This window comes from Nostoc sp. FACHB-110 (assembly GCF_014697425.1).
GTDB lineage: Bacteria > Cyanobacteriota > Cyanobacteriia > Cyanobacteriales > Nostocaceae > Nostoc_B.
The window spans coordinates 1-115,343 of the sequence record NZ_JACJRU010000022.1 but is presented as its reverse complement, the minus strand read 5'-3'; the positions used below and the strand labels follow the sequence as shown (position 1 = coordinate 115,343).

Annotated in this window: 56 protein-coding genes, 1 tRNA gene, 1 rRNA gene and 1 pseudogene (1 of these 59 running past the window's edge); 40 read left to right on the top strand and 19 right to left on the bottom strand. The window is 41.3% G+C overall.

Going from position 1 to position 115,343, the window contains the following annotated elements; genetic code table 11:
- The 3 genes from H6G69_RS19710 to H6G69_RS19700 form a co-directional block, all read right to left on the bottom strand.
- Positions 1–417 carry the start of an SDR family oxidoreductase gene (locus H6G69_RS19710; protein ID WP_190690834.1) on the bottom strand. Its footprint begins 537 nt before the window's first position, so only the first 417 of its 954 coding nucleotides appear in the window; the start codon lies at positions 415–417; the stop codon falls past the left edge of the window.
- A gap of 164 nt (positions 418–581) precedes the next feature.
- The gene (locus tag H6G69_RS19705; protein ID WP_190690833.1) at positions 582–6,323 is read right to left on the bottom strand and encodes a non-ribosomal peptide synthetase; all 5,742 of its coding nucleotides are present in this window, start codon (positions 6,321–6,323) and stop codon (positions 582–584) included.
- A 944-nt stretch (positions 6,324–7,267) separates the two neighbouring features.
- Entirely contained in the window at positions 7,268–8,233 is a 966-nt protein-coding gene (locus H6G69_RS19700; RefSeq protein WP_190690832.1) for a hypothetical protein, read from the bottom strand.
- A gap of 865 nt (positions 8,234–9,098) precedes the next feature.
- Here H6G69_RS19700 and H6G69_RS19695 point away from each other — a divergent pair.
- The 6 genes from H6G69_RS19695 (at position 9,099) to H6G69_RS19670 (ending at position 22,958) form a co-directional block, all read left to right on the top strand.
- On the top strand, positions 9,099–9,533 hold the full coding sequence (locus H6G69_RS19695) for a hypothetical protein (protein ID WP_190690831.1): 435 nt from the start codon (positions 9,099–9,101) through the stop codon (positions 9,531–9,533).
- 111 nt (positions 9,534–9,644) lie between these two features.
- A complete protein-coding gene (locus H6G69_RS19690) occupies positions 9,645–11,447 on the top strand; it encodes a fatty acyl-AMP ligase (protein ID WP_190690830.1) in 1,803 nt (600 codons plus the stop codon).
- A gap of 39 nt (positions 11,448–11,486) precedes the next feature.
- On the top strand, positions 11,487–13,262 hold the full coding sequence (locus tag H6G69_RS19685) for an acyl-CoA dehydrogenase (RefSeq protein WP_199336146.1): 1,776 nt from the start codon (positions 11,487–11,489) through the stop codon (positions 13,260–13,262).
- 6 nt (positions 13,263–13,268) lie between these two features.
- Positions 13,269–15,056: an acyl-CoA dehydrogenase family protein gene (locus tag H6G69_RS19680; RefSeq protein WP_190690829.1), complete on the top strand. Its 1,788-nt coding sequence runs from the start codon at positions 13,269–13,271 to the stop codon at positions 15,054–15,056.
- A gap of 67 nt (positions 15,057–15,123) precedes the next feature.
- Complete coding sequence (locus H6G69_RS19675; protein WP_190690828.1) at positions 15,124–15,390, top strand: acyl carrier protein; 267 nt, start codon at positions 15,124–15,126, stop codon at positions 15,388–15,390.
- A 353-nt stretch (positions 15,391–15,743) separates the two neighbouring features.
- Positions 15,744–22,958 carry a type I polyketide synthase gene (locus tag H6G69_RS19670; protein ID WP_190690827.1) on the top strand — a complete coding sequence of 2,405 codons (7,215 nt, stop codon included), beginning with the start codon at positions 15,744–15,746 and terminating at the stop codon, positions 22,956–22,958.
- Between the two features lie 125 nt (positions 22,959–23,083).
- On the opposite strand, the gene H6G69_RS19665 is transcribed toward H6G69_RS19670, so the two are convergent.
- On the bottom strand, positions 23,084–23,311 hold the full coding sequence (locus H6G69_RS19665) for a hypothetical protein (protein WP_190690839.1): 228 nt from the start codon (positions 23,309–23,311) through the stop codon (positions 23,084–23,086).
- Between H6G69_RS19665 and H6G69_RS19660 the strand changes: the two genes are divergently transcribed.
- The 5 genes from H6G69_RS19660 to H6G69_RS19640 all read left to right on the top strand — a co-directional run bounded on the left by H6G69_RS19660 (position 23,232) and on the right by H6G69_RS19640 (position 28,210).
- Positions 23,232–24,368 carry an MFS transporter gene (locus H6G69_RS19660; RefSeq protein WP_242072119.1) on the top strand — a complete coding sequence of 379 codons (1,137 nt, stop codon included), beginning with the start codon at positions 23,232–23,234 and terminating at the stop codon, positions 24,366–24,368. The two genes, H6G69_RS19665 and H6G69_RS19660, sit on opposite strands and share 80 nt — an antisense overlap.
- A gap of 164 nt (positions 24,369–24,532) precedes the next feature.
- Positions 24,533–25,819 (top strand): ABC exporter membrane fusion protein, encoded by a 1,287-nt coding sequence (locus tag H6G69_RS19655; protein ID WP_190690825.1) that lies wholly within the window; start codon positions 24,533–24,535, stop codon positions 25,817–25,819.
- Positions 25,820–25,865: 46 nt separating this feature from the next.
- On the top strand, positions 25,866–27,026 hold the full coding sequence (gene devC, locus H6G69_RS19650; RefSeq protein WP_190690824.1) for an ABC transporter permease DevC: 1,161 nt from the start codon (positions 25,866–25,868) through the stop codon (positions 27,024–27,026).
- A 28-nt stretch (positions 27,027–27,054) separates the two neighbouring features.
- The gene (locus tag H6G69_RS19645; RefSeq protein WP_190690823.1) at positions 27,055–27,795 is read left to right on the top strand and encodes a DevA family ABC transporter ATP-binding protein; all 741 of its coding nucleotides are present in this window, start codon (positions 27,055–27,057) and stop codon (positions 27,793–27,795) included.
- Positions 27,796–27,985: 190 nt separating this feature from the next.
- Positions 27,986–28,210: a hypothetical protein gene (locus H6G69_RS19640; protein ID WP_190690822.1), complete on the top strand. Its 225-nt coding sequence runs from the start codon at positions 27,986–27,988 to the stop codon at positions 28,208–28,210.
- Positions 28,211–28,361: 151 nt separating this feature from the next.
- On the opposite strand, the gene H6G69_RS19635 is transcribed toward H6G69_RS19640, so the two are convergent.
- Complete coding sequence (locus H6G69_RS19635) at positions 28,362–29,882, bottom strand: UbiD family decarboxylase (RefSeq protein ID WP_190690821.1); 1,521 nt, start codon at positions 29,880–29,882, stop codon at positions 28,362–28,364.
- Between the two features lie 1,300 nt (positions 29,883–31,182).
- Between H6G69_RS19635 and H6G69_RS19630 the strand changes: the two genes are divergently transcribed.
- Positions 31,183–32,334, top strand: a complete 1,152-nt coding sequence (locus tag H6G69_RS19630) for a histidine decarboxylase (RefSeq protein ID WP_190690820.1) — start codon at positions 31,183–31,185, stop codon at positions 32,332–32,334.
- A gap of 68 nt (positions 32,335–32,402) precedes the next feature.
- Here H6G69_RS19630 and H6G69_RS19625 read toward each other — a convergent pair whose 3' ends face one another.
- Positions 32,403–35,735 (bottom strand): EAL domain-containing protein, encoded by a 3,333-nt coding sequence (locus H6G69_RS19625; protein WP_190690819.1) that lies wholly within the window; start codon positions 35,733–35,735, stop codon positions 32,403–32,405.
- A gap of 328 nt (positions 35,736–36,063) precedes the next feature.
- Positions 36,064–36,303 carry a hypothetical protein gene (locus tag H6G69_RS19620; protein ID WP_190690818.1) on the bottom strand — a complete coding sequence of 80 codons (240 nt, stop codon included), beginning with the start codon at positions 36,301–36,303 and terminating at the stop codon, positions 36,064–36,066.
- 201 nt (positions 36,304–36,504) lie between these two features.
- On the opposite strand from H6G69_RS19620, the gene clpS reads away from it, so the two are divergent.
- The 5 genes from clpS (at position 36,505) to H6G69_RS19595 (ending at position 44,603) form a co-directional block, all read left to right on the top strand.
- Positions 36,505–36,831: an ATP-dependent Clp protease adapter ClpS gene (gene clpS, locus H6G69_RS19615; protein WP_190690817.1), complete on the top strand. Its 327-nt coding sequence runs from the start codon at positions 36,505–36,507 to the stop codon at positions 36,829–36,831.
- A gap of 5 nt (positions 36,832–36,836) precedes the next feature.
- Entirely contained in the window at positions 36,837–37,160 is a 324-nt protein-coding gene (locus H6G69_RS19610; protein ID WP_190690816.1) for a DUF2103 domain-containing protein, read from the top strand.
- Between the two features lie 473 nt (positions 37,161–37,633).
- Entirely contained in the window at positions 37,634–38,950 is a 1,317-nt protein-coding gene (locus H6G69_RS19605) for an ATP-binding protein (RefSeq protein WP_190690815.1), read from the top strand.
- 34 nt (positions 38,951–38,984) lie between these two features.
- Entirely contained in the window at positions 38,985–41,969 is a 2,985-nt protein-coding gene (locus tag H6G69_RS19600) for an ABC transporter substrate-binding protein (RefSeq protein ID WP_190690814.1), read from the top strand.
- A gap of 21 nt (positions 41,970–41,990) precedes the next feature.
- Positions 41,991–44,603 (top strand): ABC transporter substrate-binding protein, encoded by a 2,613-nt coding sequence (locus H6G69_RS19595; RefSeq protein ID WP_190690813.1) that lies wholly within the window; start codon positions 41,991–41,993, stop codon positions 44,601–44,603.
- A gap of 148 nt (positions 44,604–44,751) precedes the next feature.
- Here H6G69_RS19595 and H6G69_RS19590 read toward each other — a convergent pair whose 3' ends face one another.
- Positions 44,752–45,063, bottom strand: a complete 312-nt coding sequence (locus H6G69_RS19590) for a hypothetical protein (protein ID WP_397326954.1) — start codon at positions 45,061–45,063, stop codon at positions 44,752–44,754.
- Positions 45,064–45,593: 530 nt separating this feature from the next.
- On the opposite strand from H6G69_RS19590, the gene H6G69_RS19585 reads away from it, so the two are divergent.
- Positions 45,594–45,731: a hypothetical protein gene (locus H6G69_RS19585; protein WP_190690811.1), complete on the top strand. Its 138-nt coding sequence runs from the start codon at positions 45,594–45,596 to the stop codon at positions 45,729–45,731.
- Positions 45,732–45,750: 19 nt separating this feature from the next.
- Here the strand turns inward: H6G69_RS19585 and H6G69_RS19580 are convergent, their stop codons facing one another.
- Complete coding sequence (locus H6G69_RS19580; protein ID WP_190690810.1) at positions 45,751–48,081, bottom strand: IMS domain-containing protein; 2,331 nt, start codon at positions 48,079–48,081, stop codon at positions 45,751–45,753.
- 781 nt (positions 48,082–48,862) lie between these two features.
- Between H6G69_RS19580 and pdhA the strand changes: the two genes are divergently transcribed.
- The 8 genes from pdhA (at position 48,863) to H6G69_RS19535 (ending at position 87,163) form a co-directional block, all read left to right on the top strand.
- Positions 48,863–49,897 (top strand): pyruvate dehydrogenase (acetyl-transferring) E1 component subunit alpha, encoded by a 1,035-nt coding sequence (gene pdhA / locus H6G69_RS19575; protein WP_190690809.1) that lies wholly within the window; start codon positions 48,863–48,865, stop codon positions 49,895–49,897.
- A gap of 122 nt (positions 49,898–50,019) precedes the next feature.
- Positions 50,020–50,889: an aldose epimerase gene (locus H6G69_RS19570; RefSeq protein WP_190690808.1), complete on the top strand. Its 870-nt coding sequence runs from the start codon at positions 50,020–50,022 to the stop codon at positions 50,887–50,889.
- 62 nt (positions 50,890–50,951) lie between these two features.
- Positions 50,952–51,023: transfer RNA gene (locus H6G69_RS19565), tRNA-Lys, on the top strand.
- Positions 51,024–51,775: 752 nt separating this feature from the next.
- Positions 51,776–52,312 (top strand): AraC family transcriptional regulator, encoded by a 537-nt coding sequence (locus tag H6G69_RS19560; protein ID WP_190690807.1) that lies wholly within the window; start codon positions 51,776–51,778, stop codon positions 52,310–52,312.
- Between the two features lie 1,100 nt (positions 52,313–53,412).
- Positions 53,413–62,532, top strand: coding sequence for a type I polyketide synthase (locus H6G69_RS19555; RefSeq protein WP_242072117.1), 9,120 nt, complete (start codon positions 53,413–53,415; stop codon positions 62,530–62,532).
- Positions 62,533–62,643: 111 nt separating this feature from the next.
- Positions 62,644–83,352: a non-ribosomal peptide synthase/polyketide synthase gene (locus H6G69_RS19545; protein WP_190690806.1), complete on the top strand. Its 20,709-nt coding sequence runs from the start codon at positions 62,644–62,646 to the stop codon at positions 83,350–83,352.
- A gap of 97 nt (positions 83,353–83,449) precedes the next feature.
- Positions 83,450–84,406 (top strand): aldo/keto reductase, encoded by a 957-nt coding sequence (locus H6G69_RS19540; RefSeq protein WP_190690805.1) that lies wholly within the window; start codon positions 83,450–83,452, stop codon positions 84,404–84,406.
- Positions 84,407–84,607: 201 nt separating this feature from the next.
- Positions 84,608–87,163: a TonB-dependent siderophore receptor gene (locus tag H6G69_RS19535; protein WP_190690804.1), complete on the top strand. Its 2,556-nt coding sequence runs from the start codon at positions 84,608–84,610 to the stop codon at positions 87,161–87,163.
- Positions 87,164–87,293: 130 nt separating this feature from the next.
- Here H6G69_RS19535 and H6G69_RS19530 read toward each other — a convergent pair whose 3' ends face one another.
- Positions 87,294–87,458, bottom strand: coding sequence for a hypothetical protein (locus H6G69_RS19530; protein ID WP_190690803.1), 165 nt, complete (start codon positions 87,456–87,458; stop codon positions 87,294–87,296).
- 74 nt (positions 87,459–87,532) lie between these two features.
- Between H6G69_RS19530 and H6G69_RS19525 the strand changes: the two genes are divergently transcribed.
- The 5 genes from H6G69_RS19525 to H6G69_RS34835 all read left to right on the top strand — a co-directional run bounded on the left by H6G69_RS19525 (position 87,533) and on the right by H6G69_RS34835 (position 91,534).
- Complete coding sequence (locus H6G69_RS19525; protein ID WP_190690802.1) at positions 87,533–87,826, top strand: hypothetical protein; 294 nt, start codon at positions 87,533–87,535, stop codon at positions 87,824–87,826.
- Between the two features lie 30 nt (positions 87,827–87,856).
- Positions 87,857–89,182, top strand: coding sequence for a Tudor-knot domain-containing protein (locus H6G69_RS19520; protein WP_190690801.1), 1,326 nt, complete (start codon positions 87,857–87,859; stop codon positions 89,180–89,182).
- Positions 89,183–89,447: 265 nt separating this feature from the next.
- Positions 89,448–90,053 carry a VWA domain-containing protein gene (locus H6G69_RS19515; protein ID WP_190690800.1) on the top strand — a complete coding sequence of 202 codons (606 nt, stop codon included), beginning with the start codon at positions 89,448–89,450 and terminating at the stop codon, positions 90,051–90,053.
- A gap of 76 nt (positions 90,054–90,129) precedes the next feature.
- Complete coding sequence (locus tag H6G69_RS19510; RefSeq protein ID WP_190690799.1) at positions 90,130–90,735, top strand: VWA domain-containing protein; 606 nt, start codon at positions 90,130–90,132, stop codon at positions 90,733–90,735.
- Between the two features lie 235 nt (positions 90,736–90,970).
- The gene (locus H6G69_RS34835) at positions 90,971–91,534 is read left to right on the top strand and encodes a salt stress protein, Slr1339 family (RefSeq protein WP_397326953.1); all 564 of its coding nucleotides are present in this window, start codon (positions 90,971–90,973) and stop codon (positions 91,532–91,534) included.
- 29 nt (positions 91,535–91,563) lie between these two features.
- On the opposite strand, the gene H6G69_RS19500 is transcribed toward H6G69_RS34835, so the two are convergent.
- Complete coding sequence (locus tag H6G69_RS19500; RefSeq protein WP_190690798.1) at positions 91,564–91,914, bottom strand: helix-turn-helix domain-containing protein; 351 nt, start codon at positions 91,912–91,914, stop codon at positions 91,564–91,566.
- A gap of 128 nt (positions 91,915–92,042) precedes the next feature.
- Between H6G69_RS19500 and H6G69_RS19495 the strand changes: the two genes are divergently transcribed.
- Positions 92,043–92,666: an FMN-dependent NADH-azoreductase gene (locus H6G69_RS19495; protein ID WP_190690797.1), complete on the top strand. Its 624-nt coding sequence runs from the start codon at positions 92,043–92,045 to the stop codon at positions 92,664–92,666.
- Positions 92,667–92,769: 103 nt separating this feature from the next.
- On the opposite strand, the gene psaK is transcribed toward H6G69_RS19495, so the two are convergent.
- Entirely contained in the window at positions 92,770–93,030 is a 261-nt protein-coding gene (gene psaK / locus H6G69_RS19490) for a photosystem I reaction center subunit PsaK (protein WP_190690796.1), read from the bottom strand.
- 248 nt (positions 93,031–93,278) lie between these two features.
- Positions 93,279–93,896: a serine O-acetyltransferase gene (locus tag H6G69_RS34430; RefSeq protein WP_190690795.1), complete on the bottom strand. Its 618-nt coding sequence runs from the start codon at positions 93,894–93,896 to the stop codon at positions 93,279–93,281.
- A gap of 387 nt (positions 93,897–94,283) precedes the next feature.
- Here H6G69_RS34430 and H6G69_RS19480 point away from each other — a divergent pair, with 387 nt between their 5' ends.
- Together H6G69_RS19480 and H6G69_RS19475 are read left to right on the top strand one after the other, a co-directional pair.
- Positions 94,284–94,718 (top strand): SufE family protein, encoded by a 435-nt coding sequence (locus tag H6G69_RS19480; protein WP_190690794.1) that lies wholly within the window; start codon positions 94,284–94,286, stop codon positions 94,716–94,718.
- 16 nt (positions 94,719–94,734) lie between these two features.
- The gene (locus H6G69_RS19475) at positions 94,735–95,652 is read left to right on the top strand and encodes an alpha/beta fold hydrolase (protein ID WP_190690793.1); all 918 of its coding nucleotides are present in this window, start codon (positions 94,735–94,737) and stop codon (positions 95,650–95,652) included.
- 55 nt (positions 95,653–95,707) lie between these two features.
- Here the strand turns inward: H6G69_RS19475 and H6G69_RS19470 are convergent, their stop codons facing one another.
- Positions 95,708–96,220 carry a hypothetical protein gene (locus H6G69_RS19470; protein ID WP_190690792.1) on the bottom strand — a complete coding sequence of 171 codons (513 nt, stop codon included), beginning with the start codon at positions 96,218–96,220 and terminating at the stop codon, positions 95,708–95,710.
- Between the two features lie 716 nt (positions 96,221–96,936).
- Between H6G69_RS19470 and aroA the strand changes: the two genes are divergently transcribed.
- Positions 96,937–98,292, top strand: a complete 1,356-nt coding sequence (gene aroA, locus H6G69_RS19465) for a 3-phosphoshikimate 1-carboxyvinyltransferase (protein WP_190690791.1) — start codon at positions 96,937–96,939, stop codon at positions 98,290–98,292.
- An 82-nt stretch (positions 98,293–98,374) separates the two neighbouring features.
- Here the strand turns inward: aroA and H6G69_RS19460 are convergent, their stop codons facing one another.
- Complete coding sequence (locus H6G69_RS19460) at positions 98,375–99,358, bottom strand: PRC-barrel domain-containing protein (protein ID WP_190690790.1); 984 nt, start codon at positions 99,356–99,358, stop codon at positions 98,375–98,377.
- A gap of 58 nt (positions 99,359–99,416) precedes the next feature.
- Complete coding sequence (gene smc, locus H6G69_RS19455; RefSeq protein ID WP_190690789.1) at positions 99,417–103,088, bottom strand: chromosome segregation protein SMC; 3,672 nt, start codon at positions 103,086–103,088, stop codon at positions 99,417–99,419.
- A gap of 192 nt (positions 103,089–103,280) precedes the next feature.
- Here smc and H6G69_RS19450 point away from each other — a divergent pair.
- The 3 genes and pseudogenes from H6G69_RS19450 to H6G69_RS19440 all read left to right on the top strand — a co-directional run.
- A pseudogene (locus H6G69_RS19450) lies at positions 103,281–103,361 on the top strand (IS5/IS1182 family transposase); the annotation flags it as partial.
- A gap of 460 nt (positions 103,362–103,821) precedes the next feature.
- A complete protein-coding gene (locus H6G69_RS19445; RefSeq protein WP_190690788.1) occupies positions 103,822–104,448 on the top strand; it encodes a LuxR C-terminal-related transcriptional regulator in 627 nt (208 codons plus the stop codon).
- Positions 104,449–104,793: 345 nt separating this feature from the next.
- Entirely contained in the window at positions 104,794–110,592 is a 5,799-nt protein-coding gene (locus H6G69_RS19440; protein ID WP_190690787.1) for an ATP-binding sensor histidine kinase, read from the top strand.
- Positions 110,593–110,854: 262 nt separating this feature from the next.
- Here the strand turns inward: H6G69_RS19440 and H6G69_RS19435 are convergent, their stop codons facing one another.
- The 3 genes from H6G69_RS19435 to H6G69_RS19425 form a co-directional block, all read right to left on the bottom strand.
- The gene (locus H6G69_RS19435) at positions 110,855–111,331 is read right to left on the bottom strand and encodes a DUF4168 domain-containing protein (protein WP_190690786.1); all 477 of its coding nucleotides are present in this window, start codon (positions 111,329–111,331) and stop codon (positions 110,855–110,857) included.
- A gap of 111 nt (positions 111,332–111,442) precedes the next feature.
- Complete coding sequence (gene holA, locus H6G69_RS19430) at positions 111,443–112,432, bottom strand: DNA polymerase III subunit delta (RefSeq protein WP_190690785.1); 990 nt, start codon at positions 112,430–112,432, stop codon at positions 111,443–111,445.
- 92 nt (positions 112,433–112,524) lie between these two features.
- Positions 112,525–113,040, bottom strand: coding sequence for a DUF937 domain-containing protein (locus H6G69_RS19425; RefSeq protein WP_190690784.1), 516 nt, complete (start codon positions 113,038–113,040; stop codon positions 112,525–112,527).
- Between the two features lie 264 nt (positions 113,041–113,304).
- Between H6G69_RS19425 and H6G69_RS19420 the strand changes: the two genes are divergently transcribed.
- Both H6G69_RS19420 and H6G69_RS19415 read left to right on the top strand, forming a co-directional pair.
- Positions 113,305–114,858, top strand: coding sequence for a YcjF family protein (locus H6G69_RS19420; RefSeq protein ID WP_190690783.1), 1,554 nt, complete (start codon positions 113,305–113,307; stop codon positions 114,856–114,858).
- A 378-nt stretch (positions 114,859–115,236) separates the two neighbouring features.
- Positions 115,237–115,343: ribosomal RNA gene (locus H6G69_RS19415) — 16S ribosomal RNA — on the top strand; the annotation flags it as partial.

Sequence of the window (115,343 nt, the reverse complement as noted above, 5' to 3'; positions counted from 1 at the left end):
CTGGGCTATTTGAGCGCGAACCCGACCTTTGCGTGTGTTGGCAGCATTGGGTAAATCTTCCCGCAGCGCACTATCACTAGGGCCATACATATAGAGATTATCTCCGACAACTAGCTTTGCTCCATTGGCAGCTACCCCTTCAACAATACTGGCTTGCAAGGATGGAAACAACTTTGGCCATTGGGTGTATGCAGGTTGCGCGCATTGGTAAACGACTGTTGCTCCAGCAGTAACTCTACGTGTATTTTCTACATCATAGGCATCGCTAGCAATAATTTCCACATTAGGGGGAACCTCTGCTTTGCCACTGCGGTTGACCATTCTTACCCGTTTGTTGCGCGCCAATAGTTCGCGCATCACGGCTTTACCGAGGGGGCCAGTACCAAAAATCACATGGAGTTCGTCTGTTGTATTCATGATTTGAGTCAGTCAAAGGTTGAGAATTTCGCTGCGATTGTTGTTTTTCAAAAGAAAGTTATATCGTGTCCGGCAAAAGACTTATCATCAAGACCGTAGGGAAGAAAGAGTTTTGTCTTTTTGCACAGATAGGCGTGAGTCATAACTAATTGCCGGACATGATATTAGATAATGGTTTTAACACTACCATTTTCTAGCCCAGAGATAGCGTATACTCCTGCTTGTGAGCTAGGAGGCTGGTGAGTTTCTGGTTGAGTAAACACTTTTAAGCATTCGCCGGTGATGCCATCTGATTGTGCTGCAACTAGGAATGAAACTACATCAACCACCTGTTTTACTGGCATAAATTTGCCTAATTCTGAAGGATTACTATTGTTCATCACTGAATGTACAGCATTTACTTGAATGTTTTGGTGTTTTAATTCCTCAGCCAATGATTTAGTTAAACCAGATATCGCCTGTCCACAAGCCGCATAACCACTCAACAAAGGAGAGCCAGTTAAAGCAGGGTCAAACCCAATGTTGACAATCTTACCTTTGCCACGTTGATTTAAATAGGGAATAACGCTGTGGCAGCAATTATAGGTAGTAAAGAGATTCTGTTCAAACACCCGCTGCCATTGTAGAGGCTCAGAGCTATTGAGAGTCAAGGAATCGACAACTGTAGCATTATTGACCAAAATATCAATTCCACCAAACTTGCTAATCGTATCTTTCAGCATGATATGGACATGATATAAATCGCTCACATTGGCAGGAATGGCGATCGCATCTGCACCGATTTGCTGAATTTGAGTTACGGTTTGTGTAAGTAATGTGGCATTTTGTCCAACAACTACCACACTAGCACCTTGTTCAGCTAGTTTAAGGGCGATCGCTTGACCAACGCTACTGTCACCACCAATCACAAGCGCGACTTTGCCTAATAAAGGTACATAGCGGAGGATATGAGGATCTTTGCGTAAGCGTGGAGAATGACCATTAGATATGCTAGGTTTTTCTGGTTCAGACATTGCTTCTAGCAGGTCTTGTATCAGTTCCAGATACCGCTCACCTAGTTTAGAGATAGTTGCACTCCGGTGGAAATTACTGGAGTATTCAATTTCTAACTCTAAGCAGCCATCAACAACAGAGAAGAAGAACTCCAATAAGGTTGTGCGTTTTTGGTCAGGAGGAGACAGGCGACGGTCTCTATCTGCTTCCTGAAATTCAAATAACTTCCAAGTCGGAGCATTACGATTACCTAAATAATTGGCTCTGATGGGTGTAAGATTGGCATCAGGATACATATAATTGGGCATCTGTCCCGATAACCAATCGTAAGTAACACCATTCATCGGTAGCTGCTCAAATTCTGCCTCGATTTGCTTGATAGTTTGCTGCCACTGTGAACCTTTATTTACTTTGATACCCAGAGGGAAATTGACAGCAAAATTGCCGACAGTTTCCATAAATCGCTGATTGTTACCTAAATCTCTGCCATGACTGCGGTGGCTCAGTACAACCCAAGACTGTTCACTCCATTCAGCCATCAGTTCGTACAAAGGTGCAAGCAAAATTGTGTATAAGTTGCAATCGTAATGCTTTTTGGCTTGGCGTAACAGCGTCTTGCTATCGGTTTTAGAGAGGGTGAATTTTTCGCTTTGGCTAGACGCTTCGACGTTAGCTCCTTTCTCATCATCCAAAGGAATCTGGAAACTATATTCTTGAGAAGGAAACTTGGACTGCCAATAGTCTAGATGGCTGGCTAAATTTCCTTGTTGTTCTGCTTGTACCAGCAGCCGCACAAAGTCTGCATAGGAATGAGAAGGCTGATTTTCGGTAGTTTCATTCCCGAGAACTTGACCATAGAACAACCAGAAATCATGGAAAATGATATTGCTGCTGAGTAAATCACCGATGATATGGTGCGCTACAAAGGTGATGTCATAAGATGATTCATCAACTTTGACAATCAAGACTTTGAGTAGCGGCCATTGAGCAATTTGCAGTTGTTGAGTTTGTTGTTGAATCAATTGCTGAATCTCATGATCTCTTTCTGCCATTGACAAGTGACTACCATCGTAAACTTCTGCACTGAGTTGTTTATCTGGTTTAATCAACTGTTGCCAGTATTGACCATCCCGTTCAACAAACACAGTCCGCAGCGCATCATGGCGTTCTACTATGAGATTGAGAGCTTGATTAAAAGCATCTAGATCCAATGCTTGACGGTAGAGAAAGCGACTGTAACCAGCCCATTGATGAGTAGGGGCAAAGTAGTCAATTAACCAGCGTTGAGCAGGTGCTAAAGGTAGCAATTCCTCTGCTACATTAGTTGTTTTGGTTTCCGAAACGGATTTTTCTTCATTAACTACAGCCAACAGTGCTTTGCGATCTAATTTACCGTTATGATTTTTGGGCAGATTGGGCAACCATTTCAAGCGGTGCGGAATCATGTAATGCGGTAAACGCTGTTGCAGATGTTCCTTAATTTGTTTGTTGTCTACAGGAGAGCCAGATAAACCAGCCACTAGGCGTTTGTCTCCATCACCGTAATCGACAACCACAACCCCAGCTTCGTTAACTGCTGGATGGCTCATCAGCACACTTTCAATTTCTCCTAGTTCGACACGGAAGCCTCTAATTTTGACTTGATGATCAATGCGCCCGTGGTATTCAATATTACCGTCTGGTAATTCCTTAGCCAAGTCGCCTGTACGGTAGATATACTCGCCGGGGATATGTGCAAAAGGATTAGCACGAAATACATCTGCTGTGCGTTCAGCGTCTTTCAGATAACCCTTAGCTAGTTGTACACCACCAATCCACAACTGACCTAGTTCTCCGGGAGTGACTGGCTGCATTTGTTCGTTCAGCAGCATGATGTAAACATTGTCAATAGCTTTGCCGATGGGAATCGAGCTTTCCTGCTCACCAGGACGCTGCTCAATTATATAGGCAGTCACATCAATAGAGGCTTCAGTTGGCCCGTAGAGGTTGGCTAGTCCAACACTCATACCATAATTGTCAATCCAACGCTGAATAAATGGTACAGGTAAAGCCTCACCGCTAAAGATTAACCAACGCAACTCGGGAAAACTTGCAGCTTCACTTTCTAAGGCGGCAATAAATTCACCAAATAAGGAAGGTACAAAATGGGCAATGTTAATTCGCGTTTCTTGTAGCCACTGTGCAAAGCGCCAAGGGTTCTTGACTATTTCTGTTTCTACCGGACAAACAGTAGCACCTTCCATCAATGGCCAGAACAGTTCCCAAACGGAGATGTCAAAACAGCAAGAAGTTTTTTGAGCTACCCTGTCTCCTGGTTTTAACTGGAAGGCTTTTTGCATCCACTGTAAACGGTTCATGTACCCCTGATGGTTCAGCATCACTCCTTTTGGTCTGCCTGTAGAACCAGAAGTGAACAAGACTGTCATCAAATCGTCGGGTTTGTTGATACAACTTGGCTGTAATTGTGAACAATTAGACCAAACTTCTTGACAAATTTGCTGCCAAGCTTTACCGTCTTGCCAAATTCCACCTTCATCTAGGAACACAATTGTCTGCAAGGGCAACTGTTCTGTCAGACATTCTGCTAATTTGGCTGTCAAACGATGCTCAGTTAGCACTATGTTGATTTCGGCATGAGCCAACATATATTGAACTCGTTCCCCTGGATAAGAAGGATCTAAGGGAACATAAGCTCCCCCAGCTTTGAGGATACCGAGAATTGCTACCAGCATCAGAGGGCTGCGTCGCATCATTACGCCGACTAGGGAATTTGCCCCGATACCTTGAGAACGTAAGTAGTTAGCAATCTGATTAGACAGCAGATTTAACTGTTTATATGTGAGTTGGCTTTCACCATCAAACACAGCGATGGCTTCTGGTGTGTGTCGAGCTTGTTCGATAATTTGCAGATAAGGAATCTCTAGGGGTTGTTTGTCGGAAACTGGTGAAAGTGTGATAGCCATTTCTCGTAGAGTTCTACAAGCTAGTAATGCTTGCCGATTTACTTTGCCTAAACGTTGTTCTAAGCGGGTAATGATGCGAACGAATTCCAAAGAATCCATACCCAAATCTGCTTCTATGTCTTGTTCCATTTGGGCAGTAGTAATCGGACAATGACAAATTTCCTCAGCTATTTGTTGGAGTATAGATTCCATACCATTGTCTGTTTGTAGAGGTAAGATGGATGGCTTTGGCTGTTTGACTGTATTGGTGGCGGTGATCAGTTCTTGGATTTGAGTAGTATATTCCTGGAGTAAACTATCAATGATAGACTCATGGAAGAAGTTACTATCATAGCTAGCAAATAAGTGTAAGCGATCGCTAAAAATTTCTTGTAACAAATCTATAGTTCCAATAGCGTTATTCCCACCGGCTCGATAATCAGTTATTTTAATTGCACCATAGTGGGTTTGAATGTGTGTTTGCCCTGTGTAAGGTACATAGAGGTTTGATTTTGCACCAGAGCGAAACATGGAGATGCTGTGTTCAGGAAGTTTACCATTTTCTAAGGCGATCGCATTTTGAAAAACCCTTGCCATTTGCTGGCTTTGAACTCTGTCGTAACCGTTCGCTAATGCTGTTTGGATCTCTTGATGAATGCGATTAACTAAAGCTTGCCAATCTTCTTGAGGTTGGGGACGAGAAAAAGTCAAAGCTAAATTTTGAGCAAAACTGCTGACGACATTTGATGCATCAACACCTGGATATAGTCGCCCACTTGTAGGAACTTGCAAAATAAATGATTCAGATGACTGATCTAATTTTGCTAATGCTTTGAGGAAGGCGGCTACTAATAAAGAATTGACCGAAACTCGCCAATCACTAGTTTTAGCGATTAGTTTAGCGGTTGTATCTTGGTCTAAACAGTAACGCAGGTTTTGATATTTAGGACGCTGTTCTGCATTGATTTTTGTTTGTTGGGGATTCCAAAAGTAAGAACTTTTTCCTTGATGGCTGATGTATTGCACCAGTAACTTTTCTTCCTCTTTTGAACTCCAAGAGTTCAACTTGGCAACTATATCCTGATAATGATTGACTGTAGTAACTGGAGGTAACTTAGGTTGTTCTCCAGCAGCTTTAGCACGATATATCTCCATAAATTCGCGCAAGATTAACTGACTACCCAACCCATCAGAGATCAGATGTTCATTAGCAAGAAACAATTGATAAACTGAATCTGCCAAACGGAACACAAAAAACTTGTGTAGAGGCCAGTTAGTTAACTGCCATTCAATATTGAGGCATTTTGCAAACTCATCGTTTAACAGTTTTTCCTGAGCATCTGGAGACAAATGGCTGATGTCGGTAACAGGAATGATTGGCGTATGCGGATTATCTAAAACTACTAACTGGTAATCTTTAAAACTATTCGCGTCTGTGGGAATAGAAAAATGTGATCTCAATATAGGATGGCGGGTAATTAACTCTTGCCAACTCTGTCTAGCTAGATTGACATTAAAATCACCCTCCCAGCGCAGAGTGTAACCCAAGCTGTTAGAACCGACAAGCCAGTGACTCATTAAATGCAAATATTGACTGTCAAGAATATCTACAGTTTGACTTTTTTGTTCTTCTTCAGAATTCCAAGTGTCTGATTCTCCAGCAGGCACAAGATTCTGCAATTGCTCTAAACTATCAATTTTATCTATAGATTGCCAATCTTGAAGAATTACTACTGCTTCTCTTAAAGTCTGAATTTGCATCAAAATTTTTACGGGAAACTTTTGACTAAATGTCACCCTTTGTTCTTTGGGAATAATTTGCATGATTCCATTAAAGAACTCCAGCATTTTAATCGAGTCCAAACCTAGCTCACTTTCTAGGTACATATCTAGTTCAAGTTGGTTGATATTATGACCAGTAATACTTGCTACTAAAGAAAATATTTTGTTTTCTAGGTTTGAACTAATCATTATTGTACTTCTCCAATATAAAATTCATAACTATCAAAAGTTAGCTGCTTAAATTCAGCAAAATTAGCTAATATCTTAATTAACAGTTAACTTTATAAATCGCCTTTATTTGTACCAGAATATTTGTAGAGAAACTAAAAAGCTTACAGCGTGGCTAGATACAGCATATTTCATCTAGATGAGGTACATTTTTCTAGTCTCTAGCCCCTCGAAAGGTGTAATACACACAACTGAAAAATACTGTAAATGCCTTTGCTTATGTCACTAATTTTAGTTCCTTGATATCAGCCTATATTTATTTATCAACTCCAATAGGCGACATTCCGAACGTAGGTTAAAAATTAGATAATATTTCTTGTCAGAAATACTGAATTAGCCACCATTATGTAGAAACAATGAAACACTGATCAACAGTAATAGATGCTCGATGCGTCTGTGATCGATAGAATAAAATGAAGCTTTTAAGCTGGAGTTTAGACTAGTTCGCCAGTTTTAAGCATCTCAAAGCTTCATTTTTTAACTGATTACTAGGTAGTAAAGAAGCAAGGGAGAAGTTTTTAGGACTTACGCGGTAATACGGAAAGAACTAGGGCTACACAGCAATTTTAGCTTGGTAAACCACTAGCTCTGCTTCAAAGGGGGGAAGCGGAAAAATACATATTAAAATCCCCCCTTTGAAGGGGGATTTAGGGGGATCGAAATATGTGCAACTTCACATGAAATTGGTATTATACACACTCTCAACAATTAATCTGAGTACATAAGTCCTGGTTGTTACGATTTCTGGACAGATAAGCTAAATCATAACTACTCAGTCTGATATGATACTTAGTTAAGTTAAAAACACCACCGTACTAAGCGCAGTCAAGCTGAAGTTGCAGATGCGCTGGATGATTACAAAAAATTGGGTTAACTTGCCAACTACTGTCATATGCTCAGGCTGATTATTGTTTAATTTTCAGCTTTACTTTTTTTAATTGGGGAGTTAAATACAAAGCTCCAAACACTAATAATCCCAAGGCTGGAGAATTTTCGGGTACAAGGCGGGCAACGCGCACAGAACCGAGAAATCTCAGATTTATAGCGATAAAATCATTACCTTGAGTAATGTTAGTATCATCAGGTGCGGTGTCCAAAATGACTACTTGTAGATAATCACCCGCATCGGCAACATCTTTTAATAAAGCAGTGGCTAATCCATCTGCTAATGGGTCGAGTCCATTTACTTTTGTACCCTTAACTAGATCAGTAAAGGCAGTTTCAATATCATCGAATGGCGATTTTGTAGCCCCGTAGTCCAAAGCTGTGTAAATGTCAAAATATCCTAAACTGACTATTTTTTGTGTCCCAAAAGTGAGAAAGGCTTCAACATCATTCGGGTTTGCCTTATATATTCTTTCTTCAACAGTTGAATCTTGACTAGCAAACCAATCTTGACCCAGTTTGTCTTCGCCTAAATTCCAAGTTTTGGTAAATTCATTGTAGTTTTTTTGCCCAAAACCGAAGCCAAGACTATCAAAAGAAATACCATTACTAGCTAGGTAGTTGCTTAATGTAGGAAAACCTGCGATCGCAGTTACCGTTGATGTTTTGGTAGAACCAGAAGCAGGTTCTTCTGGGCTTGATTGGCGACCAGTTACATAATAAGGTGCGCCATTTCCTGAGGCGTTCAAACTAATATCGTCGTGTCCGTTATCTAGAGCTAAGGGATTTGGATTGAAGAAAGCTGTATAACCCTGCTGCTCGATTGGTAATCCCAGTAAATCTAACCTAGTATCGGATTCTATTGGTCTAGCCTTAATATTTTTTAATTTGCTGAGATCAAAAGTTGCCGCTTGAGCAGGTAAAAATGTTTGTAAAGCAAGCATACCAGTCAAGCCCAGAAGTGCTGAAATATATGGGATACGCATGGTAAATATTATTTAGTAGTAAATAGACAGTATAAGTATAATAAACTGCAAATCCCTGGAACTTTATTTAAGTATTCGTGAAGATACTGTGATCTTACTTACCAGATTTTTGTGCTGTGATTGCAAATACTCAGTTGAGCTAAACCTGAGACACTACTCCCGTAATTGCTACTACTGTTACTGTTCTAGTTTTTTGCTTCAGCTGCTGGAGCAGTTTTTCCTAAATTTGCCACTAAATTTGCAATGTAGCAGATAATATCAAGCTATATGCAAGCTTTTAGCATAGAGAATGATTACTTGTGTCTGTTGATACTATCTGGTACAGAAGCAGAGGCATTTGCGGTTTCTGTAAAGATGCTTTCAATCACAAGTAAGTAGAACGGTGCAAATCAACCGAAGTATGTAACGAAAAGTAAAGTTGCCTAAAACCCTCTTTCCTTCTGACTTCTGCCTTTTCCCAACTACGAATATTTACGCCGCGCTACTTACAAAATTGCAAAATGGTGCGATGACCAATAACAAAAATTTTTTCATTGAATCCGTAATTGATAATTCTTAGGGTGAATACATAAGTACAGTTAACAATTTACTGTTCAATTACCAGGGATTTATTAACAGTGATGTTGCAGTTATAGTCATCATATTTACATTAGTGAATGTTTAGTTATTAACAAGCCAATAGCTTATTGATAACTCTTAAAAAATAACTTTTATCGCCAGAATGCTAAAAGTTAGCAGCAGCATTTCCGTGGTTATTGTATTGCTTCTTGAACTTCTCTTCAATCCGAAGCAAAATTTATTGACTGACTCATAAACATTTACAGCTATATCTAATACTCCTATGTCTCCAAACACCAATTCATTGATGCCTCAAAATGTTATGTCTGCCCTTAATCAGTTACAAGATGAGGTAGCCAAAGTAGAACAAGCTTTACTAGAACTTAAACAAAAAAAGCAAGAAGTTTTACAGCATCAGTTGAGTACAGGCATTGAAAGTCTGAGCATTCAAGCCCATAAAGTCAATGATCTTGCTAACTGCCTGGAGAGCGAAATCCTCAATTTCAAAGAAACTGCTGTTGAGATTAACAATCTTTATCACAATCTTCAGACATCCTCTAATAGTCAGACAGTTACTAACATTTTAGACATTAAGAATTTAGATTTCTCCATCCCTACAGTCATTACCAATCAAAGCCAGTTTATTCTCACTGCTAAAACCGTTAATGTACATCAACAAATGAACATGAAAAAGCTTGGGCTAATAGATGAAATATCTTCATCCCAAAAATCTGCTACGTAAACACATTCACTAATCAACAATCGAGTATCACTCATCAAGCACATTTGACAACTCATCAAAATTTATCTAAATCAACCTCAACCTTCATTAACTTACACAGGAAAAAACAGCATGACTAACTTTTTAAATACCCCCAGCTTTTTCACTCTAGTAGACTTACTGCGTTACAGAGCATTGCACCAACCAAACCAAATAGCTTATACCTTTTTAGTAGATGGAGAAACTGAGGAAGTAAGTTGGACATATAGAGAGTTAGACCAACAAGCCCGCGCCATTGCCAGCATACTACAACGTTCCCACACCTCTGGAGAACGCGCTCTATTACTTTATCCCCAAGGATTGGAATTTATTGCTGCGTTTTTTGGATGCCTTTATGCTGGCGTAATCGGCGTTCCTGCTTATCCCCCTCGGCAAAACCAATCTTTGTTTCGCTTGCAAGCGATCGTGACAGATGCTGATGCCAAAATTGTTTTGACTACCTCAACGATATTATCCAATACCACACAACAAATTGCCCAAACGCCAGAATTACAAGGCTTACAATGGATTGCAACTGATGAAATTGCTGTTGACATTGCCCAAGATTGGCGCGAACCATTAATCAACACGGACACTCTAGCTTTTCTCCAGTACACTTCTGGCTCTACAGGTACACCAAAAGGTGTCATGGTTAGCCATGAGAATGTGTTGTATAACCAAAAAATGATCAAACAGGCTATGCAGCACACAGAGGAAACTATCTTTGTGGGTTGGCTACCGCTTTTCCATGACATGGGTCTGATTGGCAATATGCTACAACCCTTATACTTGGGTATTCCCTGTATTCTCATGTCTCCTGTGGCTTTTTTACAACGACCTGTGCGCTGGCTACAGGCAGTTTCTCGCTTTCACGCAACTACGAGTGGTGGCCCTAATTTTGCTTATGAATTGTGTGTTAATAAAATTACCGCAGAACAAAAAGCAGGTCTTGACCTAAGTAGTTGGCAGGTAGCTTTTAATGGAGCCGAACCTATCCGTGCCGAGACAATGGAAAAGTTCGCCACTGCATTTGCTGAGTGTGGTTTTCGTGCCAATGCCTTTTATCCTTGCTACGGAATGGCAGAAACTACTTTAATTGTGACTGGTGGATTAACATCTGCTGTGCCAGTTCTGAAAACTGTGCGTACAGATTTACTCGAAAAAAATCTAGTGCTATCACCTTCTGGAGAAAATGAGCTAGTTCAAACACTGGTAGGTTGTGGTCAAAACATACTTGCACAACAGATTGTCATTGCTGACCCTGATACCTTAAATAGTTGCCAAGATAATGAAGTGGGTGAGATTTGGGTGTCAGGCGCTAATGTCACCCAAGGATATTGGAATAAAGCTCAACAAACACAAGATAGTTTTCAGGCTTACTTAGCTGATACGGGTGCAGGGCCATTTTTACGCACTGGTGACTTAGGATTTATGGACAATGGAGAGCTATATGTCACAGGTCGCCTGAAAGATTTGATTATTATTGGTGGTCGCAACCATTATCCTCAAGATATTGAACTGACAGCAGAAAGGAGCCATTCGGCATTACGTCCAGGATGCGGGGCTGCCTTTGCCATTAATATCAATGGTGTGGAAAAATTAGTGATTGCTTATGAAGTAGAACGTCAATATATTCGCAATCTCAATGTGAATGAGATTGCTGCTAACGTTCGTCAGGCAGTTTCCGAACAATATGATGTACAAGTCTATGCACTAGTTCTGCTGAAAACTGCAAGTATTCCCAAAACTACTAGTGGCAAAATTCAACGCCATGCTTGTGCAAAAGGTTTCCTAGCTGGCACTTTAGAAGCAGTAGATCAGTGGCCTAAAAATTTAGCAACAAACAAAACTCCGGCACTTCAGGATACTGCCAAGCTGACTCAAAGCGCAATTTAAGTAATAACTTGATTGGATAAAAATTAGGAGAAGTAATTAATGTATCAGCTGGCTCAATTAAAGCAGTATCGTAATGCCGAATTATTGGAAGAGTATTTAGGAAATCCTTCCGTTCCCGAACAGGAATTTTCTTTCAAGCATTCGATAGAACTAGATGAGAGAGAAGAATATCCAGAAGCAATTGCGAAACTTTTAGAAGCATGGGAATTTCATCACCATTATATTCCCACTGCTTATGGCGGCAAACTCCAATCTTATGAAGAATTATTGATGTTGATTAGAGTATTGTCTCGGCGGGATTTAACAGTTGCGATAGGTCATGGCAAGACTTACTTAGGTTCTGTTTGCGTTTGGGTTGGTAGTGAACAAGAGGAACAAAAATACAGACTAGCACGAATTATTAAAGAACAAAAACAAGTATCATTAGGTCTAACAGAAAAAACACACGGCAGTGATTTGATTGGCAATGAAGTAGAAGCTGTAGAAGTAGAAAATGGCTATTTATTGAATGGAGAAAAATGGCTGATTAACAATGCCAATCGGGGTAAGGCGATTACTGTCTTTACTAAAACTGATAATAATGGCAATTCCCGTAGTTTTTCAGTTTTCCTGGTCGAAAAAGATAGTCTAGAAACTTCAGCTTATCGACATCTGCCAAAAATTAAGACTCATGGTATCCGTGGTGCGGATATCAGTGGAATTGGTTTTGACCAAGCTTTAATTCCCAAAGAATCTTTAATTGGCAAACTGGGGGCTGGTTTAGAAATTACGCTCAAAAGTCTTCAGATTACCCGAACAATTTGTGCTGGTTTATCTTTAGGTGCAGCAGATACGGCATTACGCAGTACATTAGATTTTGCTCTGACTCGCAAATTGTATGGAGATAATGTATTTACTATTCCCCACGCCCAAAAATTGTTGGTAGATGCTTTCTTAGATATTTTAATTTGTGATTGTTTAGCGATCGCCACAAGTCGAGCGATTCAGGCTGCACCAGCACAAATGAGTTTACAATCTTCAATAGTTAAGTATTTTGTACCGACTACTGTTGAGCAATTAATTCACAATTTATCAGTAGTACTGGGCGCCCGTTATTATGTGCGCGAAAACCACTGGTGGGGAATTTTTCAAAAGATTGTCAGAGACAATGCCATTGTGAGTTTATTTGATGGCAGTACGGTTGTCAATTTAAATGCGATCGCCCTGCAATTAAAACATCTAGCTAAACAACGCGCCAAAATAGATATTAATCAACTTACAGAGCTAGATAATCATCTTGAAAATCTCTTTGATTTAGATAAAAAATTACCGGAATTTAATCCTCAACAGCTAGAACTCTTTAATCGCCAAGACAATATTTTACAAGGGTTAGAAGTTTCCCTAGGCAAATTAAAAACTTTGCAAGAATCCCCAGCACTTGATTCCACACTATTAGAAAATATCATCACGCTGACACTTAAGCTAATTAATTTCCTCAAGCAACTTGATGAAACCCTGAAAAAATTACCAACCTCCAGAGGACATAAAGAATCACCAGAAGTATTTGAACTAGCTCAACAATATTGCACCTTACACGCGGCGGCTGTATGTCTGCATATCTGGGTGCATAACAGAACTCAACTAGGAGACTTTTTTGGCAAGGGGGAATGGTTAGCATTGTGCTTACATCGACTACTCGGGTCTTTAGGTCAATCCCTTGATACAGTTCCGACTGCTTATAGAGAAAATGCTGCTCAAGAAATGCAAAAACTGTACGCACAAGAGCAACTGTTCTCAATCGTACCCTTGCAACTAGCAAAATCAATAGTGAAATAACTACTTATGTTAGTCAAATTACCTAGTCCTAAAACAATACCCCAACAGTACCTGGTAGCCGAAGAGTTAGAACAGTATTTAGGTAATCCTTTAGACCCAGACCATGAATTTTCCTTCCAAAAGATTGTTGAATTTGATGAACAAGAAGCATATCCCCACCAAGCTCATCAATTATTAGATGAATGGAATTTAAACCATTACCATATACCTGTTGCCTATGGCGGTAAACTCAAATCTTATGAAGAATTTTTTGCACTGCTGAGAACAGTTGCACGTCGAGATTTGACCACAGCCATATCTTATGGAAATACCTTTTTAGGTGCAGTTCCTATCTGGGTAGGCGGTACTGAACAACAAAAAAATCAAGTTGCCAAAATTATCAAAAATCGAGGTAAAGTATCACTAGCATTTCATGAAAAGGCACATGGCAGCGACTTTTTAGCCACAGATGTGCAAGCAATAAAAACAGAAGATGGTTATCGATTAGATGGAGAAAAGTGGCTGTTTGGTAATGCTACTGTTGGTTCAGCCGTCACTGTATTTGCGAAAACAGATGTGAATGGTGGGCCGCGTGGTTTCTCTTTGTTTTTACTAGAAAAACAAGCATTAGATCGGTCTTCCTATTCTTATTTAAGCAAGTGCAAAACTTTAGGAATTCGGGGTGCTGATTGTAGTGGTATTCGGTTTCATAATTGTCTAATTCCTAGCGAATCACTGATTAGTCCACAGGGGTCTGCTTTAGAATTGAGCTTGAAAGCTTTTCAACTTACACGTACAGTCATTCCGGCTTTAGCTTTAGGCTCGGCTGACACAGCACTACGTACTACAATCAGCTTTGCACTTTCTCGCAAACTTTATGGAGATAGTATTTTTGCTATTCCCCATACCCAAAAGTTACTGGTAGATGCCTTCTTAGATATTTTAATTTGTGAGTGTGTAGCGATCGCCACTTCTCGAGCCGTTCATGCAGCTACAGCACAAATGCGCCTTTGGTCGGCTGTGGTGAAATATTTTGTTCCCACCACTATCGAAAAGGTAATTCACAATTTATCCATTGTTATGGGTGCGCGTTACTACCTGCGTGAGGGTCATCATGGGGGAATTTTTCAAAAAATTGTCAGAGATAGTGCCGTAGTCAGTATGTTTCATGCTGGTACTTACCTGAATTTGTCTACCATTGGTGCAGCTTTACAATTTCAACCTACCGTAGATATTGATGCTCAAAGATATGCAGAAATTGAGTCAAGTCTAGAGTCGATTTTCGCTTTAGATCAGGAATTACCTGCTTTTGAGCCTGAGCGCTTAGAGTTATTTAGTCGTAAACGTAACGACATTCTCCAAGGAATGGTAGTCGCAATTAACCAACTTCAATCCCTCCAGATGAAATCAGAAGTTAATCTTGAGGTGATAACAACATTGCTCTCACAGGCAAATACAATTCTTTCCGAAATCAGCACCCAGCAGACAGTATTTAAAGATATGAAGCGTCGCTACGGTAGAGATTTGGAAAAATCACCAGAATTATTTGAACTAGCTGAAAAACATTGTGCCGTACACACCGCCGCAGCTTGTCTGTATATGTGGTTGTACAACAGAAAGCAGTTAGGTGAATTTTTCGCTCAAGGAGAATGGCTGGTGCTATGCCTACACAAGCTGATGGGTTTGTTGCACCACTCACAACAGCCGCTTCCCACCTCTTATAGAGAGAACGTAGCGACAGAACTACAAAAACTTTACGAGCAGAACCAGCTATTTTCGATTGTGCCACTCAAGTTAGCTCCATCGAAAGCATAAAAGGTCTTGCTAGCAAATTAAATCAATTACTAATTGCCATCACACTTAAACTTTAGGAGAAATTACAATGTCATACCAAAATTTGAACGCAGAAGAAATCCAAGCTTGGTTAATTGCGAAGGTTGCTGAAGAACTTAACTTTGACCCTGATGAAATCGATATCGAAGAACCTTTTGCACGCTATGGTCTTAATTCCATGACAGCTGTGAGTCTTTCTGCTGACCTAGAAGATTGGTTAAAAATTAAGTTACCCGCTACTTTAGCCTGGGACTACCCCACGATCATAGCTCTATCAGAATATTTGGAAAATGAAATCAGCACTCTAGTTGCATAATCATTAGACTGCTTGCAGAAAGGGCGACAAAGGGTGAGGGGAAAAGGTAAAAGTGGAACCTTTTCCCCTTTTCTTTGCCATTCCTTTATGAGACATATCCGTAAACACCTATAAAAGCCTTGTAGAACAGCTACATAACAAAGATTTTCGGGCGTTGCATAAATGCGGGATGAAATCATAAAATTCCACTTTTAAAACTCTTGCTCTTTGCGCCTTTGCGCGGCAGTCGCTTCAAGTCGGGAAACCCGCCCAACGCGCTGCCTTGCCTTTGCGTGAGACAAAAATCATCGCCGTAATCAGCAACGCCGAGTTTCGCATATATCTATCATTTGCTAACAGGAGAGAGTACTGAAATGGAGCCTATAGCAATTATTGGCATTGGTTGTCGTTTTCCGAAAGCTCAGGATAAAGAAGCATTTTGGCAACTTTTGCGTTCTGGTGGCGATGCAATTGCCTCAATTCCAGCAGACCGTGTAGATTTACGTGATTCATACGATCCAGATCCGAAAACACCAGGGAAAATGAATGGTGGATTCGGTGGTTTTTTGGATGATGTCGATCAGTTTGACGCTAACTTTTTTGGGGTTGCTCAACGAGAAGCGGCTAGTATGGATCCCCAACAACGGTTACTTTTAGAAGTAAGTTGGCAATCTCTGGAGGATGCAGGACTAGCACCAGACAAACTTGCAGGTAGTCAAACAGGCGTTTTTGTCGGCTTGATGTGGAATGATTACGCTCACCAGCAGATGCGAAATCCATCTGTAATTGATGCTTATACTGGCTCTGGTAATGGCTATTTTATGACCGCTAACCGCCTATCTTATCGGTATAATTTCCACGGGCCTAGTATGGCGGTTGATACTGGTTGTTCTTCTTCCTTAGTAGCAGTTCACCTCGCTTGTCAAAGCCTCAGACAAGGGGAATGTGAACTAGCCTTGGCTGGTGGTGTTAACCTCATTCTAGAACCTGTTGCCAGTATTTTTTATACAAAAGCCGGATTGTTTGCTAATGATGGACGTTGCAAAAGCTTTGATGCAAGAGCTAATGGTTTAGTCCGTGGTGAAGGGGCTGGTGTTGTGGTTCTCAAACCGTTGTCTCGCGCTTTAGCCGATGGCGATCGCATTTACGCTGTCATCCGTGGTAGTGCAGTTAATCACGACGGACTCACCAATGGTGTAACTTCTCCCAGCCAGAAAGCCCAGGAAGCCGTACTCAGACAAGCTTATCAAGCGGCGGGTGTCAGTCCGGGAGAGGTGCAGTACGTAGAAGCTCACGGTACAGGTACTTTGTTGGGTGATCCGATAGAAGCTAAAGCTTTAGGTACTGTACTCAAAACCAATCGCCCCCAGGACAACCCTTGCATTATCGGTTCGGTAAAAACCAATATTGGTCATTTAGAAGGAGCAGCCGGGATTGCTGCTTTGATTAAAGCTGCACTAGCAATCCAGCACCGGGAAATTCCTCCTAGTATTCATTTTGAGTCACCCAATCCCCATATTCCTTTTGCTAATTTACCCTTAAGTGTGCAGCAAACTTTGACTCCTTGGCCAGAAACCTCTGGTTTGCCGTTAGCGGGAGTAAGTTCTTTCGGGTTGGGAGGAGCCAATGCCCATATAGTCTTAGAAGCCGCCCCTGCTATCTCAACACCTAGCAGCGAGCTAGAGCGACCCCTACATCTATTAACTTTATCAGCGAAGACTGAACCTGCTTTAGTTGCCCTTGCGGCTGATTACAAAAATTTATTCAGTAAAAACCCTGAATTACCTCTAGCAGATGTTTGCTTTAGTGCCAATACAGGGCGATCGCATTTTGCCCATCGTCTAGCGATCGCCACTGACTCCATGACAAATTTGCGTCAAGAATTATCTGCTTTTACTAGTGGTGAGCAGACTAACGGCTATGTTAAAGCCTATATCAAGGGTAAGAAACGTCCCAAGGTTGCCTTTCTCTTTACAGGGCAAGGTTCTCAATATTTTGGCATGGCCCGGCAACTGTATGATACTCACCCCACCTTCCGGCAAACCCTAGATCGTTGCGATGAACTGTTGCGTCCTTACTTAAAGCAACCACTTTTACAAGTACTCTACGCAGATATCAAATCTAACTTATTAGATCAAACCGCTTACACTCAGCCAGCCTTGTTTGCTATTGAGTATGCTTTAGCACAGTTATGGTTGTCTTGGGGCATTGAACCACAAGCCATGATGGGACACAGCTTAGGAGAGTATGTTGCTGCTTGTGTTGCGGGTGTGTTTAGTTTAGAGGATGCCCTGAAACTAGTCGCTAAACGGGCCGCGCTGATGCAGAGCTTACCGACTGGGGGTGAAATGGCAGTAGTATTTACTACTGAAACACAGGTCAAACAGGCGATCGCACCTTACGCAGACAAACTAGCGATAGCGGCAATGAACGGCCCTGAGAATATCGTGATTTCTGGTGAGGGGCAAGCACTCCAAGCCGTCTTGTCACAGATGGCAGTTCAAGGGATCAAAACTACACAACTGAATGTTTCCCATGCTTTCCACTCGCCACTGATGGAACCAATTCTCGATGAATTCGAGCAGATGGCGGCAACAATTAAATATTCTCAACCTCGGATTCCCCTAATTTCTAACGTAACTGGACAAGTTGCCACCCCAGAAGAACTCACATCACCAACATACTGGCGGCAACATTTACGTGGTACAGTCTGTTTTGCTCAAAGTATCACCACACTCCATCAGCAAGGCTACGAAATTTTTGTTGAGCTAGGGCCAACACCCACACTCTCAGGTATGGGACGACGCTGTTTAGCGGATGACGCAGCGATTTGGCTACCTTCTTTGAAAAAAGGTCAACCAGATTGGCAGCAACTACTGGATAGTTTAAAAGCCCTCTACGCTCGTGGTGTAGAAATTAACTGGCGCGGCTTTGACCAAGATTACACCAGACAACGTGTATCATTGCCGACTTATAAATTCCAGCGAGAACGTTTTTGGATTCCGGTTGAGCAACCAGTATCTACTAGCAAATTACCAACCGTTGAACCAGTTACTCCTGTAGTTATCGATGCCCCTGAGTGGTTTTATCAATGGCAATGGCAAGCAGAACCCTTGATAAAATCAACAGAAATTGCTCCTGGTGCAATTGTGATTTTCTGCCCTGCCCTAAGTAACAGCCAAAATTTAGGCGCATCTTTGGGTAAAATTTTCACAGCCCAATCCTATCCCACATACTTGGTAACTCTAGGGACAAAGTTTCAACAACATAGCGGACAAAGTTTTACCATTAATTCCCATAGTCAGGCTGATTACGAGCAAGTTTTCCAAGCTATTCAAACAGACGGCTTTAAACTAAGTACAATTATCAATCTGTGCAATTACGGTAACTGGGATGCGTCAGTAACTCAATTGCTAGAAACAGAAAACCTATTACAAGAAAGTGTATACAGTGTGCTGTCCTTAGGGCAGGCATTGGTAAAGGTTTATCCCCATCATCCAATTAATTTATTGCTAGTTACACAAAATGCTTATTCAACTCATGCAGATGAAGTTGTTTGTGGCTTACATCAGTCTATGGCTGCTACCTTGGTGCGCGTACTGGATGAAGAAAATGTCCATATTAAAACTCAGGTAGTAGATGTCACCCCTGACTTGGCAACCCCAGAAAAATTAGCGGAAATTCTCTTCCAAGAGCTAAAGGCAAAACCAACACTAGAAGGAATCGTAGCTTTACGCCATAATCAAAGGCTAGTGCGTTCTTTAAAGAAAGTAGAGATATCGCCTCTGCCCAACAGTATCCCCATCCTCAAGCGCGGTGAAACTTGTTTAATTACTGGTGGTACTAGTGCTGTGGGTACAGAAATAGCTATGTTTATGGCTAGTCAAGCACCAATCAATTTAGTACTCACTGGTCGCCAACCCCTTCCCCCTAAAGAACAGTGGCCTCACCTGGCTGATGATTCTGCCATTAAACAACGTATTCGTGTGATTGAAGCATTAGAAAAGCTGGGTGCTTCAGTTATGTATCACGCTGTGGATGTCGCCGATGCTCAAGGGATGCAGCAATTAATGTCCAGCATTCGTCAACGCTTTGGTCAACTGCACGGAGTTATACACGCCGCAGGTGTGCAAGATATGAGTAGTTTTAAACTCTTGCAAAAATCTGCTGATTCTGTTAGACGCGTGCTGGCTCCCAAAGTTCAGGGGACTATTATCTTAGATCAAATTACAGAGCAGGAACCACTAAAATTCTTTGTGGGCATATCCTCAGCTACAGCATCGAAATCTGAATGGGGTGCGAATTTGGGAGATTATGCAGCAGCAAACATCTTCTTAGATAGTTATGCAATTTACCGTAGTCATCGGGGCGCACCGGGGCACTCGCTCGCTGTGAATTTCTCCCTGTGGCGTGATAAGGGGATGGTGAATATTGGTGGTGATGCCCTGGTTGCAATGGCTAAGGCTAAAGGCTTGAATGCCTTAGAATCAGAACCAGCCGTGAAAGCCTTTATTACAGCTGTAGCTGCCGATGCTAACCCTGTGATTCATATTATTGATTTAATAGAAGACACCACAGCTAATTCCCTGCCATCACTAGAACCTGTGGTGACACCAACTGTAGACAGTCTTCCTGTATTCGCGCCTCAACCACTAAATATGCGCCGTGAAGTTAAAAAAGTATTGTCGCAGTATCTTTCTCTTCCCCAAGAACAAATAGAAGGACATAAAACTTTTGACGAACTAGGACTAGATTCGATTGGGGCGATTGAAGCAGTCAAGGAATTAAGCCGCGTTCTCAATGCAGAAATTCTCCCGACTGTTTTGTTTGAATATCAAACACCCGATGCCTTGGCAGATTATTTAGCTGGTAAGTATGATTATTCTCCTCAGATTACACCAGAACCAGTAAAACCAACAGTTACAGCCAAGGAGGAAGTTACACATCCGGCAACTGTGCAGCAACCTATTTCTCAGTCCCCCAGCGACCTGAATGATCAGCCTCCAACTGAACAAAATATCAGAGAACAGGATATTGCCATCATCGGTATGGCGTGCAAAGTTCCGGGGGCGAACAACTTAGAAGAATTCTGGAACTTGCTGGTAGAAGGTAAATCGGTAATTGGGGAAGTACCAGAAGACCGATGGTCGATTAAAGATTACTTTGCCGAGAAGGGCAAGTCTACCCACACAACTTATAGTAAAGTTGGTGGATTTATTGACAGTCCCTTTGACTTTGATGCGATGTTTTTCGGCATCTCACCCAAAGAAGCGATCGCAATTGATCCCCAACAGCGATTATTCCTTGAAGTAGCATGGCAAGCTTTGCAACAAGCAGGCTATGGCAATAGATACCGCACCCAAGATATCGGCGTGTTTGTTGGTTGTGGTCAAAGCAACTATCTAGAACACTTCCTCAATTATCAACAATACGGCGTATTGCGTCAGCGTTGGCAAGAAAGCCCTTGGTTTAACAACTTGTCTGCACAAGCAAAGCAAGACTTATTAGCTAGTTTAAAAGATGTACTGCAACCAAGCGAAATTCAACCAGAAGTAGCCGCAGGTAATGAATTAAATGGCATTGCTGCTAGAGTTAGCCACTGTCTCAACCTGACTGGGCCAAGTATGGCGGTGAGTACAGCTTGTTCTTCTTCCTTAGTAGCATTACATCTAGCCTGTGAGAATTTGCGTTCTGGTCAAACCCGGATGGCCATAGTTGGTGGGGTGAATCTGAATCTGAGTCCTACGGCCTTCACTTTCATGAGTAAAGTGCAAGCACTCTCACCAACTGGGGAATGCTATCCCTTTGACAGCCGTGCCAACGGGATGATTTTGGGAGAAGGTGCAGGTGCAATCATTCTTAAACCCTTGCAACAGGCGATCGCCGATGGTGATCATATCCATGCTGTGATCAAAGGTTCGGCAGTAAATAATGACGGTCACTCTCAAGGAATCACCGCCCCTAACCCCCGGGGGCAAGCAGAAGCCATCCGCAAAGCTTACACTAATGCTGGCATTAATCCCGAAACAGTATCTTATGTAGAAACGCATGGTACAGGTACTCTACTCGGTGACCCCGTAGAAATTGAGGGGATGACCCAAGCATTCAGTAGCTTTACCCAAAAACAAGGATTTTGTGGTGTTGGCTCGGTGAAATCTGCGATCGGTCATCTGTTATCTGCTGCGGGTATTGTCAGCCTGATCAAAGTGGTACTCTCAATGCAGCATGGACAAATTCCGGGTACTGTAGGTTTCCAAGAACCTAATCCCCATATCAAATTTACAAACACACCATTCTATGTAGTTGGTCAAAGCACAGATTGGTCAAGTGATGGTCATAATCTCATCCGGGCTGGTGTGAATGGGTTTGGATTTGGTGGTACTAATTGCCACGTTGTTTTAGAACAAGCACCCGTTTTGCCAAGTTCTCAGCCGGAAGCTCGTAATTCTGATGCTAATTTATTATTCCTGAGTGGTCGCACACAACCAGCACTCAAGCAAGTAGCCGAACTGTTACGGGATCATCTGCTTCAGCATCCAGAACATGATGCGGCTCCAGTCTGCTTTACCATGAACAATGCCCAGAAAGACTTAGCTTATAAAACAGCCGTAGTCGTTAATGACCGTCAAAGTCTGCTTAATGCACTCCAAAGCATGATCTCAGGTAATACCACTCCAGATATCTGTACAGGCAAAGCTAACCCGCAACGGTCAACGCCAATTTATTTGGTCATGAATGGCGGTAGTGCTGTTACACCTAACCAAGCCGAGATTTTAGGCAGACGTTTTCCCCAATTTCAAGCAGCCTACAATGATTGTGTCAGTCACCTAGGTCATACTGTTCCTCAGCAACTGCACACCTTTGCTGTACAATACGCGCTGGGTCGTTTGTTAATATCTTTGCAACTTCAACCTACTAGCTTGCTGGTAGAGGGAACAGGAATTTTAGCTGGGGCTTGTCTATGTGGGATTGTGACATTAGAACAAGCGATCGCCTTGCTAGGAAAGCCAACCCATCAACAAAGCTTAATGTCTGAGCAATTTACTACATGGAATTGCCCATTAGTGACTCCTGGTGGAATTTTGAGACCTTCAATTCCCATTTCTAGTGCGCAACTAGCAAGTTTGGTACAAACATCTCAAAAGTTAGATCAGGATGTATGTGCAGAAATTACTGCCGAAACTGGAATTTACGTACATCTTGGTAGTTACTTGGGTGTAAGTAATAACTTGGAAACCCATCATAACTTCGACCAAGAAAAACCTGTAATCCAGCATTTACTGACAATATTAGGTAATTTGTACGTAGCTGGAGTTAGATTTAACAGTTCACCTCTATTTAGCAACGGGTTACGCCGTTTACCCCTATTTAGCTATCCTTTAGAGCGTACAACTTATAAAGCACCACTTCCATATAATGATGAACCAGAATTAGTAGCGATCGCCTGCGGTGAGCCAAAATTCATTACATCTGGGCTTGTGAGAGTTCAACAATTACCCCGCCTGTCTCCAGAACAACGCCAGTCAAGTTATACCGCTTTGTTAAGTGAATTCAAAAAGCCAGCCTTTTTAACAGCTGAGTTAAATTAGCCAGAGCAGGATTTTCAATGCCTAATATACCTCGGCGTTGCAGAATCTAGGGATATTTTTTTCAGGGGAACCACTGCTTTGAGTGGCTCCCCTACCTAGTGGCTACTTTATATCAACTTAATTAGTCAATTTTGTTTACTCATTAATACGGAATTTCCATAGTTAGTCTTGTTTTCAACTACTGGAATAGACGATAAATCAACCTTGTCAATCCCAAATCCAAAATTTGCCAACATAATCATGTCATCAGTATCTTCTCCAAAATCAGACTCTCTGTTTTCCAGAGGTTTACCTGCTATATATATAATTTCTTTCTTGTCTGGTATCTCTCTGGGCATTTTTAATCCACTCATCTCTGCATTTATGGAACATAATCAAACTGATGATGTTTGGATTGGTGCAAATTCTACAGTTTATTTTTTGTTTATCACTTTGGCAACGCCATTTGTAGCCAAGTTGTTGCGTTCTTTGGGAATTCGCCGCACAATCATGCTTGGCTTACTAATGTTGGGTTTGAGTGCCGTTTTATTTCCTTTTACCAAACTATTACCATTGTGGTTTGTCATTCGGGCTTGTATGGGCATTGGTGCTTGTTTATTTCTCGTTGCTGGACAAACTGGATTGAATCATTTTTGCCATCAAAACAATCGTGCAATAGCCAACGGACTGCAAGCTCTATCATTTGGTGTTGGACTAGCTTTAGGGCCGATCATTAGTTTTATACCTTACAGTATTTCTCCAAAACTACCATTTCTTTTGGGCAGTGCTTTAATTCTCAGTGGTATTTTTGTTGCTGCTTGCGGTATACCCGAAAGCTTTATTGTTGCTCAAAAATCAAACATAAAAATTTTAAAGAATTTGACAATCCCTCTTCATGCTGCATTTGCTTATGGACTAGCTATAGCGACTCTTGTTTCTCTATATCCTGTATATCTGCTCCGACAAAACTATAGTGTAGAAGAGATGAGTTATATCTTTTCTATATTTGTATTTGGTGATATTGTTAGCACCCTGCCAGTCACATATTTAGCGCAACGCTATGGACAAATTAAGCTGATTTTTACTAATGTTTGTATAGGTATTATTTCTCTGCAAATAATTTCTTCATTTGATAGTTACATCATTAGCGTTATCTTTTCATTTTTAGCCGGAGCAAGTATAGGCCCTATTTTTGCGCTAACTCTCTCATTAATCGGCGATAAATTATCAAAAGAAGATTTACCATCAGGAACTGCTATTTTTACGGGAATATACAGTATTGGCTGTACAGTGGCTCCCTTAATTTCTTCTTTATTCATGAAGAGTTTTGGTGTTAAATATATTTTTACTTTTACGATGTTAGTATTTGTATTATTGTTTTTGCGAATGATTTTAGGAAAAGTAAATCTAGTAACATCAAGTAAAAATTGAAGATTTGATGCCAAAGATGATAATGCTTTACTCAAATTCAATAGTCATTAATATTAATTCATCGTGGGATATATACAGCATGTTGCAAGTAAACATGGTTATATTTTTTGAGATATAACCAGTCTAAAGATTGTTGATCATGACGTTTCAGATTCTAGAAAAAAATGAACCAAAAATATTTGCTAAAACCAGCTAATCAAGGATTAATTGCATTAGTAATTGCCGCTACTGCCATCACATCTGCAATTAGTTTTTACACAGTTTCTCAGTTTGGAAAAAGTAAAACTGTTGCATCTGAAGCTGCACCAACTGAGGCGATCGCTTCACAAATCACCTCCCTTGGTAGACTTGAACCAGAAACAGAAGTAATTAGTTTATCTGCGCCCCTAGCCTTGGATGGCGATCGCGTTGCTAAAATGCTAGTTCAAGAAGGTGATAAGGTCAAAGCAGGACAAGTAATCGCAATTCTCGATTCCCGCGCCCGGTTGCAAACTGCCCTACTCCAAGCCCAAAAACAAGTCCAAGTTGCTCAATCTAAACTCAATCAAGTCAAAGCAGGAGCTAAAACAGGCGACATTCGCGCCCAAGAAGCCAGTGTAGAACGTTTACAAGCTCAATTACAAGGCGACAGAACAGCCCAACAAGAAACTATCGCCCGAATAGAGGCGCAATGGCAGGGAGATAAAACTGCCCAAGAAGCCACTATTAAAAAGTTAGAAGCAGAACTGAAAAATGCTGAAGCTGAATATCAACGTTATCAACACCTATACTCAGAAGGAGCCATTTCTAGTTCTTTAATTGATAGTAAAAGTTTGAATGTAGATACGGCCAAACAGCAACTAGACGAAGCTAAAGCAGTGCTGAACCGGATTAACTCTACCACTAGCAAACAATTAGCCGAAGCCAAAATTGCACTGAACCGAATTAACGCTACCAGCAATAAACAAATCAGTGAAGCCAAAGCTACCCTTACCAGTATTGCCGAAGTGCGCCCAGTGGATGTGCAAGCAGCACAAACAGAAGTAGAAAATGCGATCGCGTCACTCCAGCGTGCTAAAACTGACTTAGAAGCAGCTTACATTAAAGCACCCATAGCTGGACAGATTCTCAAAATTCACACCCGTGTCGGTGAAAAAATTAGTGCTCATGGCATTGCAGATTTAGCACAAACCGCCCAAATGCAAGCTGTAGCAGAAATTTATCAAACTGACATCGGTAAAATCAAACTAGGACAGCCAGCAACCATTACCAGTCAAGCATTTGCTGGTGAGCTAAGAGGAAAAGTTTCTCATATTGGCTTGCAAGTAAACAGACAAAATGTATTTAGCAATCAACCAGGAGAAAACCTCGACAGCCGAGTTGTAGAAGTAAAAATTCGGCTAAATCCTGAAGATAGCAAGAAAGTCACAAGTTTAACTAATCTGCAAGTGCAAACAGCGATTGAGATTTAAAAACTGGGAAAGAGTTCTTTTAATAACAATTGAAGATTGGATAAATATGAAATTATTCCGAAAAACACCGTTAGCATGGCGACAGTTAATGAAGGAAAAGACGCGTCTCGTCGTCGCCATTGCAGGTATTACCTTTGCGGATATGCTGATGTTTATTCAAATGGGTTTTGAAAATGCCCTGTTTGATTCAGCCGTCACACCTCATCGCAGCTTACAAGCAGATTTAGTATTAATTAATCCTCAATTTGAAACGCTGTTGTCGGTAAAAAGCTTTTCTAGAGAAAGGCTATATCAAACATTAGGGTATGAGGGAGTTCAGTCAGTAACTTCTCTCTATATTGGTACTGGAGAATGGCGAAATCCTCAAACTCGTCAGGAACGCTCTATTTTAGTCTGGGGTATTGACCCAACAAAGTATGCGTTTTCATTTCCCGAACTCAAACAAAATCAACATCAACTTAAACAATTAAATCAAGTTCTTTTCGACCAAGCAGGTCGTCCAGAATACGGAGAAGTTGGTGATATTTTCCAAAAAACAGGTAATTTTCCCACAGAATTAAATAATTTAGCCATTAATGTTAAAGGGGTATTTAGTAATGGAGCCTCCTTTGCAGCTGATGGTAATGTGATTACTAGTGACTCAACTTTTTTAAGACTATTTCCTGAACGTAAACCAGACCGTGTAGAAGTAGGGTTAATTACTCTCAAGCCAGGGGTAGATGTAGAAAAAGTGCGATCGCAATTAGCCCTGGGCTTACCCAATGATGTTAAAGTCTTAACACCTGAAGGGTTTGCCCAAATAGAAAAAGAATACTGGGCAAATAGCACTAGCATTGGTTTTATATTCGGAATTAGTGTGAGTGTCAGCTTTATTGTGGGGATTGTGATTGTTTACCAAATTCTCTATTCAGATGTTGCTGATCACTTGCCAGAGTACGCTACCCTCAAAGCAATGGGCTACACAACTCGCTATTTACTAATAGCTTTACTGCAAGAAGCTTTATTACTCGCTGTGTTGGGTTATTTACCAGCGTATTTTTTGTCTTTGGGACTTTATCATATTGCCCACGCTGCAACTATGCTCCCCATAGCCATGAAACTAGAGCGAGCAATTAATGTATTTTTTCTTACCCTAATTATGTGTAGTGTTTCTGGTGCGATCGCTATGCGAAAACTGCACTCTGCTGACCCTGCTGATGTATTTTAATTATCTGTTTTACGTCTGATAATAAATTATGTTACAAGAATATATACCAGTATCTAAATCAGAATTTCCTGCTTTAGAACCTTTAATTTCCATCAGCAACCTCAATCATTACTATGGTTCAGGTGCGCTGCGCAAACAAGTATTATTTGATATCAATTTGCGAATTAACGCGGGCGAAATTGTAATTATGACAGGCCCTTCCGGCTCAGGAAAAACTACTTTATTAACCTTGATGGGTAGCTTGCGCTCTGCTCAAGAAGGAAGTTTAAAAATTCTGGGACAAGAAATTTGTGGAGCCAGCAAGCAAAAATTAACTACATTACGTCGTCAGATTGGTTATATATTTCAGGCGCATAACCTCATGACTTTTTTAACAGTCAAAGAAAATGTGCGCATGTCTCTTGAGCTGCATGATGAATACCTCAATCAAGATATCAACGCCAAAGCGATAGCGATGTTAGAAACTGTTGGTTTAGGAGAGAGAGTCAATTACTATCCTGAAAATCTTTCTGGAGGACAAAAACAACGGGTAGCGATCGCTCGCGCCCTCGTCAGTCATCCTAAAATTGTTTTAGCAGACGAACCCACTGCCGCCCTAGATAAAAAATCTGGGCGTGATGTTGTGGAAATTATGCAGAAGTTAGCCAAAGAGCAAGGCTGTACAATCTTATTAGTTACCCACGACAACCGTATTTTAGATATTGCTGATCGGATTGTATATATGGAAGATGGTCAGTTAAAAAGTGATCACCGTGACTCCTACGAGTAACGCTCGAAGACTCGCTACCGCACTGTCTCACCCGTCCTACTCCAATTCATCCTCAATTCTGATTACTGACTCTTGAATTCTGTTCGATAATGTGGTTTCAACTACATTTTTCCGAGTAATTATCAAGATAAGCTTGCTAAATGAAGGTCATAAATTACTGACTTTTGTTTAATAGTAAAAAGGATGACTTATGAGTAGAGACGTAACTAAAGTAATCTTGTGGGAAGAAAAACAAAGAGATTATCTAAAAAAGTTCTATGACTTACAGTTTGTTCCTAGAATAGGAGAAGAAATCTATATAAATAAGGAAAATTGGAGAGTAACTAGGATTGAACATGATTTAGAAATTAGTGAAGTTAATGTTTATATAGAACTAATCAAAAAAGTTAAACAAGAGAAATCTTCTGATTCCTAAATTTTCAGTAAATTAAGTGCAATTACTGAAAAAATAACTTAATTTTGTCTAATTAAACTTAAATTGAGAAATTGACTCTAAATAAATAAAGTCGCCCTTTCAGGGCGAGGCTTTAAACCCATTTTTTCGGTAACAAAACACGAAGTACGATTTACGTAATACTTGAGCGCATATCGTAACCGAATAAATTAGGGTCAACTTCTCCTAACTTTAAATCGGCTAAACCATACTCTGCCCAACGTCTTTCTACCAATGCAGCAACATCAGGATCTGATTCTAGTGGTGCGCCCCATTCATGTTCGGTTTCGGGGGGAATTTTGGTGGTTGCATCAATGCCCATCCTGCCGCCTAAACCAATTTTTTCACTGGCAAAATCTAAGGTGTCAAAGGGTGTATTTGGCAAAATAAACACGTCGCGGGTGGGGTCAACTTTAGAACTGATTGCCCAGACTACTTGTCTGGGGTCGCGGATATTAATATCTTTATCAACGACTATCACAAATTTGGTGTAGGTAAATTGGGGTAAAGCACTCCAAAAGGCTAAGGCGGCGCGGCGCGCTTGTCCGGGATAGGCTTTATCAATGGAAATAATCGCGGCTTTGTAACTCAAAGCTTCCATTGGTAAGAAGAAATCGACAATTTCTGTGACTTGTTGGCGCAGAATTGGGGTATATATTCGATTAAGTGCGATCGCCATCATCGCTTCTTCTTTGGGTGGACGACCGCTAAATGTGGTTAAATATATTGGGTCTTTGCGGTGCGTCATACACCCAAAACGAATTAAGGGCGAGTCTTCCACGCCGCCGTAATAACCCATGTGGTCGCCAAAAGGCCCGTCTGGTAAAACTTCACCTGGGGTAATTGTTCCTTCTAAGACAAATTCCGAATCTGCCGGAACTTCTAAATCAACTGTTTTACACTTTGCCAACTGCACACCAGAACCGCCATATAACCCAGCAAATAACCATTCTGATAAATCCACTGGGATAGGTGTAGCAGCTGCCATGATAATTAATGGATCTACACCAAGAGCGATCGCTACTTCTAATTTCTTGCCACGTTCTGCCGCTTTCCGCAAGTGTCTCGCTCCACCCCGCACCGATAACCAGTGAACAGTCATGGTATTTTTCGATTGCAATTGCAAGCGGTATACACCCACATTTGGCGTACCTGTCTCACAATCTTTAGTAATGACTAACCCCAAGGTGATAATCTTGCCCGCATCACCACAATAAGGACGAATCAAAGGTATAGTATTTAAATCTAAATCATCCCCTTGAATAACTACTTGCTGACAAGCGGGAAAAAAGTCTCTCCCTGGTTTAGCTTTGATAACATCAAACAGCACTTTCCCAAAATCTATCGCCTGGGAAATCTTCTTGGGTGGTTTCGGCTGCTGTAGCATACTCAGCTTTTTACCCAAGGTTTCTAACTCTTGGGGATGCTGCATATTCATCGCCCAGCAGATTCTTTCTACCGTTCCCAGCAAATTTACCGCCACCGGGAAGGAAGCACCTTTGACATTCTCAAACAACAACCCCGGGCCGCCTTTTTGCAGCATCCGGTTAGAAATCTCCGCAATTTCTAAATCTGGGTCAACCAAGGCGGAAATTCGCCGTAATTGTCCTCTTTCTTCTAAAATTTTGATGAATCCCCGCAAATCTCTCGCCATTGTTTTAATAAAGCTAAATAGTTAAGAAGTATGAAGCGTCTGTTTAATATTATGAGGCATTGTTCGCTCTATGATCTAGGAAGTAGGGAACGGGGAACAGAAAAATAAGGTGTATGAGTACTTAGAACGAAACTAGCTGTTGCCTTTTGCCTGAAATCTTAGCGTTGCCCGTTGCCCATTCCCTGTTCCCTTTTTCCAAGAGTTAACTAATTGATTGACTTTTCTTAACCCTGTGGTGCAACTAATTTAGTTATTCTGACTAAGGATAGGCATTATTGATTTTAAATAAGCTCTACCCTTCAAACATGGCGAGAATAGTTTTTCATCTCCTAGCAGGTTGTCTGTGATGTGCTTCCTGCTAGGTTTATTTATATTGGTTATTAATGAAAGGGATGTGGCGCTGTCTTGCTACATCTAAGCACTGATCAGTTATCTAAGTATTAAGGCTAGCTATTGTGTATTAAATATTTCTAATTGCTTTAATATATGATTTAGTGTAGGCGCAGCCTGCCGTAGGCATCGCTCGTTTAAAGCCCGACATCACAAATTCGCGTTGCTCCCTTTGCAAATTCCAAGTAACTATGCTATTTGTCGCGCCATTAACTGCTGGAGTTTAGACTAGTCTAAACTCCAGTCTTTTCAAGCGCAAGCGCGATAGGCGGACTACCCTGCGGGAAGCCGCTTGCGCGTCTACGTTTGTATAGCCGAGCCAGTGCGTTGGGCGGGCAATGCCCGACTTGAAGCATCTGGCGTGCGAATTCCATTCGCTGGGGCTAGGTGCAAGATGTGAAGATCGCTACCTTTCTTTGTTACTTAGTATACTTGTACTAAATTTAGATGCCTTTGCCCTGGCGATAGCCCCCATCAATCCTACTTTTGCGCCGCCATAAACAAGAATATGATGTTTTTATAAAGTTTTGCTAAAAATTCAACATTTATGTATAGTTACTAACTTCGTAATTTCTTTTAAGTATTGACTAATAATTTTATGTAATTATGCTTAGTGCCAAGAATTTCCAGATTGACTATTCAGTGAAATTTCTTAGAGAATTGCTGGCAAATATTGATACTATTCATTAGGAATGTGAGAGTTTTGGCTTTCACAAGCTAATTCGACTCAATAAATTAAGGTAAGCCTGCCAAATCTAAATAAATCGCTAAAAATCCTCAGTATAATTACTGCTTTATTTAAATTTTACATGTAGTATTTATTGATTAAGAAAATATAAAATATTGAATTACTACTGAAGAATGTAGTGTAAAACTTGCGTGAAATCAAAATTTAAGAAATTGCACAATTATGTTAGATACTGTGAAGAAAGAGTTGACACTTTTTTGGCAGCAAATAGAACAGCGATCGCAGTTCCATGCAGGTTATCCATATAATTTAAGTTGTGACTTTTCTGATATAGCTAAGTTTTTTAATTTCCTATTAAATAATGCTGGAGACCCTTATGTTGAACCAGATTTTGGTCTGCATTCCCGCAAATTTGAACAAGAAGTTTTATCGTTTTTTGCTCAACTCTATAAAATTCCCGAAAATGAGTTTTGGGGCTATGTGACTGCTGGGGGAACTGAAGGTAACTTATATGGAATTTTGTTAGCTAGAGAAATTTATCCTCAGGGAATTTTGTACTCTTCCCAAGACTCTCATTACTCTATTCCTAAAGCAGCCAGATTGTTTGGCATTCAACATCAAGTAGTTAATTCGCAAATTAATGGTGAGATAGATTATGAACATCTATCCCAAGTAATTCAGCAAAATTCTCAGCAGCCAGTGATTATTAATCTCAATATTGGCACTACTGTCAAAGGTGCAATTGATGACCTAGACAAAGTTTTAGAAATTTTAAAACAGCATCAAATTAAAGATTACTATATTCATTGTGATGCTGCACTTTCAGGGATGATTTTGCCGTTTTTAGATAATGCGCCCCAAGTTAATTTTCAAAAACCTATAGATAGCGTAGCTATTTCTGGTAAGTTTATTGGTTCTCCATTGCCTTGTGGTGTAGTTCTCACCAAGAAGAAGTGGGTAGAAAAAGTTGAAACCATGATTGAATATATTGGTTCCAAAGATACTACTATTCTCGGTTCTAGAAACGGTCATACACCCCTGATTCTTTGGTATGCGCTGAAAACAAGAGGCTACGAAGGATTTGCCCAAGAAGCAAAGATATGTATTCAAAATGCTCAATATTTATTTCAGCAGCTGAGATTGCGGGAATATCCTTGTATGCTCAATAAGTTCTCGAATACTGTTGTATTTCAAAAGCCTAATCAACTGTTGATTAAAAAATGGCAGTTAGCGACTCTTGATAATCTTGCTCATCTAATAGTGATGCAAAATATAGATCAGCAAAAAATTGATACTTTTGTCGATGAACTTATATTACAAGAAGGATTATTACCCGAATCAGAGTATCTAAATCTACAACGAGTACTCTCTTAATAAGAAGAGCAATTAAACTGGCTTGCTGCACTTTTTAGAGAGTGTCTGTAACAAGCATTCAAGAGTTTTTACACCTCTAAAAAGTTCGTGTCAGACAAATTACTAGCAAGTAGTACCTCTACGGCCGAACCTTCTAAAGCTGGAAAAAAGAAATATCCTTGTCCTTGATCACATTCTAAGGCTTTAAGTTGGGCTAATTGTTGTACTGTTTCTATACCTTCTGCGGTGACTGACATATTTAAATTGTGAGCCAATGTCACAATCGCTCGGACAATTTCTAAATTTTCCCCCTGGCTGCCAATATTACTAATAAAAGAGCGATCGATTTTAATGGTTTTAAGCGGTAAGCGGTGCAAATAACTTAAAGACGAATAACCTGTACCAAAATCATCCATGTGCAACTCTACATTTAGAGTTGTCAGTTGTGAAAGCATAGCAGTCGCCAATTCAAAATTATCCATCAATAAGCTTTCAGTAATTTCCAACTTCAAAGTACCTGCTTTCAAACCAGTATCTTGCAAAACTTGTTTTACTTGGGTGACAATATCAGGCTGCATAATTTGTTTGCCAGAAAAATTGACACTAATTGTGAGCATGGGGTAAGTAGGAAATTGTTGATGCCATGCTTGCAATTGGCGGCACGCTTCATAAAGTACCCATTGTCCAATGGAAGCAATCATTCCAGTTTCTTCAGCCAAGGGAATAAAATCTTCGGGAGCAATCATTCCTCTTTCTGGATGATGCCACCTAATTAGGGCTTCAAATCCGATGATTTTGCCCGTCATCAGGGAAACAATGGGTTGGTAGTAAAGGCGAAACTCTTCTTGTTGGATGAGTGCGTGACGCATAGCAGTTTCTAACTGCAATAGCAGAGATGCACTCTCGTGCATTTTGGGATGAAACACTTCATAGCGTGCTTTACCAAGAGATTTAGCGCAATACATTGCCACATCCGCATCACGTAGGATATGTACAGCTTGCTCATAATTATTTGTACTCAAAGCGATACCTATACTCGCGTTGGTAAACACCGTATGTTCATTTAGTTGAAAAGGTAAAGCTAGTAACTTGTGAATTCGTTCAGCTACCTGTATCGCGCCATTAATACCATCAATTTTATCCAGTAAAATTGTGAATTCGTCGCCACCAAACCGGGCAACCATATCTTCGGGGCGTAGAATTGACTGGAGTCGTTGAGAAATGGCAATTAAAAGTTGATTTCCGAGTAAATGTCCCAGGCTGTCATTGACTACTTTAAAGCGGTCTAAATCTAAGAAGAGTACGGCAAATACATAATTTTTTTGTTGTTTGGTATGTTCTAGAGCCTGCTTGACGCGTTTTATGAACAAAGATTGGTTGGGTAATCCTGTAAGAGCATCATGTAAACTGTTGTACAGCAATAGCTGTTGTGCTCGTTGCCGTTCGATAATATCTTGTTGCAGCTGTTGATTGACTCTCATGAGTTCAATGGTACGTTCCGCAACTAACTGCTCAAGCTGATAACGGTATTGTTTAAGTTCTTCTTCTGCTAGTTTACGCTGAGTGATATCCCGGAGGATGACAACATATCGTCTGAGTTGGAGATTAGATTGTTGGGAAACAGTAGATTCAACAATGTATGAGCCTTGGTTAGTTTTGAGTGTTTGTTCACTCCTCATAGACCATTGCTCTGGTTTGCCACAATGGTCTATGAGGAATTGATTTAAGTTCTGCCCGACTAATTGCTGAGTACTAATTTGAAATAGTTTTTCAGCAGCTACATTGGTTTGCAGGATTTTACCTTGTTCATTAAGAATTAAAACCGTATCAGGTACGGTATTGAGGGTGGTAATAAATAGGTTTTTTGCTTGTTGACGTGCCTCATCAATAGCAGTAATTTGTGGTAGGGTAGTCCAGCAAGCGATCGCTACCCCAATAAATGAAAGCACTACTAAGGTAATAGCTAGTAAAGAATTCGGCGAAGTATCATGAACGCCATCTAATAAATCACGCAACAGCCAACTGCCAACAGCAGAACTACAGATGAGCGAGACTAAGACAATTATCTGAAGGAAAACAAAATCTGGGTTATGGCTAGTAAACTTCCCGGAGTAATTTTGTATCCACCATTGAGGATGAAAGGGTGCAAATTTACAGCGACGCAGTGCCGCATCTCCTATTATCAGCACCAGAGGTAACAACAGTCCAATCAATAACTCATGCCAACTCCAAGCTAAACCTCCAACTACTAAAACTACTGCTTCTACTAAAAAAAAAACCAATGACCACCAAGGCCACAACACCTCTGGTTTATGGCGATTTAACCACAATCCCAGATGTAGTCCCATAATCGACAACAAATAACAGGTGCCTGCTACTGTAACAATTTGAGACACGTTGCCTAAGTTTAAACAAAGCAGGCTGAGTAAGAAAGTAACGAAAATAGCAGGAACTAAGACACCTTGACGGGAAACTACTGTAAATATGGGCGAAAGTTGCTCATCTAAGGCAAGTTGGTAAAGAATCCGCGGAGAATTAGTAACGGCTGTAGCACAACTGAGAAGACAAGAGAAAGTAATCAGTAGTGTGACTAAAAAAGGGGCAAATCCACCCCAAAAAGGTTGCGATGCTGCCAGTAAATTTAAGAATGTATCTTCACCAATTTCTGGATTGGTAGCAGTACACATTAATACCCAAGAACCACCAAGAAATACGGGCGGAATTAACCAAGCAGCTATGGTTAAGACTTTCAAAGTTTGATGGGGAGACTTGCTATCAGCTACAAAAGCAGATGCGGTTTCACAAGCATAAACTGAATAACTGGCCAGAAAAAACCACTTTGCCCATTCTGCAAAACTGAGGCTATGGTTACTAGGTGGAAACAAATTCATTCCCTTTGAAAAAGCTAACCAAATTACCCCTTGAGTACAAAATAAAAGCACTAATGAAATTGCCGGAATCACAAAAACTAAGTGCAGTAAGGCGACAGCACGGGTACCACTGAACGCCACAATAAAAGGAATCGCCGTAAATGCAATTTTTAAAAAAGTTTCTGGACAAGAAATGCCTAAAGGTTGAAAATTAACCTTTACTAAGTCTGTCAGGATAATTGCATACAAGGCTGGTGCTGCTGCCCAGCTAAAATAATATCCTAAGGCAACGTAGCGACCTAAATTAGGAAAGTTGTGGAGTAGGCGAGCCGTATAATTAGGTGTTCCTCCTGTTACATCTAACCAATGTCTGCCCAAACTTTGGATTTGCAAATTCAAAATACAAGAAACGATCACCCCAAACAACCAAACTAAAATAGCTTTAGATCCTAGTGCTGCATGGATAACAGGTGCAGTGCCAATCCATCCCACATGACCCGTCAGTCCAAAGCCCCAGGTTTCTAGATAACTCAAGGTACGTGGCAGACGCATTACCAACCGGTGGTTTTTTTCAGTCTGCACAGAACTATTACTGACCATTGTTTTCTAGCTAGATGTACTGACTCTATTTCACTGAATAACTGATTTAACGTTTTATAGCTTCAGTGAAACTGCTGAAATTTCCCAGAAAGTATGAAATTTGTAGTCGGAAATTTTTGTTACGGCAGAGAACAGGTGACAGTTTTAAAAACCCTTTGAAGTAAGATTTGGATGATTTGTTGATGTCCTAACCTATGTGGCTATTGCTATAACAACGCTATAATTCACCCGATAGCCAAGGGACTCTAAAGCATCCAGGATAATATTGCCGGGCTGCTTTTTACCTCGGTGCTTTAGTTTGGTTAAGTTCCTGCTTCTTCTTAGATTTGGAAGTTTCTAGTTTGCCATTATCGCGTTTTAAGTAATACCAAGAAACAGTAACAGGGAAGTTTAAACCAAACAGATAAACTTGTTGATTTTGTTTATGTAAACGTCTTAAAAGTCTGCCATCAGCTAACTTGCGACTAATAGCTACACCAGTAATAGCATGATAGGTCTTTGTACTCTGCACAATATTCATCAAATAATGCGTCCTTACTTCAATCCCCTAGATTTATCTATGGGGTTACTCAGCACGGGCTAAACGCCCCGCTCCGCTAACAGCACTCAGCACTCCTGAAACTTCACACTTCATACTTCACACTTCATACTTCATACTTCCTATAGACTAAACTATTTACTTAGAATGTAGTTTTGTAAAATCCTGTTAGTCAACTATCTTATGATTACAAGACTCTCAGCAGCAGTCTATGGCATGAGTACAGCACCAACTGTTGCACCAGAAAAGTCTAGTCAAACTGTCCGCAAGCCTTACCCCAACTACAAGGTGATTGTATTAAACGATGACTTTAATACTTTTCAACACGTTGCTGAGTGCTTGATGAAGTATATTCCTGATATGACAAGCGATCGCGCTTGGGATTTAACCAATCAGGTACATTATGAAGGACAAGCGATCGTTTGGGTAGGGCCGCAAGAACCAGCAGAATTGTATCATCAACAGCTGCGCCGAGCCGGGTTAACAATGGCTCCCCTAGAAGCAGCTTAATGATCATGGATAAATCTACCAAAGGCTCCCAAAAAGCAAATAACCGCAAAGATGGCAGACTTGTTTGGAATCACTCTACCCATCTTCCCGGACTTATCCCCATTTTAGAAAATCTCTGCTTGCAAGAAGGCATTTATACTATTACCCCAGGCGTAATTGGGCGGGTAAAAGGTCATAGCCCCAAAATGCAGTTACGTATATCTGTCCCAATTCGCGGGGGTTATAAAGTTATCGCCAGACAAGGTAAGACAGTGCAAGAGGTGTTCATCCTGACTAGTTTAGTTCAGGATGAACTGCAAAGCGCTATTGCGATCGCCATGAATCAATAATCAGCTTAATAGCTAGATTATCTATAATATGTTTAACTTTATTTAACTTGAAGTAGCGATCGCATCTGTGGTTCTGGAGATTATATAGATGCGATCGCAAAATAAAGCTTAAATACGCCAAAAATATTCAAAATTGTATTACATTAATTTTACGCTGTCATTATCAAAAAATCACTTAGTAAACCGTCTTTTGACATCGGTATTTATAGATATCACAGGGAACGGTTGAAAAATTCTGTGTCGAAAATTTAGCTTTAATTCGCTAAATAATCCTCTAAAATACTCATTTCCAAAATGATTGCCACACTTAGTCAGTTGAGAAAACAACCCTAGGGTGTTAACTCCGTTGTGGAAATTAGGGTAATCTCCACATTTAAATTTATTAAAACTTTGGAAAGATTGCATCTTTTTATGCTATTCGATGCAATCTCAATTTAAAACAGCTTATTGCCCATCCAGTGTTGAGGAACACAATGTCATCAAATCGATTACCAAATCCCTTCACTCCCACAAAACCAGTACCTCCAAAACGTTTTATTGCACGGATATATGAAATATCAGCTGCGTGCAGCCTAATTGATAGTAGAGGTCACGTAGCCATTTGGGGAGGGCCAGGAATGGGTAAACGCTCTTTATTAGAAAAATTGGCAGATCCCCAAACTCTACAAGAATATGGCATAAATCCTTCTCAAGCTGTAATTGTGCTACTCAGTTGCGAAAGTATTACGCCTTTTACTCCTGATGGTTTTTGGCGAGAAGTTCTCAACGAAACGCAAAATCATTTGGATAGCGAACCACAATTACAAAATGAAATTCAGACAATGCTGGAAAATGGTCAAACTAATAGACATAGTTTGCGCCAAATTCTGAAAAAGCTAAATCAACAAGATAAATTTTTGCTGTTATTAGTCGATGACTTTGATACTGCTTTGAATTTGAGAGAGGACGAAAAGTATACAAAAGCCGATATGATAAACTTTTTGAGCGAGTGTCGTAGTTTAGCTGTTCACGACACTAGAAATCTCTCAATGATTGTGACTTCACGCAAGCGTCTTTATGAACTTGTACCTGATGTCAACCCTGCTGCTTCACCTTGGTATAACCATTATCTTTTTTTACATTTAAAGCTGTTTTCCGAACAAGAAGTAGATGAACTACTAAAACCACTCACACCACATCTGACACCAGAATTACGAGCAGGCATTTCTCGCATCACTGGGGGACATCCGGCTTTGCTGCAACTTGCAGGTTTTCATTTATATAACTTTTTTAATAATTCAGGTAATAGTAAAACAAGCAGCGTAGATGAATTCAATCAATTCTTTTTTAAAGAATTTGAAAGCAATACACGCAACATTTTTGAAATCATTTGGAGTAACTGTAATGAAGTAGAGCAGACATTATTAATGCTGATTGCTCTGTCTATTTCTAGCGGTCGTCTACACAAGAGAAAAAATTTTGATTTGAGTGGTATTGACCTAATATTTACTCAACACGAACGAGAATTAAGCAACTTAGAAGAACAAGGAATTATCATCCATAAAACTAACATAGAAAACAAGCGATCGCCAAATATTTATACCTTTACTTCCACCATCATGGAACGGTTTGTAATTCAAGAAATCTGGAACACAGAAAATACTAATATTCAAAACCGTCAAAGAGTATTTCTCAGGCTGATGAGTCATGAACAAGTTAATAAAGTTACAGAATTGGTGCAATGGCTAGGCAAACATCAAAAAGATATATTTTCCGTTTTAGAAACATCTGTAAAACTACTTGGTAACTAATTTAGGTCAAAAAAAGACATAATCTGTGGAAATAATGACTCATTACATAAGAAACCCTTATACTGTTGGCACTCCTATTGACAATCCAGAGAGATTTTTTGGCAGAGATAGTCTATTAGGTTTTATTAAAGACAACTTGAGGCAGAATGTAAAATTCATTTTGTTACACGGACACCGACGTATTGGCAAATCTTCTGTCCTGAAGCAGATTCCTAAAGATTATATTGAGCAAAGTGAATTTATTTTTGTGCCTTTTGATTTACAGCAATATAGTAAATCAAAGCTATCTGAAATAATACATAGACTTGTTGAAGAAATTATTCATCATCTGGAAATTAATGATGAATTAATAATCCCAAGTCAAAGAGATTTAGAAAACGATTTAGATGAATTTGCTCAAAATTACTTAACTCAAATTTACGAGAATTTAGGTGATAAAAAGCTAGTCCTATTGTTAGACGAATTTGATGTAATTTATGATGGAAGTGACAACATATTAGAAAAAGGTTCTAGCTTTTTTCGTTATTTAGAAAAGCTGCTAAAACAGCAAGATAAACTATTAGTTATAGCAGTAGCCGGAAGAAGTCCTGGTGATTTGGTCAATTTATTTAGATTATTTGGCACACCGCCATTCAAAAATATTGGTGTGCTTGACGAAATCAGTGCTGAACGACTAATTTGTAAACCTGCTCAAGGCACATTAAAATATGACGCACAGGCAATCGAAACTATTTTAAATCTCACAGCAAATCATCCTTACTTAATCCAAGTTATTTGCTTTACTATATTTAACGTTTTTATCCTAACTAAAAATAATTCTCATTGGCAAGTTACTAGCCAAGATGTTATTGAAGTTATAGAACAAGCAATTAACCAAGCTGAAGGCGGCTTAAATTGGTTTTGGACAGGACTAACTTCTGGCGAACAATTAATTATATCAGCGATCGCCGAAGGACAAAATCAAGCTCTTCTCTCAGATGAACAAAATCTTCAAGAACCATTAAAATTACTAGAAAGTTATGGAATTACTTTAACTGAAGAACTAGCTGAAGCAACAAACAACCTAGCAAAAAAAGGATTATTAGATGACACCAAACGTCAAATAAAAATTAAACTAGTATGTCGTTGGTTAGCAAAAAGTCATCCACTACGGCAACAAATAGAAATTTTTCGAGAAGAAAAAGTTAATACTTTTATTGATGAAGCAAGTCAATTATATCAACAAAGTAAGATACAGGATGCACTAAATACTTATAATTTAGCTTTAGAACTTAACCCCCATCATAGTGCAACTTTGGTAAAACTGGCTGGTATACACTTAGAGTTAAAAAGCTTTGACGAAGCATTAAAACTTTACGAGCGAGCTTATAAAGTCGATTCTATAGGTAATAAAGAACCGCTTTTAGCAGCTTTAAAAATGTATGGTCATAACTTGATACTTCAACAAGAATACGCGTTGGCAAAAGAGCAATACAAACGAGTCTTAGAAATTGAACCTAGAGAATCATCAGCGCAAGAGAAATTAGAATTAATTGGCAGTTTTGAGTCGCGCAGTAATTATCAACCTCAACCGAACGCTAAAAATGCTAGCCCGAATCAACGTAGGGACTTTCCCATCAAGACAATTGGGTTAGCAACAGGTATCATAACTCTTGTTAGTTTAGTTATTATTAATATTCCTAAGTCGCCAAGCACTTGTCCGACTGGTAAACAGAAAGTAAACGGGAATTGTGAAGTTGTTGACCCACCAGTACCTAATCTTACTAGTAGTGGACAGCGTACACTATTTCCTACACTAACAAATAGCGATCGCGATAAAGGAATAGAGGCATTTAAACAAGGTAATTACGAGCAAGCTGTTGATTACTTTGGTCAAGCAGTACGAAAAAATCGCAATGACCCAGAAGTGTTGATTTACTATAACAATGCCCTAGCTCGCAAACAACGTAATCAGTTTACCTTTGCAGTAGCTGTACCTATCAACAACTTACATGATATTGCCCAAGAACTTTTACGTGGTGTGGCACTAGCTCAAAATCAGTTTAATGCTAAAGGTGGATTGAATCGTCGCTTGTTAGAAATTGTCATAGCTAACGATTATGATGAGCCAGCACAAGCAAAAGAAGTGGCTCAACAATTGGTAGACAATAAATCCATACTGGCGGTAATTGGACATAACACTAGTACAGTTACTTATGCAGCACTCGACGAATATCTAAAAGCCAATCCACCTTTAGCCATCATTTCTCCCACCAGTGCTAGTAGCAAGCTAAAAGGTAAAATTTTTTTTAGAATAGCTCCTTCTAATGTCCAATTTGCAAAACAATTAGCTAATCATATTTGGAATAAACTGAAATTACAGAAAGTTGTAATTTTCTATAATCCCTCTGATTTTTATAGTGATGATTTGCGAGAATATTTTACAAAGAATTTTGAAGACCTAGGTGGTAAAGTTGTTGGCAATCCAATTGATTTAGCACAGTCAAATTTCAATTCAGAGCAAAAACTTAATGAAGTTGTGTCTCAATATCAACCACAAGCCGCTTTATTAATACCAGCACCAAAAGATACACCTATAGCTTTAGACATTCTTCAAGCTAAAGCTAATTCAAATAACCTAGAGATACAGAAAATAAAGTTCTTCAGTGGTGCTAGTCTTTATGGCAACGAAACTTTGAAAAAAGGTGGAGAAGCAGTTGAAGGCTTAGTTGTAACTTCTCCTTGGTTCAAAGACTCATCACTATCAAAAGACTTTGCTAAAATTGCTCAACAGCAATGGGGAGGAGACGTAAACTACCGTACAGCAACTAGTTATGATGCGACTCAAGCTGTAATTAAAGCTTTATCTCCCAATTCATCTCGCGCTACAGTTTTGCAAAAACTGCGTGAGGTACATCTTTCGCCACAAGAAACCTCTGGTAATGAAATTGAATTTACTGATGGAGAGATACAGACTCAACCTATTTTAATTGAAGTGAAAGACGGGAAATTTCAATTAATCACAAGAGAGGATAAATAGCTTATAAAATCGAGAAAAATTATGAATAAAGACTCTATCGCTCGTAAGAACCCTTACATTATTGGTCGTCCAATTGAGGCACATGAACCCTTATTTGGCAGAGAAAATATTTTCCAATTTATTCATGATAATCTCAAGCAAGATATTAAAGTTTTGTTCTTGTACGGTCAGTTACGCATAGGTTTATCTTCTATAATTAGTAATATTCCTAAATATATTAATTATGAATTTATTTTCATCAAATTTGATGTTCAAGAACATAGCCAAGAGTCATTTAATGATTTATTACAAAGTCTAATTGAAGATATTATTACTCAGTTAAATATTGATACAAATTTTATTAAGTTACCTTTAATTAGTAGTTTAGAAAATGAGACAGAATTATTTTATGACCAATTTATACATCAAATTAATCAATATTTGCAAAATAAAAAGATAGTATTAATTATTAAAGAATTTTGTATCAATCATCAGATAAGTAACAATTTAGCAATCAAAAAATTTTTTGATTTTTTATATTTTCTTATTCAAAACCAAGATAATATCTTTGTTATTTTCTTTGTTAGTGGAACTTTAAAAGATCAATCATATTTAACTAAATTATTTAATAATGCACCTTACCAAGAAGTTGGTTTACTAGATGAGCAAAGTGCCGAAAAATTAATTATCAACCCTGCTAAAGGTATACTAGAATATGAACAAGATGCAGTAACAGCAATCTTAGAACTTTCAGCAGGACACCCCTATTTTATTCAAGTAATTTGTTTCACTATTTTTGTAGAAGCGAGAATAGAAAATAACTGGAAGGTAACTCGTGCTGATGTCGAAGTTATTGTAGACAAAGCAATTGAAAGTGCAGAAGCAGGGTTAGCATGGTTATGGGATGGAATGTCAATTCCAGAACGGGTAATTTTATCAGCTGTAGCAGAAGCACAAAAGAAAGCTTTAGAAAAAAAACTGACATTTCCAGAAGACCCTTTAGAGTTACTCGAAAAACGTGGCGTTGCAAAAACAAAAACAGATGAGCTAATTCAATCAGTACCAGAGTTAGTGAATAAAGGATTGTTAGATGAGACAAAACGGAGAGTAAAAATTGAACTAGTTCGCCGTTGGTTAGTACAGCGTCATCCTTTACAAACAGAAATACTAGAGCTAGAACTACTAAAACCAAAGCCAGATAATTTTGATAAAGAAATTACTGAGATTAAACATCATACCAATTATCTCTACCGCAAACAGAGTTGGCTAATATTATCAATTCTCTTGTTTAGCACAGGTATAATAGTAGGAATTATTTTAACTATTAGTATGAATAAGTTTTCCAGTCCTTGTCCGGCTGGTCAACAAAAAGAAAACGGAATTTGTCATCAGCCAGGAAATAATTTTACTAGTAGTGGAGAGCGTACACTATTTCCTACAACTTATAATAGCGATCGCGACAAAGGTATAGAAGCATTTAAACAAGGTAAATACGACGAAGCTATCGCTTACTTCGCTCAAGCAGTACAAAAAAATCGCAACGACCCAGAAGTATTGATTTACTATAACAATGCTCTAGCTCGCCAACAAAGTAATCCCTTGACTGTTGCGGTAGCTGTACCTATCAATAACCAACAAAATATTGCCCAAGAAATGTTACGTGGTGTGGCACTAGCTCAAAAAGAGTGTAATGCTAACCGTGGGTTGAATCGTCGCTTATTGGAAATTGTCATAGCTAACGATGCTGATGAGCCAACACAAGCAAAAAAAGTTGCTCAACAGTTGATTCAAGATCAATCTGTGCTAGCAGTAATTGGGCATTACAGTAGTGCAGTTACCCAAGCAGCACTTGACGAATATAAAAGAGCTAACCCACCTTTAGCTATCATTTCTCCTACCAGTGCCAGCAGCACAATCAAAGATGACAAGATTTTCTTTAGAGCAACTCCTTCTACTTCTCTAGTTGGTGAAATACTGGCTAAACATATTAAAGATAAATTGAAATTACAAAAAACTGTAATTTTTTATAACCCTAATGATCCTTATAGCAATGATTTGCGGGAAAAATTTACAAATAAGTTTAAAGAAATAGGTGGAGAACTTGTTGGTAGTCCCATTAATTTAGCACAGCCAAATTTAGACCCAGAGCAGAAACTTAATCAAGTTGTGTCTCAATACCAACCACAAGCTGCGATGTTGTTTACAGCACCAAAAGCCACAGGTGTAGCTTTGGAAATTATTCAAGCTAAAGATAAATCAAATAATCCACTGGTGAAAAATTTAAAGTTCTTTAGTGGTGGTAACTTCTACAGCAATGACCTTTTAAACAAAGGTGGGAAAGCAGTTGAAGGTTTAGTATTAACTTCTCCTTGGTTCAAAGACTCAGCACAATCAAAAAACTTTGCTGTCAAAGCTAAACAGCAATGGGGAGGAGATGTCAGCTACCGTACAGCAACTAGTTATGATGCGACTCAAGCTGTAATTAAAGCTTTATCTCCCGACTCATCTCGCACCACAGTTTTGCGAAACCTGCCTCAAGTCAATCTTGTACCACAAGAAACCTCTGGTAATGAAATTAAATTTATTGATGGAGAAATACCGACTAAACCTATTTTGATTGAAGTGAAAGACGGGAAATTTCAACTATTGAAATAAAAAAGCAAAAATTATTCATCCTGACTAGTTTAGTGCAGGATGAACTACAAATGGCGATCGCCCACCATGAATCAATTAGCTTAATAGTTACTAGCCCATAGATTGTCTCTTATGGTTATTACCATTTCCGACTTCAGACTTCAGTTAACTATTCTTCAACCCGATGCACTGCAAATTTATGTAGCGGTAAACTGAGAATACAAGAAAAAGTTAAAAAATACGACAGTGCTGTTGTAATTTTCAAAGACATCACCACAGCTTCCCACTCAGGTAAAATTAGCTTCTCTAAGGCAAAAGCAACACAATATACCAGCCAGTAAGAAAAGCTCATTCTAAATAAAATCTTTTCTGTTTCTTCCATATCATCTTTTGCTTGCTTGCTGTCCCAAAGCAATACTAAACCTAGAATACAAGCAACAAAAGAGACAGCAACCACAAATTCATGACACAAAAAACTCATCGAATGCATTTGCCTCGATCCCAATACTTTTCAATTGAGATTCAGTCTAAAGGAATATTCCTTTGAGTAACACAAAATATTTACAAACTGCAATAAGCTAGAAAATTTATGTTACAAACTGCAACTATTTTATGGTTGTTCTCTCAGCTAAACATTTTTAATAAAAATTAAATTAAATATTTTGAATAATTCTTAGCAAAGCAAATTGAATTAAGTAGAAAAGCACGTCAAGTTGAAATTAAATTTAATGCTATAGCGTTTCCTAGTCTGCTGAAGTACAAATCTCTGCGTACCTCTGCGCTTAACTCTGCGACCCTCTGCGTTTCAAAATATTACCTGTACCTCACTTAACTGGGAATCGCTATAAAGTGAAGTCAATTTAACAATTTGATTTTGGTATAAAAAATTGTGCATACTGAGAAGCTTTGGGGAATCCTCTTAGGTAAGGCAAGAGCATTAACTGAAGAAAACTTGTATCAGTTTTCTTTAGATTGCCAAATTTACTGAGATAACCCAACCATGCGATCGCTATGAAAATTGCTCACAAACTAGTTGGAAGTTTTATCGGCGTTTCCTTATTGACCGGAGTAGTGGGCGCAGTTGCAGTTGCCCAAAGCCAGAAAATTGCGGAAACCCTAGCGATCGCAATCATGAAGGTACTGGATTAGGGTTAGCTATTAGCTAGCCCTAAAAGTTACCACCTACTTGATTAACAACATACATACTTTGAATTCGCCACTCACCTGCTCGGCGAATTAAATCATAACGAACTCGTAAACTTTCATCAGAAGACTTTTTTCGCTGACCATTTTCATAAAACTGAGTGACTTCTTTCACCGTAGCTAAGACTGCGGCGCGATTGGGATCTAAATCATTTTTACTGATAAATTCGATTTTGACGCTGTGGTCATACTTGCGATAGCGATTATCAACCCGGTCTTGCTGGGCAATTAATTGCCATTGCGAAAGAGATTGACCAGTCAAAATCTTTGATAAACCGTCAATATCATGATTTGGCCCTAAAGCGGCGGCTTTGGTAGATAGCCAAGTGCGAATTACTTCCTCGGCGGTGGTGTTAGTCAAAGGGCCATCCGGTGGTAGCAAAGGGCTGTTGCTGTCAGGAATTTTGATTGGCGGTTCATTTATTTTTACTGCCAACGGTTCACCTTGAAAAACTGGCTCCGGGAAGAATATATTTTTCACCCAATTAAAAGTAGTTGAAACTATCAGCCAGAAAACTAGTAAACCAGCCAATGAGGCAAAAACTGTCCAAACAAGGCGAGTTTTACTATCGAGGCTGCTGGTGACTGTGCGGCGTTGGCGAATTCGGCCGCGATTATGCTCTACACTATGTTCTCTGTTAACAGGTTGACTAGTAGGCTTGCGCCGTCTACGTTTTTGGGTGGGACGGGGTGCAGCTGCTTTACCGTTAAGGTTTTGTGGGGCTTTTTCTGGCCGTTCTGCGGTATATGGAGCCACAGGTATTTCTGGCGGTTGGGTATGATTAGCCGTAGCAGGTGTAGGTGGTGTATTCCATCTAGGTAACGGCGAGTGAGAATTTTCCGACCTTTTGTAGTTTTGTGGTTCTGGTAAATCTAAATCTGGTATTCTCGTGTGATGATTGTGCCGAGAATTTGTCGCCGAAGGGCTAGGCGGACGGTGATTATTTGGCTGCGGCGAGGAGAAAGGCTGACGATTAATTACTGCCCAATCATTGGTAGTTTCGGCATCTGTAGGTAGTGCTTCTAGATATGCTTGCACTTGAGAACTGGCAAAATAATCTTTCAGTAAGGCTTGCTGTCTTGACAAGTCCCGAAAATGGGGAAATACCTCATGTTGTAACCACTGTTCGCCATACAAACACAGCCCCGGTAGTAAATCTGGTGAGTCTTGCGATTTTTCCCGAATAAAAGCTAGAGCTTCATATTCCTGGCTCATTTCTAAAACGCGGGTGGCTTCTTCGGTTTGCCCTAAAAGTAACGCGCACAGCGACTGTTCTAAATGCACATCCTGACGCTTACCCAGATGCATCAGCATTTGCTTGGCTTGGCGAATTAAGGCTGGTTGACGTTGGGCAAAGCCTCTAGCAATCAAAGCATAAACCGCTAAATAAGTCGCTACTGCCGATGGCCGCTTACTTTCGGCTTCAAATAACTTGTGCTGTTCAGCAACTGTTAAATAATTGCGTATCTGCTGGATAAATCGCAGAAAGTCATCTATACTTAAGCCTGATTGATCGTTATTTGTGCCATCTATCCCGCCGCGATCGTCAAGGATACTTTGCAGCAATTCCAAGCCTTGGCGGCGTTCCCCAGTTTTTTCTAAAGGTAACTCTAATAATTCTAAAATCCGATAAGGACGTAATTTATATAAATCAGCTTGAATTTCTGCCTGCACGCTAGAAAATATCCCTTCACTAGCCAGCATATCTAAGCCAGATTCCAGGGAAATTGCTGCGTTTTCGTAATAACCTTGTTGCCACTGTTCCCGCCCTAATTCTAGGCAAGCCAGTGCCACTGTCAGCACAATATCTGGATGGTCGTTACTTTCGAGAAAGTCATCATCAGCCAGACGATTGCCAACTCTGCCAGAACTAACACCATGATGATTTGCTAGGTAGGTGCGCCCTAATTTGAGGACTAGTTCGTATTCTCCTAGCTCTTGCAAAATTAATAACGCACCAACTAATTCCTGTTGGGGAATATCAATGCTCAGACCTTGATTATCAAGCTCGGCATTAATTTCTGGGCGTTTTCCTGTTGTTACTGTGGCAGTAGTAGCACCATCAGGATCATAGGCATGGGCCAAATAAAGCTGATCGTAACTACTACGTTCTTGCGGATTTGATAAAACCACGTAAGCTGTTTCTATAAGTTGTTTACGAGAAGAAATCGCTGCTTGAGAATACTCCCGTCGTGGCAACTGCACAATGCGATCGCTATGTGCTTGCCGCAACTGTTCCTCACTTGCCGCTAACGGTAGTCCTAAAATTCGGTAGTAATCTAGCGGAATTCGCACAGCCTACTTCCCCTGCACCGTGATCAACATAACCCACCTAGAGCATTCCAGGTATGTAAAACCGTGCCATAATATTACGGTGAATAATACCGTGCCGGACTTACACTATAAGTGTATATTGCAACAATTAATTTTGTTGCTTGCTAAAATGTGAGTCATATTTTAGTCCTAATATTTTCAATTCGCCTAGGAAACAGCGATACATTGTCTTAATTCTTAGTATTCATGCATTGAAGTATTAGTTCTATCAATGTATGACATCGAAAACAAACATTACATCTAATTGATGATGTCTGCTGAAATCAGCATGTTATCTGATTGATATGCTTTCAGTAAATTTCCTGGTGACGTAGTGAAAGCAAAACTAGTGAGCGGTAGATGCTAAATATAGGTAAAATATATTACCATGATGAAAACTTAATTACAACTATCTAGCCAATAGTTCTGTTTTTGCAGGCATTTTCTCTAAATTGTTCATAGATATGCAGAAACCAAGATATCCTGATTGATAGCCTATATACAGGAGTTGGGAGTGCAAAACATGAGAGGGTAGCACGAGAAGAAATTTATCTCAGACAGGGTGTGTTAATCCCAGATAGCTGTTGAAAAAATCTCAAAAATTACATATTTCTTCCCTCTATTCCCAATTTTGCTGTTTTAGTGCCTAATTTTAGTTTCCGTCTCCAGCACGACTCAGCTTAGACAAAGCAGCCCATTTGTCAAAAAGCGGCCTATTTAACATGGTAAATTTCAGTTTTACAACAGGGATACTAAAAAAATAATGGTTCAAGAACGGACGTTACCTAAATTTGATACTGCCAGCGTTCAAATCACCAAAGAAGAAGGCTTCATGCTTTACGAAGACATGGTGTTAGGACGCTTTTTTGAAGATAAATGCGCTGAAATGTACTATAGGGGCAAAATGTTTGGTTTTGTCCACCTATATAACGGTCAAGAAGCTGTTTCGACTGGCGTTATCAAGGCAATGCGTCCGGGAGAAGATTTTGTCAGCAGTACCTACCGTGACCACGTTCACGCTTTGAGTGCAGGAGTCCCAGCCAGAGAAGTTATGGCCGAATTGTTTGGCAAAGAGACAGGTTGCAGCAAAGGACGCGGCGGTTCGATGCATATGTTCTCTGCGGAACATGGCTTACTCGGTGGCTATGCGTTTGTCGCAGAAGGCATTCCTGTAGCGGCTGGCGCAGCTTTTCAAAGCAAATATCGCCGCGAAGTGTTAGGTGATCCCAATGCTGACCAAGTAACAGCTTGTTTCTTTGGTGATGGTGCTGCTAACAACGGTCAATTTTTTGAAACCTTGAATATGGCGGCATTGTGGAAGCTGCCAATTATTTTCGTAGTAGAAAATAATAAATGGGCAATTGGGATGGCGCACGAACGGGCGACTTCTCAGCCGGAAATTTATAAAAAAGCCAGTGTGTTTAATATGGTGGGCGTTGAAGTAGACGGAATGGACGTACTCGCAGTTCGGTCTGTGGCCCAAGCAGCCGTCGCCCGCGCCCGTGCAGGAGAAGGGCCGACTTTAATTGAAGCCCTCACTTACCGCTTCCGTGGTCACTCTTTAGCTGACCCAGACGAATTACGTAGCAAAGCGGAAAAAGAATTTTGGTTCTCCCGTGACCCAATTAAGAAATTGGCTGCTTACATAGTGGAACATAACTTGGCCACTGAGGAAGAACTCAAAGCCATTGACAAAAAAATTCAGGATGTGATTGACGAAGCTGTGAAATTCGCTGAAAGCAGCCCTGAACCAGACCCCAGCGAGTTATATCGCTTTATCTTTGCAGAAGACGAGTAATTGAGTGCTGAGTGCTGAGTGCTGTTAGCGGTAGCGGGGCGTTTAGCCCGTGCTGAGTGCTGAGTACTTAGCACTAAACACTTAGCAATCATTATATTTCTTACTTTATTAAGGGTAAGCCTGTGTATACCGTTACACTTAAACAGCAACAATACAAAACCTACGTCCTTTCAGAACAAGCCTCTGGTTCTGAACTAGAAGTTGTGCCTGAACGCGGTGGAATTATTACAGGCTGGCGCGTTAAAGGGCAAGAAATTCTCTATTTGGATAAAGAACGTTTTGCTAATCCTGATTTGAGTGTTAGGGGTGGAGTGCCAATTTTATTTCCAATTTGTGGCAATTTACCTGATAACACTTATACTTACAACGCAAAGCAATATACCCTCAAACAACATGGCTTTGCCCGCGATTTGCCTTGGGAAATTGAGGAAGTATCTGAGGACAACACAACTTATTTCAAACTTCATCTGGTCAGTAACGAGCAAATAAAAGTTGTATATCCCTTTGATTTTCATTTAAGTTTCAGTTACAAAATCAATGGGAATACTCTAGAAATTCAACAACATCTGCATAATTCTTCCACAACACCAATACCATTTTCTACTGGGTTTCATCCTTACTTCCAAGCCCCAGATAAAACTCAGCTAGAGTTTGCCATTCCGGCTAGAGAGTATCAAGACCAAAGAACTAAAGAGATTAAATTCTTTAGTGGGAATTTTGATTTTAATGTAGATGAAATTGATGTTGCCTTTAAGCAGCTAACTGGTAAATCGGCTACAGTCACCGACAATAGCCGTAAATTACAATTAACTCTAGATTACGGCGATGACTATCCCATCGTGGTATTTTGGACGCTCAAGGGCAAAGACTTTTATTGTCTAGAACCTTGGAGTGCGCCGCGCAACTCTCTCAACACAAGCGAAAACTTGACTGTGTTAGAGCCAGGAGCCAGCTATCAAGCATCTATTAGATTGACTGCAAATTTTTTCTAGAAACCCCTTTACAAATCTATAGATGTGTATGCTATGATGGCAAAGTTGCAAAGGAAACGCAAGGGTCGCTAACTCAACGGTAGAGTACTCGGCTTTTAACCGATTAGTTCCGGGTTCGAATCCCGGGCGACCCATATAGAGTAAAAAGCTTGCTTAGACTTTGAGGTTGAGGCAAGCATTTTTGTATGTAGGATGTTTAAAAACTTCCCAGTGATGTGTGGAGCGTCACGTATAGCGATAAATTTGGCTTTTTGTCATCTCTTGTTTGTGGCTATAAGGAGAGAACAATCGAGATGGAGTTCTGAAGGTAATTGTATATTATGCGGTGCTATTGTGCGATCGCCAATGAGCGTGAATGCTCTTTCACAAGAGTATTCTAGAACATAACGCAGATTACAAGAAAATCAATTGCAAATTTGAGGACAAATCATCACATATTTGACATTCTCAACCCTGTTGCCTGCGTTAATTCTAGTTCCATGACTAGATGAATATCCAACGCTACTTACTGCCCTATTGATTAAACTGCATAAGTTAATTTTACTGAAATTTATTTATAAAACACTGTTGTAGAAAAAAGTTATTCTTAATAATTTAATCAATTAAAGGAAGAACATGAATATAAATAACCAATCTCGCAGTGATTTGACAAGACTTACACAACTTGCATATATTTGGCTGCAAATAGTACATAAGTACTGATAAAAGTAGACATCAATAGACTTTTGTATCTTCATAAAGTTTTATGAAAACTTTATTCTATTTCAGAAAAAGATATTTTTGGTTCTGTATGACCAAATAATTGCTTGAGAATTTTTTTACCTTAAGTTACTTTACTCACTACAACACAAATACTTGACTACATCAAGAAAGTCTAGGATAAAGTATGCGCGATATTTTCTTAATTAATGCTGAAACTGAAACCCAAAACCTCTTAATAAATTGCTTAAAGAATTCAGGATTTGAGGTGGTAGGGACAGAAAATGGTCTGGTTAATGTTAAGGTTTCAAATGATACCTTATCTCCTAATCATGATATTAATAAATCTTATGTATCACTAACATCTATCTTCCCATCTATTCCCCGACTACGTGAGGTTTTCGATTTCATTGAATTAAACTATTGTCAGAATATTAAGCTCAAGGAAGTGGCTCAAGCTGTTGGTTATTCTCCTGCTTATTTAACGGACTTAGTACGCAGACTTACTGGCAAAACTGTCAATAACTGGATTATTGAGCGTAGGCTAATACAAGCAACCACTCTCCTATCAGATACTAATTATTCAATAGAAGAAATTGCTTTAAAAGTAGGTTATCAAAATATCAACCATTTTTATTGTCAGTTTCGTGATTACTACAAAATTACTCCTCGTACTTGGAGAGAACAGCAGCGTTGTCAAGTCAGTTATACCAATTTAATATGAAGACGCATAAAAACTAATTACTCCCCTTGAAAAGGAGTGTACACACAACTGAAAAACGCTGTAACAAACATCCCTAAAAAATCTGATTAATTCGTCATAATAATCAAAATGAAATTAACTGGGTTTTTTAGGGATGCTCTATTAACTAAATTAAATCGCGTCTACTAGTGGACTGACACAGCTAAGTGATCTTGTGCCGAGAATACCTTGACATCACCGGTAACTTATGTTTAGCGAAGCTAATTGAGTATTTTTGGCACTTGACAAAGTGGAAGCTCAAAAATCACCGTCCACCTTGGGTATACCAGCCACTCAAGAAAATCTATATTGATTTGATGGGGAACATAGCCTTTATATCATTAGGCGTGCGATCGCTCTGCTTGAGAAGATGAGTATTTTGTCTAAGCAGTCTCGATGAAACAAGTTTCATCCCCAAGTTAAGAAAGCATTCGTAATTCAATAGAAACCTACAAAGCAAGCACTTCTTACTATTTGTACGACTCTCTAGTTAGTTACAGATAGTTTAGATTTATTAAATTTTTAATAAATCTTTACGATTGTTTACATTATTTACTTAAGTGTCTTAAATATCTTAACTGTCCACCTAAATATCTGCTTAAGTGTCTTAAATATCTTAACTGTCTACTTTAATATTTTAACTACTATTAGATTTTATGGATAAGGCAAATTAACTGTCTTAACTGCTATTGTATTTTATTAATCAAAATGAGATTATTGCCTATGTTTATAAAAATATATAATTTTACTTGTAAATCTTTAAATTAGTAAAATTATATATTTTATTTTGATTAATAAGGACTAAATAACAATTAACAGAATGAAATTTAAGTCAATTAAAATGAAAAGCATCCTTAAATAGATAGAAGAACTAAAGCGCGCGTCAACTTAAAATTGAGATAACCTAATATATTTCGTTACTTATAATCAAAAGTTTTCAAGGGTTAAAAATGAGCAATTTTTTTAAAAATGCTTATGTATAACTAACTATCAACTTACGTTATCTCTGATTTGGAGTAATTACCTGTAATTACTTTTAACTATTCAAGTATTAGTCGACTATAGTAAGGATATAAAAGTTAATGCAATTAAGTAATTATACTCAGAACTTGGTAGATTTAAACAATCCAAGTTTTACATACAGAGAAATAGAAATTGCTATACGCTCAAGTTTAACTATAGATGATTGCGTAGTCATAGAGAGACAGACAGAGAATTTCCAACGAGAATTAATTGCTTATGTCGTACCATCAAGTTTATTTGCACCAGAGCAATTATTATCTCACTTGCAAAAAATATTACCCAGTCAATGGATACCCAAAGCAATAATACCAGTATCAACTCTGCCATTGACGTTATCAGGTAAGATTGATGAAATTGCCATCAGCCAAATAGAAATTACAGACAATGATTTAGTTGAGCGATGGTTAGAAAAAATCCAGTCATTGCCTGAAGTCAATCAAGTCGCAGTAGTAGTTAAACAACAAATACAACAGCAAAAATCACTACGTCTATCAGACTTAATTCCTGATTGGAAAACTCTTACTAGTGCAGAAAACAATCATCCAGATAAAACAGATTTTTCTCGCTCAACTATCAATCATGATAGCGTAGATAATAAACCAGCGATCAATCATGGTGATGAACTCAGGCGCGACAAAGACGCAGCCAAAATCCTGCCGCAAGCACTACAACAAACAGCCGCTAAATATCCAGAAAAAGCAGTAATTTATATTCAAGCAGACGGTTCCGAAGTTATTCAGTCTTATCACGACTTATTATTAGACGCGCAAAAGATATTAGCTGGTTTAAAAAAACTCGGTTTAAAACCCCAAGACAAAGTAATTTTTCAAATAGATATTAATCAAGATTTCATCCCGGCTTTTTGGGGCTGTGTACTAGGCGGTTTCATTCCCGTACCAGTTTCGGTTGCTCCAGCCTACGAACAAATTAACAGCGCCGTCAATAAACTGCATAATGCTTGGCAAATGCTAGAGCAACCCCTTGTATTGACAAGCTCACGCCTAGCCGAGAGCCTGCAAAAATTACCGTCACTTTTAAATATAGAAAATTTTCAAGTAGAGACAGTAGATAACTTACGCCACAACGAACCAGATACTAATATTTATCCAAGCTTGGAAGATGATTTAGCACTACTATTACTCACATCCGGGAGTACAGGATTTCCTAAAGGTGTGATGTTAACTCATCGCAACCTTTTGAGTATGACGGCTGGTTTTGCCCAAGGAAGCAATTTTCATGATCAAGATATTATCTTGAACTGGATGCCACTGGAACATGTGGGCGCAATTATCTCGATGTCACTGTTGGCGTTTGATTTGGGTTGTCAACAAATTCATGTATCTACAGAATATATTCTCCAAAACCCAATTCGTTGGTTAGAGTTAATTCAACATTATCAAGCGACGATTTCTTGGTTTCCAAATTTTGCTTTTTCGCTGCTGAATGAACGGGCAAATGAAATTAATCAACGCTCATGGAATTTATCTTCTATGAGATTTATAGTTAATGCTGGAGAACAAATTGTCCCGAAAACAGCGCGGACTTTTTTGAAGTTATTAGAGCCATATAATTTACCAGCTAACGCCATTCGTCCTGCTTTTGGGATGTCGGAAACTGCTTCAGGAATCAGCTATGATCATGATTTTTCTTTAGCTACATCATCAGATGATATGTCCTTTGTAGAATTAGGTGCGCCAATTCCAGGAGCATCAATTCGCATCACTGATGAAAATAACCAAATTGTCAATGAAGGTGTAATTGGAAAATTTCAAGTTAAAGGACTTTCTGTTACACCTGGTTATTATCAAAATCCCCAACGTAACCGCGAAGCTTTTACCCCAGATGGATGGTTTAATACTGGGGATATTGGTTATTTAAAGGCAGGAAAAATTGTCCTCACTGGCAGAGATAAAGATGACATTATTATTAATGGCATCAACTACTATAGCCATGAAATTGAAGCAGTGGTGGAAGAAGTTGAGGGTGTGGAAATATCCTACACAGCTGCTTGCGCTGTACGAGTTGCGGAAAATAATGCAGATCAATTAGCTATCTTTTTTAGTTCTGTTGTTTCTGAAGAAATATTGTTGAAAGAACTAATTAAAAAGATTCGTGGAGCAGTTGTTAAAAATATTGGGGTAAATCCTCATTACATCATTCCTGTGAAAAAGGAAGTAATTCCCAAAACGGCGATTGGCAAAATTCAGCGTCGCCAATTGAGTCAGCTATTTGCCGATGGGGAATTTGATGGGATAATTCAACAATTGGGGATAAATTTAGATAATCCTAATTCATTGCCAGATTGGTTTTATCATCAAGTTTGGCGACAAAAAGTAGCTGTCACCCACAAGTCTGCTATCAACGGTAGCGTACTGGTGTTTCTGGATGAGTTGGGATTAGGTGAGTATTTAGGTAGAGAATTAGAAAAACAGCATCAGCCTTGGGTGGGTGTGACAGCAGGAGTAGAGTTTAAACAACTGAGTTCTAATCGCTACCAAATTGCTCCCAATAATCCCGCAGATTACCAACGTTTATTATCGGCTGTACAAGTTAACAACTATCCCATAGCGCAGATTATACATTTGTGGACTTACGACAGTTGTATTGATGAAATTTCTAGCTTGGAGTCCTTGGAAGCGGCGCAGACGAAGGGTGTTTATAGTTTACTGTCATTAGTCCAAGCCTTGGCGAAAACCCGCAAATCTGAGGAAACAATTGCTACTTTAGTCGTTTCTACCCATACCCAGTTTACATCCCCTAGCGACAACATTGCATACACCAAATCGCCTTTACTAGGACTACTCAAAGTCATTGACCAAGAAATACCAGGGGTAAAGACTCGTCATCTCGATTTAACTGTAGATGAAATTGCCGTGAATGCAGAACGGATTCTGCAAGAAATTTATGTATTATCAGAAGAGTCTGAGGTAGCCTATCGCCAAGGACAGAGGTTGATTCCTCGATTAGAAAAAGTAGACTTTCCCGCCCCAGCACAACCAGACTTGGGCTTTGTGACTGGGGGAATGTATTTGATTACTGGTGGACTTGGGGGTGTTGGGGTAGAAATTGCTAAGTATTTGCTCAAGCATTACAAAGCAAAACTGTTGTTGGTGGGAAGAACCAATGTAGCCCAAAGCACGGCAAAATTCGCCGCCTATGAAGAACTAGAACAGTTGGGCGGACAAATCACCTATCGGGCGGTGGATGTGTGCGACTTGTCCGGGTTGCAACAGGTGGTAGAACAGGTGCAGAGTGAATGGGGGTGTCAACTGGATGGAGTGCTGCATCTAGCGGGAAATTATCAAGAGCGATCGCTTTTAGAGGAAAATCAGCATAGTTGGTCAACAGCCGTCCGTTCCCAAATTGGCGGAGCTTGGGTACTGCATCAACTCCTGAAAAATTATCCCCAAGCTTTATTTATCAGCTTTGCTTCTGTGAGTCGCTGCTTGGGAGGGGCGACAGTCGCCACCTATGTTGCTGCTAATCAATTTTTAGCCAGTTTTAGCCATTATCAACGCTCTCAATGTGGCTTGAATAGCTATTGTTTGAGTTGGAGTCTTTGGGATGGTAAAGGTATTAGCCAGGATGTCTCCAGAAGCAAGTTAGCCCAAACCAAAGGCTACCTACCCATATCTACCAGACAAGGATGGTTTTCTTTACTCACTGGCTTACGTCACCCGCAAACCCAGTTGTTAATTGGCTTAGATGGTGGTAATCAACATATTCGTGGTCATGTAAACTATAGTTATCCACTACAGCAACTGACAGCTTATTTTACGGCCAATAGTGATGCTAAGGTAGCGGAGAAACTAAGGGAATTGGTAGTTTGCGATCGCTTTGGTCAAGTCAGCAATTGCAACTTTGTCCAACTACCCCAAATGCCCTTAACCCAGACTGGTGAAATTGACCGCGCAAAACTCATCAAAGGCGATTTACGCCCCACTACCAACCAGCAAAGACAGTCAGGAACAGACATTGAACGGCAAGTGCAACAGATTTGGCAACAAGTCTTAGGCTTAGAGGAAGTGGGGCTAGATGATAACTTCTTCGAGCTAGGCGGACATTCCCTATTGCTAGTCCAGGCGCAGAGCAAATTACAAGACTTTTTCCAGCGCCAAGTCTCCATCGTGGATATGTTTAAATATCCCACCATCAGCGCCCTAGCCAACTATTTATCTCAGGAGCAAACCGAGTCACCCGCAGTCCTGCAAGGGCAAAAACGCGCCCAAGTTCGTAAACAACGGCAACAAGGGAACGCAGATATCGCTGTCATTGGGATGTCTTGCCGTTTTCCCGGTGCAAACAGCATTGAGGAATTTTGGCAAAATTTAGCCAATGGCGTAGAATCGATTTCCTTCTTTACCGAGGAAGAAATCATCGCCGCAGGTGTAGATCCAGAATTGGTGAAAAACCCCAACTACGTCAAAGCCAAGCCGATATTATCAGATGTGGAATCTTTTGATGCGGATTTCTTCGGCTATAGTGCCAAAGAAGCCGAATTACTAGATCCCCAGCAACGGCTGTTATTAGAATGTGCTTGGGAAAGTTTGGAAACTGCTGGTTACAATCCTCTCACTTATGATGGGGCGATTGGTATATATGCGGGTGCGGTGATGAATACCTACCTACTCAATAATATTTATCCCCAGCGCCATCAGCTAGATAGCAACGATAATTTAGCAGTCGCCACCCTCGACTCGATGGGCGGTTTGCAAATGATGGTGGCTAATGATAAAGATTATTTAACCACCAGGATTTCTTACAAACTCAACCTGACTGGCCCCAGTGTGAATGTGCAAACCGCTTGCTCTACATCCTTGGTAGCAGTTCACATGGGTTGTGCTAGTTTATTGAGTGGCGAAAGTGACATCGTTTTAGCTGGGGGTGTTTCCGTCAATGCCCCGCAAAAGGTGGGACACTTATATCAAGAGGGAATGATTGTTACTCCCGATGGGCATTGTCGCGCTTTTGATGCCCAAGCCCAAGGCACAATTTTTGGCAGTGGTGTAGGACTGGTAGTATTGAAGCGGCTCGAAGAAGCGATCGCCGACGGTGATCACATCTATGCTGTGATTAAAGGTTCCGCCGTGAATAACGATGGTGGTACAAAAGTCGGTTACATGGCTCCCAATGGCGATGGTCAAGCATCTGTAGTCACAGAAGCCTTGACAATGGCGGGAATTGATGCTGAAACCATCGGCTACGTTGAAGCACATGGTACAGGTACACCCTTGGGCGACCCCATAGAAATTGGTGGACTCTCCCAAGCCTTCCGCAGTAGTACCCAAGCCAAAAATTTCTGTGGGATTGGTTCAGTCAAAACCAACATCGGTCATTTACAAATTGCCTCTGGTGTGGCAGGTTTTATGAAAACAGTCCTGTCAATATACCATAAACAAATTCCCCCCAGTCTGCACTTCCAAGAACCTAATCCCCAGCTAGATTTACCCAATACACCTTTCTACGTCAATACCAGCTTGAAAGACTGGCCTAACCTGGGTTCTCCCCGCCGTGCGGGAGTCAATTCCTTGGGAATTGGTGGTGCTAATGCTCATGTGATATTGGAAGAAGCACCCGCACCTTTACCAAAACAGGAATTTGCCCGACCTTACCATATCCTCACCCTCTCAGCCAAAACTGAAGCAGCTTTATTAGAGTTGGGACAACGTTATGGCGAATATCTCACAAATCATGGTGAGCTAGCCATTGACGACATCTGCTATACGACGAATATCGGGCGATCGCACTTTCATCATCGCCTAGCGATCGTCGCTGCATCCAGAGAAGAATTGCTTGAGCAACTAGCTAATATCACATTAAGCACGCCTAGTCAAATAGGCAAAAAGCCCCGGAAAATTGCCTTCCTCTTTACTGGGCAAGGCTCCCAATACATCAACATAGGTAGGGAACTTTACAAAACTCAACCCATCTTCCGCCAAACCCTAGAGCAGTGCGATGAAATTCTCCGCCCCTATCTAGAGCATTCCTTATTAGAAATCCTCTATCCTGGCGAAGTTGGGGAGCAAACTGCATCCCTCATCAATCAAACCGCCTACACCCAACCAGCCCTATTTGCCTTAGAATACGCCCTCTATCAACTCTGGAAATCCTGGGGAATTGTTCCCGATGTCGTCATGGGACATAGTGTGGGTGAGTATGTAGCCGCAACCGTCGCCGGAGTTTTTAGCCTGGAAGATGGACTCAAACTCATCGCCCAACGGGGACAATTAATGCAGCAATTACCCAATGGCGGACAGCAAGAGGAAAAGGGGCAGGGGGCAGGGAGCAAGGGTGAAAACCGAGACGGAGAGCTTCAAACTCCGCCCCAGTCAAGCGCCCCTCAAGAGCCGGGCTTCCATGTTTCGCCCCGCAGCGTTGGGGGGAATAGCTCTGTCCCCCTGCTCCCTGCTCCCTTCCCCCCTGCCTCTTCCGGTGTCATGGTTTCCCTCATTGCTTCCGAGGCGCAAGTCAGACAAATTATCGCCCCATTTGCCAATACAGTATCCATCGCCGCCATCAACAGTCCCGAAAGTATCGTCATTTCCGGCGCTAGTGAGGATATCGCCACTATTTGTCAAAAGTTAGCTGCACAGAAAGTGAAAACCAAGTACCTGGAGGTATCCCACGCTTTCCATTCTCCTTTGATGACACCAATGTTATCGGCGTTTGAGCAAGTCGCCAATCAAATCACCTACTATCAGCCGCAAATACCAATCATCTCCAATGTCACCGGACAATTAGCTGATGAGCAAATTAGCACAGCAAAATATTGGGTGAATCATATCCAGCAAACAGTACAGTTTGCCCAAGGTATGGAGACATTAGCACAGCAAGGGTATGAAGTCTTTTTAGAGATTGGAGCTAAACCAACATTATTGGGTATGGGACGTGAGTGTTTACCAGACAGCGCCAGTCTGTGGTTGCCTTCTCTGCGTCCGGGGATGCCAGAATGGAAACAACTACTTGAGAGTTTGGCTGATTTATATGTAGCCGGAATCGAAATAGATTGGTTAGCCTTTGCAGGCGACGCTCCCCAACAGAAAGTACCTTTACCTAACTATCCCTTCCAAAGACAACGTTATTGGTTGGATACACCATCGCCCCAGCCAAAAACAGAGTCCGTATCGGTAGAACAAAGCCAGACTCCGATTACCAAATTGCTGAATCAGGGAAATACTCAAGACTTAGTGCAGCTACTACAGCAAGCCGGGAATTTTTCACCAGAACATCTCCAACTATTACCGGAAATATTAGCAGTCTTAGTCAAGGAACATCAGCAACACCTGATACCAGAAAACATCCGCGACTTCTGCTATGAAATAGTCTGGCGCAATCAAGGAAATATACAGTCAATTCGCCCAAATAACACAGAACTAGGCTCTTGCCTGATTTTTGCGGATAGACAAGGTATTGGTCAAGAGTTGGCTGGATTATGGCGACAACAAAAACCCTGTACCCTCGTTTACCCCGGCACTGAGTATAAAAAAATAAGAGACCAAGAAATTATCATCAACCCCGCCTTACCAGAAGACTTTCAGCGATTATTCCGAGAACATACAGCCACAAACCAAGCACCTTGCCAAAAAGTCATTTATTTGTGGAATTTAGATACAATTGCTGCCAATGCCCTCAGCCTCAACGATTTAGAAACAGCCTCACAACTAGTCTGTGGTGGCGTACTATCACTACTCCAGTCTTTAATTAATCAAGGATTTTCCCGTCCTCCCAGCCTCTGGCTAGTCACCAAAGGCGCACAACCAGTCAAGGGAGAATCAACCCTGTCAGGTTTAGCTCAAGCCACTGTTTGGGGATTAGGCAAAGTCATTACCAACGAGCATCCAGAGTTTAACTGTACTCTGGTAGATTTAGACCCAGACGGAAAGTACAATACTCAGCATCTATGGGCAGAAATTTGTTCACACCAGCCAAATAGTAGTGAAAATCGCCTAGCTTTCCGTCATGGACAACGATATGTTAACCGGATTGCACGAAAACAAGAAATTGTCAAGCAATCTCTGGAAATTAAAACCGATGCTACTTACCTAATTACAGGTGGTTTAGGTGAAATTGGTTTACTGATAGCCAAATGGCTGGTAGAGCATGGGGCGAAACACTTAGTTTTGGTAGGGCGTAGCCATCCTCAAGCCGCAGTTCAAGCCACCCTCACACAACTAGAAGCGGCAAAATGTCAGGTTGTTATCATGCAGGCTGATGTATCCTTAGAAGAAGATGTCGCATCATTACTTGCTCAAATTCAAACATCGATGCCACCGTTAAAGGGTATCATTCATGCCGCAGGTGTGATCGAAGACCGACTCTTGGTCGAGCATCAATGGTCATTATTTGCTAAAGTGTTTGCCCCCAAAGTAAGTGGAGCTTGGAATTTACACCATCTCACCCAAGATTTACCCTTAGACTTTTTCGTACTGTTTTCCTCGATCGCATCCATCATGGGTTTTGCTGGGACAGCCAATTATACCGCCGCCAATACCTTTTTAGATGCGATCGCTCATTATCGTCGGTCATTGAATTTACCGGGGTTGAGTATCAACTGGGGGCCTTGGTCGAAGTTAGGAATGGCTAAGACTGTGGAGATGAAAACCGAAGCGCAATGGGCAAACCAGGGAATCCAGCCGATGGAACCACAGCAATTATTAAGCATCCTCGAAAATTTGTTACCTCAAAATACAGCGCAGATAGGGGTGATGCAGCTTGATTGGTCAAAGTTTTTGGCGCAGTTCTCCGGTGACTCTTCTCCGAGTTTCGTCGCGGAAATAGCACAACAGTTGCAAACACCCGCCATTACCCAAAAGCAACAGCCAGCCAAAATTTTAGACCAAATCAAAGAAAGTTCCCCAGAACAAAGCCAAGCACTGTTGATTGATTACCTCTCTCAGCAGATGGCTAAAGCGTTGGGGATAACGACATCTAAACTAAGTATTGATCAGCCTCTAAATAAAATGGGGCTTGACTCCCTCATGGTTGTGGAACTGAAAAATCGCCTCAGAAGTGAATTGGGAATTAATATCCCCATCACCAAATTTTTGGATGGCGTGAGTGTGATTGGTTTAACAAAGTTGATCGCTCAAGAACTATTCGCAGTTCAGCCAGTCTCTCAAACATCGGTTGTACCCACAATCACAGCTAGGAAAAATAGCCGGGTGAGGGGAGAACTATAAATTTATGCACTAGGAAGAGGCACAGCTAAAAGCCTCTTCCTTCCTGCCTTAACCTAATGACAATTATTCATCTCCAGCTACTTAAAACTATTAGAAATTGAAAATAAGATTATGAGTTTAACAGAATTTATCAATAATCTGGCGGCAAAGAATATTGAACTGTGGGTAGAGGGAGACAAGCTATACTACGACGCACCAGAAGATGCACTAACCCCTGAGTTGTTGGGGGAAATTAAGCAATATAAAGCAGAAATTATCAAGTTGTTATCTGATGGTGATCAGGCGACATCAACTTATCCCCTGTCCCAAGGTCAAAAAGCACTGTGGTTTTTAGATCAACTAGCACCGCAGAGTGTCGCTTATCACCTCACTTATACAGCGAAATTAGCCGCAAATGTAGATATTTTCGCCCTCAAACAAGCAGCACAAGTCCTTGTGGATAGACATCCAGTGTTGCGGACTACCTTTGCTACCGTTGATAGCGAACCCGTGCAGACAATTCACGCCAATCAGCAAGTTGACTTTAGCATCGAAGAAGTTAGCGATTTTGCACAAGATGATGTAGATAATTGGGTTGCAGAAAGAAGCGATCGCCTTTTCGACTTAGAACAAGGCCCAATAGTACGCTTCGATTTGTTAATTAATCAGACTACCAGCAATCAAGCCGCAACAGAACATATTCTGCTCATCACCCTACATCATATAATTGGGGATTTCTGGTCTTTAGAAATCCTCATCAATGAACTGAGAGCATTGTATCAAGCGATAGCCAAAGGTATACCCCACCAACTACCCGCAGCCAAATATCAGTATCAAGATTACGTCAACTGGTCAGAGCAAATGCTCGCTAGTTCAGAAGGCGATCGCTTGTGGAATTACTGGCAAAAACAACTCTCAGGTGAGTTACCATTGCTCAACTTACCAACCGATAGACCAAGACCAGAGAACCAAACTTATAACGGGACTAACCAATTTTTTGCCCTGGATGAACAACTGCTGCACCAGCTGACAGAATTAGCCAAGCAACAGGGTGCGTCTTTATACACAGTTGTATTAACAGCATTACAAATATTATTATTACGTTATACCAATCAAGAAGATATTTTAATTGGTTCACCAATGGTGAATCGGAGTCGGTCGGAATTTGAGAAGATTATCGGTTATTTTACGAATCCTGTGGTCTTGCGTGCAGACCTGTCAGGAAATCCCACCTTTGAAGAATTGCTGGAGCGATCGCGCGCCTGTGTTTTAAACGCCCTAGACCATCAAGAATATCCCTTTCCCCTATTAGTAGAGCGACTGCAACCAGTCCGCGACCCCAGTTATTCGCCAATCTATCAGGTAGCCTTAGCCTGGGATCGATCTCATCAAAACGACCAAGAAGCTTTACTTACAGAAAGTGATGAGTTAATTGTCGAATCTATGCCAGGGTCTAGAGGGGCTATATTCGATTTAACCTTAACTATTTTGGACGAGCCAGGTTCGCTCAAAGGTACATGGAATTACAACACTGATTTATTTGATAGCAGTACTATCGAGCGGATGGCAGTTAATTTTGTCACCTTACTAGAAAGTATTGTTACTAATCCCCAAGAGCGAATTTGCCAATTACCCATACTCACACAGGCGGAACAACAGCAGTTATTAGTCCAGTGGAATCATACCCACACAGATTATCCCCAAGATAAATGTATCCATCAGTTATTTGAGGAGCAAGTAGAGCGCACACCTGACGCTGTGGCTGTAGTGTGTGAAAATCAGCAATTGACATATCACGAGTTGAACAGTCGTGCTGACTCCTTAGCCCATTACTTGCGCTCCTTGGGAGTAGGCGCAGATGTGTTAGTAGGGATATGTGTAGAACGCTCCCTAGAAATGGTAGTAGGACTCCTAGCGATTCTCAAAGCAGGTGGGGCTTACGTACCACTTGACCCAGAATATCCCCAAGACCGTTTGAGTTTCATGCTGGCAGATACTCAAGTTTCGGTACTGTTGACTCAAGAAAAATTAGTACAGTCTCTTGGGCAACATCAGGCGCAGGTTGTCTGCTTAGATAAAGACTGGGAAAACATCGCCCAGGCAAATCAGCATCCTCTCAACAGCATAGTTAGTGCAGAAAACCTGTGTTATGTAATTTACACCTCCGGTTCCACAGGCACACCCAAAGGAGTAGTAGTTACCCATCAGTCTGTAAATCGACTAGTATGCAACACCAACTACATCCAGTTCACACCGGATGATTGCGTTGCTCAAGCCTCAAATATTGCCTTTGATGCAGCCACCTTTGAAATTTGGGGAGCATTGCTGCACGGAGGCAAATTAGTCATCATCAGTAAATCTGTATTGCTCAACCCCCAAGAATTTGCCGCCTACCTCCACTCTTACCAAATCAGTGTATTATTCCTCACCACAGCTTTATTCAATCAGTTAGCCAGTTTTCTACCGCAAGCATTTAGTTCCTTAAAATATCTCCTATTTGGTGGTGAAGCAGTTGACCCGAAATGGGTGCAAGAAGTACTGGAAAAAGGCGCTCCCCAGCAATTGCTTCATGTCTATGGCCCAACAGAAAATACCACTTTTTCTTCTTGGTATTTGGTAGAAGAATTACCAACCACAGCTACAACTATTCCCATTGGTCGCCCCATTAGCAACACGCAGATATACATACTTGACCAATATCTACAACCAGTACCAGTAGGTGTAGCCGGAGAGTTACACATAGGCGGTGCGGGATTAGCCAGAGGCTACCTGAACCGACCAGAATTAACACAAGCCAAATTCATCCCCAACCCGTTTGATAATTCAAAATTATATAAGACTGGGGATTTGGTAAGGTATTTACCAGATGGCAATATTGAATACATAGGACGTATTGACAATCAAGTAAAAATACGCGGTTTCCGTATTGAGTTGGGTGAAATAGAAGCAATACTCAATCAACATGAAGCTGTACAAACCAATTGTGTCATCGTCCGGGAAGATACCAGAGGGGAGAAGCGGCTAGTCGCCTACATTGTATCTGCATCAGAAGTTAAAATAACCACAAGTGAACTGCGTAGCTTCCTGAAACAAAAGCTGCCAGATTATATGATTCCTAGTGGTTTTGTGTTTCTAGAAGCACTACCACTAACCCCCAATGGCAAAATAGACAGACGAGCGTTACCAACACCAGAAATAGACAGCGAACAGGTAGAGAAATATGTAGCACCGCGCACCCCCACAGAAGAACTGTTAGCACTGATATGGCAAGAAGTGCTGAAACTAGAGCGAGTAGGTAGAGAAGATAATTTCTTTGAATTAGGTGGACACTCACTACTAGCAACGCAAATAGTCTCCCGCATTCGTACAAACTTCCAAATCGAACTACCATTGCGGAGTTTATTTGCCGCACCGACAATTGCGGGAATAGCATCCATCATCGGGCAACTACAGCAACAAGACTTAGCACTAGCAGCACCCCCCATTCTCAAGCGGACAGAGAATGCAGACTTACCACTATCATTCGCCCAACAAAGGTTGTGGTTTTTAGACCAGTACGAGACAAACAGTTCTTATTACAACATCCCCATCGGCTTGCGTCTAGTAGGAAATCTCAACGTGGCGGCGTTAGAAACAAGCTTAGAAGCAATTATTCATCGCCACGAAGCATTAAGAACGAATTTCATCACCATTGATGGTCAAGCGACACAAGTCATTCAAGCACAAACAAACTGGCTCCTAGAAGTAGTTGACTTGCAGCATTTATCAGCACAGGAAATTGAAATTGCAGCACAGAAAATCACTCAACAACAAGCACTGACGCCTTTTGACTTGGCAGGTGAACCACTAATCAGAGTCAAATTATTGCTGCTGTCTGATACAGAACAGTGGTTGTTAGTTTGTATGCACCACATTGTCAGTGACGGTTGGTCAATGAGCGTATTTGTGCAGGAGTTACAAGCACTATACAATGCCTATAGCCAAAATCAACAGTCACCATTATTACCACTGCCAATACAGTATGCAGATTTCGCTATTTGGCAAAGACTGTGGTTGCAAGGAGATGTACTTAATCGCCAACTGAGTTACTGGAAACAACAGTTAGCTTCAGCACAGACATTCCTACCATTACCTACAGACAGACCCAGACCTGCGGTGCAGACTTTCAACGGTGCATACTTGGAGTTTGCACTGTCGGCTGAGTTAACTCAGAAATTGGAAAAACTGAGTAATCAGCAAGGGGTAACGCTGTTTATGACGCTGTTAGCGGCGTATAACACCCTGCTGTATCGTTATACAGGGCAAGAAGATATTTTGGTAGGGACACCAATAGCGAACCGCGATCGCACCGACATCGAAGGGTTAATCGGCTTTTTTGTCAATACCTTGGTGATGCGAACCGATTTATCGGCAAATTCTAGTTTTAGCGAATTACTCTGGCGCATTCGCTCAATAGCACTGTCGGCTTATGCTCATCAAGATTTACCCTTTGAAATGCTGGTAGAAGCGTTGCAGCCAGAACGGGATCTCAGTCATACACCACTGTTCCAGGTGATGTTTTCCCTGCAAAATGATGCGCCCATCTCACAAGTGCAATTGAGTGGGTTAACAGTCAGTTCCTTACCCATAGCTAGTAAAACCGCCAAGTTTGATTTAACTTTAGGAATGGAAAATACTGCTAATGGGCTGTGTGGCTGGTGGGAATATAACACTGATTTGTTTGACAGCAGCACAATTGAGCGGATGAATGGGCATTTTCTCACCTTGCTAGAAGCAATTGTGGCTCATCCAGAAGAACGCATTGCCCAACTACCAATCCTCACTCAGTCAGAACAACAGCAGTTATTATTCCAGTGGCAAGATACACAGCTTGAATATGGCCAAGATAAGTGTATTCATCAATTGTTTGAGGAGCAAGTAGAACGGACACCCGATGCAGTGGCGGTGGTGTTTGAAAACCAGAGCCTGACATACCAGGAGTTAAACTGTCGCGCCAACTCTTTAGCACACCACTTGCGTTTGGAGGGTGTCGGTGCAGATATACTAGTAGGACTAAGTGTAGAACGCTCCCTAGAAATGGTCATAGGCATATTAGGCATCCTCAAAGCAGGTGGAGCATACCTACCACTAGACCCAGAATATCCCAGCGAACGTTTAGCATTCATGCTCGAAGATGCTCAAGTCAGCGTACTACTCACCCAACAGCATCTAGTCGAGAAATTACCAGCACATCAAGCACAACTAGTCTGTATCGACAGCGAATACCCACATACCCCAGCAAATCTGCTGGATGTAGTCAAACCCGCAAATCTGGCTTATGTTATCTACACATCAGGTTCCACAGGGAAACCCAAAGGCGTATTAGTCAACCACAGTAACGTCACTCGCCTATTTGCCGCCACCGATGCTTGGTATAACTTTAGTGCAGCAGATGTGTGGACATTATTCCACTCTTATGCGTTCGACTTCTCAGTCTGGGAAATATGGGGAGCATTGCTGTATGGTGGCAGATTAGTAGTAGTACCATATTTAGTCACGCGATCGCCTGAATCTTTCTATGAGTTATTGTGTACTGAAAAAGTCACCGTTCTTAATCAAACCCCATCAGCCTTCCGTCAATTAATTGCCGCAGAACAGTCCAAAGAAACTATTGGCGATATCAACTTACGCCTAGTCATTTTCGGTGGCGAAGCTTTAGAACCAAAAACATTACAACCTTGGTTTGAGCGACACGGTGATGAGTTACCCCAATTAGTGAATATGTACGGCATTACCGAAACCACCGTCCATGTTACCTATCGTCCCATCACCCAAGCCGATGTGCATGGGGGAGCAAGTGTCATTGGTTGTCCCATTCCCGACTTGCAGGTGTATGTCCTAGACCAATATCACCAAGTAGTACCTGTGGGTGTACCGGGAGAAATGTATGTTGGTGGTGCTGGGGTGACGAGTGGTTATCTTAATCGTGCGGAACTGACAGCACAAAGGTTTATTCCTCATCCTTTTGATGAAAACTCCGCTCAACGCTTGTATAAAACTGGAGATTTAGCCCGTTATTTACCAAATGGGGAGTTGGAATATTTAGGGCGCATTGACCAACAAGTGAAGATTCGCGGTTTCCGTATTGAGTTGGGAGAGATTGAGGCGTTATTGTTGCAACATCCCACTGTCAGGGAAAGTGTGGTGATAGTGCGAGAGGATCAACCAGGGGATAAACGTCTGGTGGCTTACTTAGTCCCACAAGGTGAAGAGTCTCCCAAAGCATCCGAACTACGTGCCTTCCTCAAACAAAAGCTCCCTGATTACATGATTCCTGGTGCTTTTGTACACCTAGATGCTTTCCCACTTACGGTTAATGGTAAGCTAGACAGACGCGCGTTACCAACACCAGAAATAGACAGCGAATACACAGAGAAATATGTAGCACCGCGCACCCCTACAGAAGAACTGCTAGCATTGATATGGCAACAAGTTCTCAAACTAGAGCGAGTAGGTAGAGAAGATAACTTCTTTGAGTTAGGTGGACATTCACTACTAGCAACGCAAATAGTATCGCGTATTCGTACCAACTTCCAAGTCGAACTACCATTGCGGAGTTTATTTGCCGCACCGACAATTGCAGAAATAGCATCAATAATTGGGCAACTACAGCAACAAGACTTAGCACTAGCTGCACCCCCCATTCTCAAGCGGACAGAGAATGCAGACTTACCACTATCATTTGCCCAACAAAGGTTGTGGTTTTTAGACCAGTTCGAGACAAACAGTTCTTTCTACAACATCCCCATCGGCTTGCGCCTAGTAGGAAATCTCAACGTGGCGGCGTTAGAAGCAAGTTTAGAAACAATTATTCAGCGCCACGAAGCATTAAGAACGAATTTCATCAGCATTGATGGCAAAGCGACACAAGTAATTCAAGCACAAACAAACTGGACACTAGAAGTAGTTGACCTCCAGCATTTATCGGCACAGGAAATTGAAATTGCGGCACAGGAATTAGCCCAACAACAAGCACTGACACCTTTTGACTTAGCAGGTGAACCATTAATCAGAGTCAAATTATTGCTGCTGTCGCCGACAGAACAGTGGTTGAGTGTATGTATGCACCACGTAGTCAGTGACGCTTGGTCGATGGGTGTGTTTGTGGATGAATTAAGCACACTATACAATGCCTATAGCCAAAATCAACCATCACCGTTGTTACCACTGCCAATACAGTATGCAGATTTTGCTATTTGGCAAAGGCAGTGGTTGCAAGGGGAAGTCCTGGACAAGCAATTAAGTTACTGGCAACAACAGTTAGCCTCAGCACCGACATTCTTACCATTACCTACAGACAGACCTAGACCTGCGGTGCAGACTTTCAATGGTACATATCTGGAGTTTGCACTGTCGGCTGAGTTAACCCAGCAGTTGGAAAAACTGAGTAATCAGCAAGGGGTAACGCTGTTTATGACGCTGTTAGCGGCATATAACACCCTGCTGTATCGCTACACCGGGCAAGAAGATATACTCGTGGGTTCGCCCATTGCTAACCGCGATCGCAGTGAAGTAGAAGGGTTAATCGGCTTTTTTGTCAATACCTTAGTGATGCGGGGTGACTTATCACAAAATCCCAGTTTTAGCGAATTACTCTGGCGCATTCGCTCAATGGCACTGTCGGCTTACGCTCATCAAGATTTACCCTTTGAAATGCTGGTAGAAGCATTACAGCCAGAACGGGACTTGAGCCATACACCATTGTTCCAGGTGATGTTTTCTCTGCAAAATGATGTACCCATTTCACAAGTGCAGTTGAGTGGGTTAACTGTCAGTTCCTTACCCATCAAACTGACAACTTCCCGGTTTGATTTAACCTTAATCATGCAGAACAGTCCGACTGGACTTGTTGGCTTGTGGGAATACAGCACTGACTTGTTTGATGCTAGTACTATCGAGCGGATGACAAGTCATTTTGTCACCTTGCTGGAAGACATTGTTGCTAACCCACAACAAAACATCTGCCAATTGCCACTGCTGACACAAACCGAACAACAAAACTTACTGGTTGAGTGGAACGATACTTTTGTTGATTATCCCCAAGATAAAGTTATCCATCAGTTGTTTGAGGCACAAGTAGAGCGCACACCTGACGCGGTGGCGGTAATATTTGAAAATCAGAGCCTGACCTACCACCAGTTGAACAGTAGTGCTAACTCTTTGGCAAACTACTTGCGTTCAGCGAAGCTGTCGTGTAGCGATTCGCTGGGAGTCAAACCAGATACATTAGTGGGGATATGTGTAGAACGCTCCCTCGAAATGGTAATTGGAATACTCGGAATACTCAAAGCAGGCGGTGCATACTTACCACTTGACCCAGAGTATCCCACTGAGCGTTTAGCATTCATGTTAGAAGATGCTGCCGTCTCAGTGCTGCTCACCCAACAAAAATTAGTTGAGAAACTACCACAACATCAAGCGCGTGTCGTCAACCTGGATAGCGACTGGCAAGACATCAATCAGATGAGTCAAGAGAATATCATCTCTGGCGTGCAAGCGCATAACTTGGGTTACGTAATTTATACCTCTGGTTCCACAGGACAACCAAAGGGCGTAGCCATGAATCAGATTGCTCTTTGCAATCTCATATTGTGGCAACTGCACAATTCCCCAATGTCATCTCAAGGAGTCAAAACCCTACAATTTGCCCCAGTCAGCTTTGATGTCTCCTTCCAAGAAATGTTTACTACTTGGTGTAGTGGCGGCACATTGCTATTAATTGACGAGCAACTGCGGCGTGACTCGTTAGCATTATTAAAACTACTCCAACAACAAGCAGTAGAAAGATTGTATCTGCCGTTTGTAGCTTTACAGCAACTAGCGGAGGTAGCCGTTAGTAATGAAATAGTCACTAGCCATCTGCGGGAAATCATTACTGCTGGAGAACAGTTACAGATTACTCCTGCCATTGCTAACTGGCTTTCTGGGCTACGTGACTGTACGCTGCACAATCATTACGGCCCATCGGAAAGTCATGTAGTCGCTACATATACGCTGACTCCTCCTGTAGACAATTGGGCAGCACTACCGCCAATAGGTCGCCCCATCGCCAATACGCAAATCTATATCCTCGACCAATATCTACAGCCTGTACCAGTAGGTGTACCAGGAGAGTTGCACATCGGTGGTGTTTCCTTAGCCAGAGGCTATCTCAACAGACCAGAATTAACAGAAGAAAAATTTATTCCCAACCCCTTCCGAGGCAGGGGAGCAGGGGAGCAGGGGAGCAAGGGAGAAGATAGGCTGTATAAGACTGGGGATTTGGTAAGGTATCTAGCAGATGGCAATATTGAATACCTGGGACGCATAGATAATCAGGTAAAAATTCGGGGATTCCGGATTGAATTGGGTGAAATTGAAGCAGTCCTGAGCCAATATCAGCTTCTACAAGCCAATTGTGTCATTGTCCGCGAAGAGAGCATGGGGGATAAACGACTAGTAGCTTACATTGTTCCCCAACCGGAACAGACAGTTATTGTCAGCGAACTGCGACAATTCCTCAAATCCCAGCTACCAGAATACATGGTTCCGGCGGCGATCGTCACTTTGGATGCCCTACCCCTGACTCCTAGTGGCAAAGTCAACCGTCGCGCTCTACCAGCACCAGAGCTAAGTAGTGAAATTTCCGAGACATATGTCGCACCTCGCACGCCAATAGAAGAAATCCTGGTACTGATTTGGCAACAAGTGCTGAAAGTGGAGCCTATCGGCAGAGAAGACAATTTCTTTGAGTTAGGCGGACACTCACTACTAGCGACGCAAATAGTCTCCCGCATTCGTACAAACTTCCAAGTCGAACTACCATTGCGGAGTTTATTTGCTGCACCGACAATTGCGGGAATAGCATCAATAATAGGACAACTACAGCAACAAGACTTAGCACTAGTTGCACCGCCCATTCTCCAGAGGACAGAGAATGCAGACTTACCCCTGTCCTTCGCGCAGCAAAGGTTGTGGTTTTTAGACCAGTTCCAGCCGAACAGTTCCTTATATAATATTCCCTTCGGGTTACGCTTAGTGGGAACTGTTGATGTGGCGGCGTTAGAACAAAGCTTGAGGGAAATTATTCATCGCCACGAAACTTTACGCACGAACTTTGTTACCGTTGATGGGCAGCCAAGACAAATTATTCAAACCCTCACGAATTGGCAACTTGCAGTAGTTGACTTGCAGCATTTATCGGCAAGCGAACAAGCAACGACTGCACAGCAATTATTGCAACAACAAGCAATTCAAACCTTTGACTTAGGGTCGGATGCCTTAATCAGAGCGACATTATTAGTGCTGTCGCAAACAGAACAGTGGTTGAGTGTATGTATGCACCACGTAGTCAGTGACGGTTGGTCGATGGGTGTGTTTGTGGATGAATTAACCGCACTGTACAATGCCTATAGCCAGAATCAACAGTCACCGTTGTTACCACTGCCAATACAGTACGCAGATTTTGCTATTTGGCAAAGACAGTGGTTGCAAGGGGAAGTCCTCGACAAGCAATTGAGCTACTGGAAACAACAGTTAGCCTCAGCACAGACATTCCTACCATTACCCACAGACAGACCCAGACCTGCGGTGCAGACGTTCAATGGTACATATTTGGAGTTTGCATTGTCGGCTGAGTTAACCCAGAAATTGGAAAAGCTGAGTACTCAGCAAGGGGTAACAATGTTTATGACGCTGTTAGCGGCATATAACACCCTGCTGTATCGCTACACCGGGCAAGAAGATATTTTAGTGGGGACACCGATAGCGAACCGCGATCGCACCGACATCGAAGGGTTAATCGGCTTTTTTGTCAATACCTTGGTGATGCGGAGTGACTTATCACAAAATCCCAGTTTTAGCGAATTACTCTCACGCATTCGCTCAATGGCACTGTCGGCTTATGCTCATCAAGATTTACCCTTTGAAATGCTGGTAGAAGCATTACAGCCAGAACGGGATCTCAGCCATACACCATTGTTCCAGGTAATGTTTGCCCTCCAGAATGCGCCCATTTCAGAAGTGCAGTTGAGTGGGTTAACGGTCAGTTCCTTACCCATCGCCAGTAAAACTGCCAAGTTTGATTTAACTTTAGCCATGCAAAACACGGCGACTGGCTTAATAGGATGGTGGGAATATAACACTGACTTGTTTGACAGCAGCACCATTGAGCGGATGAATGGGCATTTTCTCACCTTGCTAGAAGCAATTGTGGCTCATCCAGAAGCGCAAATTGCCCAACTACCAATACTCACTCAGTCCCAACAACAACAGTTATTATTCCCGTGGCAAGATACACAGCTTGACTATGGCCAAGATAAGTGTATTCATCAATTATTTGAGGAGCAGGTAGAGCTTACACCCGATGCAGTGGCGGTGGTGTTTGAAAATGAAAGCCTGACATACTACGAATTAAACTGTCGCGCCAACTCTTTAGCAAATTACTTGCGTTTGGAGGGTGTCGGTGCAGATATACTAGTAGGACTAAGTGTAGAACGCTCCCTGGAAATGGTCGTGGGAATATTAGGCATCCTCAAAGCAGGTGGAGCATACCTACCACTAGACCCAGAATATCCCAGCGAACGTTTAGCATTCATGCTCGAAGATGCTCAAGTCAGCGTACTACTCACCCAACAGCATCTAGTCGAGAAATTACCAGCACATCAAGCACAACTAGTCTGCATCGACAGCGAATACCCCCAATACCAATCAAATCTGCTGGATGTAGTCAAACCCACAAACCTGGCTTATGTTATCTACACCTCCGGTTCCACAGGGAAACCCAAAGGCGTATTAGTCAACCACAGTAACGTCACTCGCCTATTTGCCGCCACCGATGCTTGGTATAACTTTAGTGCAGCAGATGTGTGGACATTATTCCACTCTTATGCGTTCGACTTCTCAGTCTGGGAAATATGGGGAGCATTGCTGTATGGTGGCAGATTAGTAGTAGTACCATATTTAGTCACGCGATCGCCTGAATCGTTCTATGAGTTATTGTGTACTGAAAAAGTCACAGTTCTCAATCAAACCCCTTCCGCCTTCCGTCAATTAATTGCCGCAGAACAGTCCAAAGAAACTATTGGCGATATCAAATTACGCCTAGTCATTTTCGGTGGTGAAGCCCTCGAACCCAAGACTCTGCAACCTTGGTTTGAGCGACACGGCGACACCTCACCCCAATTAGTGAATATGTACGGCATTACCGAAACCACCGTCCATGTTACCTATCGTCCCATCACCCAAGCCGATGTGCATGGGGGAGCAAGTGTCATTGGTTGTCCCATTCCCGACTTGCAGGTGTATGTCCTAGACCAATATCACCAAGTAGTACCTGTGGGTGTACCGGGAGAAATGTATGTTGGTGGTGCTGGGGTGACGCGTGGTTATCTCAATCGAGAGGAACTAACAGCCCAAAGGTTTATTCCTCATCCCTTTGATGAAAACTCCGCTCAACGCTTGTATAAAACCGGAGATTTAGCCCGTTATTTACCGAATGGGGAGTTGGAATATTTAGGCAGAATTGACCAACAAGTGAAGATTCGCGGTTTCCGTATTGAGTTGGGAGAGATTGAGGCATTATTGTTGCAACACCACTCTGTGCGGGAAAGTGTGGTGATAGTGCGAGAGGATCAACCAGGGGATAAACGTCTGGTGGCTTACTTAGTTTCGCAAGGTGAAGAGTTGGCGAAAGCTTCCGAACTACGTGCTTTCCTCAAACAAAAGCTACCTGATTACATGATTCCTAGTGCTTTTGTACACCTAGATGCTTTCCCTCTCACGGTCAATGGTAAGCTAGACCGTGCGGCGTTGAAACCACCAAGCAGCACCAGAGCAGAACTAGAAGATGATTTTGTCGCCCCCAGCACTACCAAAGAAAAAATCCTGGCGGCTATCTGGGCTAAGGTTCTGGGTGTGGAACAAGTAGGTATTCATGATAACTTCTTCGCTTTAGGTGGAGATTCCATTCGCAGTATTCAAGTGCTGGCTGCGGCTAAAGAACAAGGTTTGAATTTCTCTGTGCAGCAGCTATTCCAACATCAAACAATTCATGGTCTAGTCCAAGAACTGGAAACCCAAGGGCAGAATCTTACCAAGTCACAGTTAACTCAACCATTCAGTCTGATTTGCGAAGCAGACAAACAAAAGTTACCCGATGGCATAGAGGATGCTTATCCCCTGGCGATGCTGCAAATGGGTATGCTCTATCACACTGAGTACAACAAAGATAGTGCCGTCTACCGCGAAATTAGCAGTTTCCATTTCCAAGCCCCGCTTGATGTCGAACAGTTACAGGCTGCTTTACAAGATTTAGCTGAACGCCACCCCATACTGCGAACTTCCTTTGCACTCAGTAACTATACTATTCCCCTGCAACTAGTTCATCAGCAAGTTAAGATTCCCCTACTTGTAGAAGACTGGTGTCATTTAAATTATGAGCAGCAAGAAGCGGCTTTAGTTGCTTGGTTTGAAGTCGAAAAGCAACAGCATTTTGACTGGAATCATCCTCCCCTGATCCGTTTCTTTGTTCACCGTCGTACACAGGAATCATTTAATTTAACTTTAAGTTGCCACCACGCAATTCTCGATGGCTGGAGTGTGGCTTCGATGATGAGTGAGTTACTTGGGCGTTATTTATCACGGGTGAACGCAGCCGTCGATTATGTCTCACCACCATTAAGTCTCGCCTTCCGCGATTTTGTGGACTTAGAGCAACAAGCTTTAGCTGACGCAGCAACTCAAGATTACTGGAGTCACAAGTTAAGTGATAGCACTTTCACTAAGTTGCCCAGATGGTCGCCTGTGTCCAAAAACACTGGTGTTACTCCCCTCGGTGTACAAGAAGTCACTCTCTCCCCTGAGATTTGTCAAGGGTTGAAACAATTTGCTCAGTTGGCAGAAGTTCCTTTGAAGACAGTGCTGTTAGCGGCTCATTTACGGGTGTTGAATCTTCTGGGTGGAAACTCCGATGTGTTGACGGGTTTAGTAGCGAATGGCAGACCGGAACAAAGTGATGGCGATCGCATCTTAGGATTATTCTTGAATACTCTGCCACTTCGCTGTCAATTATCTGGCGGAACTTGGCTCGACCTAGTGCAGCAAGTGTTTAGGTCTGAACGGGAAATGCTACCACACCGTCGCTATCCACTCGCCCAAATCCAACGGAATTTAGGTGGTCAGCCTCTGTTTGAGACGGCGTTTAACTTCGTGCATTTTCATGTCTACCAACAGTTAATGGGGTTAGATAATTTGCAGCTACTGGGTGGTAAGTTCTTTGAAGAAACTAACTTCACTTTCACCGCTCAATTTGGTGTTGATCCCGCCTCATCTCAAATCGAGTTAAAACTGCAATACGATGCGACTGAGTTATCGGCGCTACAAATGCAGAGGATTGGTGACTACTACTTTAAGGCGCTGGTAGCAATGGTGAACCAGCCACAAGAACGTTACGAGTCGTACTCTCTGCTGTCAGAAGCCGAACAACAGCAGTTATTATTCCCCTGGCACGATACACACTTAGAGTATTCCCAAGATAAGTGTATTCATCAGTTGTTTGAGGAGCAAGTAGAACGCAGCCCCAACGCAGTAGCGGTAGTGTTTGAAAATGAAAGCCTGACATACCAGGAGTTAAACAACCGTGCCAACTCTTTAGCACATTACTTGCGTTCCTTGGGTGTAGGAGCCGATGTACTAGTAGGACTAAGTGTAGAACGCTCCCTAGAAATGGTAGTAGGGATATTAGGCATCCTCAAAGCAGGTGGAGCATACCTCCCACTAGACCCAGAATATCCCCCTGAGCGCCTGAGTTTCATGCTAGAAGATGCACAAGTCAGGGTAATAGTCACTCAACAGCATCTCATTGAGAAATTACCAGCACATCAAGCACAACTAGTCTGCATCGACAGCGAATACCCCCAATACCAATCAAATCTGCTGGATGTAGTCAAACCCACAAACCTCGCCTACGTCATCTACACATCAGGTTCCACAGGGAAACCCAAAGGCGTATTAGTCAACCACAGTAACGTCACGCGCCTATTTGCCGCCACCGATGCTTGGTATAACTTTAGTGCAGCAGATGTCTGGACATTATTCCACTCTTATGCATTCGACTTCTCAGTCTGGGAAATATGGGGAGCATTGCTCTACGGTGGCAGACTAGTAGTAGTACCATATTTAGTCACGCGATCGCCTGAATCTTTCTACCAGTTATTGTGTACTGAAAAAGTCACCGTTCTCAATCAAACCCCATCAGCCTTCCGCCAATTAATAGCCGCAGAACAAGCCAGAGAGAATATTGGCGATATCAACTTACGCCTAGTTATTTTCGGTGGCGAAGCCTTAGAACCAAAAACTCTACAACCTTGGTTTGAGCGCCACGGTGATGAGTTACCCCAATTAGTCAATATGTACGGGATTACAGAAACCACCGTTCATGTTACCTATCGTCCCATAAGCTTTGCCGATGTGGATGGGGGAGCCAGTGTTATCGGTCGTCCCATTCCCGACTTACAGGTGTATGTCCTAGACCAATATCACCAAGTAGTACCTGTGGGTGTACCGGGAGAAATGTATGTTGGTGGTGCTGGGGTGACTCGTGGTTATCTTCATCGTCCCGAACTGACAGCCCAAAGGTTTATTCCCCATCCTGTTGATCACAACTCTGGGCAACTATTATATAAAACCGGAGATTTAGCTCGTTATTTACCGAATGGGGAGTTGGAATATTTAGGCAGAATTGACCAACAAGTGAAGATTCGCGGTTTCCGCATTGAGTTGGGAGAGATTGAGGCGTTACTGTTGCAACATCCCGCAGTCAGGGAAAGCGTGGTGATAGTGCGAGAGGATCAACCAGGGGATAAACGTCTGGTGGCTTACTTAGTCCCACAAGGTGAAGAATCTCCCAAAGCATCCGAACTACGTGCTTTCCTTGAACAAAGACTCCCTGATTACATGATTCCTAGTGCTTTTATGTTCCTAGAAGCACTACCACTGACGGTAAATGGTAAGCTAAATCGTGCGGCATTGCCAGCAATTAACACAGCCAGACCAGAATTAGAAGATGATTTTGTCGCCCCCAGCACGACCGAAGAAAAAATCCTGGCTGCTATCTGGGCTAAGGTTCTGGGTGTAGAACAGGTGGGTATTCATGATAACTTCTTCGCTTTAGGCGGAGATTCGATTCGCAGTATTCAAGTGCTGTCTGCTGCTAAAGAACAAGGTTGGAATTTCTCTATACAGCAGCTATTCCAACATCAGACCATTCATGGGCTATTGCAAGAATTGAAAATGCCAGAGAATGAGATGGCAAAATTAGAATTAGCTCAACCATTTAGTCTCATTAGCGCAGCAGACAAACAAAAGTTACCTGCTGGTATAGAGGATGCTTATCCCCTGGCGATGCTGCAAATGGGTATGCTTTATCACACTGAGTTCAGTAAAGATACTGCTATCTATCATGATATTTTCAGTTACTACCTCAAAACCCCGCTTGATGTTGAACTTTTGCAGGTCGCCATACAAGATTTAGTTCAATATCACCCCATACTGCGGACTTCCTTTGACCCAAGTAACTTCAGTGTTCCTCTGCAATTAGTTCATCAGCGAGTGGAGGTTCCTTTACAGGTAGAAGATTGGTGTCATTTGAATGATTCTGAGCAAGAAGCGGCTTTAGTTGCTTGGTTTGAAGTCGAAAAGCAACAGCATTTTGACTGGAATCATCCTCCCCTGATCCGTTTCTTTGTTCACCGTCGTACACAGGAATCATTTAATCTCACTTTGAGCTTCCACCACGCAATTCTCGATGGCTGGAGTGTGGCTTCGATGATGAGTGAGTTACTTGGGCGTTATTTATCACGGGTGAACGCCGCAGTTGATTATGTCTCACCACCATTAAGTATCAACTTCCGCGATTTTGTGGACTTAGAGCAACAAGCTTTAGCTTCCTCCGCCACTCAAGATTACTGGAGTCAAAAGTTAAGTGATTGCACTTTCACTAAGTTGCCCAGATGGTCGCCTGTATCTAAAAACACTGGTGTTTCTAAGCTAGGTTTGCAAGCGGTCAGTTTATCTCCTGAGATTAGCGAAGGGTTGAAACAATTCGCTCAGTTAGCAGAAGTTCCTTTGAAGACGGTGCTGTTAGCGGCTCATTTACGGGTGTTAAGTCTGCTGGGTGGAAACTCGGATGTGTTGACGGGTGTAGTAGCGAATGGAAGACCGGAACAAAGTGATGGCGATCGCATCTTAGGATTATTCCTAAATACTCTACCCTTCCGTTGTCAATTGTCTGGCGGAACTTGGCTTGACCTAGTGCAGCAAGTGTTTAGGTCTGAACGGGAAATGCTACCACACCGTCGCTATCCACTCGCCGAAATCCAAAGGAATTTAGGCGGTCAACCTCTGTTTGAGACGGCGTTTAACTTCGTGCATTTCCATGCTTATGACAAGTTGCTGGGACTAGATAATTTGCAGCTACTGGGTGGTAAGTTCTTTGAAGAAACTAACTTCACTTTTAGCGCCCAATTTAGTGTCAATCTTGCCTCATCTCAAATCGAGTTAACACTTCAATACGATGCGACTGAGTTATCTGCACCACAAATCAACAAAATTGGTGAATACTATTTCCAGGCGCTAGTAGCAATGGTCAACCAGCCACAAAAACGCTACGAGTTGCATTCTCTGCTGTCAGAAGCCGAACAACAGCAGTTGTTAATTGAGTGGAATGATACACAGGTCGAGTATCCCCAAGATAAATGTATTCATCAGTTGTTTGAAGAACAGGTAGAGCGTACCCCCGATGCAGTGGCGGTAATATTTGACAATCAAAAACTGACTTATCACGAATTAAATTGTCGTGCTAATCAATTGGCGCACTATCTAAAATCTTTGGGTGTAAAACCAGATGTACTGGTGGGCATTTGTGTGAAACGCTCCCTAGAAATGATCGTGGGAATATTGGGAATTCTCAAAGCTGGTGGAGCTTATGTACCCCTTGACAGTAAATATCCCAGCGAGCGTTTAGCATTCATGTTGGAAGATGCTCAAGTTTCCGTGCTGGTGACTCAACAGGCACTGTTATACAGACTACCTGAGCATCAAGCACAGCTTGACTTCGACTACGCTCAGTACAAGGTTTGTTTGGATACGGATGCTGAGGCGATCGCACAATTCAGTCAAGATAATCCCATCAGCAACGTCCAAGCAACTGATCTGGCTTATGTAATTTATACCTCGGGTTCTACAGGCAAACCTAAAGGGGTGATGATTGAACATTGTTCTTTGGTCAACTTTACAAAAGTCGAGCAAGTACGATGGAGCATGAGTCAAAAAGATGCCGTCCTCCAGTTTAGTTCTTTTAGTTTCGATGTCTTTGCTAAAGATGTTTATCCCTGCTTAACTGCTGGCGGGACATTGGTATTACGCACAGAACAAATGTTAGATTCCTGGGCTGATTTTGTCGAAGGTATTCAACGTTGGCAAATCACCATCATGAATCTACCAACAGCCTACTGGCATGAGTTAATTACAGAACTGGCTCAAACAAACAAGAGTCTTTCGCCCAGTCTGCGACTGATCACTGTTGGTGGAGAACAACTGCTACCAGAAAAAGTCAAGCTGTGGTACGAATACTTAGAGCAAAATGCCGACTTGGATCAATTAGATACTCCTCCACAGTTGGTTAACGGTTACGGCCCTACGGAAACGACAATTCAAGCCAGTTGCTATGCCTTATCTACCGACATGGTTGCCGCTACCTTGTCCTCTGTTCCTATTGGTCGCCCCCTCCCGAACACCCAAATATACATCCTAGACAGTAACTTACAACCAGTACCTGTAGGTGTGCCTGGAGAACTGCATATTGGCGGTGCAGGTTTGGCTAGAGGCTACTTCAACCGTCCAGAATTGACAGCAGAAAAATTCATCCCCAACCCCTTCAATAATTCAAAATTATATAAAACAGGGGATTTGGCGCGTTATTTACCGGATGGCAATATTGAATACTTGGGACGTATTGATGGTCAAGTGAAAATCCGGGGATTCCGCATTGAGTTGGGCGAAATTGAAGCGGTACTGAGCCAGCATCCCGGTGTGAGAGAGACTGTCTTGATTGCCAGAGAAAGTATTCCCGGTAACAAGCAATTGGTGGCTTATGTTGTCCCGCTTCAGGAAGAAGCACCGACAATGAGTGACTTGCGCCTCTTCCTGAAACAGCGAGTCCCAGATTATATGGTTCCTGATGCGTTTGTGGTGCTAGAGTCCCTACCTCTGACACCTAATGGTAAAGTAGACCGTCGCGCTTTACCTGCACCAGATTTGCATCTCGAACTCAAACAGTCTTTTGTCGCTCCGCGCACGCCGATTGAGGAAATGTTAGCCAGGATTTGGGCTGAGTCGCTGAAAATCGACAAGGTTGGGGTACAGGATAACTTTTTTGAAATGGGTGGACATTCTCTCAAAGCCACTCAAGTTATATCTCAAGTGCGAAAAGCACTGAAAATCGAATTGCCGTTGCGATCGCTGTTTGACAACCCCACTGTAGCTGAACTAGCTGCGACAATTGCCGCCAAACTGGAAAATTCTCCTACAATTGTCGGCAATACACAGCAGGCTTTAAACGCGGACGCGATTTTAGATCCAGCCATTCAGCCTCATCTTTTATCTTTTACCTATACCAGGGAACCACAGAGTATCTTTTTGACCGGAGCCACTGGTTTTCTTGGCGGTTATTTACTCTATGAACTCTTAGAACAAACCCAGGCTGATATCTATTGTTTGGTGCGTGCTGCTGATGAACAACAAGCTAAACAAAAGGTGCAAAGCCAAATGGTATCTTGCCAATTGTGGCGAGATGTGTTCAGTTCGAGGATTATACCGATACTGGGGGATTTGTCAAAACCATTACTCGGTCTTTCTCCATCCCAGTTCCAAGATTTAGCCAGCAAGATTGATATCATTTATCACAATGGCGCATGGGTAAATGCTGTTTATCCTTACTCAGTCCTCAAAGCTGCTAACGTTTTGGGAACCCAGGAAGTGTTGCGGTTAGCCAGCGAAATTAAGCTCAAGCCTGTCCACCACATTTCCACAATGAGTGTATTTGGTTCACCAGCTTATTCGCAAGCGACAAAAATTTGGGAATCCGATCCCCTGGAACACAGCGAAGATATTAATAGTGGCTATTCCGAAAGTAAGTGGGTAGCCGAAAAATTGGTGATGAGTGCGCGCGATCGCGGACTGCCTGTTTCGATTTACAGATCCTGTAGAATCATCGGACACACCCAAACAGGTGTCTGCAATCCTGACGATTTGTTATCCAGATTTATCCCCGGCTGTATTCAGTTAGGAATGGTTCCCAAATTAGATGGTTGGCAAGAAAACGTGATTCCCATTGACTATATGAGCCGCGCAATTATTCATCTCTCCCAGCAGCAAGAGTCTTTGGGTAAAGCGTTTCACTTGGTCAATCCTCGTCCCACGCTGATGAGTAACGTGTTTAACTGCATTCGGGCTTTGGGCTATCGATTAGAGGAGGTTTCCTTTCCAGAGTGGCGATCGCACCTCATCCGCACTAATCAAGAATCTGCCAACCCAGTTTTACAATCTCTTCTGGCCATAGTTGGGGAACAGAACATAGAAAGCGATTCTCAAGAGAAAGCTGAGAACACCAATCAACCTCCTGAGTTCGACTTGACTAATACTCTTGCTGGATTAGCAGGTACAGACATTGTTTTCCCTGCTATTGAGGAAAAATTCATTCAGAAATATTTGGCTGATTTCATCATCAAGGGATTAGTGCCAAATCAAATAGAACGCAAAAACTAGACGGGAAATAGATCCCGGACTTCTTAGAAAGTTCTGGGATCTGCACACAATACATTGATATACGTTCAAACCACTGAAATAACTAGGAAACTATGAGATGAAAACTAGAAAATTAGGCCAACAAGGGTTAGAAGTTTCTCAATTGGGACTCGGCTGTATGGGGATGTCTGACTTCTACAGTGGTCGTAATGATACCGAAGCGATCGCCACCATTCATCGCGCCTTAGAACTTGGGGTGAATTTTTTTGATAGTGCTGATGTCTATGGGCCTTTTACCAATGAAGAATTAGTCGGTAAAGCAGTCAAGGAACATCGAGACAAAGTAGTAATAGCAACTAAATTTGGTGGTGTTCGTAGTGCCGATGGGGCTTGGCAAGGCATTTGTGGCAAACCGGAATATGTTCATCAAGCTTGCGACGCTTCACTCAAACGTTTGGGTGTCGATGTCATAGATTTGTACTACCAACATCGCGTAGATCCCACTGTGCCGATAGAAGATACAGTAGGAGCAATGAAAGAGTTGGTAGAACTTGGGAAAGTGCGCTATCTGGGACTGTCGGAAGCTCCACCAGAGACAATTCGCCGGGCGCACGCAGTTCACCCGATTACCGCACTACAATCAGAGTATTCCTTGTGGACTCGTGACCCGGAAGGTGAAATTTTTGCGACTGTACAGGAACTAGGAATTGGATTTGTCGCTTTTAGTCCGCTTGGGCGTGGGTTTTTGTCTGGTGCAATTACTCATCCTGAAGACATAGCAGAGGATGATTATCGTAGAACTAACCCCCGTTACCAAGGTGATAATTTTCAGAAAAATTTGCAATTAGTCGAAAAATTCAGAGAAATCGCTGCTGAAAAGCAAGCCAAACCAAGCCAACTTGCTTTGGCTTGGGTGTTAGCTCAAAGTGAAGATATTGTGGCGATTCCTGGTACAAAGCGGCGCACTTATTTAGAAGAAAACATTGCAGCGAGTGAAATTGTTCTCACTCCAGAAGATTTGGAGCGGATTGAAGCCGTAGTCCCAAAGGGGATTGTTGCAGGCGATCGCTACTAGTAGTTCACCAACCCAAATTTGCCCTGTAGGTCGAGCAGGGGGAGAGAACTTTTCCCTCCCCTGACCCCCATTTGTATCAAACTTAAAGTGAAACGGTATGACTCCTGAATTCTGCGATAAGTTTGACACTCTGTCTTTTGACAACTAGTAAGCAGAGGTAAAAAGATAAACACAGTTTTGGTCAGGGTATGAGGAAAAAAAGTGAAACGGTGTTGTTTCTTACTGCAAATTTTCGCCTTGAGTTTACTTGTAGGACTATCCATACAAACAAAAAATGCTCAAGCCGAGCAAAAAACTGCCGATACATCACTCAAGCAAATCTCAGAAATACCGAATCTGAGTGAAATTAAGTTACCGAACACTCATGCAGAAATCTTGTATCAAGGGCAACCAGCAATAGACAAAACAACTGTTGCCCAAAACCCTACAACTATTCAAGTCACAGGTGTGCGTCTCAACCCTACCAAAACAGGTTTAGAGGTTGTTATGGCAACTTCCACAGGAGAACGATTAATAATAACTACTTCTTCTAGCAATGACAATACACTGATTGCAGATATACCAAATGCTGTATTGGCTTTGCCAGAAGGTCAGGATTTTCAAGCTCAAGACCCCGCAGTGGGAATTGCTTTAGTGACAATCACTCAACTAGATAACAAAACTATCCGCATGAGTGTAACTGGTACAGAAGGCACACCCACCGCCCAAGTGATTAACAGCGATCGCAATTTAATATTCAGTTTATCTGCGCCTGCACCGAGTGACATCGAGCTAGTGGTTACAGCCGAGAAAACACCAGCAAACCCCCAAGATGTGCCAATTAGTTTAACGGTTCTGCCCAGAAAAGAAATAGAAGATGCACAAATTAACTCAATTCGGGGGATTGCGGCGAATACGCCTAACTTTTTTACAACTACCAGCGATCGCGCCTTTAACTTCTATAGCATTCGGGGTTTGAGTAATAGCAATTATCTGACGCGAGATACAGTTGGATTTTATATTGATGATGTCCCCTACGAAAATGCTCACCAGTTTCTTCCGGGAGTTTTATTTGACTTAGAACGAGCAGAAATTCTTAAAGGGCCACAAAGCACTCTCTATGGTCGTAATAGCCAAGCTGGAGTGGTCAATATTATCAGTCGTCCACCCAGCGAACAACCAGAATTTAATGTCAGCTTTGGTTATGGAAATTACAATCAATATCAAGCACAGTTGTCTTTGAGTAATACCATCATCCCGGATAAGTTAGGGTTTCGCTTGTCAGGAGCTTACAATTCACGGGATGGGTTCACAGAAAATACTTTTTTGCATGAAAGCGACAATCCCCAATCTAGTATCGGTGGACGCGCTAATATTGTTTGGACACCAACACCCGAATGGAATATTTCATTCAATGCGATCGGGGCAGGAAATCGAGATGGCAATAATACTTTTGTGCCTCTTAGTCAAAAAGATAAATTTAAAACAGCTTTGAATGATCGCGGTGCTACTGACTTGTCCATCAATACTCAATCATTGCGTGTTGCTTATGATGGCCCTGCTTTGCGCTTCACTTCCATTACCTCTCATAACTTTACGGATTTTGGTTATAAAGCTGACGCAGACTATAGTGCAGATAATTTAGGAAGATACAATTCACAAATTACTTCGACTATTTGGAGTCAAGAACTGAGAATCCAATCTCCTGTGGCTAGCGATCGCTTTCGTTGGTTAGTTGGTGGTTACTATCAGTACAGAGATTTAATCTTAGATCCACAATCGACAATCTACACCCCACTAGGAGCCGCCACCTTTGGATTAACCGAGCCAGGTGCTGATAATACTTCAGCAACTTACAATCAAACAACCTACGCTTTCTTTGGTCAAGTTGATTATCAACTCATTGCACCACTCACACTCACTGCTGGATTACGTTATGAAAGCAACCGCGAAGAATTAGACCGCCGCAGAGTGTTTCAAGCTGCTAGCGGTGAAGTGCCTTTTGGGATCAGCTACAACAATGCCACTGTTTCTGATGATGTTTTACTGCCTAAGTTCGCCCTACAATACGCCTTCAACGAGAATCTTTCAGTCTACGGTAGCGTCACTCGTGGCTATAAACCGCCAACTCAAAACTACAGCACCGAAAATCCAACGTTATTGGTAGTGCGACCAGAAAAATCGTGGAACTATGAAGTCGGTGTCAAATCATCTTGGTTAGATAATCGCCTCATCGCCAACTTTGCCGCCTTTTGGAATGAAGTCAACGATTATCAAGTATCTGTCATCGGTGATGACGGTTTTACTCGTGATAATGCCAACGCAGAAGTTGAGATTAAAGGTGTAGAACTAGAAGTCAAAGCAACACCGATTGATGGATTAGATATTATTGCTGGGTTTGGCTACGCCGATGGGCAATTTACGAAATACACTAACCCGTTTACCGGACAAAACTTTCAGGGTAAGCGGTTGACTTTCGCGCCTGAATATACCTATAACCTAGCGTTGCAATATCGTAGTCAAGGTGGAATATTTACTAGAGTCGAATGGCAAGGAATCGGTACTTACTTTTTTGATGAAGCCAACACCATCAAACAAAGTCCTTTCGCACTATTCAATACTCGTCTAGGTTACGAAGGGAAAAATTACGGCATCTATTTTTATGTCAACAATATTTTTGACGAGACATATGTCACCACTGCTTTCAGACCACCGGATGCCCTAGTATCTTATGGAGATAGACGCACCTTTGGTTTTCAAATTCGCACAAGTTTCTAACCGAATGGCACTAAGATAACGCCAAATCCATTACCTATCATGCTTTTGGATGTGGGGAATTAAGAAGATGTGAACTCCCAAGCACAATTAAAATTTAATTGTCTTAAACTTCAAGGGGCGAAAATCGCCTCTAAAGCTCGCCAAATAAAGGTTCTGGACGTACAGATCCCTTGAAAGTCGCCCCCAACAGACACTCTACCCTCAGCCTGACCCCGCCACCAACTCCCCAAACATCACAGGCTCCGATTCGTAAAACTAAAAAATTGGTCTTGCTAGATTCGGATGGTGATACCATGCAAGAAAGCTCAGTGAAAGCCAAAGTTTTTCTTCAACCAAGCAGCTAAATTTTTTTGCCCTAACTTAGAGCGATTGTCCAAGCTTATTTGTTACGTTTATGAAAGTTTTAAAGTTCTCATAAACGTACAAAGTATTGCCTCAACCCGTAGCGATCGCCCCAAACTCAAAACTACGCCAACCACTTCCCCCAATCGGGAACATCTGTTTTTATTTTCTCCATACTTAAAAGCAGGAGCTTGTACCCTATGGGGTGTGGCAAAACAACCTCTAACCTACACCCCACAACCCACACCCCGTTTTGGTCAAACTGAGGGAGTTTTTTATTCAAGTTACTTTGGCGTGATTTCGGGGAATTCTAACCAATAAGGTTTATTTTCCAGAGTGAGGATCTTACTGATGGACAAATCCATTATTCAATTGGTTGACGAGTTACCCAGTGACAATATTACTGTCAAAGTGTTAAAAGCCCTCGATTATGTTGCACCAGGGCAGTGGGATAATTTGGTAGGATTTGACAATAGTATCCGTGCAATTACTGGCGAAACCGATGCTAAAGTTATTCAAAGAATTCGCGATCGTGCGGCGGCATTATATATAGACCCAAAACACGGTTATCAAGCAGCGATCAAACTTTATCAAATCATCGATAAAGCTGACACAGCAATGGCAACTGCGGCTTTAGCTAATAAAGTTGGGGAAAAAATCGGTTTTCTCTCTTTTTTAGGCAACATTACACCCAAAGCCGATGTCACCCAAACAGTAGATTTAGTTCTGAAAATTGCGGTGGAAATTATTGCCTTTTGTAAAATTAACGGCATTCCGCAACCTAACCCCCAAGAGTTTGCTAATTCTCTGGCTAACAATTATCAAAATGCTTCCCTGATGCGGATGGCTGCATTGGTGTGTATAGATGGAATTTTACCCTTAGGCCCCGACTTTCTGGCTAAAATTCAATCAATGATTAGCGGTGCTGACACTGGTAATGCGATCGCTCAAAATCCCATCTTCCAAGCTGTTAATAGTTCGTTGCCAGGTAATACTCCATCTGATAAAGTTGGTTTTATTGCCCAAGGTTTTAACTCGGTGCAAGGTTGGATGAATGGCTTAGTAGCCAAGACAGGTGTTACGCCCCAATCAATTGCTGGTGGTTTGAGTAGTTTTATTCAAATTGCTGACGATAATTTAGACTTTGTTGCCGCCTTCTTAGATCAAACTACAAATTACTACGAGCATACTGGCATTCAAACTGTGGCTCGCAGTCTGATTTTACAAGCTCACAATCTAGTTAAAGCTGAAATTGCCGAAGAAGCAAAACAGCCACAAAAACAAGATAGTTCATCTGCTACTAATGCTACTAAATCTAAGTCAAATACTGCTCAGTATGCGGTAAATAGTAGTGTAGAAGTTTGGAACGACGAAGAAGAAGATTGGTATCAAGCAACAATTCAAAGAATTAAAGATGACCAATTCTATATTAATTATGTTGGGTCTGGTTCATCTTCTAACGAGTGGGTTGGTGAAGAAAATATTCGGACTCGTGACTATGAATCAGCTGATGATAACGGATATGCTGTTGGTCAAAAAGTAAAATATTGGGATGAAGATAATGAAGAATGGTACACCGCCATAATTGAAGAAATTCGCGGTCAACAATACTACGTTCATTATGTTGGTTATGACTCATCTTATGATGAGTGGTTAGATGTAGAAGAAATTGTCTAACTATCACAGTAAGTAATAGGATACAGGGAACAGTATCAAAACCTGTATCCTATTATCTATTAGCTCGGAAATTGAAAAAATAGCCTTTGTGAATATACGGAGTCCTAACAAAAATTAAATACAAATGTGAAATTAATGAAGATGATGATATTTATATTTTTATAAAATTTACGTTACATACTTTAATGTATATCTAAATTCCTTGCGGAACTACAAGACTCGTAGACTAGACTAGTAGCACAAGGTAACAATTTTCGAGGAAGATATGATGAGCGATCGCGACTATACATTAATCCTAGATAAAAGCGGTAGTATGTCTACCCCTGACCAGGTAGGTGGTCGAAGTAGATGGGACATAGCTCAAGAATCGACTCTTGCTTTAGCACGCAAATGTGAGCAATTTGACCCAGATGGCATTACAGTTTACACATTTTCAGGCAGATTCAAACGTTATGATGATGTTACCTCAGCTAAAGTTGCCCAGATATTTCTAGAAAATGACCCTGCTGGTACTACTAACTTAGCTGGTGTACTTCAAGATGCCATCAATAACTATTTTCATCGTAAAGCTGCTGGCAAAACTAAGCCCAATGGAGAGACTATCTTAGTCATTACAGATGGTGAACCTGATGATCGCAAAGCCGTATTTGAGGTAATTATCCAAGCGACTCGTCAAATGGAACGAGATGAAGAATTAGCCATATCTATTATTCAAGTTGGCACAGATTCACAAGCCACGAAGTTTCTCAAAGCTTTAGATGATCAATTACAAAGTGTTGGTGCAAAATTCGATATCTGCGATACCGTCACCTTAGAAGACTTAGAAGATATGAGTCTTGCAGATGTGTTGATGAATGCAATCACAGATTGATTAACAATCCAGAATCAATAGTTTGTAAATTTAGTGCTTAATCAATGGCAAATCACTGAATTTGGAGAATTCAATTATGCTAGACAACCGAGACTATACCTTAATTATTGATAAAAGTGGCAGTATGGCAACCCCAGACCAAAAAGGGGGTAGAAGCCGATGGTTAGCCGCACAAGAATCAACTTTGGCTTTAGCTAGTAAGTGTGAACAATTTGACCCTGATGGTATTACTATTTATTTGTTTTCGGGAAGATTTAAGCGTTATGACAACGTGACTGCTAGTAAAGTTGCGCAAATTTTTCAAGAAAACGACCCTTCAGGCACTACAGATTTAGCCTCTGTATTAGCACACGCAACAGATGATTACTTTCAGCGGAAAGTGGCTGGTAAAACTAAAACTAATGGCGAAACTATTTTAGTTGTTACTGATGGGGAACCAGACGATCGCAAAGCTGTCATGAAAGTTATTATTGAAACTTCTCGCCGTATGGATAAAGATGAAGAATTAGGAATTTCTTTTATTCAAGTCGGTACAGATCCACAAGCGGCTCGGTTTCTCAAAGTATTAGATGATGATCTGCAAGGTGCTGGGGCGAAGTTTGATATTTGTGACACAATTACAATGGAAGAGATGGAAGATTTAAGCTTGTCAGAAGTCTTACTTAATGCCATTAATGATTAACCAAAAAACTAGGAACAAGGCAAAGGTAAAAAGTCAAAAGGAAAAAGAAATAATAGCTTCTGAACTTAATCTTTCTTATCCGCGTGCATACGCGGTTACTTATTTATATAGAGCGATCGCCATCATCTTTGATTTCTCAAAAAAAATACAACCAAAAATACTTTAGCCTACTGCATTACAAAACTACACCAATAATTTCATCAATCAAACCTAATTACAGTTAAAACTCACAACAATGGATTCTATTGATAAATTATTAGCTCAATTAAAGGTGGAGTATGAGCCAGGAAAAGCTGTAACACCACAACAGTCAAATCTTGATGATATAGAATCTTTAAATACACCAGCATCTAAATCAGAATCTATTATCGATAACATTTTGGCAGAAGTCAAAACGGATATAGAAGAACAAGCAACATCTAAAAATTTACCAACTCCACCAAACTATCAATTAATCAAACCCAACCTAAATCAGCTACCGCCTGATATCTTACCATCGTTTATCGCAGAAGAACCGCAATCAAAATCTGTTATTGATAATATTTTGGCGGAAGTCAAAGCAGATGTCGAAGAACAAGCCGCAGCTGAAGAATTACAGAAACAAGAACAATTAAAACAAGAACGCCTCCGCCAAGCAAAAATTAAAGCTCAAAAATTAGAAGCTTTACGTAAAAAAGCCCAAGCATGGTTAGACAAATTAGATCCTTTTTCTGCTGAAGGGCTGTGGTTTGAAAGATTTGCGGAAGGTTATCCCTCCAAATTAGATGCAGCTATTGAATATTTACAAGATAATCAATAATTTCAGCTATCCCAAAATCAACTTTAAAACTATATTTGATTTTTGCTATGAATGTGAGATAAATGTTCGACAGCCCATTCATGCATAGCATAAAGAATTGGTTTGAGACTTTCTCCTAATGGTGTTAGTGTATATTCTACCTTGGGGGGGATTTGAGCGTAGACTTGTCGATGTATAATCCCATCTTCTTCCATTTCTCGCAGTTGTTGAGTTAACATCTTTTGGGTAATTCCAGGTAAAGCTCTTTGCAATTCTCCAAAGCGTTTGACACCCACCATTAATTCTCTAATAATTAAAACTTTCCAACGTCCGCCAATTACTTTTAGTGTAGTTTCCACTTCACAAGTTAGCCTGCGATCGCTTTGGGCTTCAGCTTTCATAGTTTCTTTTTAGTAAGTATCTTACTTTTGAGTGCGTACTTTTCAGATTAACTTTAATTAGTTAAAGTCAATTCGGCAAGTTCTTGTCACATAACCTATCAGTGCCGTTTTGATTAGGCAATTGAGCTATGGCAAATATCCTACACATTGATTCTAGCCCTCGCGGTGAACGTTCGATTTCACGCTCGCTCTCCCATGCGTTTGTTACATCCTGGAAAAATGCTCATCCTGGCGATACCGTCACTTACCGCGACTTGGGTCATCATCCTGTTCCCCATGTAGATGAAGGGTGGATAGCGGCTGCTTTTTCGCCACCTGAAACCCACACCCCAGAACTAACTCAAGCTATTCAACTTTCGGATAGCTTGATTGATGAGTTGCTCGCCGCCGATCGCTACGTTTTTGGTGTGCCGATGTATAACTTGAATATCCCCTCTACCTTTAAAGCTTATATCGACCAGATTGTGCGTATTGGTCGTACCTTTGCTGTTGATGCAAATGGTTATAAAGGCTTAATTGATAGCAACAAAAAAGTATTAATTATTACATCTCGTGGTGGCACTTTTCCACCAGGAACGCCCTTTGCTGCTTATGACCATCAAGAACCTTACCTGCGTACTATTTTAGGTTTTATTGGTCTTACCGATGTTAGTTTTATTCATGCCGACAGTTTGAACTTAGGTGATGATGCGCGGCAAAAATCCCTCGAAAATGCCCAAGCTGCGATCGCACAGGTTGTTGATTCTTGGTAATACCTAGAGCAACATAGAAAAGAGCTAGAAACATATATTTCTAGCTCCAATTGTCGAGACAAAACAAAAAATGTTGAGATGAAGCTAACTGTGGTACGCCAATTTAGAATCTACCTAGGTTGTGCAATCCTAAAATGATGCCTACGCCTAAAATATGACCAAAGGCGGTAGTTGCTAGTAATGCAGGTAAACCAAAGCCACCAAAGAAATTTGCAGAGGGTAAGGCTGGCTCAGAACTGGGATATTTGATGCTAGATTTGCCAAAAGCGATCGCAATGATATTGGCGACAATCATGATGAGGCCAATTGAAGGACTCCATTGTAGAGGTGCAGTAGCAGCAGCGAGTAATGTGGAAGTCAACACTAGAATTTGCTCCTGAAACTTGTGAATGATTGAAAATATCATCGGGAAATCTGTGAATATATTTCAAGAGGAAACCTGATTTTGCAGCAATATTTAACAGTTTTTCTAAATCCTTAATATAAACAAATTTTGAACCGCTACTACTTAAAGTGATATATTGGTAATAAGTAATACATCAATGACGGGATTGATATCTGGTAACAATACCTCCACAAAAATTCATAAATCAGAAGCAGTAAGATATTTAGTTATAATTTTTCTTTTACTTTTATGCCATTTCTTTTAATAATAGAAGCCGGGATACCTGCCACCACACAATTGCTAGGCACATCTTTCACAACAACTGCATTCGCGCCTATAGTTACATTGTCACCGATTTGAATATTGCCGATAACTTTTGCCCCTGAAGTAATCCTCACGTTATTGCCAATTTGCGGACGACCTGATTTATCTTTATATCCAATTGTGACTTGTTGATTAACCCAACAATTTCTGCCCATATCTGCCATAATAATCGTGCTAAATCCATGCTGGATAAATAAACCTGACCCAATTCGACAAGAATAATCTAAAAATAAAGAATGGCATTTTGGATAAATAAATTTCAGCAAATGGACAGTAAGTTTGCCAAGCAAGTTACCTTTAAATATCCGAAAATAATATAAATTTCTAAATTCTGGTGTCTTTTTGGCTAGCATAATTAATTGTAGCCAAAACTGTTGCTCAGAAAAACCTAAAATCTCAACCCATCGTTGCACATCCGCAGCAATAACTTCTTTCTCGGTTGTGAATAAAAATGCTAATAACAGTGGCGAGAACCACCCAATTGTGAAAGCAAAAAAAATGCGATGTATAAGAGTTTTCATTGCAGAGGAGCCAAGCCTAGACAGCTATAAGCTTAAACATATGATTTTTACTTGCTTTGAGTCAATCATGACCAAGAATAGGGTGTGGGGTGTGGGGTGTAAGGGAAAAACGCCCCTCTCACACCCTAAAAGGTACAAGCCCCTAATTTTAATTATTTAGATGTATTTCCAGACACGTTAGTGCGAGAAATACAGTGTCCTGATTGTCAAACCTCTATTTTTAAATATGGGCTTCCCTACACCCTACACCCGTTGCGCCACCCCCCTTTCATTTATCGATTTGGTTTAATTGCAGTTTTCTAAAATTGAGACCAGACTTGTCAGGCGCGATCGCTCTCTAGATAAATTAAACTCAAGGTGAGACCGATTATTCTGATCACCGCTGTTATGTCTTCAAGTTTAGATTCTTTACCTCCTGCTCTAGCTAAGATTGTCCAACGCTTTCAACGCGCCACCGATCCCAAGCGTCGCTATGAACAACTTATTTGGTACGCGCAAAAGCTTCCTGAGTTTCCGGAAGCAGGCAAAATTCCCGAAAATAAAGTTCCTGGTTGCGTATCTCAAGTTTATGTGACAGCACACTTGGCAGATGAAAAAGTTTTATTTCAAGGAGATTCTGATTCGCAGTTAACCAAAGGACTATTAGCCTTGTTGATTGAAGGCTTAAATGGCTTAACACCTACAGAAATTGTGCAATTAACACCAGATTTTATTCAAGCCACTGGTTTAAATGTCAGTCTCACACCTTCGCGCGCTAACGGTTTTTATAACATTTTGAAAACAATGCAAAAAAAGGCACTGGAATGTAAGTTAGAAAAATAGCGTTGAGTTAAAACTCATGTCTAGCAATTTATTATCAACTGATCATCCTGTCGGCTTTGGTGGAGTAGTTAACCAATTTTTGTGGAACTGGGAAAACCAAAGTTTACGCGTGGTTTACGAAACTCTTGGTCAAGGTTCACCATTACTACTCCTACCCGCTTTTAGCAGCGTTTCTAGCCGTGAAGAAACGGGAGAGTTAGCAAGGTTACTGGCTCCCTACTTTCAAGTTTTTGCTGTAGACTGGCCTGGTTTTGGTGAATCTGCGCGACCAGGTTTAGATTACCGACCTGCGTTATATCAGCAATTTTTAGCTGATTTTGTCAAATCTGTGTTTAATACAGCAATTACTGTGGTGGCGGCTGGTCATGCGGCTACTTACGTGTTGCAGTTAGCTGTTAAGCAACCTAGTGCTTTTACCAAAATCGTGTTAGTGGCTCCGACTTGGCGCGGCCCTTTACCAACAATGGGGGCGAATTCCCAGGTAGCGGGGATGGTGAGAGAATTGGTGCGATCGCCAATTGTTGGGCAAATTCTCTACAAACTCAACACCTCGCCATCTTTCTTAAAGTTTATGTACCGTCGTCATGTCTTCGCAGACACAACCAGACTCACACCCAACTTTATCAATCAGAAGTGGCAAACAACCCAAAAACCAGGCGCGAGATTTGCCTCGGCAGCCTTTGTCACAGGTAACATCGATGCAGTTCAAACTCAAGCTGATTTTTTGGGGTTGGTGAGTTCTTTATCTGTGCCATTGATGATTGTGATTGGCGAATCTAGCCCACCAAAATCACGTCAAGAAATGCAGGCTATGGCAAATTTACCAGGAGTCAAAAGCGTCGTTCTGCCTGGTTCTTTAGGAATGCTTGAAGAGTACCCAGCCGCAATTTTAGCAGCCATGCAAGATTTTTTATTTTTGCCCTCAACAAGATAAATATCCTCCCTTTCTCAGGCAAATTGGGAAAGGGAGGATAACAAAGTTTTAATGACTAGTGTTTAATTTCTAGATTGAGGATGTATTGTCCTAATTGGACTTTTTGCGCCCACAATTCATATTCCAGCCGTAAATGCTCTGGAAATTGTTTACCAGTGAGTCTTAATGTTTTCGTAAAATTTCGTAAGCGAATTGGCTCATGCGGTTGCAATGATTCCGTCGGCAACCAATAACGACTAACACCGTATACACCTTGTTCCCAGAAGTGACGGTAACTCACTTGACCATTACCTTGCATGGTCATAATTACCCGATAAGGAGAAATTTCTAACCATAAAATTCTCGGACTGCTGGGGGTGTAAGCTTGGTTTGTCCTGTGGAGAAAAGTTTCCTTGGCACTGAGGGAAGTTTCCACTTCACAGGTAATTAAAGGTGGTGCAGTCAATAGTAAATGGAATCTTTGATTATCTTTTTGATACAATGTTCCGGGGGTTTCTACTACAGACCAGAATGGCAGGTCAGTAGAAATTAGTGATAAGCACACGGGCTTGCGATTATGGGTCAGCATGGGAGCAATAGGGGCTAACAGCTATTGAATAACAAGATGGAATTAATACCAGCGAGTTTAGCAGTCTAGTGGGAGCAACTAAATAGTAAAACATGATTAATCTTAACTGAATATGCTAATTTCGTAAGCTAAATTTATAAACATAAAAATAAGTTAAATTTAAATGCCGAAATTAACATTTTTTTCAGTTAAGGTAATTTTCAGTACAGCGAATAAATACTTATAGTTTTGTTAATTAAGTATTTTGAGGGAACAAATAAAATCTAACGCAAGTTTCAGTAATAGTAATAAGTCCCTAGACCTTGGGAAAATTTGGTTTAAAAAGTGACATTTGATATGCGATCGCAGGAAATGTCTCAAAGCAGCTTTGACGATTGACTGCAAGAGTCAGCTGGCGATAAATAAATCAATTCCCATCAAAAATACTGATCCAAGAGTGTAAGTAAATTTAATCGGACAAAATAACGATAGGATACTAGGGAAGAAGTACTTAGTAGCGATCAACGAGAGAAGATGTCTCAGAAACTAGTTTGGGTGAATGAAGGCGTAGCTATACAGACAAAACCTAATTGCGTGGGTTAAAAAATTTAAATATTCTTGCAAGTCCACATAAGCAGATTGTATGTGTAGTAGCGAATTACCTCCACCCGTGACTTTTGAGAGACCTTCTGTGTCGCAGAGAAACTTCCAGTATATTTAAAAGCCAGTATATTCTCATGTCGGCTTCAGTTATAACCCTAAAAACTCAAGAAGACTCATCTAATCAGCTAATTATCCAGCAACCTGCTGTTGGTTTATCTTTACAGGGCAGTATTCGTGTACCCGGAGATAAATCAATTTCTCACCGGGCTTTGATGTTAGGTGCGATCGCCCAAGGTGAAACTGAAATTGTCGGGCTACTTTTAGGTGAAGACCCCCGCAGCACTGCTAGCTGTTTTCAGGCTATGGGTGCAGAGATTTCGGAACTAAATACAGAATTGGTACGGGTGAAAGGCATTGGTTTGGGGAACTTGCAAGAACCAGTCGATGTGTTGAATGCTGGGAACTCTGGCACTACACTGCGTTTGATGTTGGGGCTGTTAGCATCCCATCCTGGACGCTTTTTTACAGTCACTGGTGATGCTTCGTTGCGATCGCGTCCGATGTCGCGGGTAGTCAAACCACTGCAACAAATGGGCGCAGAAATTTGGGGACGCAAAGGTAGTTCTCTTGCACCGTTAGCAATTCAAGGACAAGCCCTCAAACCAATTCACTATCATTCCCCGATTGCCTCTGCCCAAGTTAAATCTTGTATTCTGTTGGCAGGATTATTTACCGAAGGGGAAACTACAGTCACCGAACCCGCCCTTTCCCGCGACCATAGTGAAAGAATGCTGCGGGCATTTGGGGCAGAATTAACCGTAGACCCAGAAACCAACAGCGTCACTATTGTGGGTTCTGCCCAACTTTACGGACAGAAAGTCGTAGTTCCTGGCGATATCAGTTCGGCGGCTTTTTGGTTAGTGGCTGGGGCGATTGTCCCGGGTTCAGAACTGGTGATTGAGAATGTGGGTGTAAATCCCACCCGTACAGGCATTCTAGAAGCCTTAGCCTTGATGGGTGCAGATATCCAACTCGAAAATCAGCGCGAAGTCGCTGGGGAACCAGTTGCTGATTTGCGAGTGCGTTCTAGCCGTTTGCAAAGCTGTACTATTGCTGGAGATATCATTCCGCGATTGATTGATGAAATTCCGATTTTGGCAGTAGCAGCCGTATTTGCCGAAGGCACAACGGTAATTAAAGATGCTGAGGAATTGCGTGTGAAAGAAAGCGATCGCATTGCAGTCATGGCACAGCAACTCAACAAAATGGGCGCGAAAGTGACCGAATTACCAGATGGGATGGAGATTGTCGGCGGTACACCATTGATAGGTACTGACGTTGATAGCCATACAGATCATCGCATCGCTATGAGTTTAGCGATCGCCGCTTTAGTATCTCAAGGAACCACCACCATCCACCGCGCCGAAGCCGCAGCTATTTCTTATCCCAATTTCACAGCGACATTGCAACAAATTTGTGGTGGAGTATAAATTCTGTACGCCTCTATTAAAATTGTCTTCATTCTGACTACAGAAAATTAACCCCTCCTGATAACTTAGGAGGGGTTGAAAATTAATATCCGCCTTCTTCTTCGTATTCTGGCTGCCTTTCTTTGACTTTCTTGGGAATGTTCACGGGTTTTGGTGCATCTTCCCAAGCGTCGCCTTCTACATCGTCGTCATAATCATCGTAATCGTCGGTGTAGGCTTTGGTTTCGTACTTGGGTGGTTGTTGATATCTGTCGCGGCCTGTAGCTTCGCTCCAGTTATCTTCTTCTTCTTCTTCTTCTTCGTAGCGGATAGACTCATATTGTCGCGCTCGCATAACTTCGCGCCGTGGTCTTTCTTCTTCTACGTAGTCTTCGTTCCATTCTTCTTCCCGGGCTACGGGTTCGGGGGTGCGAACTTTGGGCTTGGGTGGTTGTAATGGTGTGCCGCTCGGTAGTTGATTTGGTGGTGCAATTGTGCGCGGTGCAGAATAACCATATTCTTCTTCTGCATCGCGTTCCCAAGGTGGTTTACCGATACCTAAACGCTCTAAAACGCCTACTGTTAATTGGGTTGTACGTTCTTCGGCTCCTTCAAACACAATTAATCTGCTGGGGCCTGTGCTGACAACTTCATCGATGGAAATTTCGTAGGTGCTGAGAAATTGGTCGGGAATTTGCGGTACTCCCAAAGAAGCAATAATTATTGAGTGCAGCTTCCCTGATATACCATCAAACTTAAAGCCCCGCACTCTACCTAAGACTTCACCTGTTTCTGTAATTACTTCCCAGTTAATCAGATTACTGAAAGCTTCAATATCAATATCTTCGATGACATCTTCGTTATCAACCAGGATGGCATCACCAATTTGGTTGATACTACTAAGGTACATATAGCGTGGCAGTCCAGAGATAGAGATCAGGCTGTCTCGTAAACCAAGAGCCACAACCTCCCTTTGATCGATATCAACCCAGATTTGATTCACAATCCCTAGCCGCTTGGCGTTGTCGCGGGTAATCACCTGAGTATTTAATAAGTCGGAACGCCTAATTATCTGTTCAGAGGTCATTCTATACCGAGTCCTGATCTCGAATCCGGTTTATCTATACACTATTATTAACAAAGATTCAAGCAGATGTATTCGAGGATGTTAACTTAATTCCCAAAACTTGGGTGTAAGCGCCTCGTGCTTGAGTAACGCCAATGGTGCGTTCGGCTGATTCTATCATCGGACGACGCAAACTCACAACTATGAACTGTGCCAGTTGTGCCTGTTGTTTGATCATTCTAGCTAATCGTTCTACGTTTGCCCCGTCTAAAAACATATCTACTTCATCAAAGGCATAAAAAGGTGATGGACGGTAGCGTTGCAGGGCGAAAATAAAGCTTAAGGCGGTGAGGGATTTTTCACCCCCAGACATGGAAGCAAGTCGCTGTACTGGTTTACCTTTGGGGTGGGCGACTAAGTTTAAACCACTGTTAAAGGGATCTTCAGGATCATCAAGTTGCAGGTAGCCGTCGCCTTCTGAGAGGGTGGCGAAAATTGATTGGAAGTTTTCGTTTACTGCGTCAAAGGCTTCTTTAAAGGCGCGTTGTCGCAGTGTGGTAAAGTTTTCAATTCTTAATAATAATTCCGTGCGTTCGGCTTCTAAGGTTTGTAATTTTTCTGTGAGTTCTTGTAGGCGGTTTTGGGTGCGTTCGTATTCTTCTAACGCCAGCATATTTACAGGTTCCATTGCTTGCAGGCGTTTGGCAAGCGATCGCAATTCTTTCTGCAATTCTTCTAAATCTACCTGTTCTGGTACTTCCGGTAAAGGGCTGGGCAATTCCGGCAGCAGTTCTCGCAATTGATTTTGCAACGCTTCTAGTTCTTCGCGCCGCTTTTGCTGGGTTTCTTGCAGTTTTTCTAGCTCCCATTCTAATTGTTGCTGACGGAGTAAATGCGATCGCACTTCTTGTTCTATCGCATCACGTTTTACCTTTTCTTCACCCAAACTTTTTTCCATTTCGCTGAGTTTGGCGCGAGTTTCGGTGATTTGCGTGCTGAGTGCTGTGTGTTGGGTGCTGAGGGTTTGGAGTTTCTGCTGAGAACTTGCTTGTTCTTGATGATACTGATTAATTTTTTGTTCAGCTTCTTGGATGCGTTCTTGTAAACGCTGTTGCTGATTTTCTAAGTTTTTCAGCCGTTGTTCCGCTTCCCGTAATGCGGATTCCCGTTGTTGTAATTGTTGCTCTTGGGTTTTAATTACCGCTTGAATTTGCTGCCATTCGCTAGGCGTTTGGGATGCTTCTAATTCTGCTAAAACATGACGCAGTTGTTGTAATTGCGCTTCTTGCCCTGGTAAATCTTTATCCAAAATTTCTAGGCGAGATTGGGCGGCGGAGAATTTTTCGATATTTTGGGCAAGTTGCGATCGCGTTCCATCTAACTGCGTCGTCAAAGCTTTAATATCTTTTTGCAACTGTTCTAATTGCAATTGCTGTTCGCGGCGTGCTTGACGAGCTTCGGTGAGTTCTTGGGTGAGTTGTTTGGTTTTGCTGGATAAAGAAGCGATCGCATCAATACAACGATCTAAAATTCTTTCTATATCTGTCAAGCGACTTTTCAACGCAATGGCTTCATCTGATTCCGCCGCTTCCCCTGTACCAAAGCGCAACGATGAACGCTGATTTGTACTTCCACCAGTCATTGCACCACTGGTTTCTAATAATTCCCCATCTAAAGTGACGATGCGATATAAACCGAGGTTTTTCCGCGCCTGTTCTAAGGTGGAGAATACAACAGTGTTACCAAAAACATAGTTAAATACATCTTTATAACGGCGATCGCATTCAACTAAGTTCACAGCATAACTGACAAAGCCGCTAGCTAACCGCAAAGTTGCATCTTGGGTAATTCTCGGAGCCTGAATCTTATTTAAGGGTAAAAATGTCGCTCTCCCGGCGCGTTTTTGCTTCAGCAATTCAATCCCAGCCGCAGCTATCCCATCATCATCAACTACGATATGTCCCAGCCGCGCACCAGCCGCAATTTCCAACGCCAACTGAAAACGGGGTTCCACCCGTCCCAAATGTACCACCAAACCACAAACCCCAGGCATCCCCGACTGGATAATTACCTTACTGGCTTGCGTCCCTTGGACTTCTTGTTGTGCTTGGGTTTGCGCCTCAATTTTATCTAGCTGGCGTTGTTTTTCCCGTTGTTCACTAGAAAGCCGCTTTTGTGTGTCTTGCTGAATTTGTAATTCCTGTTCCGTCGCCGCCAGATTTTGGGCTAAATTTTGGATAGGTTCACTAGAGGCGTTAAATTCTGTCTCCACTCGCACACACTCAGCTTGCTTTTCTGCTAATTGTGGTTCTAAAGTGGCAATTAACTCAGTTTGTTCGTGAATTAATTCTTGTAGCTGACTATTCCGTTCTCTTAATTGTGCTTGCTCTGTGCGCTGCGGTTCCAGAGTTTGCAACAAAGTTTCAATTTGACGGTTCAGTGCAGTTTGTTGCTGTACCCAAGCTTCCGAGGCGGTGGCGATTTCGGCGGCGGCTTCACGGGATTTTTGCAGTGCTTGTTCCGCCTCATCCCGTTGCTGTTGACAATATACAATCGATTGCCGTTCCACATTCTGGGTTTCGGCAATTTCTCCCAAAGCTTGCTGCTGCTGTTGAATTTCCTGCTGAGTTTGCACCAAGCGTTTAGCCGTTTCTTGGGAAGTTGTTTCTAACTCCGTTTGCTGACGTTGGAGTTGCTTGCGTTCCGCTTCTTGAGTAGCGAGAGTCGCTTGTACTGCTAATAATTCCTCTTCACCCAAAGCTTTCACATGAGCATTAAGCTTTTCTAATTCAGCAGTTTTCTGAGTAATGCCGACATTTAGCGTTTCTAATTGCAGTGTAAGGTCATTATGAGAGCGATCGCCATTTTGAATTTCCGTCGCTAACTTTTCTTGCTGTGCTTGCAGCGAACGCCACGATAACACCGCTTCCCAAGATTGCTTGTGCAGATATTCTGTCCGCAACTTTTGATATTTTTCCGCCTTTGCCCTATCTTGAGAAAGGCGATCGCGTTGTGCAGTTAACTCCGTCTCAATAATCCGACAACTATCTTCCTTCTCCTTCACCTCATCTAACGTACCCTTAGCTTGGTGAATTTTGCGATCGAACGCCGCCACCCCCGCCAACTCATCAATAATTTCCCGCCTTTCCCTAGCATTCATCGAGATAATGCTAGTAACGTCCCCTTGCAACACCACGTTATAGCCTTCAGGATAAATCCGCAGACTCTCCAACTCCTCATGCAACTCCGTCAACGTACAAGCCGCACCATTGATATAGTAATTTGACGTGTAAGTTCCCTGATGAGTTACCCGCAACCGTCTTGTGACACTCCATTCACCATTAAGTGCTGAGTGCTGTTCACTGAGCGAAGTCGAAGTGTGAGTGCTGAGTGCTGAGTCTGTATCGATGAGTGATTCCTCCAATTCCTCCGCGCCTTCCTCACTTTGCGCCTTTGCGCCTTTGCGCGAAATAATTTCTTCCCCCGTCAAATCAAACGTCACCGTGACACTAGCTTCCACAGACGCGCGTCCCTTAGCCGTTTGAGTATTATTTACCAAATCCGGTAAGCGATCAGCTCGCATCCCCTTAGAACTAGCAAGTCCCAAACAAAACAACAACGCATCCAAAATATTCGACTTACCGGAACCATTCGGCCCAGATATGACAGTAAACCCCGGCAGCAAAGGGACTGAAGTAGTACCGCCGAAGGATTTGAAGTTGGTAAGTTCCACGCGCTTGACGTACACCATATTAGGCGCTGGTTCACTGGGCTAATGGCTAATGAAGAACAAGTGTATCAATTAATGAAAATTTAGCAATAGGTTGTGTGAATAAATTATCGACCCGCAGAGGCACAGAGGAGGGTAGGCATTACTAAAATATCAAAAGTAATTTTAACGAACTTTAGAGGCTATTTCTCAAGTAAATCTAAAGGCGATGAGGACGGGGATAAATTTGCGCTTTGTGTCTGGTTGATGATTCAAGCTTATGTTGCGGTAATGCGACTTACAGAGAGGATGTTTTAAAAGTTTTGGGCAAATATAATTCGCTACTATACAAACAAAGTCCGCACTTCGACAAGCTCAGTGACCACCTGCGCGAACTTATGAAAAATCAATGGTTTTGAACCCACGCAGGTGGTGAGACCAGCACTCTTGGTGGGATTTCCCTCCGCAGGCGACTGGCGAACCCGTTAGTGGAGCGTAAAGCTTGACGACATAGCTTCGCTTAGAGCGACGCAGGAGCGTCAGGGGTTTTGTCTGTGTAGCCAAGCCATTGCGTTGAGCGGGTTCCCCGACTCCCTCAATAGCGCGCGATTTCTAATCGCCAAGAAAAGTAATAAATTAGACTTTTAATCTATCTTTTGGCATATTTTTTAGAGTAAATTATGTCCGAAATATACATTTTCAATATTGTATTTAAAAGTTGTTGCCAACAAGGCTGTCGAATAAAACTTTGCAACTTAAATTATAGAAAAATTGTATGCTGATTCGAGGTTCTAATCAATCTATCCTCAACAAAACCGTAGTTCCAAAACAGATTCAATCTGCAACACCACAAAATTATGTTAATAATTACTGGCAAGCAAACAATTTTTTACGAGAAGTTCTAGAAGGTTTAGAAGACGGCATATTAATTATTAGCCAAACAGGAAAACTGCTTCATGCCAATGTCGCTGCTTATCAGTTTTGCTATCAACTCAATCACAATAACCTCAATTCTCAAATTATTCCCTATTCTATCTGGAAACTTTGCAAATTATTAGTTAATCAACAAAATTACTTATTGGAATCATCAACATTTATCTCTGATGAAATTGTCCTTAATGATTCCATTACGTTTCATATTCGGGTAAGATTACTTGATTCTCATAGCTTCCCCTATCCTTGCTTTGTAGTGACAATCCAAAATAGATATGAATCTTTAAAAAATACAGCGATCGCTGAAGTCAAAAAATACGATCTTACCCCACGCGAAGCCGAAATATGGGTTCTTTATCGGGGTAAATATAGCTACAAAGAAATTGCCGAGAAACTCTACATTACTATTAATACAGTCAAAAAACACATGAAAAACATTCATGCTAAAAGACAAGCATTTTCTCAATAATATTGCTTAATAAATGAATCAATAAAGTATTTTTTTTACAAATTATTGGCTAATCGCTGTGATTTTTTCAAAAACTAGACTTCTTGGATGAATCGGATTAAACTTCCTCAACAAGAGAGCTTTTACTCACTTCTTGCGAAAGGTAATACCATTTCACACCAAACTTGATACAAATCATTGGTTTTTAATTCTTTCCCCCTGCTTTCCTGCGACCTCAATTTGCAATAGCTTAGTAGTCTGAGTTATGAGCCAGAAAATACCAAAACACGTATATATTTTTTGACTAGTTAAATTTTGTTGGTATACGGGAATAATAAAATCAGAGATTTTGAGGCTTGTATAGATATGGCGGCTACTCTGATCAGTATTCCTGGATATCAAATCACAGAAGAAATTTACAATGGTGCGAGAACATTAGTTTACCGGGGATATAGAGAAATTGACTCATTACCTGTAGTCATGAAATTACTGAAAAATACGTATCCCAGCTTCAGTGAACTCTTATCATTCCGCAACCAATACACCATAACCAAGAATCTCAACTCACCTTTAATTGTTCAAACTTATAGCTTAGAGGTATATGAAAATAGTTATGTCTTGATATTAGAAGACTTTGGGGGAATTTCTCTGAAACAGTGGCAAATTAGAGAAACCCAAATATCTCTCCAGCAATTTTTACAAATAGCGATCGCACTATGTAACACCCTAGACTTACTCTACCATGAGCGCATTATTCATAAAGACATCAAACCCAGCAATATCTTAATTAATCCAGAAACACAACAAGTTAAATTAATCGACTTTAGTATTGCATCTTTATTACCCAGAGAAACCCAAACCCTAATTAAAAATCATGCCTTAGAAGGAACATTAGCTTATATTTCTCCAGAACAGACAGGCAGAATGAACCGGGGTATTGATTATCGTACAGATTTTTATTCCCTTGGTGTAACTTTTTATGAACTACTCACGGGAGAGTTACCTTTTTCAGTTGAAGACCCGATGGAGATAGTACATTGCCATATTGCTAAAACAGCACCATTAGTACATAAAATCAATCCACAAATCCCACCCATATTATCAGCCATTGTCAGGAAATTGATGGCGAAAAATGCCGAATACCGCTATCAAAGCGCATTGGGTTTGAAATATGATTTAGAACAATGCCTATCGCAACTGCAAACAACGGGTAAAATTGAGGGTTGGAAAATTGCACAGAGGGATGTGTGCGATCGCTTCATCATTCCTGATAAACTCTATGGCAGAGAAACCGAGGTAAACACCCTCCTAGAAGCATTTGAGCGCGTCAGTCAGGGTGCTACAGAAATGATGCTAGTAGCTGGCTTCTCTGGGATTGGGAAAACAGTCGTTGTCAACGAAGTACATAAACCCATTGTTAGACAACGTGGTTATTTTATTAAAGGGAAATACGACCAATTTAATCGCAATATTCCCCTCAGTGCATTTGTCCAAGCCTTCCGGGACTTAATGGCGCAACTATTAACCGAAAATGATGTCCAAATTCAGCAATGGAAACACAAAATCTTAGAAGCTGTTGGCGACAATGGCCAAGTAATCATTGACGTTATACCTGAACTAGAAAACATTATTGGCAAACAACCCCCAGCAGTACAATTATCAGGAACAGCCGCCGAAAATCGCTTTAACTTATTATTTCAAAAATTTACCCAAGTATTTACCAGTGCAGAACATCCCTTAGTGATGTTTTTAGATGATTTGCAATGGGCAGATTCGGCATCATTAAAATTAATCCAGTTATTAATGGCTGATACCAGTCATCTGTTATTAATTGGTGCATACCGTGATAACGAAGTTCCAGCAGGACATCCATTAATGTTGACCTTGAGCGATCTGCACAAAAAACAAACACAGATTAATACAATTACTTTAAAAACACTAACTCAAAATACAGTCAATCAGTTAGTTGCCGATACACTCAAATCTCCAGAAGAATTAGCAGAGAATCTTTCTGAACTAATCTATCAAAAAACTCAAGGAAATCCATTTTTTGCCACACAATTTCTCAAAGCACTACATCAAGAAGGATTAATTACATTTAATTTTGAGTTAGGATGCTGGCAATGTGACATCACCCAAATAAAAACCCAAGCGGTCACAGATGATGTTGTTTCTTTTATGAGTTTGCAACTACAAAAACTCCCACAATCAACTCGATATGTCTTGCAGTTCGCAGCTTGTATAGGTAACTCTTTTGATTTAAATACCTTGGCTATTGTTTCCCAACAATCTCAAATTGAAACAGCATCTGCATTGTGGAAAGCATTACAAGAAGGTTTGATTTTACCTGTTAATGAAGTTTATAAGTTTTATGTCGGTCAAGAAACCCAGTCACAGACATTAGAAAATCAAGAAACTGTCACCTACAAATTTTTACATGACCGAGTACAACAAGCAGCCTATTCACTGATTGCTGACGAGCAAAAACAAACTACTCACCTGCAAATTGGTCGGCTATTATTACAAAATTCTCACTCCAGTGACAAGGAAGAAAGATTATTTGATATTGTCAATCATTTAAATTTCGGTATTGCCCTCATCACCACACCCCAAGAGCGAGAAAATTTAGCTGAATTAAATCTCGCGGCTGGACGCAAAGCTAAAGTTGCTACCGCCTATAATGCAGCCATTAACTATCTAGGCACAGGGATAGAATTGTTGCCTGATACTGCTTGGCAAAGTCATTATCCCCTGACTCTGGCACTCTATGAAGAAATTGCCGAAGCCAGCTATGTAAAAACTGATTTTGAGCAGATGGAACAATGGGCAAATGTGGTATTGCAACAAGCAAAAACCTTACTTGATACTATCAAAGTTCAACAAACTCGGTTTTTAGGTGCTAAAGCTCAGGGGCAATTTTTATATGCCATTGAGATTGGATTACAGGTGCTACGCTCTCTAGGAATTGAATTTCCCGCACAACCCAATGAGGCAGATATTGGACAAGCTTTTGCTCTAACGCGATCGCTCTGGACAGATAAATCACCTCTAGAATTGCTCGATCTACCAACTATGAGCGATCCACATCTGTTAGCCGCGATGGAGCTTTTGACAGTTCTTGTCCCTGCTGCCTATATGGGTTCTCCTAACTTCATGCCATTAATGATTGGTAAGCAAATCGAATTATCTATCCAGTCTGGTAATTGCCCTAGTTCTATATTTTCTTATGTCGATTATGGCTTAGTGCTGTGTGGTATTGTTGGCGATATTGACAACGGTTATTTATTTGGTGAATTAGCTTTGAGCCTCTTAGAGCAAATTCAACTGACACGCTTTAAATCCAGAAGTTGGTATGTGGTTCATCACTTCATCAAACATTGGAAAACTCCCTTAGCAGAAGTTTTACCGCCATTACAAGAAGCCTACACCAGTGGGTTAGAAACCGGGGAGGTAGAGACGGCTTGTTTTAATGCGGCAGCATATTGTTATTACAGCTATCACGCAGGGCAGGAATTAACCGAACTTGCCCAAAAGATGAACACCTATCTTAATACTATTCATCAATACAAGCAAACAGGAACTGGCTATTGGCTAGAAATTTATCAACAAACTGTATTCAATTTATTGGGACGCACAGAAATACCATATCACCTGACTGGAACAATATTCGATTTCCACAAATCTCTTCCAGAACTGCAAGCGACTAATCAACGTAGTGCTTTGCTGATGTCCCATCTCAACCAAATGTTTCTCTATTATTTGTTTGGGAAGGAAGCAGAAGCGGTTCAGTTATCTGACCAAGCTGCCCAATATATAGACGGTGGAGTGGCAATGTTCGTCATTCCCCTTTACTCTTTTTATGATGCCCTGATTCAATTAACTCAGTATGCAGCCGCATCCACAAAAGAGCGTCAGACAATCTTGCTACGAGTTCAACAACATCAAGATAAACTACAACATTGGGCAAATTTAGGGGCTTGTAATCATCTCCATCGCTGGGAACTAGTCGCAGCAGAACATCATCGGGTATTGGGTAACAAAATTGAGGCGATTGAATGTTACGATGGCGCTATTTCCCTAGCTAAAGACAACAAGTTTATTCAAGATGAGGCTTTAGCTAATGAACTGGCTGCCAAATTTTATCTCGATTGGGGTAGAGAAAAATTTGCCATTTCATATATGCAGGAAGCTTATTATTGTTATGCTCGTTGGGGAGCAAAAGCCAAAGTAGAGGATTTAGAAAAACGCTATCCCCTACTACTCAAACTGATTATTGAACAAAAAGAGATCCATCTTCATCCTTGGGAAACTATTACTTCCCTTCCCCTTCCTTTAAAATCTATATTGACTCCAGGTGATATTACTAGCACTAACACGGGTATTTCCGATGTTCTAGATTTTGCCAGCGTACTCAAAGCAGCGCAAACTATTTCTAGCAACATCGAATTAGATGAGTTAATTACCAACCTCACCCAAATTATCCTGCAAAACTCTGGTGCTGATAAATCTGCATTAATTCTCAATCAGGATGATGTTTTACAAATTCGTGCCATTACCTCAATTAATGCGGAAATTAATTCTCTACAAACAATAATTTCCGCAGAGTCACTTGATGAGTATCAAGATATCCCTGTCAAAATTATCAATTACGTCAAAAATACGCAACAAACAATTGTCATAGATAATTGCCAAACAGATATCCCTGGGCTAATTGGAGAATATATGCTCACATATCAACCCCAGAGTGTTTTGTGTACACCGATTCTTAACCAAGGCAATTTGGTAGGCATAGTATATCTAGAAAGTCGTGCCGCAGCAGGAGTATTTACTCAAGAACGTCTACAAACTATTCAGATACTTTCTGCTCAAGCTGCCATAGCTTTAGAAAATGCGCGACTTTACCAACAAATGCAACAAGCAATGGAAAAAGCATTGCTCAATCAAATTTCCATTGATCAAACAAATGTTTCTGTCTGGTGGATTGAGCCAGATGGTCGGATTTTCTATGTCAATGATGCTACTTGCAAAGGTTTGGGATATCGTAAAGAAGAGATGATTAGTAAATACATTTTTGAATTCGATCCTGTTTTTCCGAAAGAATCATGGCCGGAGCATTGGCAAGATATTTGTGAACAAGGTTCATTCACTCTTGAAAGCTATCATCGGCATAAATCTGGCAATATTTATCCTGTTGAAGTTAATGTTAACTATGTAAAATTTAAAGACAAGGAATACAATTTTGTCTTTACCAAAGATATTAGCGAACGAAAGCAAGCCGAAGCTGAAATTCTGCAAAAATCCCAAGAATTAGCTACAGCCTTACAAGAATTACAACAAGCAAACTTACAAATTGTTCAAAGTGAGAAAATGTCTGCCTTGGGTAATCTTGTGGCTGGTGTTGCCCATGAAATGAATAATCCTCTCGGTTTTATTTATGCCACACTCCAACAAACTAAACCCGCCTTTGCAGATATTGTCCAACATCTGGAACTATATCAAGCAACGCTCCCAAATCCCGGCGATGAAATCAGACACCATGCGGAAGAAATCGATTTAGATTATACCTTAGAAGATTTACCACAAATGCTGGATGCAATGGTCATGGCTTGCGACAGATTAAAAAATATCAGCACAAGTCTGCGGACTTTCTCACGAGCAGATAAGGATTACAAAGTTCCATTTAATCTGCATGAAGGCATCGACAGTACGATTTTAATTCTCAAACATCGCCTCAAAGCTAATGAACAACGTCCAGCGATAGAAGTCATTACTGAATACGGACATTTACCCCAAATAGAATGTTTTCCTGGTCAATTAAATCAGGTATTTATGAATATCCTTGCTAATGCCATTGATGCTTTAGATGAATCAAATACTGGTAAGAGCTTTGCAGAGATTCAAGCTCATCCTAACCGCATTCAAATTACAACATTGATAGCAGACAAATCTGTCAAAATTTTAATTGCTGATAACGGTAAAGGGATGAGTGAAGAGGTGAAGCAAAAAATATTCGACCATTTATTTACTACTAAAGGAGTCGGTAAAGGGACAGGGTTAGGATTAGCTATAGCTAAACAAATAGTCGAAGATACTCATGGTGGTAAGCTCAGTTGCAATTCTGTTGTAGGCGAAGGTACAGAATTTATGATTGAAATTCCTATGTGAGTTTATCAGTCTTACAGCATTTTTTACATGGATGAGGCACATTTTCTAGTCTCTAGTCCCTAGCCCCTAATCTTTCTCACCCTTGAAAGATATACTGCACCAAACTGAAAAACGCTGTAACTAGGTATTACTCTCTAATTGCTTAGAGAGTAATATATCATTTTTTTCTTATAGCAATTTTATATTTGACCGCAAAATATCCTAAAGTCTAGCCAAGTTAACCTTGTAATTTTATAGTTCAATTTGTCAATACAACTCAAAACTACCGCGATTCTGGATATTTTTGCAAGCGAATTAATGTATTATATATTTGCCTTTTTAAATTATTATTGTTTTGAATTTCAACTGTAATCTTATTGAAGCGTTCAATACTTAAACCGTTTTCTTCAACTATTTTTTGGGAGCTATTACAATAATTAACGGCAATTTCTCTAGCTTTTCGAGGTAGTTTGCTAATGCTATTAGGATCGTTACAAACAATCTGGGGAATTTCTCCTCTACCAATTACATTTTTAATTTCGCTAAATGCTTGCTGACGTGAGGGTTCCATTGCTAATACAGCTTGAGCATAGCTCACTATTTCATTATTATTAACTGTTACATTTTGAGCATAAGCTTTAGGAGTAAATGTCATACTGCTAGAAACTAAACTGGCAGTAGCAATAACTCCAAAACACAAAGTTTTAGATAGTAATGTTGCCAAGCTATCTCGGAAAAATAAATCAGAGATTTTTTTCATAATGTCGATGACACAGTGCTTAATATTAGGGTTGTGTTATTGGCTTTGAATTACTTTTGGAGTGAGAAGTTCCAGCAAAAAATACAGTAAACTGAAGTTTCGACTGTATTTTTAATTTCGTCTACATATTTGACAAAGTTCAATCACTTTTGTCTGGAGGACAGATATTTCGGAAACTCCTTGCTTGAGACTAACTTCTAACTCTAGTAGTAGCGGTAGAACCGAAATTAGCTGCTGTACAGACAAGGATTTGACTTCTTGTTGTAAAAAGTAGATACGTTTAGGGTTACTAACCTCAGCAGCTTGGGCGATCGCTTGTGGATTTCGCTCACCACTTTCTGTTACAATTTTGACCCATAACCAAGTACGAAATTGACCAATCAACGTTGCTACTATCCGTAATCCCGGTTCCGCCGCATTTAGCAAATCAGTCAGCACAGTTAAAGCCTTAACTGTATCTCCTGTTCTAATTGCTGCTGCTAATTGTAAACTATTTTGCGTAGTATTCCTGACTAATTTACTGACAGTATTTAAATCTAAAGCTGTTTGATTATCTATGTTGTAAAGACGCAACTTTTCTAGCTCATTGTGCAGCAGTCTTGTATCATTACCTACTGATTCTGCCAAGACTTCAGCGGTTTTAGCTGTGAGTTTAACTCCTACTGTTTCAGCCGCTTGCTGAACGGCTTGCACAATTAACTCTGTTTTCCAAGGTGGAATTAGCGCAAATTCCCGAAATTCTGTAGCGAATTGCTTCAGTAATTTTGTCGATTTTAAGCGTTCATCTGGTTTATTTCGACTGGTAAGCAATAAATATGAATTGTCGGGAATTACAGATAAAGTTCGCGTTAATTCTGCCAAAACATTCTCAGGACATTGTTGACCAAGATTGGTATTCATCAGCCAAACCAAACGCCCACCAGCACCAAACGCTGGGGTCATCGCTTGATTTAAAGCTGCGATCGCCGCATCAGTTTGATCGGGGGCAAAATAAGAATAGTTAAAATCTTTCCACAGTGGATCTAGAATGCGATCGCGCAACTGATTAACAGCCTTTTCCATCGCAAAATCATCTTCACCCCAGTAAACATAGATTGGCATAACTCAAGCAATAGGTGAAAAGTTTGAGGTTAGTTGTTGAGAAAGGGTATAAGAGTATAGCTGAGTTACACCCCTACACCCTTTCTCACTCATTACCGTCTGATATATTGACTCGCTAACTGAATAGCATCAGCAATGTCAACATCACCATCTTTGTCAGCATCTAAGAAGCTACTCAATACAGAATTGCCACCTGATTGACTATTAGCACCAAACTGCAAAAAGTTTAAAACCACAGGCACGATTAAAGGTAAGACTTGTTGAATAGTATTAGCATCTAACCCAGTGCGTTGGGCAGCTACTTGTGCTATCTGCTGTTGCATACCCAAAGAAAATAATGAATTGACAGCCTCGGCATTAGGAGAAGTACCTGCGTATTGATTTACCAAAGTTTCGGCTTCAGCATTACCACCTGTATTTTGTTTTTCTTGTAATGAAGAACGCACATAATTGCCCACAATACCCACCAGCGATTGAATTGTGGATGAATCTGCACCAGTGCGATCGCTCAACTGCTGTACAGTGTTGATAATACCGCCGAGTTGTCCCAAACTCCCTTGTTGATTGGAGTTAGCGACTGCACCTAAAATTTGGTCAAAAAGTCCCATAAGTTTTTATCCTTGAATGCACATTGAATACAATTGCAGCGTATCTTCTTCTATGGTTGGGCATAAACCCATCTATTTGACGTATATTACTCATTTTGTCATCGTAATTAGCATCCCAAAGCGCGAAACACATTTGTAGTACGAACAGTAGAGTATTATTTTCTACTTCATACTTTCCGAGCAGCCTTTGTGTAGATTTGTTTCACGGCTGAAACTATTAAGATTAAAAACATCTGCCTATTAAATTTCTGACTCCCGCTAACCATGCCTTTATCGCGCATAGTCACGCTGATTGTTGGTCTTATAGTCATTTTGGCACTTAGCCTGTGGCTGATTGATTCGCTGTCACGCCTGTATTGGCAATTGTCTTATTCACCGTTGTTAGGCAATTTGCTGCTGTTGCTGCTGGTTGTTTTAATTGGTGGATTAGTTGCTGCTTTTGTTTATTACGTATTGGTGTTGCAAGCCGGAGAAAAACAGTCTCGACAAAAGCGCAGACGTGTCACCACTGCCAAAATTCCCGCAGCTAAATCCGATGCAGCATCTACTACACTGCAAGCGGTCAAGCAACAAGTATCCCAAATTCAAGATGAAGTAGCACGCCAAGTTTTATTAAGTAAATCGCGGGAAATTGAAGCTAATTTAGCCAGAGGCGAAATTCAAGTAGTGGTTTTTGGGACGGGGAGTGCAGGTAAAACTTCCCTAGTCAATGCGATTATGGGGCGGATGGTAGGTCAAGTAAATGCGCCAATGGGTACAACTACCGTTGGGGAAACCTATTGTTTGCGGTTAAAGGGTTTGGAACGCAAAATTTTAATTACTGACACACCCGGAATTTTAGAAGCAGGGGTAGCCGGAACAGAACGGGAACAATTAGCAAGAGAATTGGCAACAGCAGCAGATTTATTGTTATTTGTGGTAGATAATGACTTGCGGCGTTCGGAATACGAACCCTTGCGGAGTTTAGCAGAAATTGGCAAGCGTTCGCTCTTAGTTCTCAACAAAACAGACTTATATACAGATGAAGATAAAGAAGTAATTCTCGCAAGGTTGCGACAACGAGTCAAAGGATTTATTTCCCTGAATGATGTCGTGGCGATCTCCGCTAACCCCCAATCTGCCCAACTCGAAACAGGTGAACTTTATCAACCAGAACCAGATATAGTGCCTTTATTGCGCCGAATGGCCGCTGTGTTGCGGGCTGAGGGAGAAGATTTAGTCGCTGATAACATCCTGTTGCAATCTCTCCGCTTAGGAGAAGAAGCCCGAAAACTCATCGATGCTCAACGTCGCCGCCAAGCTGATAAAATCGTCGAGCGATTTCAATGGATTGGGGCAGGTGTAGTATCTGTCACACCCTTACCATTCGTAGATTTACTGGCGACAGCCGCTGTCAACGCCCAAATGGTCGTAGAAATTGGCCGAGTTTACGGCTGTGAGTTGAACATGGAACGGGGACGAGAGTTAGCCCTGTCTTTAGCAAAAACTATTGCCAGTTTAGGTATCGTCAAAGGCGCGATTCAATTATTATCTACAGCATTACAACTAAATGTCGCTACATTTATTATTGGTCGAGCAATTCAAGGTGTGACAGCCGCTTATTTAACCCGAATTGCTGGCAAAAGCTTTATTGAGTATTTTCGCCACGATCAAGATTGGGGCGACGGTGGAATGACAGAAGTTGTACAGCGACAATTTCAAATCAATCGCCGAGACGAGTTTATCAAAGCTTTTATCCAAGAAGCGATCGCCAGAGTTGTCAAACCCCTACAAGACAAAGCGGAAGTCGCAGAAGAAAATATTCACGATGAACGTTGAGATGCAGAACATCTGATTAATGTTGGCGAATTATGAAGTTCGCCAACATATCAGTTATTAACTACCAAAACAGGCACGCTACTCATCCAGTTGCTCATCCACATCGACTCATAGCAATCAATCAGCCTTAGGAGAATTGCAGCAAGTGGTGAAAATTTTTTTGGTTGAAGGCTTGACAATCTGATAGAGGTTAGTTAACCTAGATAAAGTGTCAAGGCGCAAGACAAACGCCAAAGACAACTGAACCGCGACAAATCAATACTTTGAAAGCTGAAATTTAAAACCAATCCTCGTCAAACAAATTGGTTTTGGGAAAACCCAAAAACTAAAAAAATTATAGCAAGGAATCTGAAAAAAAGATTTTTCAGAGAAAAACTCAAAACGGAGAGTTTGATCCTGGCTCAGGATGAACGCTGGCGGTATGCTTAACACATGCAAGTCGAACGGAATCTTTCGGGATTCAGTGGCGGACGGGTGAGTAACGC

Excerpts from the sequence above, each read along its gene's own strand:
- H6G69_RS19705 (WP_190690833.1), bottom strand. The coding sequence starts at position 6,323 with ATGATTAGTTCAAACCTAGAAAACAAAATATTTTCTTTAGTAGCAAGT.
- H6G69_RS19700 (WP_190690832.1), bottom strand. The coding sequence starts at position 8,233 with ATGCGTATCCCATATATTTCAGCACTTCTGGGCTTGACTGGTATGCTT.
- H6G69_RS19695 (WP_190690831.1), top strand. The coding sequence starts at position 9,099 with ATGCCTCAAAATGTTATGTCTGCCCTTAATCAGTTACAAGATGAGGTA.
- H6G69_RS19690 (WP_190690830.1), top strand. The coding sequence starts at position 9,645 with ATGACTAACTTTTTAAATACCCCCAGCTTTTTCACTCTAGTAGACTTA.
- H6G69_RS19685 (WP_199336146.1), top strand. The coding sequence starts at position 11,487 with ATGTATCAGCTGGCTCAATTAAAGCAGTATCGTAATGCCGAATTATTG.
- H6G69_RS19680 (WP_190690829.1), top strand. The coding sequence starts at position 13,269 with ATGTTAGTCAAATTACCTAGTCCTAAAACAATACCCCAACAGTACCTG.
- H6G69_RS19675 (WP_190690828.1), top strand. The coding sequence starts at position 15,124 with ATGTCATACCAAAATTTGAACGCAGAAGAAATCCAAGCTTGGTTAATT.
- H6G69_RS19670 (WP_190690827.1), top strand. The coding sequence starts at position 15,744 with ATGGAGCCTATAGCAATTATTGGCATTGGTTGTCGTTTTCCGAAAGCT.
- H6G69_RS19665 (WP_190690839.1), bottom strand. The coding sequence starts at position 23,311 with ATGAGTGGATTAAAAATGCCCAGAGAGATACCAGACAAGAAAGAAATT.
- H6G69_RS19655 (WP_190690825.1), top strand. The coding sequence starts at position 24,533 with ATGAACCAAAAATATTTGCTAAAACCAGCTAATCAAGGATTAATTGCA.
- devC (WP_190690824.1), top strand. The coding sequence starts at position 25,866 with ATGAAATTATTCCGAAAAACACCGTTAGCATGGCGACAGTTAATGAAG.
- H6G69_RS19645 (WP_190690823.1), top strand. The coding sequence starts at position 27,055 with ATGTTACAAGAATATATACCAGTATCTAAATCAGAATTTCCTGCTTTA.
- H6G69_RS19640 (WP_190690822.1), top strand. The coding sequence starts at position 27,986 with ATGAGTAGAGACGTAACTAAAGTAATCTTGTGGGAAGAAAAACAAAGA.
- H6G69_RS19635 (WP_190690821.1), bottom strand. The coding sequence starts at position 29,882 with ATGGCGAGAGATTTGCGGGGATTCATCAAAATTTTAGAAGAAAGAGGA.
- H6G69_RS19630 (WP_190690820.1), top strand. The coding sequence starts at position 31,183 with ATGTTAGATACTGTGAAGAAAGAGTTGACACTTTTTTGGCAGCAAATA.
- H6G69_RS19625 (WP_190690819.1), bottom strand. The coding sequence starts at position 35,735 with ATGCGTCTGCCACGTACCTTGAGTTATCTAGAAACCTGGGGCTTTGGA.
- H6G69_RS19620 (WP_190690818.1), bottom strand. The coding sequence starts at position 36,303 with ATGAATATTGTGCAGAGTACAAAGACCTATCATGCTATTACTGGTGTA.
- clpS (WP_190690817.1), top strand. The coding sequence starts at position 36,505 with ATGATTACAAGACTCTCAGCAGCAGTCTATGGCATGAGTACAGCACCA.
- H6G69_RS19610 (WP_190690816.1), top strand. The coding sequence starts at position 36,837 with ATGGATAAATCTACCAAAGGCTCCCAAAAAGCAAATAACCGCAAAGAT.
- H6G69_RS19605 (WP_190690815.1), top strand. The coding sequence starts at position 37,634 with ATGTCATCAAATCGATTACCAAATCCCTTCACTCCCACAAAACCAGTA.
- H6G69_RS19600 (WP_190690814.1), top strand. The coding sequence starts at position 38,985 with ATGACTCATTACATAAGAAACCCTTATACTGTTGGCACTCCTATTGAC.
- H6G69_RS19595 (WP_190690813.1), top strand. The coding sequence starts at position 41,991 with ATGAATAAAGACTCTATCGCTCGTAAGAACCCTTACATTATTGGTCGT.
- H6G69_RS19590 (WP_397326954.1), bottom strand. The coding sequence starts at position 45,063 with ATGAGTTTTTTGTGTCATGAATTTGTGGTTGCTGTCTCTTTTGTTGCT.
- H6G69_RS19585 (WP_190690811.1), top strand. The coding sequence starts at position 45,594 with ATGAAAATTGCTCACAAACTAGTTGGAAGTTTTATCGGCGTTTCCTTA.
- pdhA (WP_190690809.1), top strand. The coding sequence starts at position 48,863 with ATGGTTCAAGAACGGACGTTACCTAAATTTGATACTGCCAGCGTTCAA.
- H6G69_RS19560 (WP_190690807.1), top strand. The coding sequence starts at position 51,776 with ATGCGCGATATTTTCTTAATTAATGCTGAAACTGAAACCCAAAACCTC.
- H6G69_RS19555 (WP_242072117.1), top strand. The coding sequence starts at position 53,413 with ATGCAATTAAGTAATTATACTCAGAACTTGGTAGATTTAAACAATCCA.
- H6G69_RS19545 (WP_190690806.1), top strand. The coding sequence starts at position 62,644 with ATGAGTTTAACAGAATTTATCAATAATCTGGCGGCAAAGAATATTGAA.
- H6G69_RS19540 (WP_190690805.1), top strand. The coding sequence starts at position 83,450 with ATGAAAACTAGAAAATTAGGCCAACAAGGGTTAGAAGTTTCTCAATTG.
- H6G69_RS19530 (WP_190690803.1), bottom strand. The coding sequence starts at position 87,458 with ATGGTATCACCATCCGAATCTAGCAAGACCAATTTTTTAGTTTTACGA.
- H6G69_RS19520 (WP_190690801.1), top strand. The coding sequence starts at position 87,857 with ATGGACAAATCCATTATTCAATTGGTTGACGAGTTACCCAGTGACAAT.
- H6G69_RS19515 (WP_190690800.1), top strand. The coding sequence starts at position 89,448 with ATGATGAGCGATCGCGACTATACATTAATCCTAGATAAAAGCGGTAGT.
- H6G69_RS19510 (WP_190690799.1), top strand. The coding sequence starts at position 90,130 with ATGCTAGACAACCGAGACTATACCTTAATTATTGATAAAAGTGGCAGT.
- H6G69_RS34835 (WP_397326953.1), top strand. The coding sequence starts at position 90,971 with ATGGATTCTATTGATAAATTATTAGCTCAATTAAAGGTGGAGTATGAG.
- H6G69_RS19500 (WP_190690798.1), bottom strand. The coding sequence starts at position 91,914 with ATGAAAGCTGAAGCCCAAAGCGATCGCAGGCTAACTTGTGAAGTGGAA.
- H6G69_RS19495 (WP_190690797.1), top strand. The coding sequence starts at position 92,043 with ATGGCAAATATCCTACACATTGATTCTAGCCCTCGCGGTGAACGTTCG.
- H6G69_RS34430 (WP_190690795.1), bottom strand. The coding sequence starts at position 93,896 with ATGAAAACTCTTATACATCGCATTTTTTTTGCTTTCACAATTGGGTGG.
- H6G69_RS19480 (WP_190690794.1), top strand. The coding sequence starts at position 94,284 with ATGTCTTCAAGTTTAGATTCTTTACCTCCTGCTCTAGCTAAGATTGTC.
- H6G69_RS19475 (WP_190690793.1), top strand. The coding sequence starts at position 94,735 with ATGTCTAGCAATTTATTATCAACTGATCATCCTGTCGGCTTTGGTGGA.
- H6G69_RS19470 (WP_190690792.1), bottom strand. The coding sequence starts at position 96,220 with ATGCTGACCCATAATCGCAAGCCCGTGTGCTTATCACTAATTTCTACT.
- aroA (WP_190690791.1), top strand. The coding sequence starts at position 96,937 with ATGTCGGCTTCAGTTATAACCCTAAAAACTCAAGAAGACTCATCTAAT.
- H6G69_RS19460 (WP_190690790.1), bottom strand. The coding sequence starts at position 99,358 with ATGACCTCTGAACAGATAATTAGGCGTTCCGACTTATTAAATACTCAG.
- smc (WP_190690789.1), bottom strand. The coding sequence starts at position 103,088 with ATGGTGTACGTCAAGCGCGTGGAACTTACCAACTTCAAATCCTTCGGC.
- H6G69_RS19445 (WP_190690788.1), top strand. The coding sequence starts at position 103,822 with ATGCTGATTCGAGGTTCTAATCAATCTATCCTCAACAAAACCGTAGTT.
- H6G69_RS19440 (WP_190690787.1), top strand. The coding sequence starts at position 104,794 with ATGGCGGCTACTCTGATCAGTATTCCTGGATATCAAATCACAGAAGAA.
- H6G69_RS19435 (WP_190690786.1), bottom strand. The coding sequence starts at position 111,331 with ATGAAAAAAATCTCTGATTTATTTTTCCGAGATAGCTTGGCAACATTA.
- holA (WP_190690785.1), bottom strand. The coding sequence starts at position 112,432 with ATGCCAATCTATGTTTACTGGGGTGAAGATGATTTTGCGATGGAAAAG.
- H6G69_RS19425 (WP_190690784.1), bottom strand. The coding sequence starts at position 113,040 with ATGGGACTTTTTGACCAAATTTTAGGTGCAGTCGCTAACTCCAATCAA.
- H6G69_RS19420 (WP_190690783.1), top strand. The coding sequence starts at position 113,305 with ATGCCTTTATCGCGCATAGTCACGCTGATTGTTGGTCTTATAGTCATT.